This is a genomic window from Bacteroidota bacterium, from assembly GCA_039821555.1.
Classification (GTDB): Bacteria; Bacteroidota; Rhodothermia; order Rhodothermales; family Rubricoccaceae; genus JBCBEX01.
Genome location: JBCBNX010000008.1, coordinates 1 through 115,343, shown reverse-complemented (window position 1 = coordinate 115,343; position 115,343 = coordinate 1). Strand labels below are relative to the sequence as shown.

The window sequence follows — 115,343 nt, the reverse complement described above, 5'->3', positions numbered from 1 at the left end:
TGCCCGGTGCCACTTGCGCACGAGCACGATGAGCGCGAGGAGTACCGCCACCCCGACATAGATGCCCAACAGCTGCGAGGCCAGCGGCTCCCAGCGGGGTGCGCGAAGGCTCGCCGCGAGGACACCGAAGACGACGGTGCCGGTTGTGCCGAGGCCGTAGGCCACGAAGCGCGTCTCGCGACGCGAAGGCTCACCGAGCAAGGTGTACGCGAACAGGGCGAAGCTGAAGCTGAACAGGAACGCACTCAGCCAGTCGAGGAGCATGAGCGCCGACGACCACCCGGTCCGGCTCGCCACGTCCGGCCAGAACACCGACGACAGCCCGACCGAGCAGGCATTGCTGACGACGATGCTGCCCATGAAGAGCGCGAGCCACCAGGTCGCCGCGTCTTTCTTTGGGGTGGCGAGCAGGTAACCGAGCAGCGGCAGCGCCATGGCCACGAGGACCAGGTTGAAGAAGCCTTCTGGTGTCAGGAGCAGGGCACTCATGGCTGTGCACTCATGGCCACGCACTTATGGATTTGCAGGCAGAGCGGGCGCAGGCAGCCGCAGGACGAAAACCGCGTCGCCGACGAGGGGCATCCTCGGCGGTGAGCGTGCCGCCGTGGCCCCGCGTTACGATCTCATACCTCATCGTCAGCCCGAGATCCGAGATGGAGCCTTTTGGCTTCGTCGTACCGAACGGCTCACCGGCAACGCTCGGCGGTGCATCCTTGGCAGCCCCGCCGAGCTGCGCAGCCGCATCGAGGCTACGGGCAGTGCCGACGGGCAGCGTGGCGAGCAGCGGTAGCTGCCTGGAAGACAGACGCATTGGCGCGGGGAGGCTGGGGCAACGCCGAAGTATAGCGCTCCGCAGCAGCTACGCGGGGGTGTCTTGAAAGGTGCGGGAGAGAACCAGGTCATAGCGACGGTCAAGCCGCTGGCCGCTCCCGGCGTTGATTCCGCCCCCGCTGCGTTCGACTCGTCGCCCTATCCTGTAGGATCGCACTCTTCAGGATCGCACTCCTCATCCGCCTTGCGGACACGAAATCGCTACGACGTGCGCGTCTGACCTGCTGAACGTCACTACTCCCTGGGCCGTGGACAAATCCGCTCAGCCTACGAGCATGGGACCGTCGCCGTCACGCCATTGTAGAAGATGGAGTCGTGCGCGCCGTTGTGCGAGTAGACCGTCGCTTCCACCGTGGTCACGGTGCCGGGCACGTCCTCCAAGACCAGTTCGAAGAGCGCCGCCTGCGCGCCGCGGTTGGCGTCGGGGGTGCTCAGGGACGCGAAGACATCGCCCGCTCGGGCTTCCATGTTGAGGGTGCGCCCGTCGTTGGTGGTGTCGCCGAGGGAGAAGGTGACCGTGACGTTTCGTGGGGCAGTGCCAGCAGGAATCGAGAGGTCCACGGTCACCTCCTTGGTGCGCCCAGCCCACACGTCGCGCTCCACGATGCCCCCACTCTGCGCGTAGCCCTCCTTGAACCGCAGGGCGTAGACCGCAAACGACCGGGCATGACCGCTCCACCCCGTCTGCTTGACGATCGGCTCGATGGTCACCGAGCCAGCTGGGTCCAGCGCGGCGGTGTAGAAATCGCCGCTGTCGTCGTCGGACGTCGGGTCTGCGATGACGACGCGTTCGCCTGCGTCGGTAGTGAGAACGAAGTGCTCGAAGCGCCCGTGGTGAGCGCCTTTCACGGTTGCTTGTGCCGTGAGCCCCAGCACGCTGCTGGCGTCCGGGATATCGATGGTTGCGTCGTTGTTGGTCCGGCCGTAGGTGCCGATCCCTACCGTGTAGAGATCGACGAAGCGGTTGTCGGCGCATTCGAACTCCCACGTGCGAGGCAGAGCCTCGGGAACAGGCATGGGTGGCGAGGACGGGCCGAACACGGAGGTGAGGTCGAACAGACCTTCGGTCGTGTGTGTCTCGTCACCGACGGTGCCGCTCACGCGGATGAGCGCCGTTTCTGCATCAATGCGAAAGGCCTCGGCATTCCACACGCCCCCTTGGAAAGGGCGGTCCGCTCGGATTCCGTTCACGGCACTGACAATACCATCGAGCGTCCCGTCGCTGAGCTCGGCTGTGCGGTAGGCGACATCGTAGCCTGAGCGGGCGATTTCGCGGGCGGTCACGTCGTTGCCAAACGCGGCCTGCTCGCCGCTGACGGACAGGATCGTCCGGATCGTGCTAGAGGAGCCGAAGGCAATAAAGAGTGAACTGGCAAGAGCAGCAATGAGAAGGCCGCGTCCCATGGGCTAGATAGAGGATGCATGAGAAGGTCATAGGGGGGTAGGCGGCAACGCGGGGACGGCAGCCCGTGTGGTGGAGACTGGGGAGCTAGACGGGGTGGAGGCGGAACACGGCGCTCCAGTTCAGCTCGGAGAGCACAAGGTCGTCGTGCAGAAGCGGCGGGACGAGGGCGAAGGCAACCTCCACGAACGCCGCGTCAGACTCCGATGCGGTGGGCGCGCCTGAGTTGTCTTGGAGGCTGACTCTAAAGTGAGAGAGCGAAGCAGGGCTAGCGCCTGCCGGGACCCACGCTCCACCGCTGATGCGCTCTGAGCGCTGCACTTCGTAGAGTTGCAACGACGAGCCGTCCTCGTTGGTGACGGTCGTGGTTGGGCTCAGCGTGAGGCGGTACTCGTGGGTTTGCGGTGCGGCAGGCGAGGTGGTGGTGTCGTAGCTGCGACGCACGAACGCGAACTGGCGCGTGCAGGTGGCGCCGTTGCACGTGTCCATGGTCGGTGGCGTCAGCCGCACCTCACCCTCGGGGAGGCCCATGCCTACGGCGCTGAAATCTTCCTCCAGCCACGTTGAAAACGCGAACGCCTGATCCTTGGCGACGGCCAGCGCGGTCATGCGCTGGTCCTCCTGCGAGGAGCGCGCCATCGTGCCGAGCAAGAGCAGGGCCGCGATGGACCCAGCGATGATGGCGGCCGCGTGATCGAGAAGTACGTGCATGTAGGGGGAACTGAAAGAGGATAATCCGAGGGACGGTGCGGTCGGAACTACATGCCGGCCATGCGGCGAGCACGCTCCTCGCGGTAGGACAACACGCGGGACATCTCCACGAGGATCACGTCTTGCATCCCGCTGAGCTCCGGTGCGCGCACGCGGACGGTGAGGCGCTTCTGCTCGCTGCGCTGGCTGGTCGAGAGTGCGGTGTTGCCATCGTAGCGTCTCACATATTCGACTGTGGTGTTCACCTCGAGGTCGATGACATCGCCGTTGGCGAGGGTAGACGTGACGGGTTTCCACTCGTCGGCGTCGAGGGCGAGGTCGTCGAGGTCGTCGCAGAAGCCGTCCCAGTAGGTGGGGGCATCGAACAGGCAGGGATTTCCTTGCGACGCGGGCGATGGCGTAGAGGTCTGCTCACCGCCCTCGCGTTCGTCACCGCCCTCGCGTTCGTCATCGTCCCATTCGTCATCATCGCGGTCGTCGTCATTCCAGTCATCATCGTCCCATTCGTCATCGTCGCGAGGTTCCTCTGGGGCGTCAGGGTCGCCCGTCGTCTGACCGAACGAGTCAGCCATGGTGAACTGGCTGGCGTCGCCTGGCAGCCCCAGGCTTTGGACCATTTCCGGTGACGTGCGCTCGTCGAAGGAGCGCGCGGCGGCATACTCGATCACTTTGAGCGCCGCCCCCGAGGCGATGAGCTGCATCTCCTCGTGGAGGACGCGCTTCTGGTTCTGGCGCTCGGTGTAGCCCTGGCGCACCGTGAGCAGCCCGGCCAGCGAAAGCGCAACGACGACAAAGAGAGACTGGGCCATGGATTCCGGCGGGTAGGGTTGGGTCCGTTCGTGGCCACCAACACCTTGCCTAGCCCGATAGGTCCTCAACGGACGGGCGGTTTGGAACGCCGTCTCGACACGAGTCTCAGGTATAGAACAAGGTTCTCGAACTAGGACGAGCCCGCATGAGGTGCAGGAACGCACGGGGCCTTGGCCAACCCACCGCATGGGCGCATGGGCGTACCCTTCTACCGCCACGGCATCGCGGCACTCTGCGCGATGTCCGAGACACCGCGTGCGTCAGCCTGCCACGTAGGTGTAGCGCTGGCGGCGGCTTCCGCGGTCGACTTCGAGCACCGTCCCGTCCACGAGACGAAGCGGTCGGCGCCCGGGGTCATCTACGCGCGCGCCCTCGATCACCATCGCGTCGCTCTGTGCGTCCTCGGGCAGCACGAGGTGGTTGCAGCGGCTGCCCGCCTGAAAGAGCACACCCCGTATCGTCTTGCGTTCAGCACGGTAGGGAACGAGCCAGCGGTTGGCCCACCCTGTTGGTAAGCTGTAGGTTCGCTCTTTGCCTGTCACGAGAGCGCTACGCTCCTGGAAGACGATGCGCGCGCCTCGGCAGAACCGCGGCTTCTTGATGATCCCCCACAGGTACCACAGCAGGAAGAGCAGCACGCCGAGTACGATCACGTATGGGCCCCAGAGCGTCCACCACGGCACGGGCTCCACCTCGAAGCGGAGCGTTGTGCGGAACGCCGCCTCGCCGCGGCCCGGCGACTGTGCCTCCACCACCACCTCGTAGGTGCGCTGCGGCGTGAACGCGGCCAGCCCGTAGCGCGGTCGCGGACGGAGCGTCCATCCCTGGTCGCCTTTTGCGAGGTCGACCGTGAGGTCGTCGTCGTCCACGAGGCGGAGCGTCCACTCGTCGAACTCGAACGCGTCCACGCGGGCGCCGTCAGCGATGGGCCAGACGGTGAGCGGCGCGCGGTCGTCAAAGTCGGTCACGGGCGTGCGCCATGGGCCGTCGTCGCCGAGCGCGAGCGTGCGCGGGATGCACGGGGCCGCCTCGACCGTATAGACCGGCGAGCGAAGGTCGAAGTAGCCCGGGTAGGTCGCAGCCACCGAGATGGCGAGGGCGGTGTCGGGCGCGGCGAAGTCGAAGCGGAAGGCGGTGCGCTGGGGGTTGACGCGCATCGCCTCAGCGGCACTACCGAAGCGCGCCTGCATGGCGATGCGGTCGGGCCGTCGGATGTTGGCGACGAGCGTGTCGCGGAGGCCCTGTCCGTCGGGAGGGCCGAGGAGCGTCGCGCGCACCCGCATGGTGTCGCCGACGCACGGCCGGAGCACCGCGCCGTCCGTCTCGACGGGGTAGCCCTTCGCGCTAACGACCTCCACGGCGAGGTCAACGGCAGCCTCAGGGAGCAAGAGCACCTCGCCGGGTTGTACGGCACGGTCGAAGGCGAGTTGGATCTCGCCCGGTTCGATCAGCCCCCCCGCGTTGGTGGGCCGCACCTGCGTGACGTTGCCAAAGAGCGCATAGGGGGCGAGGCGCGGGACGCGCGTGGTGAGGGTCGAGTCGAACGGCAGTGCGCCCCGGTCGTGGGTGGCGCGGCGCAGTGCGGCGAGCGCCGCGCGGCTCGCGTCCTGTTGGACGAGCGTGAGGCGGCGCAGCGGAAACTCCGAGTCGAACACGAGCTGGTCGCCAGCGAGGCGGACGTCGGGCTGGCCGCCGAGTGTGCGGGCGGTGATGAGTGCAGCGATCTCGTTCATCCGGTCAGCCACGTCGGCCGACGAGAGGGCGCGGTAGACCTGCCCCTGGACATCGGTCCAGACGGCAACGGCGGGCTGCTGTGCCAGGGCGTCCACCTCCTTGGCGTCCTCGCCGATGAGCAGGAACACGACGCGGGCTCCTGTGGCACGCACGAACGACTCCGCCTGCGCTTGCATCGATGCGGCCTCGGGCGTGTCTTCGAAGGCGCCGTCGGTGAGGACCACAAGCCACTTCTCCGGCTGTGGCGCCTGGGCGAGCACGTCCTGCGCCGTCGCGAGTGACTGGTAGGGCGTGTTGCCTGCGAAATTGTACACAGGCTGGCCGTTGAGCGAGTCCACGAGGGCCTGGCGCCCCGCTGAGCCGCCGCCGAGCGGGAAGCGCAGCGGCGTGTCCGGCGCGTGCATCGTCACCACGTGCAGTGCGTCTGAGTCGCGGAGGAGGGCCGCGAGCGTCTGCAGCGCGTAGTTGGCGTAGGCCCACGGCCCGCCGTTCTCGCCCTCGTCGCGATGCAGCATCGAGCCGGAGTCGTCATAGACTACCGCCACAGCCCGCTGTGCCGCACCGCTGGGTGCGAGAAGCAGAGCGAGCAAGGCGAGGGGGAGCAGGCGCATGAGGTAGCGGGTAGACCACTCCAAACTAGCGCCAACGCGTGAGATGGGGAGATCCTACCAGGCAGGGCAGCTATTCGTCGACCAGCTGTAGCTCGTAGTCGTCTCGCACTGCACAAAGTCGATCTGGCTGCCGGCGGTCACCATCAGGTGAAATTCCCAGGCGCCGTTCCAGTTCGACTCGCAGTCGCCATTCGGGAACCACACGATGAAGGGCGTGCCCTCCGAGCCAATCGACAGCTGCGATCCGTCGGAAAGTCGCACATACTGACGGCCGCTCAGCACACACGTCCCATCGGCGCGGAGGCCCAACCTCTCGATGTTGAACGTCCCGAGCGTCCCGCCTCCTCCTCCCAGGGCCGTGGGTTTATCGACCCACGCTTGGATCGGTGACATATACTCCATCGCTGCTACGATGGCGTTGTCTTTGCGAGATTTGCGAAACCCATCGTCGAAGGTCTCGATGCCGGACACAACCGCCAAGCCGACGATGACGATGCTGAGGACGAGGAGAAGAAGTTGCTGCTGGCCCATGCGTCAGGGTGGGAGAGAAGGGGCGTGGGGTGAGGTGTAGTAGATCCGCTACAGGGCAAGTGACATTCCGTGGCATTCACGGCGGGGCTAGTCCTCTGACGCTACACGAGAGAGGCCCAATCACCCCGTCGGATTGCGACCACGCCTTTCCGATTCCAGCAAGTCGCAGGCAGGCGACGGCGACCGCAGCCTCGGTGTACGCTTGGTGATTCTGAACTCAATCCACCTCGTTCTGCACCGCCGGAGCGTGAATGTGCAAGCAGCACCAATCGGCACGTGCCTACCATGGTAGACAGGGCACTCTGTGCACGAAGGGGGCGGGATGCCTAGGAATTTGACACCGCTCACGAACCGTCGTGCTACCTCACGGGTTGACGCGGCGGCTTATTGCTGCCCTTCTGACCATCCTGCGCTCGCTCGTTCTCCTCGCCGAGGCCCGTCCCACGTTGTCACGACTGCTCTCCGTACCCCGCGCGCTCCTGCGCGCTGTCGCCGTCGCGGTCGTGGTGCTTGGCCTTGCCGTCGTGGCGCTGACCCGGACGCAGGTCGGGCGCGATGGTCTGCGCGACCAAGTGGAGCGCTTCGTTGAGCGCGAGCTACAAGGCCGTCTCGCCATTGGCGAACTGACTGGCAACTTGCTCTTCGACCTCTACGCGACCGACCTCGCGCTCTATGACGCGGACGGAGTCACCGTTGCGTCCATCGACTCCGTTGTGGTGCGCCCCAAGTGGTGGCCGTTGCTCACCCGCGGCGAGATCGAGATTGACGAGGTGCTGCTCGTCCACCCGCGTGCCACCATGCACCGGGACAGCGCTGGGACGTGGAATCTGCTCGCTGCGCTAGCACCGAAGGTGCCCTCGTCGGAGCCCCCGCCGCCGGTGACCATTCGCTCTGCCGACATCGAGGTGCTCGGTGGCGCACTCGTGACCACGCGCGACGGGGAGCCCCCCGCCATCGTTGCCAACGGCACGCTGTTCGATGTCACCCAGACCGAAATCCGCGACCTCGACCTGCGGGGTGCGCTTGCCTGGACGCCCGAGAGCCAACAGATCGAAGTGAAGCGTCTCGCCGCACGAATGCCCACGCTGCCCCTACGCATCGTGGATCTCGAAGGCACCGTGCGGCTGGACTCGTCGCGGAGGGCACTCGACGACCTCCGGCTGATCACGGGCGAGACTCGCGCCGAGGGCACGCGCCTGACCGGCTTTGCCGTAATCGAGTCCCCCGACGACCGCGCGCTTGCCGCCGTGCCCCGTGCTGACCACCTCGTGGATGTCCGGTTGGCTGCGGAGCAGATCGACCTAGACGAGGTGCGCCGCGTCGTGCCAGCGAGCCCGCTCGCCGAGACGCTCGCCCTCGACCTGGACGCGGAGGGGACGTTCGGCGATCTCGCCCTCCGTACGCTGCGCGTCCAGCGCGGGGCGACCCGCATCGAGGCGGACGGCCGCCTGGCGCTCACGGACGCCGTCCGGAACGCCTCGCTGCGGCTGAGTCGCGTGGTCGTCCGGCAGGCCGACGCAGAAGCGCTGCTGCCCGACCTCGTCCTGCCCGACTACACTCACATTGGGCCCGTCCGGCTGCGCGGCGACGCCGACCTCGCTTTGACGCGTGGCGCAGGCGGCACCCGGATCGACGTAGAGGCCGACGTCAACGTTGCCACCGACCAGATGGGCACGGCGACCGTGGTAGGGATGCTCACGCTCGCGCCTGGCGCACAACCCGTCTGGCAGGCCGATCTCGACCTGGTCGCGGTGGACGTGGGCGGTGTGTTGCAGCGCGCTGACCTCGCGGGTGGGCTCACCGGACGCGCCGCGCTGCGCTCGATCGCCGACTCCACGGACGCGGTGCTGGGCGTCACAGCAATGCTCGCCGAGGTGCGGGCCGGGGCAATTGCCGCTGACACGCTAGCCACCACGCTCCGCATCGGAGGGCAACGTTTGGGTGGGCAACGTGTTGATGGACGACGCATTGAGGGGCGGGCCTTCGCGCAGCGGGCAGGGAGCATCCTGAACGCCACGGGGGCTGTCGAAGGGCTCGGCACCCCAGCGCTCGCCTACCAGTTGGACGCCGACGTGCGGGCGCTCGACGTGCAGGCGTTCTATGCGGATGCCCCGCGCACGAGCGTGACCGGGCAGCTTCGCCTCGACGGGGCGGGCACCTCGCTGGCTACGCTCCGCGTCGACCTCGACGCGACGTTGGCCGACGCCTCGGTGCAACTCGGAGACAGCCTCCGGCGCATCGCCACGGAGCGACTCACGCTCACCATTGCCCCGCCAGATGTCGGCGCGGCGGCTTCACCACGCCTCGCACTCCGCAGTGACCTCGCCGACGTGACCTTCAACGGTGAAGTGGGCCTGAGCGACCTCGTGGTCCTCGGCCAGCACTGGCAGCAGGGGCTGACCCGCACGGTGGACGCTGAGCGGCGCAAGGCGCGCATGTTCGACCCCGCCACCGCCGCGCCTGAAGACACCCTGGGCGACGTGGTATCCCAACCGTTGCGCCCGGTCCGGCTCACGGCCACGCTGCGCCGCCCCGACAGCCTGCGGGCGTTTGTCCCGGGCTTGCCCACGGTCGCCGCAGGGACGGCGCTCACCGTCGAAGGGGTGATCGGCACGGACAGCCTCGCGCTCGACCTCGCCGCGCGCAACGAAGCGATGGCGGCAGGCCCGCTGCGCACGGAGGCCCTCGCGACCCGACTTGAGGTACGCAGCCGCTACGGCGCTACGCTCACCGACCGGACGCACCTGACGCTCAACGCGCGAGCGGACAGCGTCCGGCTGGGCAAGCAGATGCTCGCGATGCCCGCTGTGGCGCTTGCCTACCGCGACGGCGCAGGCTCGCTCCGCATCGACGCCCGGCCGCTCTACAACGCGGCCGCCCGTAGGCAGCCCGACTCACTTGCACTGGGGGAGGCGTCCCTTGCGTTCGAGTTCGACGTTCTGCCCGAGGCCACCCGGGTCACGTTCGACGAGGCCTTCCTCCGCGCGGGACTGTTGCACTGGCGGCTTGCGCCGTCCATCGGGGTGGGCATGCCCACAGTCGATCTATACACGGATGCCATCGTGACCGAGGGGCTCACGCTCACACGCGTGAACCCCGAGGCCCTGCGCGACACGCCGCAGCGGCTTACGCTCACGGGGGCCTTTTCCCCGGCCCGCACCGACACGGCCTACGTGACGGCCAGCGGCCTCGACCTGGCCGAGGTGCTGCGCTTCGTGGGGCTCTCGCGGCCATTCGGCGGGCGCGTCGATGGCGACGTGGCCATCCCTTCCGCGCTCGGTCAGCCCGAACTCGCGGGGGACCTCCGCATTGCGCCGTTCTTGTTCGACGGCCGCCCGGCTGGCGTGATCGACCTCCGGAGCCGGTTCCGCCCGGGAACCACCGACCTGGCCGTAGACCTGACGCTCGCGCCGAATCCAGACGGCACGACCGACGCGCGGCGGGTCCCAACCAACGACTTCGACATCACAGGGACACTCCGGCTGCCCGGCCGCGCCGACGACGGCACGCGCACCCGCGGAGCCTACGACCTCGACGCCACCTTTCGGAAGCTCGACCTCTTCTTCTTCGACTGGCTCTTCCCACGTATCCTCGACCGCGCCGCCGGCGTGGGGACGGGCACGGGCCGTATCACCGGAGCGCTCACGCGGCCGCTCTTTGAGGCCGATCTCGACGTGCGTGACGCCAGCTTCCGGGTGCCCGGCTTCAACCTCGCCATCGGCCTGGACGGAGAAGTAGACGTGGACGAGGAGGGCATTCACCTGCGCGAGGTACGGCTCACCGACCAGACTGGGGGCACCGGCCGCGCCCAGGGCAGCATCCTGTTCAACGACTACCGCTTCTGGAGCTTCGACCTCGAAGGAGCGCTGCGCGAGATGCAGATCATCAACGTCGCCGAGTCCGACGCCCTGCCGTTCTATGGCGACATCCGCGCTAGCGGGGCTCTCACGTTCACCGGGCCGGTCAACAACGTCTTCCTGCGCAGTGCCAACGCTCGCACGACGCCCAACAGCGAACTCTTCATCCCGATCGTGGCGAGCGGCCCAGCCCAGGAGACCGGCTTCCTTGTCTTCGCCGACTCGACGGGAGCGATCCCGGAGACGGAGACCCGCCGCAATCTGGTCAGCCGCCGCCCCTCCACCGAGCGCGCCTTCCTCGACGGCCTGGAGATGCAGCTCAACGTCGAGGCCCCGTCGGGATCGACGGTCCACCTCGTCCTCGACCCCGCCACGGGCGACGTGATCGACGCGGTGGGGCGAGGGCGCATGGAGCTCACAATCGACGAGGGGCGCTTCCTCACCTTCGGCACGTTCAACGTGGAGGGCGGCGACTACCTATTCACCGCCGGTGACGTCTTCACGCGAGGCTTCGTGCTGCAGCCCGGCGGCACACTCCGCTGGACTGGCGACCCCGTCGATGCCCGGCTCGACCTCGCGGCGGCCTACGAGACGCGGGCGTCTCTTGCGGGTCTGCGGCTCCCCGGCGTGGAGGACCCGGCCCGCCAGCGCGTACCCCTTCTCGTTGAGATGGACCTTTCGGGTTCGGTCACCACGCCGCTCGTCGACCTCCGCCTCGACCTCGACACGGGCGAGCGGCTCGACTCGGGCGTGATCGAGGCGCTGCGCACCGAACTCAACCGCGGCGACCGGCAGGCGGAGTATGCCACCAGCGTGCTGCTCACCAACTCGTTTCTGCTCGCCCCCTCCGACAACATCAGCACGGTGGGTGACACCGCCGATGAGTTGATCTACACGTCGCTCTCGCAGCTCGTCTCGACGCGCCTCAACCAGTTCCTCAATGAGGCGCTCGCCTCCGACAACGTGGAGGTGCTGCTCGGCGTCCAGCAGGGCAACGACTTCGAGGCGCTCGACGTGACCTACGGCGTCGCGCTTCGCTTCCTGGACGAGCGGCTCATCATTCGCGGCGAGGGCGTCTACCAGCGCGATAACTCCGAAGCGCTCCAGAACGAAGACTTCCAGGGCGAGGTGGCCGTGGAGGTTAGGCTGACTCCAGACGTGTCGCTGGAGGTGTTCTACCGCCGGGAGAACGAACTGCTCGTGGGCGAGAGCATCGGCGGGACTACCTACGGAGCCTACGGGGCAGGCTTGAGCTATCAGACGGAATTCACCTCGTGGCCCGGCCTGCTCGGCACGCTCGTGGACGAGGCACAGACGGGCCAGGACAACGCCGCGCAGTCGCAGTGAGACTCTGAAGCGTTTACGGAAGCCGACCGTCGGCCTCGTCCAAAGTCAACGGGGCCGCCCTCTCCGAAAAGGGCGGCCCTGCTACGATGTGTGTGGGGGTCTACTCGGCGTCCTGAGCGTCGTCGTACTGCAGGTCGAGGGTGAGCTTGAGCGTAGCGGTCTCGTTCTCGAAGGTGACCCGCGAGGCCCGGGAGCTCACGGCGTCGGCGAAGGAGATGCGGGCGATCTTGCCCATGTTCTCGTCGCGCCCGTCGTCGTCTTGGTCCACCACGAAAATGAAGTACTCCCGGTCCAAGTTGCTGATGTCGCCCTGCACCGGAACACGGATGCCGAGCTGGTCGATCTCGACGGGCTCGGTGCTGTCTACGTACACCCGTCCCAGTGCGTCTTGGATTTCCAGGTAGACGTCGGGGGCACTGTCCTCGTCCCAGGTGTTGCCGTTGCCCCGAGCCAGGGGCAACTGGTCGAAGGTGATGCCGGTGACGGTGACGCTGTCGTTGTCGGAGCCGGATGAGACAAAGTCACAGCCGGACAAGGCTATGCTTGCGAATAGGAAAAGGGTGGCGAGGGGACGCATGGGCCTGTGGGCAAAAGTTGCAGGGTTTGGTGCTGCAACAGGTATCAGCGCGCCACCTAGGCAGTTAATGTGCCCCCTTCTTTAGCCCAGCAGAATGGATAGCTTTCTAAGTTAGCCAGCGGAAATGTAATTGGCGCATGCCGACGTACTACATCGAAGGCCACAGACGCCGTCTCAACAAGGAACGACGAGGTTCTAGAAACACCTGCAATCTTGGAGGCGCTATTCCCACTCCAGGGCCAGTTCCAGGCAAAACGCCTCGTCCTCGTTGGTGAGGCGGAGCGAAGTGGGGCGCTCCTCGACGAGGTCGGCGAAGGAGAACGAGCCCGTTGCTCCGATCCAGTCCCACTCGCGCGCCGGACGGTCGTCGTCTTGCTCGACGGCAAAGAAGAAATAGTCCCGCTCAATATTCGAGACTTCGATGGGAGGGCTAGACGCAGCTAGCGGAAAGCTTGCCGCGTCGGCAATAGACGTGCTCAGGTATACCTTGCCGAGCGCATCTTGCATCTCGATGTAGAGGTCTGGCGCGCTGGTCGGATCCCACGGCGTGCCGTTGGCACGAGCTTCTGGAATCGTCTCGACGGTGACAGCCGCGATGGTAACGGACGTGGAGGAGGAGTCAGCATAGCCGCACGCGCTCAGAAGGAGCGCGTTCAGCACGAGCACGGCAACGCGCATAGAACAGAGAAGGACACACGAGAGGGGCGGGTGAGCAGGCCCGGTGGTAGGGTCGGCAAGCACGATGAGAATAGAGAAGACCGCGCCAAAGGACAAAGCGTGGTACCCCCAAACTGGAAATAATGACTGGATCGGTGGCCCGCCGGGGTTATCCCCTCTGGATACCGCATGGATGCCGCATCTTCCGCACGGTATGTCAGCGATATTTGAGGCATCTGCACGGTGCCATCCGTCTGCAGCCGTGTCTCAGCTTGAGCGTCGTCCCTATTGGGGGACACTCGTGTAAACTTTCTTTGTCACAACAATCAGTCAAATAGGGTATGCGTCGCGTCGTCTTCAACCAGAAGGGCGGGGTTGGGAAATCCAGCATCGCCGTGAACCTCGCGGCGCTGGCCGCCTCGTCTGGCCGCCGCACCCTCGTGATCGACCTCGACCCGCAGGGCAACGCGAGCCAGTATCTCCTCGGCGCAGGCGCCCAGCCGCCCCACACTGCTGCCGACTTCTTCGAGCAGTTCCTTGCGTTCCGACTCCAGAACGAGGGCCTCGACGCGTTTGCCAGCGCGACGCCGTTTGCCTACTTGCGCGTGCTCCCATCGTCGCCGGACTTGGGTGAGATTCAAGGCAAGCTGGAACAGCGCTACAAGATCTTCAAGCTGCGGGACGCCCTCGATGCCGTCGCCGACGAGTTCGACGAGGTCTTCATCGACACGGCGCCCGCGTTCAACTTCTACTCGCTCTCCGCGCTCATCGCCGCCGACGCCGTCCTGATTCCGTTCGACTGCGACGACTTCTCGCGGCAGGCGCTCTACCAACTGCTCGACCGGGTCGCCGAGGTGCGCGCCGACCACAACGAAACGCTGCAAGTGGAAGGCATCGTGGTCAACCAGTACCAGTCGAACGCGAACCTGCCGCAGCGTGTAGTGGGCGAGCTCCGCAGCGAGAACCTGCCGCTCCTCGACACGCTCCTTCCGGCTTCGGTCAAGATGCGCGAGAGCCACGAGGCGGCGACCCCGCTGGTTCACTTCGCGCCGCGCCACAAGCTGACGCAGGCCTTCGAGGACCTGTTCGCGGAGATCAGCGGCTGACGCTATCTGTCGCTGGGCAGGTACGCGGCGGGGAGCTCGTTGCCGGGATGCTCGGGCGACCAGAACACGTTCACGATCCACCAGCGCGTGCCGTCCCAGAGCGCCTGGATCGAGTTGACGCCGCGCAGGACAACCTCGCCCTCCGGCGTCATTCGTCCCTCATAGGTGCTCCACACGTGGGTCGTTGCGCCGAACTGCTCGGTCTGCCGGGCGACCTCCACCTCGAAGAAGCCGTTCTCTAGCATCCAAGGGCCGGAGTTCTCGATGTAGCCATCGACGCTCATGACACGGTGGACGTAGGACCCGTCGGGCCGGTGGGCTGTGGGAATGAGTTGGGCTTCGGGAAGGAAGAGGGCACGCATCCGGTCCCAGTCGCGCTCTTCACCGGCCGGTCCAGAGATGACGTCGTACAGCGCCGCGATGATGGAGTCCAGGGACGCCGTGTCGGCAGCGTGCGCCAGCGAGTCAGGCGGCGTGGCTTCGCTGAGGGCTGAGGCGACGGGGGCAACGGCGAAGGAGAGGGCGATCAGCAGCGCACGCAACATGGGCACAGGGTAAAATGAAGACCGGGGAACGTCGGTAAGCTATCGCAAGCTCGTCATTCCCCGGTCTCGGTCGTAGACTTCGGCAGGAATCACCAACCGGAGCCGTGCGCATGCAGCATGGCTGAGCGGACTCAGCGGGCCAGCACGACGGTGCGCGTTGCCCGGGCGTCGTCGGTGCGGAGGGCTACGAAGTAGACCCCGCTTGCCGCAGACGCCGCATCCCAGCGCATCGAGTGTGTGCCTGCCGGGAGCGACGCATCTGTGAGGGTCGCCACGCGGCGGCCCGTGGCGTCGTAGACCTCCAGCGTCACATCAGAGGCCGCTGGCAAGTCGAAGGCAATGGTGGTCGACGACGTGAAGGGGTTCGGGTAGGCCCCACGTAGGGCAAACGCAGTGGGGCGGCTGCCCTCGCCCTCGTTTGACACGGCGGTGCTCTGGACCTCGATCACGGCACCGGCTTCGGTCCACACGAGCGCATCGGTAAGGATGCCAGAGGCCGTGCGGAGCGTGATCGCGTCGCCGGGCTGGGCTCCTTCGTCCTCGCGCGTGGCGGGGTCGTCGGCGTAGATCGCCATCAGGCCGAGGGCGCCATCAGCTTGCACGGTGAAGGCACCGCTGACGACCCCGTCGGGATCAACCGCCGTGACGAGCGTGCCCGCGTCTAAGCCAGCGATAGCCTCGCCCCAGACGCTGACCCACGAGGGGGTCGGCGTGACGCCAGCTTCGCGTTCGGCCGCGACGAGTGCCTCGGTCGGGACGCCCTCGAAGGTCAGCGGGGCAGCGGTGAGGGGGTAGTCGAGGCGTACAGGCGCGGTGGTGCGAACCTGGTAGCCCATGCCGGGTCGGACGGTGCCGAGCGTCTGGTAGGCCTCCGGTACGCCTGGCGCGTAGGCCACGCCCGTGCTGTGGAAGCTCTGGATGCCCTCGGTGGCATCGAGGATGCTGGCAAAGGCGTTCGCGGCCATGTCACGCGTCTCGGGGAGGTAGGCCACGGCGTTGAGGCCCGCCGCGAGGTCCATGGCTTCCATCGACATCGGCGCACCGTCCATGGTAAGCCGCGCAGGCGCGCTGAGCTTCACCCAGATCGCCTCGCCCTCGTTCATGTGCGTCAGGGCGTTGGATTCGGCGCCAGGCATGTGATCCAACCACGCACCGCCGCGGTAGGCGCGAACCATCTCGACATCGTCCCACACGGAGGCGAGGGCCGATTCAACCCGCATGTCGTCGAGGGCGACGTTCCACGAGACGAGGTTCCAGCCTTCAGCAAGCGGCGTCACGTTCGAGCCCTCGACGGTGATTTGCACGGGGACGCGCACGTTCGGCTGGGCCGGGTCGTTGGTGCGCAGGACAAGCGTGCGGCTGTAGACCCCGCGTTCGGCACTCGCGGCGTCCACCCGGACGTTGACGGTGGCGCTGGCGCCGGGCGGGATGATCCCGCTCGTCGGGTCCGCGGTGACCACGAGGCCGCTCGCGTCGAGGCTGAGGGCGCGCAGCAGCGGGACGGAGGGCGAGCCAACGTCGAAGTAGTCGGGGAAGGGCTGCCAGTCACCAGAGGCCCCAGAGCGGCTGAGAAAGCCGCGCCCGTCCGCCGAGCTGGTGCCCATGTCGTCGAGGCCGACGGGAAACGCCACGCCGTCGTAGCGGGCGGTGATGAACACCTCGTCCCCGGCGCTCAGGTCGAGGCTGCCCTCCATGGCCACCGTGACAAAGTCGGCGATGGGCTCGGTGAGGATCGTCCGCACCGCAGCGCGCAGCGTGCCGCCCGTGGGGTCGGCGGCGTCGGCCACGTCGTAGACCTCGACGGTCAGCGCGAGCGGCGAGAACGACGAGTCAGGCTCCGGCGCGTCGGGGTCATGCTCGATGTTGAACGTGGACGCGAATAGGCGCACGGCGTTGAGCGAGAAGGGGCGATCGGCGGTGAACCGCTGCGCAACGGAGAGCGGCTCCTCCGCGTCGCCCGTGCCGAGCAGGGCGTCGGGATAGCTGTCGCCCGTGTCGTAGAAGATCGAGTCCTGCACGAGGCCGGCAGCCGATCCGTCCGGGTTTTCGAGCGCGGCGCTGTAGAGCAGCCTACCGCCTCCGCTGTTCGAGATCGTGAGCGGCAACGTCACTGTGTCGCCCGGGGCGAGCGTCGTTGCGAGGTCGCGCGGCGATACGTCCACGGCGGGAGGCGAAACAGCGCTGGCTTGCACGTCAACCGCGAGATCGCCCGCGTCGGTGCTGATCACGATGGAGCCATCGAACCGGCCTGGCTGCCCGGGCGCGAACGTTACGGCGAAGGCCGTCTCGTTGCGCGGCTCGATCACGGCACCCGCCTCCAGACCGCGCAGAAACAGCGCCGGGTCGAAGCTGGTGATGCCCGTCACCGTAACTGGAGCCGTTCCTTCGTTGACGAGGAAGATCGTGCGACCGGAGATCGTGCCGACCAACTCATCGACGAAGCTCACTGCGGAGGTGGTCAGCGTGGGGGTCCCCGCGCCGTCGACGGTGAGCGTGACCGGGACGGTCAGCACTACGCCTGTGACCGAGTCAAAAACCTGCACGACTTTGCTGAAGGTGCCAGCATTGAGGCGTGCCGTGTCAATGGTGAGCGCGAGGTCGATCGAGGCCCCCGGCGGGATCTCGCCGGACCCAGGCGTCGCTGAGAGCCAGCCGCTGCGCGTGCTCGACCCGTTGAGGGCACGGATCACAAACGGGCTGGCGAGCTCACCCGTGGCGGCCTCCACAAGGGTCCACGAGCCCGTTTCACCCGTGCGGCTGTAGAGGCTGCGCCCTGGCGCGTCATTCGTACCGCTCAAGTCGACGCCGATGGGAAACGGTGTGCCCACGAGCGACACGATGAGGAAGAAGCTCTCGCCCGTCGCGAACGAGAAGTTCTGGTTGAACGGTACTTCAGCGAAGCCGTCGAAGCCCGCGTTGAAGCCGGTGGAGATCGTGCCGAGGAGCGCGCCCGCGCGCGGGTCTTCCGGGTCGGGCGCTTCGTAGACCTCCACGGTGATGGACAGGTCGCTGGCCCCGCCTTCGCCCTCGTGGTCGAAGAGACCAGTGGTCAGGGCGAGGCGCGCGCCGTCCAACGTGAACGGGGCGTCGGGTGTGAACCGCTGCGCGACGAAGAGGCGCTCGTCGACCTCGCCGGTGCCGAAGAAGGCGTCCGGGTAGTCGTCACCGTTGTCATAAAACAGCGAGTCGGACGAGGACGCGCTCCCGCGGAGGGCCGCACTCGGCGCACCAGCGCCAGCAGAGCGTCTCATGAGGGCAGGTCCGTCAACCAGGATCCGGTTGAGGGCGCGACGCGACGAGAATGCCGCTTCGGTCGCCCCTGCGTAGAAGGAAAACGGAGCCATGCGCGGGTCGCGTGCGTCACGGACATCGCCTGCCGGGTTGCCCGTCAGCGGGACGAGTGCCGAGTCTGCGATGACGACGCCGAAGCGTGCCACGTCTGCCGTCGGGTTCGAGAGCGTCAGCGTAGCCGTGGCGCTCTCACCCGCGGACAGCGTGCGTTCGATCGAGGAGGGGGAGGAGACAAGCTGGGCTGCAGCGCTTGGGAAGAGAAGTGCGAGAGAGAAGAGCAGACCTGTGAGGAGCCGTATGGGGAGAGGCATGGGACCAGCGGTCAGTGAGGTGATGGTTGACGAGGGGCGGTTGCGCTGCAGCCACCCGATCTACCCGGATCCGGTGTCTTATGCCTAGGATCGAATGGGCGAGGCCGTAACGATCCTGCACGGGGCACCTCGGCCGGGTCGGCGCATACTGGCTCGCGGCCCGAACACGCAGGCCGTCCCCACGCCGAAAAGGGGCGACAGTACCTTCCCTGGCCTCATGCTTCCCATCTTTCTGAGCCCCATGCGTTCTTCTGCCCTGTCCCTCGCCCTGTTGTTGCTCGCCCTGCCCACCTGGGCGCAGCCTGCGCGCGACGCCGACCTGCCGCCACTCTCCGTCGAGACACTCTTCACGACGCCGACGTTCTTCGGCGACCGCTTCCAGGGCGGCCGCTGGGCCGAGGAAGGTCCGGTGCTGACCTACATCGAGAACGACCGCGCCGCTGGAGCGACGCATCTGATGCGCTACGACCTCGCGACCGGCGAGCGCACCATCATCGTGGACGGCAGCACGTTGCAGAAGCCCGACGGCGATGGGTTGATTCGGATCGAAGACTATGCCTACAGCGCTGACAAGTCGACGCTGCTGCTCTACACCGACTCCGAGCGCGTGTGGCGCCTCAACACGAAGGGCTTTTACTACTTGCTCGACGTGGAGTCCGGCGCCCTCTCTCCGGTCGCGAACCGCGACGCGGGCTTCCAGATGTTCGCCAAGCTCAGCCCCGACGGGAGCGCCGTCGCCTTCGTGCGCGACCGCAACCTCTTCCACGTCGATCTCGCGACCATGTCGGAGACGCCGCTCACCGACGACGGGGCCGACGGCGGCGTCATCAACGGCACGTTCGACTGGGTCTACGAAGAGGAGTTCGGCCTTCGCGACGGCTTCCGCTGGTCGCCCGATGGCCGCTATCTCGCCTTCTTCCAACTCGACGAGTCGGCGACGCGGCCCTTCACGATGGTCGACAATCGCGCGTTTTACCCGACGACCTACACGTTCCGCTACCCGAAGGCGGGCGAGGTCAACAGCGAGGTCCGCATCGGCGTGATCGACACGCAGGACGGCGCAGGCGACCCAGACCGCACGATGTTTTTCGACACCGACACGTGGTTCGAGGGCGGCGAGGCGACGGAGTACCTCGCGCTCATGGACTGGACGCCACCCGGCGCCGACGGGGCGAGCCAAGTCTGGATGGTGCGCCTCAACCGCGACCAGAACGACCTCGACCTGCTCTACGGCGACCCTGAGACGGGGGCGCTCACGACGGTCCTCGAAGAGCAGTCCGCGACCTGGCTCGACGTGGAAACCGGCTTCTCCGACCTCGACCTCGCCAAGATCACCTACCTCGACGGCGGCGAGCGCTTCGTCTGGCGCTCTGACCGCAGCGGCTTCAACCACCTCTACCTCTACGAGCGCGACGGCACGCTCCTCGACCAGATCACCGATGGCGCCTGGGACGTGACGTCCTTCAACGGTCTCGACGAGGACGCCGGGCTCGTGTACGTCACCGGTACCAAGGACAGCCCGCGCGAGCGCCATCTCTACGCCATCAGCCTGCCAGGAACGGACGAGGCAGGTGCGGTCACCAAGATCACGCAGCGCCCTGGCTGGCACTCGCTCAACCCGTCGAGCGACCTGCGCTACTACCTCGACACCTGGAGCGATGCCACGACGCCCTCGCAGGTGACACTCCACGCGCTCAGCCCTGAACGTTCAGATGGGGACAATGCCGAGCCGGGCGAGCGCCTCGCGACTCTCGTGGACAACGCGGGCCTCGCCGAGCGTGTCGCGGGCTACAACCTTCCGGCGATGGAGTTCATGCAGGTACCGGCCGCGGACGGCACGCTGCTCGAAGCCTACATGATCAAGCCGTCCGACTTCGACTCGACGCAGGCCTACCCGCTGCTCTTCCACATCTACGGCGGGCCCGGTGCGCAGGAGGTGCGCGACTCGTGGGGCGGCGTCGAGCGCGTCTGGCACCAGATGCTCGTCGACGACCTCGACATCATCGTCGTGGGCGTCGACAACCGAGGGACAGGCGGCAAGGGCAAGGCGTTCAAAAGTGTCACCTACAAGCGCCTCGGCGTGCTCGAAGCCGAGGACCAGATCGCCGCGGCGCAGCACCTCTCAGCGCTGCCCTACATCGACGCGGAGCGGACCGGCATCTGGGGCTGGAGCTACGGCGGCTTCCTCGCGCTCAACGCGATGCTGATGGGCGACGGCCCGCAGACCTTCGAGGTCGGCATCGCCGGTGCGCCCGTGACGGATTGGCGCTACTACGACACGATCTACACCGAGCGCTACATGTCCACGCCGCAGAAGAACGACGCGGGCTACACCGAGGGCTCGCCCGTCACGTATGCCGCCAACCTCGACGACGACCGCCAAGACCTCCTCATCGTCCACGGCGACTACGACGACAACGTGCACGTCCAGAACACGATCGTGATGGTGGAGGCGCTGCAGGACGCGGGCAAGCAGTTCGATTTCATGCTCTACCCCGGTCAGGCGCACGGCGCGCTCTACGGCCAGGCCGTCCACTACTTCACGCTCATGACCGACTACATCGCCGAACACCTCGCCGCGCCCGCCGGCATGGCAATGGGGGGCACGCGATAGCTCCGTTGTCGAGACCAACGCAAAACGCCCCGACTCGGATGGGAGTCGGGGCGTTTCAGTGAGCGGGAAACCGGACTCGAACCGGCGACCTTCTGCATGGCAAGCAGATGCTCTACCAACTGAGCTATTCCCGCGAAGGGCACCCAACATACGAAGCCGAAGCGGGGGCTGTCAACGCGTGGCAGAATCCCAGCCGGTGAACATTTGGTGCGGGCGTACGCCGCAACGCTACACCTTCTCCGTGAGCGCGGCGATGCCGGGGAGCGTCTTGCCTTCGAGCAGTTCCAGCATCGCGCCGCCGCCGGTGGAGACGTGGCTCACGTCGTCGTCGAGGTTGGCTTGCGAGATGGCCGCCACGGAGTCGCCGCCGCCGACGACCGTGAGCGCGCCGCGCCGGTTCGTGGCCTGGGCGAGTGCTTTCGCGACGGCGAGCGTGCCTGCGGCGTAGTTGCTCATCTCGAAGACGCCCATCGGGCCGTTCCAGATGACCGTCTTGGCCTCGGCGAGGACGCCCTCGTAGCGCTGCACCGTCTTCGGGCCAATGTCGAGGCCCATCCAGCCGTCGGGGATGTTGCCCATGACCGTCTCGTGCGCGGCGTCGTTGGAGAAGCCGTCGGCGATGACGTGGTCGGTCGGGATGAGTAGCGTGTCGCCGTGCGCGTCGAGAAGTGCCTTGGCCCGCTCCACCCAGTCTTCCTCCACGAGCGAGGTGCCTGTCGTGTGGCCCTGGGCGCGGAGGAACGTGTAGGCCATCGCGCCGCCGATGAGCAGCGTGTCGACCTTCTCGACCAGCGCCTCGATCACACCAATCTTGTCCGACACCTTCGCGCCGCCGATGATGCCCACGAAGGGGCGGCCTGGCTCAGCGAGCGCTTCGGAGAGGAACTCGACCTCTTTGGCGAGAAGCAGCCCCATTGCAGCGTGCCCACCCTTGGCTTCCATCGCCTCGGCGACGCCCGTCGTGGACGCATGCGCGCGGTGTGCCGAGCCAAAGGCGTCGTTGACGTACTCGTCGCCGAGCTTCGCCAGTTGCGCGGCGAGGGCGCTGTCGTTCTTCTTCTCGCCCGCGAGGAAGCGGGTATTTTCGAGCAGCACGATGCTGCCGTCCCGAGCACCTGCCACGCACGCCTCGGCCTCAGCGCCGACGGTGCTCGTGCAGAAGATCACACGAATGCCCATTAGCAACTCGTCGAGGTGAGCGCCGACGGCCTGGAGGCTGTAGGCGGGGTCCGGCTCGCCCTTTGGGCGCCCGAGGTGGCTCATCAGCACGGGCGTAGCTCCGGCGTCGAGGAGCGTGCGGAGCGTCGGGAGGGCCGCCCGCACGCGGGTGTCGTCGGCCACCTGCCCGTGATCGTTGAGCGGGACGTTGAAGTCCACGCGGACGAGCACGCGCTTGCCCGCGAAGTCGAGGTCGGAGAGGGCGAGCTTCATAGGTCTGGGGGTGTGAACGTGTGAACGTGTGAAGGTGGGCGTGGCGGCGACGAAGGGTCACCTGCACACGTGGGCACCTCCACACGTCCATACCGAGCGCAGCGAGGGTTACGCGAGGCCGCTGAGCTCCGCGAACTTCTTGGCGACATCCACGGTGCGGTTGGAATAGCCCCACTCGTTGTCGTACCAGCCGACGACCTTGATGAGGGTCCCATCCGCCTGCGTCGAGAGGCTGTCCACGATGCACGAGTGCGGGTTGTGGACGATGTCGATGGAGACGAGCGGCTCCTCGCTGTACTCCATGATGCCGTTGAGCGGGCCGTCCGCTGCTGCCTTCAGCGCGGCGTTGACATCCTCGACGGTGGCTTCTGTCTTGAGGACGGCGGTGAGGTCGGTCAGCGAGCCGTCCGGCGTCGGGACGCGGAGAGCGAAGCCGTCGAGCTTGCCCTGCAGCTGCGGAAGCACGAGCCCGACGGCCTTCGCAGCGCCGGTCGTCGTCGGGATGATCGAGAGCGCGGCGGCGCGAGCGCGGCGGAGGTCCTTGTGCGGCGCGTCCTGGATGCGCTGGTCCGACGTGTAGGCGTGGACCGTCGTCATGAAGCCCTTCTCCAAGCCGAAGGCGTCGTCGAGCACCTTCGCCATCGGGGCGAGGCAGTTGGTGGTGCACGAGGCGTTCGAGATCACCTCCATGTCGGCGGTGAGCACGTCGTCGTTGACGCCGAGCACGACGGTCGCGTCGATCTTGCCCGAGGCGGGGGCGGAGATGACGACCTTCTTGGCGCCGGCTTCGAGGTGCAGGGCTGCCTTGTCGCGGGTGCGGAAGATGCCCGTCGACTCGATCACGACGTCGCAGCCGAGGTCGCCCCAGGGGAGGTCGGCGGGGTTGCGCTCGGAGAAGACCTTGAAGCGGTCGCCGTCGATCTGGAGATGGTCGTCGCCCCAGGTGCTCACCTGGCCGGGGTAGCGGCCGTGAACGGAGTCGTACTTGAAGAGGTGGGCGAGCGTGCCGGCGTCGGTGAGGTCGTTCACCGCGACGATGTCGAAGGCATCGTCCTGGCGCTCCAGGATGCTGCGAAAGACGAGGCGCCCGATGCGCCCGAAGCCGTTGATGCCGAGTCGGATAGCCATAGGAGTGAGGCAGTCGATGAGAGGACGGGGGGACCGAAATGGTGGTGGAATCTAACCTATCCGGTCCCCTCGACATTCCGGAATGAATTGCAGGCGAAGTGGCGAGCGAAGCGCTTCCAGTGCCATGAAGACGCAGCGAATCAGGCGTAGGCACCAACGATCCACGCGCATTTCAATTGTCTACGATGGTGGGCACCTTGGCGACAACGTACCTTTGTCAGCTATCCGCTTTTCAAAGAAGAGGCTCGGTCGGCCCACCTCGCGCGCACGGTGCTGCGCGGACGCCCCACCTCGGATCTGTTGCCACCCGAAACCATGAGCATGCTCAAGCCGCCGAAGTCGGCGACCACCTCCCGCACGGAGCCCCAAGGGGACGCGTTGACGTCGGCCTACGCGACGTCGTGGAGTTTCTGGGACCAGTACAAGAACCTCATCCTCGGCCTCGGCATCGCCGTGGTGGTGATCGGGCTGGCCTCGTTCGCCTACGCCGCCTGGCGTGGCAGCCAGGACCAGGAGGCTGCGAAGCTCCTCGGCAGCGCGCTGACGGCCTACGAGGCGGGCGAGTACGCCGAGGCGATTGAAGGCACCCTCGAAGAGCCGGGCCTGCTCGCCATCGCCGAGGACTACGGCGCGACGCCGACGGGCAACCTCGCCACGTTCTACGCCGCCGACGCGCTCATGCAGCTGGAGCGCTACGACGAGGCCCTCGACTACTTTGGGCGCTTCGACGCCGACGACGACATCATTGGCGCGAGTGCGCTCGCAGGCGAAGCCGCCATCTATGAGCAGCAGGGCGATACCGAGCAGGCGGCCCGCCTCTACCGCCGTGCCGCCGAGGCTTACGAGGGCGTGTCCGCCCCGGACTACCTTCTCGCTGCTGCGCGCAACTACGAGGCACTCGGCGACCTCGACGCGGCCGCGAGTGCGTACGACGCCATCGAAACGCTGTACGAGGACTCGCCCGCCGCCGCCAACCTCGGCTTCTACCGCGCTCGCCTCGCCTCGATGCGCTAGCGCTTGCTGCGCTACTACCATGAGCCGGGGAGCCGGAGCCACGGCGAACCGGCGCGCTCTTGCTCTCGCCGTCTCCTCGCCCCGTTTCCCCGTCTCATGGCCAAGATTCTCATCGCCGACGACGAAGCGCCGATCCGCCGCACGCTGCGCGACATCCTCGAATACGAGGGCTACGACATCGAGGAGGCGGCCGACGGCGCCGAGGCGCTCAAGCTGGCGAAGACGGGTGAGCACGACCTGATGCTGCTCGACATCAAGATGCCGAAGCGCGACGGCATGGAGGTGCTCGAAACGCTCAGCAGCACTGACCTCGGCCTCCCGGTTGTGATGATCTCGGGGCACGGTACCGTCGAGACCGCTGTGGAGGCGACCCGGCTCGGCGCGGTCGACTTCATCGAGAAGCCGCCGGACCTCAATCGCCTCCTGGTCACGGTCCGCAGCGCGCTCGAAAAGAGCCAGCTCGAAACCGAGAACAAGCGCCTGCGCCAGGCCGTCGCCGACGTCTCCCACGACGAACTCACGCCCATCATCGGCGAGAGCCAGGCCATCCTGCACATCACCGGCACGATCGAGCGGGTCGCGCCGACCGAGGCCCGCGTGCTGATCACGGGCGAGGCTGGCACAGGAAAAGAGCTCGTCGCACGCTGGATCCACCACCAGTCGGCCCGCAGCGAGGGGCCGCTCGTGGAGGTCAACTGCGCCGCCATTCCGAGCGAACTCATCGAGAGCGAGCTCTTCGGCCACGAGAAAGGGGCCTTCACTGGCGCGACAAAGCAGCGCGTTGGCAAATTCGAGCAAGCCGACGGCGGGACGCTCTTCCTCGACGAGATCGGCGACATGTCGCTCGACGCGCAGGCCAAGGTGCTGCGCGCGCTCCAGGAGAGCCGCATCACCCGCGTCGGCGGCGACCGCATGATCCCGGTCAACGTCCGGGTGGTGGCAGCCACGAACAAGAACCTCCTCGAAGCCATCGACGGGCAGCAGTTCCGCGAAGACCTCTACCATCGCCTCTCGGTCATCCTGATCCACGTGCCGCCGCTGCGCGAGCGCCGGGGCGACATCCCCGCCATCGCCGAGCACATCCTCCGCCGGGTGGCGCTCCAGAACGGCATGATGGGCCGCTCCTTCAGCCGCGACGCCCTCGACCGCCTCCGCACGCTCGACTGGCGCGGCAACGTCCGCGAACTGCGCAACGTCGTCGAGCGCCTGCTCATCCTGTCCGAGGGCAGCGCGATTGGCGTCGCCGACGTGGACCGCTTCGTCAACCCCGGCGGCTCCGGCGGCGACCCGATGGCGGGCCTGCTTGACCAATACGACCAGTTCTCGGAGTTCCGCGACATGGCCGAGAAGCTCTTCATCGAGCGTAAGCTGGAGCAGTTCGGCTGGAACATCTCGCGCACGGCTGAGAGCATCGGCATCCAGCGCTCGCACCTCTACAACAAGCTCGCGAAGTACAACATCGAGCGGCAGGACGGGTAGCGGCGGTGTGCACGTGTGACGGTGTGAACGTATGAACGTGGACGACGCAGCCCAGCCTGACGAGGAGGTGGGCGAGGGGGAAGCCTCGACGCCTGACCTTGGACCCAAGACGCTGCTGAGAGCGCGCGGCCTCACCAAGTCGTATCCGACTGCTAAGGGCCCGCTGACGGTGCTCGACGGCGTGGACCTCGACGTGCGGCGGGGCGAGTTCGTCGCGATCGTGGGCGAGAGCGGGACCGGCAAGAGCACGCTGCTGCACCTCCTCGGCGCGCTCGACCGGCCGACGAGCGGGCGCGTGAGCTACACGGACCGCACGGGCCGCGAGACCGACGTGTTCGCCTACGACGACGAGGCGCTCGCCAGCTTCCGCGGGCGCGAGATCGGCTTCGTCTTCCAGTTCCACCACCTGCTGCCCGAGTTCTCGGCGCTGGAAAACGTGGCGATGCCCGCGCTCATCCAGCGCACATCGGCGGCGCAGGCCCACGAGCGGGCTGGGTCACTGCTCGCGTCGATGGGGCTCGCCGACCGTACGGATCATCGCCCTGCGCAGTTGTCCGGGGGGGAGCGGCAGCGCGTGGCCATTGCTCGTGCGCTCATGAACCAGCCCGGCCTCGTCCTCGCCGACGAGCCGACGGGCAACCTCGACACCAAGACCGCCGACGCGCTCCACAACGAACTGCGGGCCCTGAGCCGCGAGCAGGGGCAGGCGTTCGTAATCGTGACGCATAACCCCGCGCTGGCCGCGCTCGCTGACCGCGTGCTCACGCTCGAAGACGGCCGGCTCTCAGACAACGGCGCGTCCTACACCGACAACGCCTTGGACGAAGATGCCTGAGTGGGAACGGTCGGGCAGAGCGGGGGCGCCGTATCTTCCCGCCGCTCGTGCGCGACCGCGCCCGTGACGAAGGGCCCCTGTAGCTCAACAGGATAGAGCTACGGCCTCCTAAGCCGTAGATCCAGGTTCGAGTCCTGGCGGGGGTACACCAAGCAGGGCGTTTACGGAAGCATAACAGCGTGACGCAAACCGCAAGGCGCCGCGCGGCATTGCTGCAAATCGCTCTCGGTTCCCCCTCGTGTCTGTTCCTCGCGCCATGACGACCACCGCTTCCACGGCTGCGCCTGCTTTCGACCGCGAACTGTCGTGGCTTCAGTTCAACGCCCGGGTGTTGCAGGAAGCTGAGGACGAGCGCACCCCGCTCTTCGACCGGCTCTTCTTCCTATCGGTCTGGTCGTCCAACCTCGACGAGTTTTTCCGGGTGCGCGTGGCCTCACTCCGCACTCGATTGCGGCTCGGCGACACGACAGGGCGGGGGCACACCAAGGCCGACCCGGCACGGCTGCTCCGCGCCATCTACGCGCGCGTCACCGAGCAGCAGGACCGCTTCGGACGCATCCTGCGCGGGACGCTGCTCCCCGCCCTCGAAGCCGAGGGGATCGCGCTATTGGGAGAACGACACCTCTCGGAGAAGCAACGTTTGTTCCTAGAGCGCTATTCCGACGAGCACGTGCGGGCGCTGCTCGACCCCGTCGTGTTGACACCTGGCACGTCCAGCGCTTCGAAGAACGGCAACCCGCCGTTCTTGGTCAACAACCGACTCTACCTCGTCGTTGAGTTGTGGGCGACTGGCGTCGGGGCTGGGCCGGAGTATGGCCTCGTCAACGTGCCGAGCCCGCAACTCGACCGGTTCGTGGAGCTTCCGGCTGACCCCGTGGCGGACCACGAGCTTGCCCGACTACCGCATCCCGTGCTGTTCCTGGACGATGTGGTTCGAGCCGCGCTGCCCGACCTGTTTCCAGACCACGAAGTCGGAGCAGCTTACGCGATCAAGCTCTCGCGGGACGCCGAGTTGGTCTATCAGGACAGCCACGACGCCTTCGACGAGGACGAGGCGGTCTTCCGGAGTCAGGTTGAAGCCGCGCTTGCCAAGCGGGACTTCGGCATCCCCTCGCGCTTCCTCTACGATGCGCAGGCCCCGTTTGCGCTCCTCGCCTTCCTGAAAGAGCGGTTCCATCTCGAAGACGAGGACCTCGTGCCGGGAGGGCGGACCCACAACCTCTCCGACCTCGCCGACTTTCCCCGGTTCGGACGCGACGACCTGCGCTTTGCGCCTCAGCCGCCGCTCGCGCACCCCGTACTCACCAACGCGGCGTCGATCCTGGAGGCGGTCCGCGAGCGCGATCACCTCATACACCCGCCGTATCAGTCGTTCCAGCCGGTCGTCCGGTTCGTGGAAGAGGCCGCGGCCGACCCCGCCGTCACCGACCTCTGGATCACGCTCTACCGCGCCGCTGACGACTCGGCCATGGTGCAGGCGCTCCTGCGGGCTGCCGAGCGAGGCAAGCGCGTCCACGCCTGCATCGAGATCATGGCGCGCTTCGACGAGGCGCCGAACCTCAAGTGGGCCACTGCGCTCGAAGCGGCTGGCGCGACGGTCCGCTATTCGTATCCAGGTCTCAAGGTGCACGCCAAGCTGATGTTGGCCGCGCGCCAGGAGCATGGCCGCACGCGGCACTACGCCTACCTCGGCACCGGCAACCTCAACGAGAAAACGGCACGCGTCTATGCCGACCACGGCCTGCTCACCGCCGACGCACGCCTCACGGACGACGTGCGCAAGGTCTTTGGCTTCCTGATGCAGGAAGACGGCTATGAAGCGCCGACCTACGCCACGCTTCTCGTCGCCCCGACCTTGCTGCGGCCGGGGTTCGAGGCCCTCGTCGACCACGAGGTTGCGGAGGCCCGGGCCGGGCGGCGCGGGCACATGGTATTGAAGATGAACGCCCTCGAAGATGCCGCGATGGTCGAACGGCTCTACGACGCGAGCCAGGCGGGCGTCGAGGTCGAACTCATCTGCCGTGGGCTCACGGTGGCTTGCGCGGGCGTGCCGGGCGTGAGCGAGCACATCCAGGCGCGGAGCATCGTCGGGCGCTACCTGGAGCACGCCCGCGTCTACGACTTCCACCACGGCGGCGACCGCCAACTCTACCTCGCCTCCGCCGACTGGATGCACCGCAACCTAAGCCGCCGCGTCGAAGTCGCCTTCCCGATCCTCGACCCACACTGCCAGGGCGAACTGCGCACGCTCCTCGACTTTCAGCGGCAGGACACCGCGAAGGCGCGCTACCTCGACGCGGCGCAGCGCAACCGCTACGTCGACAGCGACGGCGCCTTACCCTTCGACGCCCAGGTGGAAACCTACCGCTGGCTGCAGGGCCTTCTGGCTACGGCTACGGGGAGCTAAGGCGGATCCTCACAGGATCGGCTCCAGCAGCCGCGAGGCGCGGATGCCGAGGTGGAAGTAGAATGGCCGAGCGTCCAGGTCCTCGACCGTCGCGCGGGTGCTCTGGGCGAAGTCGTCGTCGAGCATGGCCGCGACCTCGGTCGCGAAGTCGGCGTCGGCGAAGAGCAGCGTCAACTCGAAGTTGAGCCGGAACGAGCGGTTGTCGAAGTTGGCCGTTCCCACGGCCGCGAAGTCGCTGTCCACGACGCAGACCTTCTGGTGGGCGAAGCACGGCTCGTAGAAGAACAGCTTCGCCCCGGCCTCGTCCAGCGGTTTGAGGTAGGCATAGTGCACGAAGTCGAACACCGTGTGGTCGGCCCGGCGCGGGACGAGCACGCGCACGTCCACGCCGCGGAGCGCCGCAAGCTGCAGCGACGCCAGAACGCCGCCGTCCGGGACGAAGTAGGGCGTGGCAATCCAGACGCGCTCCTCCGCCGACTGGATCGCGTGGGCGTAGAACAGGCCGCACGTCTCGACGGGGTCCGCCGGGCCGGTGGCGAGCACGAGCGCGTGGCGGTCCTCGGCGCATGGCGATGGCTCCCATGGCAGGTCGAGCACGTCGCCCGTAGACCAGTACCAGTCGCGCACGAACGAGAGCTGCACGCCCTGAACTGTCGGGCCGGTGAGGGCGAGGTGCGTGTCCCGCCACTGGGGATACTTCTCGGTGTGCCCGAGGTACTCGTCCGCCACGTTGAGGCCACCCGCGAACGCCTCGCGCCCGTCCACGACGACGATCTTGCGGTGGTTGCGGAAGTTGAGCCGGAGCCGCCCGAGCCAGGCCCGCCGCCCGCTGAACGGCGTCACGTGGACGCCCGCGTTTGCAAGCGTCCGCCCGTAGCTGCGAGGCAGCGCGTAGCTCCCGACGTCATCGTACACGAAGTAAACCTGCACCCCGCGCTCAGCCGCGCGGATCAGCGCCTGCTGGAAGCGTCCGCCGATGGTGTCGTCGGCGACGGTGTAGTACTGTGCCAGCACATAGTCCTCGGCGCGGTCGATGGCGCTCAAAATCGCGTCGAAGGTGGCCTCGCCGTCGATGAGCAGGCGCGCCCCGTTGCCTCGGGTAAAGGGCAGCGTGGCGAGGTCGCGGAAGGCTAGCTCTTCGCCGCGCGGATCGTCCGGTGGCACCGCGTGTTGCTCCCGGACGGCGCTCCGGATCTCGCCGAGTTGCTCTTGGATGTCGCGTTCGAGGTCCTGGAGGGCGTGGACGTAGGCGCCAAACTTGGAATGGCCGAATGTCCAGTAGAGCGGTAGCGTGACGAGCGGCAACGTCAACAGCCCGATCATCCAGCCGAAGGCCCCCTGCGGCGTCCGGGCCGACATGACGGCGTGCAGCGCGCTCACTACGGCCCCGGCGTAGAGGACCGCGGTGGCGCCAGTCCACACCCAGCCAGGCACAGGAAGGTCGACGAAAGGCATGCGAAGGAGGCAAAAGGGCGAGACGCATCCGTTCGACGGAGGCCGACGGCGTGAGGTCCCTCAAGTCAGCACGATGTCAGTCGATCGCCGCGTTTCTAGTACCTTGCCCGGACGCGCCAGCGTGTCGCTTCCCTTGGACCTTTCCCCAGCGCTGCCGATGCAGACCGAGTCCGTTCCACCGACCACGCCGACAGACGCTGACCCTGACCAGACAGGCAACGGGCGCAGCCCGTGGTGGTGGGTGCCGAGCCTCTACTACGCCGAGGGCCTCCCCTACATCGTCGTGATGGTTGTCTCGGTCATCATGTACAAGCGGCTGGGGATCTCGAACACCGAGATCGCGCTCTATACGAGTTGGCTATACTTGCCGTGGGTCATCAAGCCGTTCTGGAGCCCGCTCGTGGACGTGCTCAAGACAAAGCGCTTCTGGACGGTCCTGATGCAGCTCTTCATCGGGGCCGGGCTCGCAGGCGTCGCGCTCACGCTGCCGATGGATGCGTTCTTCCAGTACACGCTGGCGTTCCTCTGGCTGCTCGCCTTTTCCTCGGCCACGCACGACATCGCGGCGGACGGGTTCTACCTCCTGGCCCTCGATGAAGGCGACCAGGCGTGGTACATCGGCATCCGCAGCACCTTCTACCGCGCGGCGATGATCACGGGGCAGGGGCTCCTCATCATCCTCGCTGGCTTCCTCGAAGGCGCGACCGGCCTGCCGCCCGTGGAGGTCAACGTCGAAGCGACGAACGACACGGCCGTGGTCGTGCCCTACACGCCACCGACGGCAGATCCGGACGCGATCCAGCTTGTCCCGACGACGGACGCCCTCACGCTCGAAATCGCGCCCATCGCGCCCGACTCCGCGAGCGCCGTCGTCGCCGCGGCGAAGGCATCGAACGTGGCCGCGGGCTTCTACACCGACGACTCGGCACCCGCGATGAACGACGCGGGCGAGGTCGTGGAGCCGACGTGGTGGCAGCGCACGGTCGTGCTGCCGTTGGAGAGTCTCATCACCACCTACTTCGGCCCTGACGAGGTCGAGGCCGACGCCCGCGCGGGCAACGTTGCGGTGCTTGGCTTCATGCTCTCCGGGCCGCTCCCGGAGGGCGAGACGGCCGTCGTCAACCTCCGTCAGACAGGCGATGCGAGTATCAAGCTCGTAGAAGGCACACGGCTGGAGTTCACAGCCGCCAACTGGGAGACACCCGCACAGGTCGTCGTCCAGCTCGACCCCAAGCTCGACGCGCCAACGACGGGCACCATCGAGGCGCTCTCGGGCAATCTCCCGCTCGCGTGGTCGATCACGTTCTTCGTAATGGCGGGGCTCTTCCTGGCACTCTGGGGGTGGCACCAGGCCGTGCTCCCACGCCCGGCGTCCGACAAGCCCGCCAGCGAAGGCGCGGATGGAGCGGGACTCGTGCAGTACCTCGGCTTCCTCGCCGCGTTCATTCCGCTGCTATTCGTGCTGCTTGTCCCGATGATGGTCTACGGGCTGTTCCGCCCGCGCAGCCGGGGGCCGTGGGGGCCGCTCTTTGCCAAGCTGCCGTTCGCGAGCACGCCCTTCGCGGAGGCCATCGTCTCGTTCTTCCTCAAGCCCGAGATCAGCCTCGCGGTCGCGTTCGTGCTGTTCTACCGCTTCGCCGAGGCGCAGCTCGTCAAGCTCGCAAGCCCCTTCCTGCTCGACAGCACCGAGGCAGGCGGTCTCGCACTCACGACCGGCGAGGTCGGCTTCGTCTACGGCACGATCGGCCTGCTCTTCCTCACACTCGGCGGCATCCTGGGCGGCATCCTCGCTGCGCGCGACGGCCTCAAGCGCTGGCTCTGGCCGATGGTGATCGCGATCAACGTCCCGAACGCGGTCTACCTCTTCCTCGCCGTCGTCCGCCCCGACAGCTTCCTCGTCATCAACATCGCCGTCGCCATCGAGCAGTTCGGCTACGGCTTCGGCTTCACGGCCTTCCTGCTGTATCTGATCTACGTCGCCGAGGGCACGCACAAGACGGCGCACTACGCTATCGGGACGGGCCTCATGGCGCTTGGGATGATGATCCCCGGCATGTTCAGCGGCTGGCTCCAGGAGTTGATCGGCTACGAGGAGTTCTTCGTCTGGGTGCTTATCGCCACGATCCCTAGCTTTCTCGTGACCGCGCTCATCCGCGTGCCGGAGTCGTTCGGGAAAAAGGAGAAAGAGGCTGCGGTGTGAGGGCTCCGATCCTCGATTTGTGTCAGCCTGAGCGCAATCCGCGTAGCGGATGAAGTCGAAGGATCTCTGTATACCTCAAAGCACGGTACGAAGCACAAACGCTGGTACGTAGATCCTGCGACTTTGCCCTGCGACTTTGCCCTGCGACTTTGCCCTGCGACTTTGCCCTGCGACTTTGCCCTGCGACTTTGCCCTGCGACTTTGCCCTGCGACTTTGCCCTGCGACTTCGCCCTGCGACTTCGCCCTGCGACTTCGCCCTGCGACTTCGCCCTGCGACTTCGCCCTGCGGGCTGCGCTCAGGATGACCATGAAAGAGACGGCTCAATCCCCATGACCCTCCGCCCCCTCACGTCAGACAACACCGACGCCGCGCATACGCTCTGGAACACGGTTGCGCGCTATGACCAGCTTCCCCGCGCCGTCTTCGTCGAGAAGGTGTGGGACGACGACGGCGTCACGCCTGCTCTCGCGCTGGCCGCTGAAGTCGATGGCGACCTCGTCGGCTTTGCCGTAGGCGTGATGCGCGAGGCTCCAGATGGGGCAGGAGGCACCGTGACGCGCGGCGTCGTGAAGCTGCTCGCCGTGGACGAGGCGTACCAGCGGCAGGGCATCGGTGCCGCACTCGTGGACGCGCTCGAAGCGGCGATGGTCGCGCGCGGCGCGACGGCGATCCGGCTCGGCGAGTCGCCGCCGAACTATCTCCATCCCGGCCTCGACCCGCGCTACACCCGGGCGCTGCTGCTCTTCGAGAAGCGCGGCTACGAGAAGCTCGCCAACGCGATCCACATGGACGTGGACCTCACGCAAGACCTCGATACGTCTGCCTACGAAGCCAGGCTGCTCGCAGACCACATCACCGTCGCCCGCGCCTGTCTGGATGACGAGCCCGCCGTGATGGCCTTCCTCGATGCCCACTGGCCTGCCTGGAAGGCCGAGATCGGCCGCACCTTCCGCAACGACCCGGTGAGCCTCCACCTCGCGTGGGAGGGCGGCGGCGTGCTCGGGTTCTCGGCGTACGACGCCAACAACATCGGTGCGAGCGCCACCGGCACCGGCTGGTTCGGCCCGATGGGCACGGCCGCCGCAGCGCGTGGTCGCGGTGTCGGAGCCGTTCTCCTGAAGCGCTGCCTCGCCGATATGGCCGCGCAGGGACACGCCGTCTCGACCATCCCGTGGGTTGCGCCCGTCGGCTTCTATGCGCACCACGTCGGCGCGCACATCAGCCGCGTGTTCTACCGCTACGAGAAGCGGGTGGTAGTGTGAACGGCTGCTCTCGGGGGTCTCAGCAGGACGGCGCCCCCTGTTCTCGTCGCCTGCGTTCTAGCGAACTCCGCTCCTCGAACTGTCCCCCTCAGGCTTGAGGGGGACAGTTTTGGATGACGCAGGAGCGTAGCGACTGTCAGCCAAAACGGGGGGAGCCGAGCAAGCAACCCGCCTCACTCCTCGAAAAACCGCAGCACGGCCCGCATCAGCGTGGCGCGTTCGGTTGGCGTGGCGAGCGTCTCGAACGGAACGCCGAGTGTGACGGCGGCGCACGATGGGCCGCGATGGGCCACGCCTGCGCTCATGGTCGACTCGTTGTAGCGGAGCACCGTCGTGCCGAGGCTGTCGGCGGGCTCGAGCGCGTCGGGCGCTTCCACGGCGTAGATGGGCGGGCGGAGGTCGGCGGGGTCGTGGTCCGCGACGAAATCAAGGCGCGTTCGCTTGGGAAGCAGCCTGCCATTGGGTGCGACTAGGCCGCCCGTCGTCGCAGCGTGGTCGGTGCGCCAACGGACGCCGAGCGTCTCGCGCAGGAACGCCGGGCCGGGCGCGTCGGCGGGTTGGCCGGGCGCTGTGTCAGAGCCGACGTAGGCCCCGCTTACGAAGAGGTCGCCGCCCGCCTCGCAGAAGCCAGTCAGCGCAGTGCGAAGCGCGAGTGGCAAGGCCTCGTACTGCAGCGTACGCGGTTGCTCGGGTGGCCTAAACGCGACCGGCCACGGCGTCGTCTTCTGCTCGCCGAGGATCAGGTCGAGCGTGGCAAAGCCGTCCGTGTCGACGAGTCCTGCGGCGAAGGCGTCGGCGCTGGACGAGGCGAACGACCGCCCTGCCTCGCGCAGCGCAGCCCCGTGGACGGCCACGAAGTCGAAGGTGTTGCCGGGTAGCACGGTCGTGGCGAGGTCGTCGTAGCTGGCGCCGTGGCCGGGGTCGTCGTCGTCAGTCCAGGGGCGTGTCCGGTCGAAATTGTGCTGCGCGCCGATGGTGTGCACGTCGACCCCATCGGCAACGCCTGCGTCCTGGCTTCGCATGAAGCCCGCCAGCGTGTCCGCCACGAAGCTTATCGGCGGCGCGATCCGCGTGAAGCCGTTCACGACCAGCACCGGCGGGCCTGTCGCCAGTGAGTCCGCGACGTGCAGCACGGCGACGGCCTCCGACGGCGCGCTCTCGCCGCCTGCGTTGACCGCCGCGACGCGGTAGCTGTGGAGCACGCCGGGTTCGAGGCCCGTGAGGGTGAGCTTCGTGTCTCGAACGAGTTGCCCGTTGTCCCAACCGCTCGTGTCGGGATCGCCAGCGCGCGTGTAGACGATGTAGGCTTCGGGCTCGGCGGTCGGTTCGAGGGGATCGCTCACGGCCCGCCAGCGAAGGGTTACTCCCGATGAGTCCCCGAGGGACGCGGCGAAGTGAGAGGGAGCGAGCGGCTGCACGACGGGGTCGAAGCCATGCTGGACGGCAAGGAAGCGGAGGATCGACTTGTAGATCGCGCGGCTCGCGTCGCGTCGGAAGCGCGGGTCTTGGGCGAAGCGCACGTCGGCGAAGTTGTGGTGCGAGAGCAACTCCAAGAGCGCCGACGGGACGTTCGGACGTGTCGCCTCGCTATAGCGGCGGTCCCACAGCCCGCGCCGCGTCCAGCCGCCGTCGTAGCGCGCGCGGAGGTCGTCCACGAGCTGCGTCTGCATCAGGTCGCCGAGGTCGCGGTTGGCGATCCGCCGCACGCCGTCGGGGAACGTCCACGTCGAGTCGAGCCCGTTCGTGTTGACGATCATCAGCGTGCCGATGGTGCTGTCGGTCTGCGTCTGCCCGGCGTCGGTGTGGAACCCGAGCGCAAGGTCTACGGGGATGCCGAGCCCAGGTGCGTTGCGGTGCCCGACGGGGCCGTAGCCATCGGCCATGTCTCCTACTGCGGGGGCCTGGTTGCCATCGACCGGCGCGCGGAGCCAGTTGACCCACTCGCCGCGGCTCTGGTAGTCGTCGCGGTAGTCGGCGTCAGGCTCGCCGGTGACGTTGTAGACGTACTCCGGCGCGCCCGCGAATTGCTGGTAGTACCGCGCGGCCTCGACGAAGCGGGGTCTTCCACTCGGCGCACCGCCTCGGCTCACATCGCCCATGCCACCGCCGAAACGGACGGCGTCGGCGGAGACGGTGGCACCGCCCGCGCTCGCGTTGGCTGAGAGCGTGACCCCCTCGCGGTCGTCACCGGAGAAGCGGAAGGTGCCGAGGTAGAGCCACGTCCCGCCGCCAATCTGCTGATTGACCGCAAAGCGCGTTTTGCCGCCCGCATGGCGCACGGTATAGGCTGCGCTGGTGGCGCGGTCAGGCGCGTGCTGGTAGCTCACGTACACGGCGAAGTCGTCAGCCACAGCGGGCACGCGCCACCGTGCGATGCGCAGGTCGGCCGTGGCCGTGCGCGAGACGCGGTGGCTACCGAGGGTGAATGGGTTGTCGCCAGGTTCATAGGGCGGCTGGTGCGCGAAGCCGGGCGTCTCCGCGTACCACTCGCCGACGAATTCAAACGGGGCGTCGGGCGAGTCGCCGTCCACGATGGCCATGCGCGGCTGCGGGTCGCGCTCGCGGGGCATGAGCACGGTCGCGCCCGCGCGCTCCAGCATCGGCGCGATGTAGCGCTCGATGAAGGCGTACGGCAGCAGGTCCTCGACGGTCTGGAAGAGCCGCGCCCGCTGCCACTCCCAGCGGTCGAGGCTGGGCTCGTAGTACCACCCGTGGCTCGGCCACAGCGCGATGTGCCGCCCTTCGAGGCCCGCCTCCGGCACCCACGGGCGACTGGCGTTGGTGACGAGTGGGGCAGGGCGGTCCATCGACTTCGCCAGGCGTGTCGAGTCGAGGTCGGCAACATCGCGGTAGGCATTCGGGACGAGTTCGGCGACGTCATAGCGGCCCACCCAGAGGCGGATGGGTGCGTCTGGGAAGAAGGGCGCCAGCGCGTCACGAACGAGGCTGTGCAACGCATCCACATCGTCGGGGCGGAAGGGGCGGTGCGCGAGCGTCGCGTTGAAGCGCACGTCGATGCCGTCATCCGTGACGACGAGCGTGTCGAGCGCCGTCCCGCGTGGAAAGGAGAAGGCGTCGGTGTCAACGATCAGGTTCTCCAGCACGGTCGTCGCAGACGGAGGCGTGACCTCCGGCGGTTCAGTCCTTGGTGACTCGTCAGTACGAGGCTGCGGACCGGCACAACCAGCGAGAAGGAGGACAACGAGGACGAGGCAGGTGCGCATGGCGGACGGCAATTCGGGAGCGATACCAGCCCCATTCTACGCCGCCGCCCTCTACCTTTGTCGCCCGGCCGCACGCCGTCTCCTCGTTCTCTCCGCTCGACGTTCTCCCCCGATGCTGCGTCCGCTCGACGACACCGCCCGCGCCTGGGTTGCGGCCACCCTCGACCGCCTCACGCTGCCCGAGCGCGTCGGGCACCTACTCATGCCGTGGGTGCTCGGCGGCTACACCGCCCGTGACTCCAAGGCGTTCGACCGCGTCGCGCAGTGGGTCGAGGAGGACAGTGTCGGCGGGTTGCTCGTCTCCGTCGGGACGCCGCACAGCTACGCGGCGCTCACGAACGCGGCGCAGGAGCGTGCGACTCAGAATGGCGGCGTACCGCTGCTCGTCGCGTCAGACATGGAGAACGGGACCGGGATGCGGATCGCGCGGAGCTACGCGCTGCCCTACGTGCTCCCGCTCGGCGGCGGCACGCTTTTCCCGCCGATGATGGGCTTCGGCGCGGTTCGAGACAACCCCGAAGCGCTGGTCCAGGAGATGGCCGCGGCGCTTGCCGGGGAGGCGCTGGCCGTGGGCGTCCACATGACGTTCGGGCCGGTCGCGGACGTGAACGTGAACCCGGCCAACCCGATCATCAGCACGCGCGCGTTCGGCGAGGACCCCGAGGCCGTCGGGCGGCTCGCGGCGGCCTACGTACGCGGCGCGAGGCAAGCCGGTCTGCTCACGTGCGGCAAGCACTACCCCGGCCACGGTGATACTGCCGAGGACACGCACCTCGAAACGCCTGTCATCACGCACAGCATGGATCGCCTAGAAGCGGTCGAGTTGCCCCCGTTCCAGCAGGTCATCGACGCGGGCGTGGACGGCATCATGACCGCGCACATCGCCGTCACGGGCGTGGAGGGCGCGGACGCGCCGCCCGCGACGCTCTCTCGCTTCTTTCTCACGGAGGTGCTCCGCGAGCGCATGGGCTTCACCGGGCTCGTCTTCACCGACGCGCTCAACATGGGCGGTGCGGCGAAGGCCTACCCGCCCGGCGAGGTCGGCGTGCGGGCCGTCGAGGCGGGGGCCGACGTGCTCACGTTCCCGCTCAATGTGCGCGCGACACGCAACGCGGTCCTCGCCGCCGTAGCCTCTAGGCGGCTGACGGAAGAACGCATCGAGGCGTCCGTGCAGCGCATCCTCGAAGCGAAGGCCCGCGCCGGACTCCATGTCCGCGATGCCTGCGTGTCGCTCGACGCTGTGGACCGCATCGTGGCGACGCGGGCGCACCATGCGCTCGCCGGCAAGGCGGCGTCCCGAGCCGTCACGCTTGTCCGCGACGAGCACGGTACCGTGCCGCTGCTGGCCGAGCGCCAGCGCGTGCTCTCGGTCACCTACGCCGACGCCGAAGACCTCCCGGCAGGCAACGCGTTCGACGCCGACCTCGCGAAGCGACACGCTGTGACCTCGGTCCGCATGGACGCGCGCGCCAGCGCCGACGAGTTCGCCGCGCTGCGCCAGCAAGCAGCCGACGCCGACGCGGTCGTGGTGGCGATCTACCTCTCGCCGCGCAACTTCAAGGGCTCCGTGGGAGCGAACGACCGGTTCACCGCCTTCGTCAACGAACTCGCGGGGGAGGGCGACTCCGCTCGTCCCAAGCCGTTCGTTGTCGTGTCGTGCGGCAACCCGTACCTCCTGAGCGCCTTCCCGGCCGCGCCCGCCTACCTGCTCGCGTGGGGCGGCGATGTGGTGTGCCAGAAAGCAGCGGCCCGCGCGTTGCTCGGCACCGCCGCGATCACCGGTCGCCTTCCGATCTCGCTGCCGCCCTTCCATCAGCGCGGCGACGGACTAGACCGGGAGGTGCGCCAATGATCCGAGCGAGTTTACTGTTGCTAATCCTGTTCACTGGCTGCGCCGGGTCGAGCCCGGACGCGCTGCGGCTCGCCACAATGGAGGTGCTGGTGCCGGCGCGACCGACTACCGTAGGCATGCACAGCGGGCTCTCGCGGACGCTCGACGCGCTCATCGAGTCGGCGCTGGCCGATAGCGCGGCCTCCGGGGCCGTGCTCGCCGTCGGGCGGCACGGACGCCTCGTCCATCACCGTGTCTATGGCACCGTTGCCTACGCGCACCTCGTTGCCGACCCTGCACGCGTCACGCCCCAGACGCGCTTCGACTTGGCATCGCTCACCAAAGTCGTCGCAACCACCACGGCGGCGATGCTGCTCGAAGAGGGGGGCCAACTCGACCTCGACGCGCGCATCGCGGACTTGCTGCCTGGCTTCGACGACCCTGCCAAGGCTGCGATCACCGTGCGGATGCTGCTCGAACACCGGGGCGGGCTCGAACCGTTCGCGCGGCTCTACGAGGACCTGCGCGGGCGCGACGCCTACCTCGCGGCCATCAACAGCCGACCGCTGCGCCACGAGCCGGGCACGGTCACGCTCTACAGCGACTGGGACCTCGTCTTGCTCCAACTTGTGATCGAGCGCGTCACAGGCCAACCCCTCGACGCCTTCGTGCAGGCACGCATCTTCGCGCCACTCGGGATGACGCGCACCGGGTTTCGCCCGGCGGCATCCGGCGTGCCGCGCCCCGCCATCATCGCGACAGAAGTCGACGCGCAGGGCCGCACCGGGCTCATCCACGGCGAGGTGCACGACCCGAACGCCTGGGCGCTCGGCGGTGTCGCGGGGCACGCTGGGCTTTTCTCGACAGCGCACGACCTCGCCGTCTTCGCGCAGCTGATGCTCAACGGGGGCACCTACAACGGCATCCGCTTGCTTCGTCCGGCGACCGTGGCCCGGTGGACCGCCGTGCAGGGTGCCGCGTCGAGCCGCGCGCTGGGGTGGGATACGCCCAGTGGGGCCTTGTCGTCGGGGCGCTACTTTGGGCCGCGCGCGTTCGGACACACCGGCTACACCGGCACGTCGCTCTGGATCGACCCCGACCGGGGACTCTTCGTGGTGCTGCTGACCAACCGCGTGCACCCGACGAGCGCTAATCGCAAGCATATTGGGTTGCGCCGAGCCGTGTCCGACGCCGTGCAGGCAGCGATCCTCGACGCCCCGCGCATCGACTGGGAAGCACGGCGGTCGGGACTGTAGGACGGACCCTCACAGGGTGCAGCCTTGCCCAAAAAGGAAGCGGTTCCAAGCATGTAGCCGGTGCGAATGGGGCCAGCCGAGGTCGTACGTTGAAGACTCAGACCTTGTATTCACAGCCCAACCCTCCCCCCATGGTACACGCTAGCGCCGCGACCCGCGAGGAGCGCGTCCCCGTCGTCATCGCCGAGCACGACGAGATCGCCCGCCTGGTCGCGAACCGCATCGCTGAGGTGATCGCCGAGGCGCGCACCGCCGGCAAGACGCCTGTGCTCGGCCTCGCGACCGGCTCGACGCCGATCGGCATCTACCGCGAACTGATCCGCCTTCACCGCGAGGGCGGCCTCGACTTCTCCGACGTAGTCTCGTTCAACCTCGACGAGTACTATCCCATGGACCCGGAGAGCATCCACAGCTACCACCGGTACATGTGGGAAAACCTCTTCAGCCACATCAACATCCAGCGGGAGAACGTGCACGTACCGCTCGGCGACATCCCGCGCGAAGAGGTCGAAGCGCACGTCGAGGACTACGAGCGGCAGATCGAGGCGCTCGGCGGCATCGACTTCCAGATCCTCGGGATCGGCAAGACGGGCCACATCGGCTTCAACGAGCCGGGCTCTGGCGCGATGAGCCGGACGCGCCTGATCGCGCTGGACACAATCACCCGCAAGGACGCCGCGAGCGACTTCTTCGGCGAGGAGAACGTCCCCGCTCAGGCTATCACGATGGGCGTGGCCTCCATCCTCGATGCGCGCGAGGTCGTGCTCATCGCCACGGGCGAGCACAAGGCGCCGATCGTGAAGCGCTCCGTGGAGGGTGACATCAGCCGCGACGTGGCGGCGACGTACCTCCAGAACCACCCTAACGCGACCTGCTACCTCGACCCGGCCGCGTCCGCCGAACTGACGCGCGTCAAGACGCCGTGGGTCGTGGGCGAGGTCGAGTGGACGCCCAAGATGGAGCTCGAAGCCGTGATCTGGCTGAGCCAGACCGCCGGGAAGTCGATCCTCCGTCTCGACGACATCGACTACCGCGAGCATCACCTCGCCGGGCTCCTTGCCCGCTACGGGTCCGCCGGGCCCATCAACGGCGACGCCTTTAACGCGCTCATCGCCAAGATCCGCGGTAAGAGCAAGCTGCCCCACGACAAGCGCATCATCGTCTTCTCGCCCCACCCGGATGACGACGTGATCTCGATGGGCGGCATCCTCAACAAGCTGCACCACAACGACAACGACGTCATCGTTGCTTACCAGACCTCGGGCAACATCGCGGTGTTCGACCACGAGGTGCGCCGCTACCTCGACCTGATGCGCCGCGTCGAGATGGCGTTCGACTTCGAGAACTCGCGCGTCTCGCGGCTCGTCGAGAAGATGGAAGCCTTCCTCGACCGCAAGAAGCCCGCGCAGATGGACTCGCCCGAGGTCCAGGAAATGAAGCGCGTCATCCGTGAGGCGGAGGCGGTATCCGGCATCGAGACGTTCGGCATGAAGCGCGGCCAGGCCCGTTTCCTCAACCTGCCGTTCTACCAGACGGGCAAGGTGCGCAAGGACCCCATCGGCACGCAGGACGTCGAGATCACACTGGACCTGCTCAACGAGCACCAGCCCGACCTGATCTTTGCCGCGGGCGACCTGTCCGACCCGCACGGCACCCACCGGATGTGCCTCCAGGCCATCCATGAGGCGTTGGACCTCTACGAGGGGCCGGCGCCCCAGGTGTGGTACTACCGCGGCGCGTGGCAGGAGTGGTCCGTCGCCGAGGCCGACGTGCTCGTCCCGCTCTCACGCGAGGAGCTACGGCTAAAGATCCAGGCCATCTTCAAGCACCAGTCCCAGAAGGACTCGGCGCCGTTCCCCGGCCTGGACGACCGCGAGTTCTGGCAGCGCGTGGAGGCTCGGAACACGGGCACAGCCGATTTGGTGGACCAGCTCGGGCTGCCGGCGTACTACGCGATGGAGAGCTACGTCGTCCGCCAGGGCGGCCACCCGCTCAAGCAGGAGGCCGTGTCCACGAGCGCGCTGGCTCAAGCGCCCGCGCGCGAGCTCGAACTAGCTGAAGCGTAACCGCGCATGCGATATCTCGTCGGCATCGACGGTGGGGGTACCCGGACGACCGTGGTGCTCGCCACCGCCGACGGTGTGGAACTGCACCGCCACGTTGGGCCTGCCGGTCTGGTAGACCCAGCGGCTCCCACCGCGAGTGCGCGGGTGGTGGTCGACTTGGTACGCGACGCGGTAGCCAAAGCCGGTGTGTCGGGTCCCGCCCGTGCACTCTGTGCGGGGCTTGCCGGAGTGGAGCACGAGGCCAACCGCACGGTCGTACGCCAGGCACTCGAAGCCGCAAGACTCGCGGAGCAGGTGACGGTGGTGAGCGACGGCCAGGCAGCCGTCGAAGGAGCCATGGGCGAGGGCCCTGCGCTGTTGCTGCTCGCGGGGACCGGCTCCATCGCGTATGCCAAGGACCGCGCAGGCGCCGTGAAACGCTGCGGCGGCTGGGGCATGGTCCTCGGCGACGAGGGGAGCGCCTACGGCACGGCCCGTTCGGCACTCGCGGCGGCGCTCCATGCCTTCGACGGACGAGGCCCAGCTACGTCGCTTCTAGCCGCCCTGATGGCGGAAACAGGCGCTGCGACCCCCCGAGGGCTCCCGGCGTGGGCAGGACGTGCTTCGAAAGCCGACGTGGCGGCTCTCACACGCATCGTCGAGGCGGAGGCGCTAGCGGGCGACGCCGTCGCACTTCAGTTGCTACACGCGGCCGCGCGCGCCCTCGCCGAGCACCTGCCGCCGCTCGTGGCATGGATCGCCGAGCGTGCGGACAACGTGTCTCCGCTGCCGCTCGTCTGCTTCGGCGGCATGTTCCGGATCAAGGGCTTCGAGCGGCTCACGCGCGAGGCCGTGGAGCGCATGCTGCCGGGCATAACAACGTCTCATGGTCCGGCTGCCGACGCCGCTACCGGGGCGGTTCGACTGGCCCAAGCCTCTTTCGCTGAGGCGACGGCCGACCGCACGTCGGCGAGCCAGTCGCTGGCCGGGACCGCGTGAGCCCGAGCTAGCGTGTGGCAAACGCGCGCAGAACCGGGAGGTCGGCCATCGTCCGGAGCCCCGGCTGGAGACCGCCACTGGCGACGAGGCCTGCCGTGTTGACCAGCGCCGCGATGGTCGCCGTGTCTCCGAAGATGCCGCCCGGGACGGTGAGTGTGATGGGCGGCGTTCCCGTGACCCGAACGGTGTCGTGCGAGCCGTCGGCCCCAACGTACATCTGGAGCGTGAGCGCCAGCACCTCCTCGCCTTGGATCGACCCGCGGATGGCGTGGCGAATCCCGGCGACTTGACCAGCGGCGACGTCTGCGTGCGGCGTCGTGATGGCCCGATCGCTGAGCACGGGGTCAAGCGTCTCCTCAAGGGCGTCGAGGGTCCAGCCCAAGCCGTCGGCCACCATCAGCAGCGACTCGCGCAGCCCGATGTGCCCGAACGTGCCCGTTGCCTTTTTCTCCGCAAAGGCAGCGGCGGTGATACCCGCTCCGACCTTGCGCTGCAGCGGTCCGCGCCGTGCCCCGGCGTCCACGACGCGGTCGACGGCGACGTGCGAGACTTCGGTGCAGACGCCCGTCGCCATGAGCGCAAGCGCGTCCATCGCATAGCCCGGGTTGACGCCCGTGCCCACCACGACGCGCTGCGCAGCCTTCGCCTTCGCGTTGAGCCGCGCGGCGACTTCCGGGTGGCGGTCGTAGGGGAACGACAGCTCCTCCGTCGAAGACACCACGTGCGCGCCGGCGTCCAGGCAGCCCGCGAGCTGCGTCTCGACGCGGTCCAGAAACGACGAGGTTGTGTGGAGGACGACATCGGGCTTCAACGCGGCGAGCGCAGCGCCAGCATCGTTGGACACCACCACGCCCGTTTTCGTGTCACGCCCGAGCAAATCGGCGAGGTCGCGGCCCACTTTGGCGGGATCAATGTCAATGGCGCCGACGAGAGAGAGGCGGCCGGCGGGTGCTTTGTCGAGAAGCGTCTGAACGCAGGCGAGACCGATGGGGCCGAGGCCGTACTGGACGACACGCATAGGGCGGGGGAGAGTGCGGGGTGAATGATGCGAAGTACGGTCGATCAGCCAGCGGCGATCAACTGGGAGTGGTGGGCCGGAACGCCGCGTGGACGGCTCCGGCAATCGAAGCGCCGAGTGCGGCCGAGGCGTCGTAGTCGTCGATGCCTTCAGTGAGGATCACGAGGACATACGGCGTCTGCAAAGTGGCACTGGGCTCCGGATAAACAATGGCCGCGTCGTGGTGAATGCAGGTGATCCAGCCCGTCTTGTGCGCCACGCGGGCGCCGGTGGGCAGCCCTGCTGGTATCATCTCGTTGTGCCGTTGGTCGAGCAGAATCTCGATCATAGACGCGTCGGCCTCAGGTCCGACGGCGCGGCCGTTCATGAGCGCTGACATCAGGCGAGCGAGGTCGTGCGCGGTCGCGGTGTTGCTCAGGCCAGCCCGGTAGGCAGGGATGTCCTCCACGCCGCGCAGTACGCGCATCGTCGTCGTGCCGAGTTGCTCGATGGTCGCCTGCACGGAGTCGGCCCCGACTTGGGCAATCAGTAGGTTCGTGGCGAGGTTCGAGGAGTGCGTGACCATCCGCTCGGCGAGCGTGCGCAGCGGGACGGGCTCGCCGAGGCGGACGTAGAGCGCCGTATCGGCGTCCGCGCTGATCTGGTAGGCCGAGCCGTCGAGGATCGAGCGAAAATCGTTGGCGAGCACGAGCGAATCGTCGAGGGCAAAGCGCCCAGCCTCGGCCTGCCGGACGAGTTCGATCAGCACCGGTACCTTCATCGTGCTCGCTGCATGAAACGCCCTATTGGGATCGCCGTGGTGGAACGTCGTCGCGCCGTCGATCACGGTCACGGCGACCGTCGCATCGGGGGTGATGGCGAGAAGCGAGTCGATCTCGGAGGCGAGCGCGTCCACGTCGGGCATCGCGGTAGGGAAGGGTTCGTCGGCAGCGGGCGCGCAGGCAGCGAGGAGCACCAACGCGGCCAGCACGACGGCGGTCAGCACAACGGCGGTCAGCACGACGGCAGCCAGGGTGGCTGTCGGAACAGCGAACGAACGGAGCGGGGCGGGGCGCATGGCGGGGCGATGTGCGAGCGAGCCGAAAGGTAGCGCGGCGGTAGATTTCGAGGGGATCCTCTTTCGCACTTTCTGGCCCTCTCATGCGCACGCTTCTCCTCGCTCTGATCTTGCTCGTCACGCTTCCTGCCCAGGCGCAGCCCGCCTCGCCCGACTCCCCTTTGCAGGCGGCCGTCGAGGCTGCCGTGGACGGGTTCGAGGGCGTCGTTGGCGTCTATGTGGAGCACCTGCCCTCCGGGCGCTCCGCCGCGCTGCGGCCCGACGAGCTCTTCCCGACGGCGAGCATGGTCAAGGTCCCCATCCTCGTCGCCACGTTCCAGCGCATCGACGACGGCGACCTCGACTACGGCGCCGACCTCGTCTTCCGCGATTCGTTGCGATACAGCGAATACGACCTCTTCGGCGACCTCCGTGACGGGGCCGAGGTGCCGCTTCACCAGGCCGTCGAACTGATGCTCTCGGCGAGCGACAACACGGCGAGCCTCTGGCTGCAGCGCCTCGCGGGCGGCGGTGCGGCCATCAACGCCTGGCTCGATGAGCACGGCTTCGAGGCGACGCGTGTGAACAGCCGGACGCCGGGCCGAGAAGACGCCCGCGAAGTCTACGGCTGGGGCCAGACCACACCGCGTGAGATGGCGACCCTGATGCGCCGCATCGTCGAGGGCCAGGCCGTCAGCCCCGCCGCCGACGAGGAGATGCATCGCCTCCTCACGCGCACGTTCTACGACGACGAGGCCATCTCGGCGCTGCCGCCGAGCGTCCAGGCCGCGTCCAAGCAGGGCGCCGTGATGGAGTCGCGCAGCGAAGTCGTCTACGTCCACGCCCCAAGCGGCCCCTACGTCTTCTGCGTCGTGACGAAGGAGCAGGCCGACCTCCGCTACGAGCCCGACAACGCGGGCTATGAGCTGCTGCGTGCCCTCTCGCGGCTCTTCTGGGATACGTTCGAACCCGACCACGCATGGACGCCCGCCGAGAACGCCGGGCGGTACCGATTCTGACGAGATCGCCCGAACCAACACGGAGCCTGCACGGCGCATACGCGTCTGTGCAGGCTCCGTGTTGATGGGAGACGAGTCGGGGGCGTTACCCGATCATCGCCACGCCGTCAGCGACGAGGGCGTCGGCTTCGTCCTGATCGCCCGCCTCCGAGTAGACGCGGAGCACCGGCTCCGTGCCGGAGGGGCGGAACATGAGCCAGCCGCCGTCTACGCGAAATTTGTAGCCGTCGATGGTCTCCGTCTTCGCGACTGCGCGGCCGTTGATGGTGCTCAGGCCCTCATTCTTGAGCTTCGCCAGGAACGCTTGCTTCTTCGCCTCGGTGGTGTGGAGGTCGTTGCGGCTCTGGCGGTGCTCGCCGAACTCGTCGAACAGCTCCTGGACCAGTTCCGAGAGTTTCTTGCCGCGCTTGACCATCATCTCCACGACGGTCAGGCCGATGAACAGGCCGTCGCGCTCTGGGATGTGGCCCTTGATCGCCATGCCGCCGGACTCCTCGCCGCCCACGAGCACGTCGCGCTCGACGATGATCGGGCCGATGTACTTGAAGCCGATGGGCGTCGTGACGGCCTCCAGGCCATAGGCGTCGGCCATCTTCTGGAGCATGTCGGTCGTCGAGAATGTCTTCACGACGATGCCGTCGAGGCCTTTCTCCTGCGAGAGGTACTTGATGAGCAGCGCCAGGATCTTGTGCGAGTCGACAAACGCGCCGGTCTCGTCGTACATCCCGATGCGGTCCGCGTCGCCGTCGGTGGCAAGGCCGGCCGCGCAGCCGTGGGCAACGACGGCCTCCGAGAGCGCGCCGAGGTTGCGGTCGATGGGCTCCGGTGCTTGGCCATGCATGCCGGGGTTGTGGTCGTGGTGCAACTCGACCACGGTGTCTGCGCCGAGGAGGTCCGTCAGCGTGCCCTGACCAGCGCCGTACATCGCGTCGTAGGCGAATTTCAGCCCGGACGCCTTGATGGCATCCGTGTCAATACGCTCGGCGAGGATGGCTGTGAACGCACTCGCCAGGTCGATGTGCTCGATGAGGCCCGCAGCCTTGAGGTCGGCGAGCGGCTTCTTCTCGAAGCCACCGGCGAGTTGGTCAAGCTGGGCTTCGACGGCCGCGATCATGTCGGGCGAGGCCGGGCCGCCAAAGTGCGCCTTGATCTTGAAGCCGTTATAAGCGGGCGGGTTGTGGCTCGCCGTGATCACGATGCCTGCGCTATGGCCGTAGGCCTCGGTAGCCCAACTCACGGCAGGTGTGGTGACAAATGAGTCGGCGAGTTGGACGCGGATGCCCATGGAGGCAAAGACCTGGGCGGCGTGGGCGGCGAACTGGTCGCCGAGGAAGCGGCAATCGTAGCCGACCACCACGGAAGCGTCGGAGCCGTAGGTGGCGTGGAGCCACTGGCCGGTCGCGCGGGCGACGCGCTCCAGGTTCTCAAACGTGTAGTCGGCGGCGATGATGGCGCGCCAGCCATCGGTGCCAAACTTGATCGGGGTCATCAGCGAAGGGGCGGTGCTGGAGAGGGAAAAGTCAACGGAATTCCCAATGTACGCAGTCTGTCTCACCCTCACGTGAGACGTGTAGGAAGCCGTAGGGCCTGGCACTCATGGAGGGGTTCAGCCAGAGACTGCTCACCTGGAATGCGTGTGAGACTCTGGGTAGCTTAGTTGTAGACCGTATGTAGATGTAGGACTTTATTGGACATACTTGGGAACACAATAATGTCAAATTAGAAGGGTAATAAGGCCACGCTCGCTTCTTGAAAGCCGACTCGCTGCCTGCTTTCCGCTCTCAACCACCATCCGCCGATGCTCTCTCTCGTTGCCTTCGCACCCCGCGCGATACAGGCGGCGACCCTAGTCGGGGTTGCCGTTGTCCTCTCTCTCGTCCAAGGTCCCGCTGTCTTTGCCCAATGGGACGCTGACGCCGGTCTGGTCGCCTCCCACACGGATGCCGCGACCGTCACAGCGACCTCCATCACCGGTAGCGGGCTCGCCAACGTCCACGACGGCGACATCGCTACGCAGTGGCAGTCGGGCGCCTGCTATCCGACCGGCTTCATCAGCCGCGACGACACCAACGTGCTCCTCGACGCCTGTGCCGATGGCCGCTGCACGAGCAGCAGCACCGGAAACATCACCGGTGCGACCATGGGCGGGTCCGGCTCGGCAGGCGTGCTTGCCTCGGGCGGTCGCGCCTGGCTCCGTGCCGATCTCGAACAGCCAAGCGACCTCTACCGCATCGCGGCGCGGATCAACACCGGCAGCAGCGTCACACTCTCCGCCATCTCTGAATCGGGCACCGCGACCGACACCACGCTCGTGGCCACGCTCACGACGAGCGACAACTATGCCTACCGGCGCTTCTCCGTGCCTGCGCTCAGCGGGCCGGTAGTCGGGGTGCTGGTTGAGTCCGCGGCCTCGTTCACGTTGTTCGAAGTCGCCGCACTCGCGTCGCCGTGCTTCGAAGCTGTCACCTTCGACTTCGGCGCGACGCTGGACGTGGGTCTCATCGAAGCGCGCGTGTGGACTGCCAACAACGTCACCGCTACCGACTACCAGACGAGCAACGACGGCGCAACGTGGACAACGGTAGGCTCCGTCGACCCGACGACCAACAACGTCATCACGACGACGCTCGCGGTGTCGGTCCAAACCCGCTACCTCCGTGTCCGGCACACGATGGCCGAGCAAGACTGGGCGAAGGGCTACGTCTGGGAAGTGGACGCCTACGACCAGTGGGGCAAGTTCGGTGCGCCGCAGACGTTCGCTGGGCCGACTACGCAGACGCTCGGTGACCTCCTGGGCATCAACGGCGTCTGGGGTTGGGGCACCAACGGCTACTCGGATCTGCTGCCTGCCGGCGAAGGGCCGGATCGCTACACGCCCGTGGCTAGCCATGCCCGCACCTACCACAACATGGATTGGGACGTCACGGACCCCGACAACCCGCCCGACTTCTCGAACATGGCCACGAGCGGTACACCTGCCAAGTGGTGGCTCGACTGGGACCGCGAGTATGGCGACTGGCAGACCGCCGGGCTCGACGTGCGGACCACGATCCAGTTCACCAATTTCCCAGCGAGTTGGTGGAATACGCCCTACGCTTCCGCCCAAACCTACGGCGATGCCTTCGCAGACCACTTCGGCCCTACCTACGGCACCGGCGCTGTCTCCGCGATGGAAATCGGCAACGAGCCGTGGACGCAGTGGCCCGTCGCGTCCTATCGCGATGTGCTCCGCGGCATGGCCTCGGCGGCGAAGACCGCTGACCCGGCCATGACGGTGCTGCCCGCGGCGTTCCAAGCCTATGCGCCGGAACAGCCGGGGGACTTCTACAAGAACTACCTCGGCGCGCGCGTGACCGCGACCGAGGCGCCCTACCTCGACGCGCTCAACGCCCACCTGTACAGCTTCACAGAAGATGCCACAGGCACGCGCGTGGCGACCAACCCCGAGGATCCCGCATCGGAGATCTACGCGATCCGCAACATGGCTCGGTGGCGCGACGCCAACATGCCCGGCACGCCGATCCACGTCACCGAATGGGGCTGGGATTCGGGCGGCGTCGGCGAGAGTTGCACCTTCGGCGAATGCGTCTCGGAGGTAGCCCAGGCGCGCTACGGCGTTCGCGGCGCCATCATCCTGGCGCGCGAGGGGGCGGAAGTGTTGACGTGGTATTTCTATGCCAACACGCCGGGCGGCACACTCTTCACCCGCTCGGGCCTCACCGGATCGTCGGCGACGGGCTTCGCGCCGAAGCGTGCCTACGTCGCGCTGCAAGCGTTCCAGGCCACACTCGGCGACCGACACCTCGTCGATATCGTGCGCGAAGACGACACAGCCTACGCCTACCTCCTCGGTGAGGCCGACGGCACCCCTACGCACCTCATCGCCTGGCGACCGATCGGTGGCGACGACAACACGACGGTGGCGACCGGGCTGTCGGTCAATGCCGTCCCGGACAGCGCGTGGACCCTCGACGGCGTCTCGGCGACCGGCGAGACGGCCACGGTGCCCGCCGCGAGCGGCTCCGCCTGGACGCTCGACCTAGGCGCAGCGCCACTCGTTGTCGCCTTCGACACGACGGCAGCGCCGCCGGGCGGTGCCGCACGGGCGGTACCCGATGTCCTGACCCTGGACACGCCCTACCCGAACCCTACCACGGGCACAGCAACCGTTCGCTTCACGGCGGCTACGACGGCGCCCGTGCTCGTTGAGCTCTACGACACGCTCGGGCGCCAGGTACGGACGCTCTACGATGCCACGCCCAATGCCGGAGAGAGCGTCACAGTCGCCCTCGACACAGACGCCCTGGCTGGGGGCGTGTATGTGCTTCGTGCAACCGATGCGCAGTCCACAGTGGCGGCGCGGATTACGGTTGTGAGATAGAATGGGCACATTCCGGGTAAACGGGGCGTAGAGTGCTGCGCCGCGCAGTCTGGATGTCCAACATTTACAAGACGATTTCCATGGCCTGCGCGGGTCCGGCAGCGCTCGCCCGGAACGCAGGAGGGGCGTTCCCCGAGGCTCCGGCCCGCCAGGCCGCTCCTGAGGCGTAGCGCGCGGAGCCGAAGCGACATGCAGACGCCCTGTGCGGCGGCTAATTCGCTTTGGCTTCGCGCAGGAGTCCCGGAGAACAGCGGATTTTGAGGATGACAGTATCCCCCGCAACTCATACCGCCTCGTCCCATGGAACGCACCCTCGCCATCATCAAGCCCGACGCCGTTGCCGCCGGGCACGCTGGCAAGATCCTCGACCGCATCCTCGCCGAAGGCTTCGCCGTTCGCGCGATGAAGCTCGTCCACCTCACGAAGCGTGAGGCCGAGGGCTTCTACGCCGTCCACGACGGGCGACCGTTCTTCGAGGAGCTGACCACGTTCATGTCGAGCGCCCCGTGCGTCCCGCTCGTGCTGGAGCGCGACGATGCCGTGGCGAAATGGCGCGAGGTCATCGGCGCGACCAACCCCGCCGAAGCCGCCGAGGGTACCATCCGCAAACGGTTCGCCACCTCCATCGGCGAGAACGCCGTGCACGGTTCCGACTCGGCTGCAAACGGCATCAAGGAGGGCCGCTACTTCTTCGCTGAGAGCGCGATCGTCTCGAACGGCGCCGACGTGATCGACGCGTAAGCTGCTGGCTCACAGCAACCGACTCGACACCGACGAGGCCGCTACACAATGCCACCGAAGCGGGGCAGGACGCGGTCGTGGCAGTCCTCTTTGATGCTGGGGCCGACCTGGCTGCAGTGAATGTGTACGGGGCAACGTCGCTTGTAGCCGCCGTCTATGGGGCGAACCCAGACGTCGTCCAACGACTACTCGCAGCAGGTGCCGACCCCGACGTAGGCAATGAGATCGCCCGCGAGGCCGCTACAGGCATGGCAGAGGCCGACTGGGACGAAGACGCGTGTGAGCCAAAGAAGCCGGGTTACGCTGAGATCAACGCCCTGCTGAATGGCTGAGGCGGGGCGAGGAGCTGCGTCTACTCGCCCTCCGCGTTGTCCTCGGTTGCCTCGTCTATCCCATCGCCCTCCATCGAGGCTTCAGGAGAGTCGGTCGGGGCGGCTTCAGCCTCGCGGGCAGCCCGCTCCCGCTGCGCTTCGAGTCGCTGCTCTTCGAAAAGTTGGGCCGCTTCCTCGGCGCCGGGTAAGCCGCTCTCGGCGAGGCCATACTCGCGGGGGAGGTCCTCCGCGAAGCGCTCATAGGCCATGTAGCCCGAGAGCGTGATCGAGCGCGGATCTAGCTCGCGGCCGAAGCGGTCGAGCATCGCTCGGTCGTTGGGGATCGGGAAGCGAAACTGCGAGGTCTGCACGTCGCGCAGGCCGCGCTGCTCGCGCGCCCACTCGCGTTGCAGGAAGCCGGGGGCCTCGGGCTCGTTCCGGTAGATCACCTCCATCAGCCCCACGAACGAGAGCTTGTACTCGCCCTCGCGACGCGTTTCCTCCAAGAGGTCGCTCGGCGTGACCTCGACCCGCTCCGCCCGGCCGCCGCGGCGCCCGCCAAACGGGCTACCGAAGGCCCCGCCGGGACCGCCCTGGTTGGGCACGATGTAGAGGCTATAGCCCGTCTCGTCGACCTGCTCCGGTTGCTCGTTGGCGATGCTTGCCACGAGGCTGCGCAGGAAGTGACGCGGCGATCCGAGGTAGGCCTTGCGTCGGTTGGCGGCCCAGCGGATAGCCTCAGCGTCGTCGGCCGGTTCGAGCTCTTCGAAGAGCGGCTCGCCGGTGAAGAAGTTGCGGTTGGGCTCGGCCTCGAAAGCCGTGAGGCTGTAGTAGACCCGGTAGCCGAGTGCGCGGTTTTCGATCACGAGGGGCTCGCGGGCTGTGGCCGTTAGGGTCGTGAGTCGCTGCTCGAAGTCGAGGACGAACGGGTTCAGGATCTCCGTCTCGGCGGCGTTGGCTGTCTCCCCGACGAAGCGGCGCTCGAAGCGCTCGTAGCGCTCCTGCCACTTCTCGTCGCGCTCCGCTTCCACGACGACCTCGCCGAGTTCGAGGCCGCGCAGCCGGAAGTTGACGGTCTGGGTTCGGCCTTCGCGACGGAGGACCAGGTCTTCCGTGGCCGTCTCAAAGCCCGCGCTGGAGGCGACAAGGCGGTGGGCGCCGAGCGGGACGCGCGTGAGCCGGTAGCGGCCGTCGCGGTCGGTGATGGTGCCGCGCTGCGTCTGCGCGAGGAAGACGCTTGCGCCGGGGATCGGCTCCCGGTCTCGGTCGGTGACGCGCCCCTCAAGCGTCGCAGTGGGGAGGGGCTGGGCCTGGGCTGCAGTAGCGAGGACGAGCGAGAAGAGCAGGGGGAGGAGTGCGAGGCGGCGCATGGCGAGGCGATAGGCGTCGGTGGACGAGCGGGTGGGCGGTCCGAGAACGGAGCACCTACGGGACGTCGTGCCCAGGGCAGCGGTTCTGCCCTGCACGTAGCTTGCTGGTGCTCTTCCTACACATCGCCTCGCTATGCGCTCCCTCCTCGTCCTTGCGTTCGCCCTCGCCGCCGTGCCTGCCCTCGCCCAGATACCCGAAGCTGCTGAACCATCGACCTTTCGCATCTACACGGCCGACGGGGGGCCTGCTAGCTTCGACAGTCTCACCGCAGCGTTCGTCGGCGCCGACGTGGTCTTCCTCGGCGAGCAGCACAACGACCCCGTGGCGCATGCGCTGCAACTCGACCTGCTCCGCGCAACGACTGAGGGTGAGCGTCCCGTCGCGCTGTCGCTGGAGATGTTCGAGCAGGACGTGCAACTGGTCCTTGACGAGTACCTGGCGGGGCTCATCCGCGAGCGGGATTTCCTAGCGGCGGCACGGCCATGGTCGAACTACGATTCTGATTATCGCCTGCTCGTGGAGCATGCCAGGGCGAACGGACAGCCCGTGCTCGCCGCGAACGCACCCGCGCGCTACGTCCGGCTGGTGAGCCAGCGCGGCGTGGGGGCGCTGGCTCAGCTACCGCTCCAGGCGCGGGCCTTCCTACCAACGCCAGTGGTCCCAGCCTCGAAAGCCCTCGCCGACAAGTTTCTCGCGCTCATGGGGAGCATGATGGGGCACGGCGGCGGTTCGAGCGCTGACAGCTCCGCGGCGAGTTCCCATACAGCGCAGAGCTCCGGCATGCCGAGCCTCGATGGGATGCTGGCTGCGCAGAACCTCCGCGATGTTGGCATGGCCGACGCCATTGCCCAACACCGTGCGGCACAGCCGGACGCGGTGGTGCTGCACGTCACGGGCTCGTTCCACAGCGAGGGCGGCCTCGGCATCCCTGAGCACCTGGCCCGGCTCCGCCCTGACGACCGCGTGCTCATCGTGACGATGGTGCCCGCCGGCGATCTAGACGCCTTCGACCCTGAAGCGCATGCTGGCCTTGGTGACTTCGTCGTGCTCACCGACGCGAGCCTGCCGCGCACGTATGAAGCGGGGTTCTGAGCATCCGCGGGCGGTCCTTCGGGCACATCTGACTCGATCAGGCTATGTGAGAATCATGGGAACCATCCTGACGGCTCGGCTATCGAACCGGCGCGGCAGACACCGTATGTTGTGCGTGCACGTCGCCCACTTCTTTCTCTGAAGTACCCCATGCTCAGGGGTGCTTCGCGCCCTTCCCCGTCATGTCTTCTCCCGCGCAGTCGTCCTCGCAGGGCCAGCGCAACGTCGAGGTCTTCGTCACGAGCGTGATCCTGGCCGTGTTCATCGGCATTGCGGTCTGGACGACCGTGCTCGCCTTTGGCGTGCTCCGCGAGCGCGCTGAGCGCAACGCTCTGCCTGAAGAAGACGCCTCCAGCGTCATCGTGTGGACCCGTCCGGCAGTCACATAGCATGCCTGGTTGACCTCTCGGGCGCTCGTCCGAGGTCGGGCGACCATCTCCCTTTCTGCCTCGAATTCCTGCATGGTCTATTCCTCGCTCATCATCATCGTGATGGTCCTCCTGATCGGGATGGCGGTTTCGGTGTTCATCCTGATGTGGTCGGACAAGCGGGGGCAATACCGCAACGTGAAGGCGGGGGCCTACGTCATCTTCGACGAGGACGAGCCGGTCGGGCAGCCGCAGGACCAGACGTTCGCGACGGTGCCGCCACCCGGCGGGGATGGTGGCGGGGTGCCACGCCGTTCTGCGTTCGGGCCTTCGACCTACCCGGAGCCGCCGCCCGGCTGGCGCTCCGACGTGGACCGCTCGGTGAAGTGGCCGGTGCTGGCCTACGTCGGTTCGGCCGTGTTCTGGCTGCTCGTCGGGTCGATTTTCGCGCTGCTGGCGTCGTTCAAGTTCAACTTCCCCGACTGGCTCGTCGAAGACGCGTGGCTGACGTTCGGGCGGCTGCGTCCGGCGCACCTCCAGACGGTCATCTTCGGCTGGCTCTCGATGGTCGGCATCGGGGTGGGGACGTGGCTGTGGTGCCGTCTGCTCAAGACGCCGTTGCGAAACGGTGGGCTCATGCTCGTCGGGTGCGTGCTGTGGAACGTCGGCATGGTGATCGGGACCATCGGGCTGCTTGCGGGCTTCGCGCGCTCGATCGAGTGGGTCGAGTTCCCTGTCGTCGCCTACCTGATCATCATCGCAGGCTTCCTGCTCAACAACGTCGCGCTCTTCCGGACGCTGGCGCGCCGGCGCGTGCAGCACCTCTACGTGTCGATCTGGTATATCGGGGCGTCGCTACTGTGGACGCCGATCCTGCTCGTCACCTTCCTGCTGCCGGTCTATTCGGGCGTGCCGCACGCGACAGCCAACTGGTGGTTCGCGCACAACATCCTCGGGCTGTGGCTCACGCCCGCTGCGCTCGCGGCGGCGTACTACTTCATTCCCAAGGTGACGGGGCGGCCGGTCTACAGCTACCACCTCTCGATCATCGGCTTCTGGACGCTCGCGCTGTTCTACAACTGGGCGGGGGCGCACCACCTCGTCGGCGGGCCGCCGCCGCAGTGGGTCGTCACGACGGGCATCGTCTTCAGCGTGATGATGATCATTCCGGTGGTGGTGGTGGCGCTCAACCACCACATGACCATCGTGGGGCGCTTTCGGCGCGTGATGGCGAGCCCGACGCTGCGCTTCGTCGTCTTCGGCGCGATGAGCTACACGTCGGTTTCGATCCAAGGCTCGCTGCAGTCGCTGCGTGGCTGGCAGGAGGTGACGCACTTCACGCACTACACGATCGCGCACTCGCACCTCGGCGTCTACGCCTTCGCGACGATGATCATGTTCGGGGCGCTCTACTACATCCTCCCGCGCCTGACAGGCTGGGAGTGGCGCTCCTCGAAGCTCATCGCCGCGCACTTCTGGCTCGTCGGCATGGGCATCGGCGCCTACGTGGTCGCGCTCACCGTAGGCGGCGTCATCCAAGGTCTAGCGATGCTCAACCCCAACGTCCCGTTCCTCGCCGTAGTCGAGTCGACCAAGCTGTGGCTCCTCATCCGCTCGGTGTCGGGCACGCTGATGACGATCGGCCACATCATCTTCGCCTACCTCGTCTTCGAGAACATCCGCAAGGGCGGCCCCCAACGCGACGCCCCGACGCTGTTTCCGCTGGCGCGGCGGCAGCCTGCGGCTACAAGTAGCAAGTGACACGTGTCAAGTGACAAGAAGCAGTCGCTTGCCCTCTTCCTTGCTACTTGCCTCTTGCCTCCAGCCCACTCCTGACCTCCCATGACTCGCTCCATCGTCCTGTTTGTCGGCGTCATCGCGGCCGTCCTGATGAGCTACACCGGGCTGTCGTTGCTGCCCGGCCTGCAGCTTTTCGACATCGAGCCGACACCCGGGACCTCGGACTACACCTTTGAGGAAGCACAAGGGCGGGCGGTGTATATCCGCGACGGCTGCATCTACTGCCACAGCCAGCAGATCCGCCCCGAGAACTTCGGCGCAGATATCGCGCGCGGGTGGGCCCCTCGTCCGACCAAGGCGGGCGACTACCTCTACGATGACCCGCACCTCCTCGGCACGAGCCGTACGGGCCCCGACCTCTCGGACATCGCCAGCCGCCAGCCGTCGTGGGACTGGCATATGGCGCACTTTTACAACCCGCGCGCCGTCAGCCCCGGTTCGGTCATGCCCGCGTACCCGTTCTACTTTGACGTGGTCGAGCCCGGCGCTGTCCTCGCGTCGCAGCGCATCGTGCCACTACCCGCCGAGTACGCCCCGCCCGATGGCAAGGTCGTCGTGGCGAAAGAGGAGGTCGAGCACCTCTACGCCTACCTGATGGCCCTTCGCGTCGAACCGCTCAACGCCGAGTAGGCCTGCCTCAACGAACCCGTACACGCCCACACGTACCGACGCCATGCCTGATCAGGACGTCCCGCTCGGCCCCGACGCGCCCGCGCCGCTGCGCCGGGAGATCGACCTCCCCGACGAGGGGGGCGAGGCCCCGCCGATGTGGCTGTGGCTCGTCGTTTTCGGCGTGACTACCTTCGCCATCTTCTACCTCGGGCGCAACATCGGCGACTTCTCGACGTCGCCTTGGGGCCAAGGCGACGTCGTTGTGGTGGAGGAGGCGGCTCCGGTCGAGCCCGACGGCGAGGCGCTCTACCTCTCGCGTTGCTCTAACTGCCACCAGGCCGACGGCGGCGGCGTGGCGGGCGTCTTTCCCCCCGTGGACGGCGCGCGCTGGGTGACTGACTCGAAGCCGGTCATCATCCGCATTCTCCTGCATGGCATGAACGGCGAGATGGTCGTGCGCGGCGAGACGTACAACGGCAATATGCCTGCCTGGGGTCAGCTTTCCGACGCCGACCTCGCCGCGATCATGACGCACGAGCGGACGAGTTGGAGCAACAGCGCCTCGCCGATCACGCCCGAAGAAGTGGCTGCCGTTCGCACCGAGACCGCAGGCCGCACCGCGCAATGGAACGCCGCCGAGTTGGAGCCCTTCTTCGATGCCCAGATCGAAGGTGTCGCCCCCGCCGCCAATCCTGCGGCGACCGACACAAGCGTCGTCGCTGTGCTGGTGGAGTGAGCGCTGGAATGCTTGGACGTGTGACTGTGAGTGGGTTTGCGGGTGGAAGGCGTCCGAAAGCAAACAGCCAACGAGATTGCCGAGCTGAGTCAACGGGGCTACCTGCTGCCACACTTCCATCCTCCCACGCTCCGATGAGACCACGTTCGGTTGATGAGTTACGATGGCGTCATCCTGAACTCGTTTCAGGATTTCTGACGACTGAGGTGCTCCAGGCCATCGCTAAGATGCTGAATCAAGTTCAGCATGACAAGATCGAAGGGTTGTGGCCTGATCTGGTATGAACCCCTGCGACCACTGTGGCTTGCCGGTAGGGGCGGCTCCGGTCGCCTCGGCGGACGGCACGCGGGCCTACTGCTGCTACGGCTGCCGGATGGTGGATGAGGTGCTCGGCAGCGACGCCGTGCACAGCCCCGCGCTCGCGGAGTCGGAGGCGCAGCGGCGGCTGCGGTGGCGCGTAGCAGCGGGCGCGCTCGCCGCGATGTTCGCGATGGCGCTCAGCCTTGCCATCTCGACCGGCTACGGCTTTGCGGCGCTGCGCACGCTCGACAGCGGTATCGGTCCGGCACACATCGCGCTGCTGGCCGCGGTTGCCCCGATCCTCGCGCTGCTCGGCGGTCCGCTGGTCAACGCCGCGTGGAGCGACCTGCGGCGCGGGCAGCTTTCGCTCCACACGCTGTTCGTGCTCGGCGTCGGGAGTGCGGTCGCGGTGAGCGCCGTGTCGTACGTGCGCGGCGGCGGCCCCGTCTACCTCGAAACCGCCGCGATGCTGCTCGTGCTCTACACGCTCGGGCGCTACTTCGAGGCACGAACCAAACACGAAGCCACGCGCGTCCTGCGCGGCCTGCTCGACGTGCCCCGCGGCCCGTTCCTCCGCGTCCGTGATGACGGGACCGTTGAAGAGGTACAAGCCGCTGCGTTTGTCGTCGGCGACTCGCTGCGGCTGCGTGCGGGGGAGGTCGCCCCGGTCGATGGGGTGGTGACAGCGGGCCAAGCCTACGTCAGCGAGCAGACGTGGACGGGCGAGGCACAACCGGTCGTCCGAAGTCTTGGCGACGGCCTTTACGCCGGAGCCGCGCCGCTCGACGGGGCGCTGACGCTCCGCGTGACAGCCATCGCCGAAGACCGCCGCCTCGCGCGGGTGGAACGGCTCCTTCGCGATGCGCTGGCGAAGCCCGTAGCAGTCGTAGCGCAGACCGACCGGGCGATGCGGTGGCTCATCCCGGCGGTGCTCGTGTTCGCGCTCGCCACGTTCGGCGGCTGGTTCGTCGCTGTCGGCTTCGAGGCGGCGCTCTACGCGAGCCTGAGTGTGGTGCTCATCGCGTGCCCGTGCGCGCTGGGGCTGGCCGTGCCGCTCGCGCTCATGGTGGCGCTCCGCGAGGCCGCCCGGCGCGGCGTGCTGCTGGGCTCCGGCCAAGCCCTCCTCGACCTCGCCGACGTGCGCGCCGTTGCCTTCGACAAGACGGGCACGCTCAGCGCGATGGATGCCGCCGCTGTCGAGGTTCTCGTCGCACAGCCCGTGTTTGCTGGGGGCAATGGCGAACCCGCACCACTCGACGCTGGAGCCGTACTCAGCCTTGCCGCCGGACTGGAGGCTGCGGTACGGCACCCGCTCGCCGCGCCGGTCCTCGCGCATGCCGAGACGCAGGGTGTGACGCTTTCTTCAGTCGCAGATGCGCGAACCGTCCCCGGTGTCGGAGTCGTCGGTACGGTAGAGACGCTGTTTGGGCCGCAGCCAGTTGGCATTGGAAACGAGAGCCTGCTCGAAATGCTCGGCGTGACGGCGCATCCGCTGGACGACGACGCTGCCCGCGTGGAGGCCGAGGGCGGGGCACCGCTCGTCGTCGTGGAAGGTGACGCGGTCGTGGGTCTGGTCGTGCTGCGGGAGGAGGCACAGCCGCACGCTGCGGAGGCCGTCGTCGCGCTGCAAGGACAGGGCCTGCCCGTCGCCGTCCTGACAGGCGACAGCGGCGCGGCGGCGCGGCGGTTCACAGCAGGACTGAGCGAGCAGGACGGCGCGGACGTCGTCACCCACGCTCGCCTCACGCCCGAATCGAAGCTCGATGCCCTGCGATCTCTACAGCGCGAGCACGGTGCCGTCCTGATGGTCGGCGACGGCGTGAACGACGCGGCGGCGCTCGCCGCAGCCAACGTAGGCCTGGCTGTTGGTTCTGGCGCCGAGGTGAGCATCGACGCGGCGGACGGGGTGCTCTACAACCCCGATCTCCGCAACGTACCAGCCCTGCTCGCGCTCAGCCGCCGCACCCGACGTACCATCCGCCAGAATCTTGGCTGGACATTCGGCTACAACGCCGTCGGCCTCGGCCTCGCCGTCGCCGGGCTGCTGCACCCGCTCGTCGCCGTGGCGATCATGGCCGTCAGCAGCGTCTTCGTCGTCGCTAACGCGCTGCGCCTCAGATCACCCGAGTCGATCGCTTGAGCCGCTGTTAAGCCCAGCCGATCTACGGGCGCCCGAGGCGACGGAACATCTCCTGCTTGTAGGCCTCGACGCCGGGCTGGTTGAACGGGTTGACGCTCAGCAGGTAGCCGCTCACCGAGACGGCGTGCTCGAAGAAGTACAGCAGCGCGCCGAGGTGCCGCGCGTCGAGGCGGTTCATCGCGACGGTGCAGTTTGGGACGCCGCCGTCGGTGTGGGCCTTCTGCGTGCCCTCGTAGGCCGCGCGGTTGACGGCGCTGTAGTCCTTCCCGGCGAGGTAGTTGAGCTTGTCGAAGTTGCCGTCGATCTCCGGCACGGTCAGCGTCGCGTCCTGGTTCTGGACGAGGAGGAACGTCTCGACGAGCGTGCGCTGGCCCTCCTGGACGTACTGCCCGAGCGAGTGGAGGTCGGTCGAGTATTGCACGCTGACCGGGAAGAGGCCTTTGTGCTCCTTGCCCTCGCTCTCGCCGAAGAGCTGCTGCCACCACGCGCCGATGCCGCGCAGCTTCGGCTCGAAGACCGCCAGGATCTCGGTGCGGTAGCCCGCTTCGTGCAGGATGTACCGGTCGAGCGCGTAGGCGATGGCCTCGTTCGCCTCGGCATTGGCGAGGTCCACGAGTTGCGCCGCGGCCCCGTCCATCAGCGCCGCGATGTCATGCCCGGCCACCGCGATAGGGAGGAGGCCCACCGGCGTGAGCACCGAGAAGCGCCCGCCCACGTCGTCGGGGATGACGAACGTGCGGTAGCCTTTCTGGTCCGCGAGCATCCGAAGCTGGCCCTTCGAGGCGTCCGTTGTGGCGATGATGCGGCTGGCGTGGTCGCGGAAGGTGTCCTCCATGAACTGCCGCAGGAAGCGGAATGCCAGCATCGGCTCTAGCGTGGTGCCCGACTTCGAGATCACATTAACATAGACGGACTTGCCCTGGAGGTGGGCGAGCAACTCCTGGTGGTACTCGGGCGAGATGTGGTGCCCAGCGAAAATGACTCCGGGGCCGTCGGTGGGGAAGTAGGTGCCGAGCGCTTGGTTGACGGCCTCCGCGCCGAGGTACGACCCGCCGATCCCGACGCAGACGAGCACGTCGGCCTTCTCCCGGATCTCCGTCGCGAGCCGCTGGATGCGCCCGATCAGGTTCGCGTTGGGGGGCCGGAGCATCGAGCGCCAGCCGAGCATGTTGCTTCCCGCGCCGCTCCCGTCGAGGGTCGTCTGGTGCGCCGCGAGGGCTTGGTCGCGCAGGCGGCTCTGTTGCCCGTCGTCGATGAAGGAGGAGAAGCCAGAGCGGTCGTAGACGAGCATGGGGACGTTCAAAGTGAGAAGGTCGAGAGAGGGAGCGAGTGCAACCGCAACGGTAGAGTCAGGCTCCGCGCTGAAGTTTACGGCTGCGTTGTCATCCGTGGAGATTTGTACGGCCTACGAACCGCAAGAAAAAAGCGCTGCATGCCTGCGACACGCGCATCACTGATCAGTGCGAAGACCGAATCGATCGGAGTCCGCCGGTCTGCTGTGATAGTGAGGATCATCCTGGGCTCCTCGCTCAAACGGGCCGCGAAGAGGCGCTGCCGCGTCGTCATCGAGTCGAGGGGAGGCGGGTCATAGTTTGCGAAGGGCTGCTGTGTCGGCTCTAGAGGTCGGGGGGCAGGGAGTTCGATGCCATATGCCGCGCCAAAGGCCGCGCTATAGGCCGCTTCGACGAGCGTGTCTGGTGTGGTAGGGAAAGGGACTTCACGGCCTTCCTGATTAAGCACCACGTCGTATAGGAGCCGCCTTTGCTCAGGCTTTTCGCCTGTATGTGCCACGGGCGGGTCGATTCCGCGCAGCTGTCTGTTTATCTGTAGCGCCCAGGGGCTTTCGCTCAGCGTCATCGTGACGAGCGTACCCATCCGGCAGCCGAAGAGCAGCAGCACGACCAGCGTGACGTGGTAGGCCAGCTGCCCGACCTCGGCGTGATCGAAGCGGCGGCGGGCGTAGGGCCTGGTGCTGCGACGGATCAGGCGACGAGGCCAGACAGGACGACGTCGCAGCAGACCGTCCTTGCTGCGGGGCTTGGGGATGTAGAACAACCAGCGCATCGGCGAAGGGGCTTCCCGCACGATACGCGTACCGCGAACGTTAGTTACGCTCGCCCTCGAACATCGAGAGCGGCTTACCGCAGCATGATGTTTAGGCCCACGCGCACCTTGTTGGGGCGGGGGCCCGAGCGGACGGATTCGCCCTGGACGTCGCCCCAAACCACGAGGGGTAGCGCCACGTGGGGGCTAAGCTGGAAGCTCGGGCGGTCGAAGTCGAGGCCCAACTGAAGCCAGCCGATGCCGCTCCGGACCCGATTCTCGGCGCCCTCGAATGCCCCTGGTAGGTTCTGGGCAGCATCGGTTTCCACATAGCGATACGTCGCGCCCTCGGCGAGCAGAGCCACCGCGACGTTGCTTCCGGCGAGGTCATAGTGGAAGTTGACCCCCCAGTAGACATGCATCTCGGTCCCGATCACGCGGATGCGGTCGCCGTCGAGCAGCAGCGCCATCGTGTTATCGAACGTACCCGTGTCATCCAGAAGCTCCGCATTGACGCCCGCCCGGACGCGGCGCAGCCCGATTGCAAAGTCCGTGGAGACGAGGGGCGTGAGGTCCGACGAGGAGAGGAACGCTACGTCGGTCTGCCTAAAGCCAAGGCCGCCCTCCGAGGCAGGGTCTACAGCGATGCGGACGGCGTAGTCCGTGCCTTCGTTCGTCCAGAAGGGCTTCACGATCAACCACCGAAGCGCCACCGGACCGGTGCCGATGCCGCCACTGAGGTCCACGATCGCCGCGACATCCACTTGCGGCAGTAGGGCGTAGTCGACGCGGCCGGCCAGGCTCACGGCGCTCCGCTGGCCGACTCCAGTTGAACTCGACGACTGGAGCAGCCCGGTAGGGCGGTAGTCGATCAACGCCGACACCGCGAGGCCGTCATAGAACGTCCGCTGCGCCTGCTCGCCCTGGTAGAGCGGGTCGAGCGTCTGAAAGGGGCGCTGGGCCTGGGCCTCGTGAGTCAGCCCCGCACCCGCGCAGACCGCCCCGACGAGCACCGCGCTCAGGAGCGCACGGACGGTCGAGCGGACAACGGCGAAGGACCAGGCTCGGGCAGGCATGAGCACAGCAGGCGTGGGACGAGTGGCACGCGACGGTTCAGTATACGACGCCTACCCGCTTCGGCGGCCTGCTGCCTACCGGGTCACACAGCCAAGGCCTCACGCAGCCAAAGTCTCACGCAGCCAAAGTCTCACGCAGCCAAAGTCTCACCCGGGGCAAGCGGCTGCGCTTTCAAGCCTGCGGCGTCCATCTTGGACGCGAACTCCGCCGTGTCGGCCATAATGAGCGGAAACGTGTCGTAGTGCACCGGCACTGTCACTTTCGGCCGCAGCATCTTGGCCGACTCCACGGCCTCGTCGATGCCCATCGTGAAGTCGTCGCCGATGGGGAGGAAGCAGAGGTCGAAGTCGTACTGCTCGCCCAGCCAGGCCATCTCGGCGAAGCGGCAGGTGTCGCCCGCGTTGTAGATCGTCGTGCCGTCGATCTCCAGAATGAAGCCGCCCGCAAGGCCCCCGTAGGCGCCGTCGGGAAAAGACGACGAGTGTCGGGCATAGGTGTTGGTGACGCGGCCCCATTCGAAATCCCACGCCCCGCCCGTGTTCATCGGGTGCACGTTGGTGTAGTCGAGCACGCGCTGGGCATACTGCGTGACGTCGAACTGGGCGACGAGGAGCGCGCCGGTGCGTTCGAGTATGCTAGGCGTGTCGCCCCAGTGGTCGCCGTGGGCGTGCGTGATGAGCACTACGTCCGGGGCGAGGTCCTCGGCCGTGACAACGCCCTCGGTGTGCTTGTTGCCCGTGATGAACGGGTCGAAGAGCAGGGTCGGGCCGCTCGTCTCGATTTGGAAGGCGGAGTGGCCGTAGTACGTGACAGTCATGGCGAGCGGAGGATGAACTGCAGGGAAGAGTGGAGACTTACGGTACGGCGCAGGGTGAGCGCGGCTCCGGGCCAAGTCCGGTACGGCGCAGTGTGAGCGCGGCTCCGGGCCGAGTCACCACAACCGAAGCAGGTGCACGCTCACGAGCGGCGTCCCGAAATAGTGCTTCGAGGGGTCCTGCACGTCGGGGTTGAGCTCGAGGAGATCGACCTGGTCGAAGAAGTAGGTACCGTGGTAGCCGATTCGCAGCCCCTGCGTGGTGCGGCGGCTTCGCCCGAAGTAGGCCCCGACTGAAATCGTACCGCCGAGGCCCATCCGGAAGCTGCCGTCCCCGAACCCGCCGAAGGCGCCTTCCAGGGACTCGCCCTCGTTGCGAACGCCGTTCCTGTTGGTGTCCTCGAAGTAGGGCCACTGGTACCCAAAGGTTGGCCCGGCGGCGATCTGGAAAAACGGGCGGAAGTTGTCCTCAATGCTGTCGCGAAAGAGGCGCTGCTCTACGCCCGCGTGCACCGGCATCATCGCGAAGTAGTTGCGCTTGAGTGGCACCACCGTCTCGCCAAAGAAGCCGATGAAGAACTGCTGCTCACGCTCGTCCTTGCCGGGGTTGACGCTGGCCTCGATGAAGAGGGAGGTCGTCTCACCCACTTCGGCGCGGAGCACGCCGCCCACGCCAAACCCATCGTTGGTGAGCCGGATCGCGAGCCCGGCGCCTGACATGAACGTTGGCGGACCGAGCGAGTCCGGCGGGACGGGTGGCTGCGGAAGGCCAGGCTGAGCCAGCGCGGCGAGCGGGACGAGCAGGGCTAGGGTAATTACGAGGCGCATGCCGCACGCTACCACCGCCGCGTCCGGGGAGCAAGGCTTTTTTCGCAGAACACGGACGACAGCGGCGGCTCGACATTTGAGGCTGTCGGGTCCCGGTCAGAGAACACGCGGAGATTGCACGCAGGCACCGCGGCGACTACGCGTATACTCTGCGCCGACGGAACCTAGGCGCAACGATGGGCGCGCCTGACGCCGCCGCCTCGCGTTGGGAGCGGTGTTCTCTACCACCGAGCCCGTCTACCCTTGCACACCCTCCAGCCCTCCCGCGATGAGCGCACCCTCCGCGACCGTTCCCGACAGCGCTGCCAAGGCCTTCTGGGACGAAACCCTGCGCCAGAAGACCCTGCCCGTCATCGAACCAGCGGCGTTCTACGAGAACTGGCGCTTCACGAAGCGCGCCTTCCTCGACCGCCTCGGTGACCCCGCCGGCAAGCGCGTCCTCGAAGTCGGCTGCGGCAACGGCTACCTTTCGATGTACATGGCGAAGCTCGGCGCGCACGTCACTGCGACCGACTTCTCGACGACCTCGATCGAGCAACTGGTCCCCCTCGCAGAGAAGAACGGCGTCGCCGACCGCGTCGTCGGTCACCAGTGCGACGCGCTCGATCTCCGTGACCTCGGTGAGCAGTACGATCTCGTCTATGGCAAGTACATCCTGCACCACGTCGAGCCCTTCGACCAGTTTGCCGATGTGCTCCGCGACGTGACCGCCGAAGGTGGTCGTGGCGTCTTTCTGGAGAACAACGGCCGCAACCCGCTGCTCAACTTCTCGCGCAACTACCTCGCGGGCCGCGGCGGCATCCCCAAGCACGGCGACGATGACGAGATCCCGCTCCTTCCGGAGGAGGTCGAGATGCTCCGGGCGCGCTTCCCACACGTCGAGGTGCTGCACCCAGACTTCGTGTTCTTCCGCAAGCTGAACACGTATGTTTTCAAGCACCAAGCGAAATACGGTCGCCTCCTCAAACTGACGAAGGACATCGACCAGGCGCTCTGGCGCACGGTGCCGCCCGTGCGCAAGTACAGCTACTACCAGATCGTCGAGTTCGCTCGGTAGTTCACCCGCCCAGCGAGACGCGCCCCCGTCCGCTGTCGCCTGGCGCATGATCGCCAGGCATCGCCGCCCTCCCGCACACCCTCGCTGCTGGCTCCCTCCGCCATGCACGTCGCGCTGCTTTTTCCCACGCTGCCGCCCCGCCTCGATGGCATTGGCGACTACACGGCCCGCCTCGCCGCGGAGCTGGGCGAGCACATACGGGCCACCGTCCTGACCGCGCAGACCGACGCGGCTCCGATTCCCGGTGCGACCGTCGATGTCGCGTTCTCGAAGACCTTGCGCAAGGGCATCCTCCACGTCGTGGAGGCCGTCACAAGACGGTTCGAGGCGGACCGGCCCGATTGGTTGGTGGTGCAGTACAACCCGTTCTCGTACGGTGCCTACGGGCTGAATCCGTGGCTCCCGCTCGCCGTGCGACGGCTCCGGAAGCGCGTGCCGGGGCTGCGGATCGCGCTCATGATCCACGAGCCGTTCGTCCCGCTCACGACGCCGACCTACCTCGTCGAGACGCTGTGGCAGCGGCCGACGCTGTGGGCCCTTGGGCGCATGGCTGATGTGGTGTTTACCTCCATCGCGCCGTGGGCCGAGCGGTTCAGGGGGTGGTTCGACGTCCCAGTCCGGCACCTGCCCATCGGCTCGAATATCCCGTTCGAGCGCGGCGACCGCGACGAGGTGCGCGACGAGTTTGGGCTCAGCGACACCTTCGCTGTCGGCCTCTTCGGCAGCGGCTTCACGAAGGGCATGGACGCGCACGTCCGGCAGGCCATCCGGGCCATCCTCGACGTGCAGCCGAACGCGACGCTCTGCTACGTCGGGCGGCGCGGGGCGGCGCTCCGGACCGCGCTCAACACGCCAGGCAGCCGCGACGTGCCGTTCCGCGACCTCGGCCCGCTCCCCGCCGACGCGGTCTCGCGCGCGTTCTCGGCGTTCGACCTCTACCTTGCGCCGTACCCCGACGGCTTCTCGACGCGGCGCGGTTCCACGATGGTCGCCCTGCAACACGGCACGCCGACCGTGACCACGCTCGGTCACCTCTCCGATCCGGTCGTCCAGGAGCAGACTGGGCAGGCCTTCGCGGCGATGCCGTCGGACGACCCCGCCGCCTTCGCCCAGGCTGCCGCGGCCCTGGCAAACGACGATGCTGCACGCACGTCGCTCGGACGCGATGCACAGGCCCTCTACGCCGCGCAGTTCGACTGGCCCCTCGTCGCCGACCGCCTGCTCGACGCGCTTGGGTACGACGTAGCTGCGCAAAACCGCGAGGCGCAGCATGCCTGAGACGATGGCGCAGCCGCTTGCCACGACGGACACTGCTGATGCGCCCGTCAAGGTGCTCTTCATCGCCGGATGGGGGCGCAGCGGCAGTACGCTCGTAGGCAACGTGCTCGGTAGCGTGGACGGCCTCGTCCACCTCGGCGAGGTGCGCCACGTCTGGGAGCGCGGCGTTCGTGACAACGCCGTCTGCGGCTGCGGCGAGCGCTTCGACGCCTGCCCCGTATGGCGTCCTGCGTTCGATGTAGCGTTTCCCGCGAGCGACTACCCAGACGGCGTCGACTGGTCGCGCATGGCACGGGTCCGCGAGGCGTTGCCGCAGATCAAAAGACTGTTGCCGCATCTGCTGAAAGGCCGCACCACGTTCGACCACCCCGAGGCAGCCAGCTACCACGCCGACCTCCGTCGGGTGTACCAGGCGCTCCGCGAGTCCTCCGGCGCGCGCGTGCTCGTCGACTCGTCGAAGTTTCCGTCGTACGCGGAGTCGCTGCGGCAAACCGGCGCCGTGGACCTCTACCTGCTCCACCTCGTCCGTGACCCGCGCGCGTCGGCCTATTCGTGGCGCAAGAAGATCACCCGGCAGGACGGCGGCGGTGCAGCCGAGATGCAGCGCTTCTCGACAGCGGCAAGCGCCCGCAAATGGTCGGCCTGGAACGGCGTGATCGAGTTGATGCGCCGTCGCGATCCGACGCGTTACCAGCGGCTGCGCTACGAGGACTTCATCGCCGCGCCTGAGGCTTCTGTGCGCCGCGTTCTCGACTGGATCGACGAGCCTGCTGAGACCCTGCCCTTTGTCGCCCCCGACGCCGTGGCGATGGGCGAGAACCATACCGTGTGGGGCAATCCGAAACGCACGGCGGGCGGCGTAGTAAAGCTCCGCATAGACGACGCGTGGCGCGAGCACCTCCCGACGCGGGACCGCGCGACGGTGACGGCACTGACGTGGCCGTTCCTGCTGAAGTATGGCTACGTGGGAGGGAAGTAGGATGAAGACGGAAACCCAAACCGCACCCCCTGTTTCGCTCCCCGTAAAGGGTCGCGAAACGGTCCCCTTCGCAGGCGAAGGGGATAGTTCAGGTGGTGTACGAGGGAGTTCAGACCCTCGCTCAAGGCCGACCGTCGGGGTTGTGATGCCGCTGGCGGAGCAGCGGGGTGGGGCAGAGCTTCTGTTATTGCAATTGCTGGATGCTAACCAGGCACTCGTCGCTGACGGCGGGGTGGGATGCCGCTATGCTGTCGCCTTCCTCGAAGACGGGCCGATGGTCGAGGCCGTCCGCGCTCTCGGTGTCCAAGCCGAGGTGTTCGACGCGGGCCGTGTGCGTCAGGTGGGTCGGCAGATCGGCACGGTGCGGCGGATCGCAGCCTGGTTGCGCGACCTCGACGCCGACGCAGCGCTCGCGTGGATGCCGAAAGGGCACCTCTACAGCGGCCCCGCGGCGCTGCTCGCGCGCATCCCGGCGTTCTGGTTCCAGCACACGATCACCTCGAAAAACCCGATCCACCGCACCGCGACGCTGCTGCCCTCGGCGTCGATTCTGTGCTGCTCCGAGGCGGCGAAGGCGGGCCAAGCAACGCTCTGGCCGTCGCGGCACGCCGAGGTGCTCTATCCCGCCGTCAACCTCGCGCGCTTCGACGCGGACACGTTGCCCTCGGTCGCCGAGCTGCGCGCCAAGCTCGATCTACCGACGGACGCGTTCGTGGCAGGCATCGTGGGGCGGCTCCAGCACTGGAAAGGCATCCACGTGTTCGTCGAGGCGGCGGCGCAGGTCGCGCGGGCGCATCCCGACGCCGTGTTCGTCGTGGTGGGCGGGCCGCACTTTTCGGAGCCGGACTATCCAGGCGCACTCACGGCGCTCGCAGAGCGGCACGGGGTCGCCGACCAACTCCGCTTCGTCGGGCATCAGCCGAACGTGCCGGAATGGATGAATGCCTTCGACGTGTTGGTGCACGCCTCGACGGGCCCCGAGCCGTTTGGCATGGTAATTTTAGAGGGTATGGCGATGTGCAAGCCTGTCATCGCCACGGCGCACGGCGGGCCGCTCGAAATCGTGACGCCGGAATCGGGGCTGCTCGTGCCCCCCGGCGAGCCCGACGCCCTCGCCGACGTACTGCGCCGCCTCGCCGACGACCCCGCCGCACGCGCTCGCCTCGCCGATGGCGCTCGTGCCCGTGCTGCGCAGTTCAGCACCGAGCGCCTCGCCCGCGACGCCGCTGCCCTCGTCCGCCGCCATCTCGCCTGACTCACCGCCATGAGCAGCTTCCTATGAGTTCCCTCGTAGCCAACCTTCGCCTCAGCCAGTCCCAATGGACGGCGCTCAAGCCCGTGCTCATCACGCTGGCGGTGGCGCTGTTTTGCGGGTGGGCCGTCGCCACGGAGCAGGCACGGCTCGCCATCGCGGGCGGGATGCTCTTCGCGCTCATCGCCGCTGGGAGCGTCACGCCGCGCCTCATGATTGTGGTGCTGCTCGGCATCCTGTGCTTCCTCGGCGACTTCCGGCGGTTCATCACGATCACGTATCCCAACTCGGGTCAAGACCCGATCCTGCTCGTACCGCCGCTCGTGGTGGGGCTGATGGTCGCCTCCCTCGTGGCAACGAAATCGCTGCGGTTCGACAGCACGCTCTCGAAGTGGGTCGTGGCGCTGCTGATTCTGATGACGCTCCAGATCCTAAACCCAGCGCAGGGCGGCATGAGCGTCGGGATCGCGGGTGCGCTCTTCACCATCGTGCCGGTGTGCTGGTTCTGGCTCGGGCAGATCTACGCGACCGAGGAGATGCTCAACAAGCTCGTCCTCGTGGCGCTACCCGTCATCGCCGTGCTCGCGGGCATCTTGGGGCTCTACCAGGTGTTTGTCGGCTTCCTGCCGTTTGAGCAGGAGTGGATCGACACGGAAGGCTATTCCTCGCTCTGGGTCGCCAGCGATGTGGTCCGGCCGTTTTCGTGGTTCACGGCGGCGTCGGAGTACGCGGGCTTCCTGATGATGTCGATCGTGGCGCTCTGGGCGATGGTGTCCACGCGCAAGCGGCTCGACCTGCTGCCGATCGTCGCGTTTCTGGTGGTCGCCCTGTTCCTGATCGGGAGCCGCGGGCCCATCGTGAAAGTGCTCGCCCTCGTGCCGCTCGTGTGGGCGATCACGAGCCGGAGCGCGGCGTCCTGGGTGCCGCGTCTCGTGCTGGCGGTGGTCATCACGCTCGGCGCGGCGGGCTACAGCCTCTCGGCCGTCTCTTCAATGGAGATGGAGAGCGGCGCGGCTGATGTGCTCGTGGGCCGCAACGCCGACGGGCTGCTCAACCCGATGGATGCCGAGACGTCGACCGTCGGCAAGCACGGCGACATGATGGAGCGCGGCTTCCTCTCGGGCTTCTCGACGCCGCTCGGCCTCGGCCTCGGCTCCACCACACCGGCCGCGAAGAAGTTCGGCGGCAACCGCAGATCGAGCGAGTTCGACTACACCAACCTGATTCTCTCGCTCGGGCTGATGGGCATGGTGATCTACGGCGGCATCCTACTGCTGGTTGGGTGGAATGCGTTCTGGTACTACCTCCAGATGCGAACGACGCTCGCCCTCGCGATGGGGGGCATGCTGCTCATCCACATTGGTGGCTGGACGCGCGGGACGGAATACTTCCTCGCGGCGTGGTGCTGGTTCCTCATCGGCGCGCTCGACCAGTTCACCACGAAGCGCCGTCAAGCGCTTGAAGCTGAAAACGCCGAGCAGGCGGAGGAAGAAGACGCCGCCCTTGCGCTCGCTTAGCCTGGACCCGCATGCGCCTCGCACTTGTCACCCACAACCTGATCCGCGGCGACGGCCAGGGCCGCGTCAACGCCGAGGTCGCGCACGCGCTCGCGGACGCGGGGCATGCCGTGACGCTCGTGGCCGCGCGCGTCGACGACGGCCTCGCTGCCCGTGACGGCATCACGTGGCAGCGCATCGAGCCGGGGCGTGGACCCACACAGCTCGTCAAGAACCATGTCTTCGCACGGCGGAGCGCCCGGTGGCTCGACGCCCATCGGTCCGAGTTCGACCTCGTCGTGGCCAATGGGTTCGTCACGTTTGCCCGGGCCGACGTCAACGTGGCGCACTTCGTCCACGGCGCGTGGCTGCGTTCGCCCGTCCATGTTTCTAAGCTGCGCGGGGGTGTGTTCGGGGCCTACCACAAGCTCTACACGAGCGCCAACGCCCGCCTCGAACGCCGGGCGTTTGCCGAGGCGAAGCGGGTGGTCGCCGTCGCCGACCGGGTGCGCGACGAACTGGTCGACATTGGCGTGCCGTCGGAAAAAATCACCGTCGTCAACAACGGCGTCGATGTCGAGGAATTCCGACCGACGCCGATGAACGCGGAGGATCGGCGCGCGCTTGGCTTGCCGGGTACGCAGCCCGTCGCGTTGTTCGTCGGCGACATCCGCACGCCACGCAAGAACCTCGACGGAACGCTTCGAGCGCTCGAACGCCTCGCCAGCACAGACGCCTCGGAACTGCGGCTCGCTGTGGCGGGGCGCGTCGAAGGCAGCCCGTATCCCCAGCTTGCGAAAGACCTCGGCGTGAGCGATCAGGTCCTCTTCCTCGACTTTCGCCGCGACCTGCCCGCGCTGATGCGCGCCGCCGACTTCGTGGTGTTTCCGTCGCGCTACGACCCGTTCGGCCTCGTCGTCACCGAGGCCATGGCGTCTGCGAAGCCCATCGTCACTGCCTCGACGGCGGGCGCAGCGGCACTCGTGACGCCCGACGCTGGCATCGTCCTCGACGACCCCGACGATGTGGCTGGGTTGGCTGACGCGATGCAGCGGCTCACGATCGATGCGGCACTGCGCGCCCGGATGGGGCAGGCTGGACGGGCGATTGCCGAGCGGCATACGTGGGCGCGCATGGCGAAGCACTACGTCGAGGTCTTCGAGGCTGTGGCCGCGGGCCGCACGCCGATGCGGCTGGTCCGCGAAGCTGCGGCGAATCCGGCGGCCGCCGTGCCCTCGGCGTCGTAAATCCGGCGCATTTCTTGGTAGCCTTGCTCGTATGAATCCGCGCCGTCTCATCTTCGACATTCGCACCCGGCTCTCGTCGGACGTGTCCCTTTTCTGGCTCTACCAGCCCTATATCTGGTGGGACCAGATCAAGTCGGGCTTGCGCTACGGGGCCGACGACGCCCGGGAGCATCGCCTCCGCGCGGACACCGAGTTGGTGATCGACGGCTTTCAGGGCTCGGCCAACTCGTACGCCGCCGACCTCTTCAAGAGCTGGCAGACGCGCGCCGTGTCGATGTCGCACCACATGCACGCGGCGGCGCAAATCGTACGCGCGGTGCGCCGCGAGCTTCCGACCGTCGTCACGATCCGCGAGCCGGACAAGGCTGTCCTCTCAACGACCGCCCGCTGGCCACACCTCGACGTTGCGCAGGTCCTCGAAGGCTACATCGCCTTCTACCGCGCGCTGCTGCCGGTCGCCGACGGTATTGTCCTGAGCCCGTTCGCGCGTACCATCCATGACTTCGAAGGCGTGATCGCCGAGGTCAATGTTCGATTCGGTACGGCCTTCGCGAGCGGCCCCTCTGTTACGGGCGACGGCGCGAGCGCGGCGGTGGAGTCGATCCGGGCTGCGCGCAAAGCGACCAGCCCTGAGCAAGAGCGCCGCCGCGCCGAGAAGCAAGCGGATCTCGACCGCTGTGCCGACCTCCTCGCCAGGGCCACCGCCGTCTACGCCGCGCTCGTCGATGCGTGCGACGTGACGGCTGCGCCCACCTCCATCTCCTAAGTCCACTCCGCTATGCTGCCGAGTCCTGCCGCCCCGCCGGTGTCGCCGCGCATGCCCGCGACGCTCCTCACGCTCCAGATCGGCATGGGCTGGTTTCCCGAGCAGGCGGGCGGGCTCAACCGGATGTACTATCACCTGATGCACGCCCTGCCCGAGGCGGGCGTGGGCGTGCACGGCATCGTGGCAGGCTCGACCGGGCTCGCGGCGCAGACGCACGGCCGCGTCCGCTCGTGTGCCCGTGCAGACGCGCCGATGCCGACCCGGCTCTGGCAGGCGCGCACGACGGGCCGCCGCATGCTCCAGGCGCTCCGACCGGATGTGCTCGTGAGCCACTTCGCGCTCTACACGGCACCGCTCCTCGGCGCGATGAACGACCAGCCGCTCGTGGTCCACTTCCACGGACCGTGGGCCGCCGAGGGGGCCGTCGAGGGAGCGTCCAGCATGGCTGCGCGCGCCAAGTGGGAGCTGGAACAGCAGGTCTACCGCCGCGCCGCCCGTTTCATCGTCCTCTCCGAGGCGTTCCGCGATGTGCTCCACCGCCGCTACGACGTGGCGCTCGACAAGATCGAGATCGTCCCCGGCGGTGTCGATGCATCGGCGTTCGACTCGACCCTGAGCAGGAAGGAGGCGCGCGAGTTGCTCGGCTGGCCGTCGGACCGCCCGACCGTCCTCGCGGTGCGTCGCCTCCAGCCGCGTATGGGCCTCGAAGGACTCATTGAGGCCGTCGAGACGGTGCGGCAGCAGGTGCCCGACGTGCAGGTAATGATCGCCGGAAAGGGTGCCCTCGCCGCGACGCTACAGGCGCAGATTGAGGCGCGCGGGCTGTCCGACCACGTGAAGCTCCTCGGCTTCGTGCCGGACGCGGATCTGCCGCTCGCCTACCGCGCCGCCGACGTGAGCATCGTCCCAACCGTTGCGCTCGAAGGCTTTGGCCTCATCACGATCGAGTCGCTCGCGGCGGGCACGCCGGTTCTCGTGACGCCCATCGGCGGGCTCCCCGAGACGGTGCGCGGCCTCGACGCCTCGCTCGTCCTCGACGACGCGGCGCCCGCGACCGTCGCCGACGCCCTGGCCGGAGCGCTCACCGGGGCGCGCCCGCTCCCCAGTGCCGACGCCTGCCAGGCCTATGCCCGCGCTACGTTCGACTGGCCCGTCATCGCGGCGAAGACCGCCGAGGTCTACCAGGCAGTCGTGTAGTTCAAGGTCGTGTTGGATCAAGCAAGAGGGCATGTGCTGGTGCTTCGCTCGGCTCCCCCCGTTCTCGTCGTCTTCGTTCTGACGAACTCCGCTCCTCGAACTGTCCCCCTCGGTTTCGAGGGGGACAGCTTGTGTGCCGTTGCAGGCATACAAGCCGGGGGGGCGTCGTGCGGCAGCTCGTCTCGCTATGCCAGTACGCACCGCTATGCCGGGGTGTCCGAATGATTCTCGACTCACGATCGTCGTCCCTGGCCTTGCAGCCTGCAACGTTCCCCCGCACGCTCTTCCTCGACCATGCGGCGGTGCTGGGCGGGGCGGAGCTGTCACTGCTCGACATCGCGCGGTCGGCGGGGCCGGAGAGCGTGGTGGCGCTCTACGCGGATGGGCCGTTCCGCAGCCGCCTTTCTGAGTCGGGTGTAGCCGTCGAGGTGCTCGACGCGCCGCAGGCGTTGCTCGACGTGACGCGCGATGGGGGACTGGCCGGGGCACTCGGCGTCGTCCCCGCGATCTGGGCGCAGGCGCGTCGTGTGGCGAGGCGGCTGCGCGACTTCGACGTGGCGCTGGCCAACTCGCAGAAGGCGTTTGTGACGGCGGCGCTCGCGGCCCCGCTGGCACGGCGCCCCGTAGTGTGGCACCTCCGCGACGTGATGACGGCGGATCACTTCAGCCGCGCCAACCGGACGGTCGCGATCACCCTCGCCAACCGCTTCGCCGCCGCGGTGATCTGCAACAGCCAGGCGACCGCCGATGCGTTCGTGGAAGCTGGCGGTAAGGAAAAGCTCGTGCGCGTCGTGCTCAACGGCATCGACCCGACTCCGTTCGACGCGGTCACGGACGAAGAAGTCGCCGCAGCGAAAGCCGCGCTGGGGCTCGACGAGCGGCCCGTGGTGGGCGTGTTCAGCCGCCTCGCGCCGTGGAAAGGGCAGCACGTGCTGCTCGACGCGCTGGAGGGCCTCCCGGACGTGCAAGCGCTGGTCGTGGGCGATGCCATCTTCCCGGAGGACCGCGCCTATGCTGAGACACTGCGGTCTCAGGCGGCACAGCCGCCGCTTGCGGGGCGCGTCGTGCTGCCCGGCTTCCGGAATGACGTGCCCGTTCTGTTGCACTGCTGCGACATCGTGGCGCACACATCCGTGGCCGCCGAGCCCTTTGGCCGGGTGATTGTCGAAGGCATGCTTGCTGAACGCGCGGTCGTCGCCACCGCTGCAGGCGGCGCCGTCGAAATCCTGGACGACCAGACGACGGGTCGCCTGGTTCCCCCCGGCGACGCTGCCGCGCTCCGCACTGCCCTCGCCGCCCTCCTCGCCGACCCCAGCCGCACCCGCACGATGGCCGCCGCCGCCCGCACCGACGCCCTGACCCGATTTGGCACGGCTCGGGTCGCCCAGGAAGTGGCCGCGGTGCTCCGGGACGTCTCGGCGCGCTCGTCGTAAATCCACGCCGCCTTCGCATACCCCTTGCTTGCGCCTGCTGCCTGAAACGGCTAGACTTGCGCGCTTGCGGGACGCCACCCTGCCTCACCCTCCGCCTGCCGTTTGCCGGTAGCCCTGCGCTCGCCCTCCAGCGCCTCCGATGCTCTTCAATTCCCTCGACTTCGTCTTCTTCTTCCCGGCGGTCGTCGCGATCTACTTCGCGCTGCCGTACAGGTACCGCTGGATGCTGCTGCTCGGAGCCAGCTACCTGTTCTACGGGCTCTGGGAGTGGTCCTACCTCGGCCTGATCTGGTTCTCCACCACGGTCGACTACTTCGCCGCACGGGCGATGGGAGAGAGGAAAACGAAGAAGGCGCGGCGTCCCTTCCTCTGGGCGAGTCTCGCAGGCAACCTGGGACTGCTGTTTTTCTTCAAGTACTTCGACTGGGCGAGCATGAACGTCGGTGGGCTAGCCGACATGCTCGGGTGGGACATCAACACGCCAGTGTTCAACCTGCTGCTGCCGGTCGGCATCTCGTTCTACACGTTCCAGACGCTCGCCTACACCATCGACGTGTACCGCGGCAAGGTGGACGCCGAGAAGCACTTCGGCATCTTTGCGCTCTACGTGACGTTCTTCCCGCAGCTCGTCGCGGGGCCGATCGAACGCTCGGGCAACCTGCTCCCGCAGTTCTTCCGCAAGCACGACTTCTCGTACAACCGCACCGTGAGCGGCCTGCGGCTGATGGCGTGGGGCTTCTTCAAGAAGCTCGTCATCGCCGACCGCGTCTCGCTCTACGTCAACATCGTCTTCGCCGATATCGGGAGCGCGTCGTCGGCGCAGATCATCGTGGCGGGCGGGTTCTTCGCCTACCAGGTCTACTGCGACTTCTCAGGCTATTGCGACATCGCCATCGGGGCGGCGCGCATCATGGGCTACGACCTGTCGCAGAACTTCAACCGGCCCTATTTCGCCACCTCAACAGCGGAGCTGTGGCGGCGCTGGCATATGACGCTCGTGGACTGGTTCCGCGACTACGTCTACTACCCGCTCGGCGGCAGCCGGGGCCGCGCTAAGGCGTTCCGCAACGTGATGATCGTCTTCTTCCTTACTGGCGTCTGGCACGGCGCGTCCTGGACGTTCGCTATCTGGGGCATGCTCAACGGCCTCATCATTATCGCGAGCGTGTCGACGAAGAAATTCCGCGACAACAACTGGCGAATGATCGAGAAAGCCGTTGCGGGCCATACGGCACCGATTCGCAAGCGTAGGGCGGGCAGCAAGCCGCGCCCCGTCCCCACGCCCGCGCCGATCGCAGCGCGCGGCTTCACGCTGCGGCCGTCGCTCAACATGGTCCGGCAGTTCCGCTACGTCACGAGCGTCATCGGCACCTTCGGCCTGTTCTACATCACCGGCACGTGGTTCCGCGCCCAATCCGTTGCCGACGGCTGGCAAGTCTATGTCACCTGGGCAAAGACCCCGTGGGAAGGATTTGGCGCATGGATGGTCGAAGGGTTCACGCCCGCGATGATGGTCATCAGCCTCAGCATGATCATGCTCCTCGAAGCGGTGCACGTCGTGCAGGAGCGTGGCCACTCGGTCGCGGGGCTGCTCGCCAGGATGCCGCGCGCGCTGCGCTGGACGTTCTACTGGGGCTTGATCTTCATCATCCTCTTCTTCGGCGTCTTCGACAACGAGCAGTTCATCTACTTCCAGTTCTAAACGTCACGCTGCGACGCTGCACCCTTTCGCATCAGAATTATGAGTGACTCGAACGACATCCGACCGACCACCGAGGGCGACGGCGCCGCTACCGAGAGCTCCGATGCTGGCTCGCTCGTCCACGACGTGTCCGTCCACAGCGAGGAGATCCGCGCCGACGTACAGCAGGATCGCCTCAATGACAAAAAAGGGCGCGACTTCGTCCGCCTCATGGGCAACGGCCTGCTCTTCATCCTCATCCCTGTGCTGGTGATGGAGTTCGGGATCCGCGTCATGGCCGCCGACAAGTTCAAAGGGCAGGAGAAGCACGTCGACTTCTACCACCCGACCCGGATGGCGGCTTCCAACGACCGGCAGATCGACTACCTCTTCGTCGGGTCGTCGCGCGTGGCGGCCGCCGTCGAGCCGCAGGCCTTCGCCGATGTCGTCGAGGAGCGCACGGGCACGCGGCCGATGGCCATCGACCAGGGCAAGGGCTACTCGACGCTCGTGGAGCACTACTTCCACCTCCGCAACCTCGCCGCCGACTATCCCGGCTCGCTCGAAGGCACGACGGTGATGATCGAGTCGCCGATGGGCCTCGCGCAGACCAACACGTGGGACGGCGAATGGGCGAAGGAGTCGTGGCCCGAACTGCTTGGCCCACCGATGCGCGTGGGCGATCTCCCGCAGTACGTCCTCTCCTCGACCGACACCAAAGAAACGAAGGTGGCCGCCATCGGCTCGGCGCTCTTCATGTCGACGCGCTACTGGGACGCGCTCACCAACAAGTTCGAGGGCGCGCTCAACCGGGCCTTCGGCGCGGGAAAAGGTGCCACGGAGACGAAAGACGAGGACTGCGCCGAGGCCGACATGAGCACCGACGGCGGCGTCCGCTGCGACGACGAGGGCATCGACATCACCCGCAACATCGTCCGCTTTGAGACGCGGCAGGCCGAGGAACTCGAAGAGCCCGTCGACGACTGGAACCGCACCGCCGCAGCCAGCATCGTCGAGCTCGTCCGTGCCGAGGGCGGCGAGGTCGTCTTCTTCGACGTGCCGATGGGGTCCTACGGCATCATCCGCTTCGGCTCGGAGGCGCTGCTGCAAAGCACCGAGGTGTTCACGGAGTACCGCCAGGCGAACGGCCTGCGCTACGTCCGCACCGCCGGCTTCGCCTGCAACGACGACGACTTCCCCGACTTCGCCCACCTGCGCCACTCGCGCGCCGAGGAGTACAGCCGCACGCTCGCCGAGTCGTTCCTCAACGGCGGCGACGCAGGCTACCCCAGTGGCCGCATCCACGTCTGCGACCTCGACCCGACGGTCGTGGAGGAAGTAGGCGGAGCCGAACTGCCGACGAACGCCGCCGACGCCTACAACCAGTAGGCGTTGGACTGACTCGGAATAGCTCGGACCTGCCGGTCTTGGCATGGGGAGGGGCAGGAGAAAGGCTAGACAGTCGAGGCTCAAGCGGGTATACTGGCGTCTCCTTCCCCTGCATCGACGTGCTTCCATGCTGCGCTGGCCTCTGCTCTTCCTCGCGCTACTGCCGCTTGCAGCCACGGCGACGGTCCCCGACTCGATTCGGGTGACGGGCTTTCTGCATGGAGACCTCGTGCTCGCAGACGCACTCGTCCTCGCAGAAGCACTCGTCCTCGCAGACGCAGAGCCTTCGCGGACGTGGTCGTGGGAGGAGGCTCCTGAGGGGAGGCGGAGCGTGCCCCTCGCGCTCGCGCTGTCGGCAGCGGTTCCGGGTGCCGGGCAGGCCTACAACCGGAGTTGGGTGCGCGCAGCCGTCTACGCCGGGCTCGAAGTGGCGCTCTGGACGGGCTACGCTTCGTGGCGCGGCCAGGGCATCGACGGGCGCGATGCGTACCAGGCCGAGGCCCACGCGCGCTGGAGCCCCCACCGCTACGGAAGCTGGCTCGTCGACTACGAAGGGTACCGAGGCAACCCGACCGAGCTTGATGCTGCCCTGCAGACCGCCGCCCGCGTCGACTTCCAGGCACCCGGCACATGGAGTGCTCGGGACGAGGAGGCGGTGCGCACGCTCGTCTCGGCGATCCGTGCGGCCGAAGACGAGAGCGTCGCCGCGAACGGTGTCGCGTTCTCGCACCAGCTTCCGCTCTACGGCTCGCAGCAGTACTACGAGCTCATCGGCAAGTACTTCCAGTTCAACCCCGGCTGGGAAGACTTCGCCGCGGCGTCTCCCGACGGGGCTCTGCCCGTCGCACTTGCGAAGACGACCGACCAGTTCCGCGCCTACGCCGACGACCACGGCGACGCCAACGGGCTGCTCCGCCGTGCCTCGCGGGTGTCGTCGGTGATCGTGCTCAACCACGTGCTGAGCGCCTTCGATGCGATGCTGACGGCGCGGGTACACAACCTGCGTCTCGACAGCGAACTGACGCTCTTGCCGGACGCAAGCGGAGCCGTGACTCCCGTTGCCAGCGTGCGCCTCCAGTTCTGAGTCGATGCGCGTCGCCTTTGTCTTCATCGTCGCTACCTACGTCATCGGCGTAGGATGCGCCCCGCCGCCGATATACACGCCGACGCCGCATCCGGTCGTGGCAATGGATGATTCCGGCGTTGCTGCAACCATGCAACTGCAGCCGTCAGGGTTGCTGACCGGGTCTGTGCTCGTGCGTGCGCCATACGGGTTGTTCGCCTACGGGCTGTTGGAGAGTGAGGATGGCAACGACACAGCGTTTCGTCGACACTGGGGGCGGTACGCTGGAGGTGGTCTGAGCTATGCGCTTCCCCTGTCATCGGCGGTGCGGACGTGGGTAGAGCTAGGAGGGGGCTACGGCTCCGGCGAGAGCGAAACGCAGGGTACGGTCGAGCTCTCCCGTGACGGCGACCGCTTTGTCAACGAAAGTGGCTCGTTCACGACCCGGTATTGGACGGGAGCGCTCGTGTTCGAGCAGGGCGATCCCGACGGGTTTCGGTCGCAGTTCGGTTTCACGACCAGGCTGGCGTATCTCGATTATGACCTAGACGTACTGAGTCGCGACCCCGAACTGGCCGGGCTTCCCTTAGCCGGATGGATTGTAGAGCCCGGCGTGTTGCTCGGTTTAGGGTCCGATTTCATTCAGGCTCGGTGGCGGCAAGTGTGGGTGCGACCGATCGACGATCTCGGCTTCACCAGACGTTCTGGCCGAGCCACGTTCGAAGTGGCGCTGCGCGTTCCGTTCGAGGTGCTGTGGTAGCGGCATCGGCCGGGACGTGAAAGGTCCGGCCGTTGGTAGCTTCAGCGCATGGCAGCGATCAGCGACTTCGTTTGGTTCTGGGCGTTCGGCGGCGTGCTGCTCGTCGGCGTGGGCGTGGGCGAACTGCTCCGGGCGCGAGGGTGGCCCGGCGAGGCGTCGCGCCGCTTCGTGCATGCTTGGACGGGGCTCGCAGTGGCCGGCTGTCCGCTGCTCTTCGACAATCCGTTCTGGATCTACGTCCTCGCCACGGGCTTCATCGGCGTGAACCTGTGGGCGATCCCGCGCGGCGTGTTTCGAGGCATGCACGCCATCGAGCGGCAGAGCCTCGGCACGGTGGTGTTTCCGACCGCGCTGCTGGTGGCGCTCTGGGCGTGCTGGACGCTCGATGCGACGCGCGCCTTCGCGCTGCAGACGGCATTTCTCGTGCTCGCGCTGGCCGACCCCGTCGCTTCGCTCGTCGGGGAGACACTCCGCAGGCCTGGACGGTTTTCGATGGGGGGCAACACAAAGTCGTTGGCCGGGACGGCGGCGTTCTTCGTGACCGCGACCTTGCTCGCGTGGTCCGCACTCGTCTGGCTCGACCCGTTCGCGTTCACGCCCGCAGAGTATGCGGCGACCGCACTCCTGGTCGCGGTGCTCGCAACCGGTGCCGAACTCATCGGCGGAAAGGGGTGGGACAACCTGACGATCGTGGTGGCCGTCATCGTCCCGCTTGTGTTCCTCCGGGAAGCCCCGGGCGAACTGGTGTCGCTGGCGGTTGCGCTCGGATGGGCGCTGGCGTTCGGGGTGCTAGCGTATGGCGCGCGCTTTCTCGACCTCGGCGGAGCCATCGCGGCGAGCCTGCTGGCCTTCTCTGTCGTGGGCCTCGGCGGGTGGGACTGGGCGCTGCCGGGCTTCGCCTTCTTTGTGTTGTCGAGCCTGCTCTCGAAGCTCGGGAAGCGGCGGAAGTCAGCGGTCGTGCAGGCCGAGAAGGGGAGCCGTCGCGACGCCGGGCAGGTCTACGCCAACGGCGGCGTCGCATGGCTGCTGTTGCTCGTACACGTAGTCGCGCCACAGCCGTGGCTCTACTGGGGCTTTGTGGGCGCGTTTGCCGCCGCCGCCGCCGATACGTGGGCGACTGAGATCGGGACGTGGGTGCGCGGCGCGACGCGCTCGGTGTGGACGTGGAAACCTGTCGCGCCAGGCGCTTCGGGCGGCGTCTCCATCGCGGGCACGCTCGGCGCGCTGGCCGGAGCCGCGACAGTCTTCGCGCCGCTGCCGTTCGTGGCGACTGCGCGGCTTGCCGAGGTGGGCACTGGGACGGCCTTCGCAGTTGTCGTCCTCGGGGGTGTCCTCGCCTCGCTCCTCGACAGCGCGCTCGGAGCCACGGCGCAGGCACTCTACCGCGACGTGCGTACGCGGGCGCTCACCGAACGCGCGGCCACGGGGTTCGATGACGACCGCGTGCCCAACCCACTCGTGCGCGGCTGGGCCTGGGTGACCAACGACCGTGTCAACCTCGCGGGGACGCTCGCCGGGGCCGCGCTCGTGGCAGTGGCTAGCCTGTTCCTCTGACGCGGGGCAGTGCGGTTCGAAGGTGGCGCACACGTACCTTCGCGGTCTGTCCGTTCCACGACCGCACCCAACACCCACCGCGCATGGCCTGGTACAAGAAGCTCCACTGGCAGATCATCCTCGGCCTGGTTTTCGGTCTGATCTACGGCGTGGTGGCGGCCGTCAGCGGCTGGGGCGGCTTCGTAGACGCCTGGATTGCGCCGTGGGGCATCATCTTCCTGAACGGTCTCAAGCTCATCGCTGTGCCGCTCGTGCTCGTGTCGCTCATCCTTGGCGTAGCGAGCCTGAGCGACCTCCGCAAGCTCTCGCGCATCGGCGGCAAGACCATCGGCATCTACCTGGGGACCACAGCGGTCGCGGTCACCATCGGGCTCCTCGCCGTCAACCTGCTCCAGCCGGGCGACTATGTCCCGGAGGCCATGCAGCAGGAGCTAGCAGATGCCTACGGCGGCGATGCGCAGTCGCGCATGGACCGCGCCGAAGCCGCCCAGCAGCGCGGGCCCCTCCAGTTCCTCGTCGACATCGTGCCGCAGAACTTCTTCGCGGCCGTGGGCAACAACGGCAACATGCTCCAGGTCGTCTTCATGGCGCTGCTGATCGGCATCGGGCTGATCCAGATTCCGCGCGAGAAGGCCGAGCCCGTCCTGCGGGTGGTCGAGGGACTCAACGACGTGGTGATCCGGCTCGTGGATGTCATCATGCTGCTGGCGCCGGTCGGCGTGTTCGCGCTGCTCGCGAGCGCCATCACCGAGGTCGCGGGCGATGATCCGTCGCGCATACTCCGGCTCGTCGGGGCCCTCGGCGTCTACTGCCTGACGGTGCTGCTCGGCCTCGGCCTGCACGTCGCGATCACCTACATGACGCTCCTCAAGACTTTCTCGCCGATGCAGATCTGGACGTTCTTCCAGGGCATCGGCCCAGCGCAACTCGTGGCCTTCTCGACCTCGTCGTCCGGCGCGACGCTGCCCGTTACGATGGAGCGTTGCGAGGAGAAGCTCGGCGTGAGCGAGGAGGTGTCGAGCTTCGTGCTGCCGCTCGGCGCGACGATCAACATGGACGGCACGGCGCTCTACCAGGCGGTCGCTGCGGTGTTCATCGCGCAGGCCATCGGGATGGACCTCGCGCTCGGCGCGCAGCTCACGATCGTGCTCACGGCCGTGCTCGCCTCCATCGGCACGGCGGCGGTGCCGGGCGCCGGGATCATCATGCTCGTCATCATCCTCGAAGCCGTCGGCGTCCCCGCCGCGGGCATCGCGCTCATCCTCGGCGTGGACCGCATCCTCGACATGATCCGCACCGTGGTCAACATCACGGGCGACGCCACCGTGGCAACGATCGTAGCTGCGTCGGAGGGTCAGCTCGGCGAGCCGAACCTCTCCGACGAAAGCGACCGGCTGCGGATGAGCGCCGAGGTGTGAGCTAGGCGCGTACGGCGAGCACCGGGCAGGCCGCGCGGCGCATCACCGACTCGGTGATGCTGCCGACAACGGCGTACTCGATCCCTCGCCGCCCGTGCGTGCCCATCGCGATGCAGCCGACCTGCCGCTCCTCGGCGATGCGGTCGATGACCTCGTCCGGGAAGCCCGGCTCGATGAGCACCTCGTCGGCGTTGATGCCGGAGTCGGCGATGTGGAGCCCGACGGCGCTGCGCGTCGCCTCGGAGATCGAAGACTGCACGCGCCCGGAGATCACGTAGCGGCCCGCCCCGAAGCCGGATGGCGGGACCGAGTGCAGGACGATCACTGGCGCGTCGTAGCGTGCGGCAAACTCAGCGCCCGCCCTGAGAGCCGCCGCGCTGTGATCAGAGAGGTCGATCGGGATCAGCACCGGGCGATCCGGGCTCGGCGTGAGGCGCTCTGCTCCGTTCGGCACAGCCAACACGGCACAGGGGGCCTTACGAATGACCTCTTCAGCTACGCTGCCGTGGGCAAACCGCTGGTAGCCACGTCGACCGTGCGTGCCAAGTACGACGAGTGCGGGCGCGATCTCATCCGCAAGTGAAATGGTCGCGTGGGCAGGCGCATCGCCGTGGACGACGTGAATGGTCGGCTGGAGCTGCACGCATGCGCCTGGGCCGAGAGCCTGATCCACCTTTACTTCCACCATCGCACGGAAACCCGCGTCGGGGTCCGTCTTGGGCACGTACGTCGGCATGGAGGCTCGCACGTTGAGGATGTGGAGGTCGCGTCCGGTGCGCTCGGCGTAGTCGGCGGCGGTGACAAGGGCGCGGCTGGCATCGTCGGCGATGTCGAGGGCGGCGAGGAGCGGGGCGGCAGACATGGATGGTCGGGTTCGTGAGCGAGGACCCCAAGGTGCCCACGTGGCGCATGCTGCCGCGTCGTCCGGTGGAACGTCCGTGTGTCCGGCGAGTCCGGGGCCGGCTGCAAGGGAAGCCCCTACGGCTCCTCAGCGTATCTGCTGAGCGAAGAAATCAATCGCAGCGGCGGCGCCATCGAACCCGTCGGCAGCGGTCGGCCAGGCATGACCGAGGCCGCCCACGCCGACGAGCTGCACCGGCGCGGCGCAGTCGGCTCGGTAGGTGTGCGTCTCAACGCCGTCGGTGCGCTGATCCCGGAGGTACGAGGTCCCGTCTTTCTCAACCGCAGCAAGGTCGCAGCCGTTCGCCTCGGCCCAAAAGTTGGCATCGTACTCCGCCGCGAGCACCTGGAAGCGACCTTGGGGCCGCACGCCACCGTGGTAGGGCATCAGGTCGTCGTCCATGCCGCGCACGACGAGGACCGCGACGGGACCAGTGGGCGGCGGCGTCATCGCATAGTCGTAGTCTGTACGCTCGCGTGTCCGTCCGACCGTGCCCCCGACCGCCACCGCAGCAGCCACGAGGTCCGGCGCTTCGGCCGCGAAGCGATAGGCCATCCCGGCACCGTTCGAGAAGCCCGTCACGAAGACCTGCGTCGTGTCATTCTCGTGCCGGGCATGCAGCGCGCGAACGAGCGCGCGGAGGTAGCCGGCATCGTCGGCGTCGGCGCGGGCGACGGTTTGGGGAGCGTCTCGGTCGTCCCAGCACGCACCGCGTCCGCGCAGGCAGTCCGTGCCCGTAGGAAAGGCGACGGTCCATCCCTGCTGAAGTGCCAGCCGAATCAGGTCGCGGCGGGCCTCTGCGAAGCGAGCACCTGAGCCCGTGGCGCCATGCAAGGCGAGGACGATAGGAGCACCGGGAGTCGCATCCTCAGGGGCGAGAACTAGGGCTTCTCGGTCGATGCCGTCGTGCTTCAGTTCGTGCATGTACTGCGCGGCGGCGGGCTGGGCAAAGAGCGCAGGCGCTGTGAGGGCCAGTAGGGTGAGGGCAGCGAGGGGGATCGCGAGCGAACGGACGTCTATCATGGTGGGGTGGGGACAACAGAAACGGGTACCAGAAGAGGCGCAGCCGAGATGCCAGGGGGCGCACCGAGATACGTACGGAAAGGAACGGAGCAAGCAGGGCATCGTTGTTGCGCATGCATCCTGCCGAGTGAACTGCCATTCGTCCTCGTCTCTCCTGATGGCCCGCCCTCCACGACCGACTGCCTTACGTGCGCTGCTGACCGTGGCTGCGTTCGTGATCGTTGTGGCAGGGATGCGCTCCGCCGCGCCGATTCTGGTGCCGCTGTTGCTTTCCGTCTTCCTGGCCATTCTGTGCGCCCCGACGCTCTTTTGGTTGCAGCGCCGCGGCTGGAAGACGACGCCTGCCGTAGGGGCGATCGTCCTCGGCTTGCTGGCCGTGAGCGCAGGCGTGGGGACACTGCTCGGCACCTCGCTCGTCGACTTCTCGGCACAGGTGCCGCTCTACCAGGCGAGCCTCCGGGTGACGCTGCGTGAGCTTGTCGAGCAAAGCGCGCTCGCCGACATGGAGGGCTTCGACCCGTCGCTGGTCGACTACTTCGACCCCGGCGCCCTGATGACCGGCGTGGCGACGTTTATCACCGGGCTCGGCAATATTGTGACCCGGTGGTTTCTGATCATCCTGCTGGCGGTGTTCATGCTGCTCGAACTGTCGGGTTTCCCAGACAAGCTGCGGGCCGCGTTCCACGACTCAGGCCGCTCGATGGTCTACGTGCAGCGCTTCACCGCGAGTGTCAAGAAATACCTCGCCATCAAAGCTATCGTGAGCGTGGCGACTGGTGTGATCGCGGGCGTGTGGCTCGCCATCCTCGGCGTGGACTATGCGGTGCTGTGGGGCGTGGTGGCCTTCCTGCTCAACTTCATCCCGACGATTGGCTCCATCGTAGCGGCGGTGCCGCCGATGCTGCTCGCGCTCGTGCAACTCGGCTTCGGTTCGGCCCTGCTCGTGGCGGTCGGCTATCTCTCGATCAACGCCGTCATCGGCAACTTTATCGAGCCGCGGTGGATGGGCCAGGGAGTCGGGCTCTCGACGTTCGTGGTCTTCCTCTCGCTCCTGTTTTGGGGCTATGTCCTCGGCACCGCCGGGATGCTCCTGGCCGTACCGCTGACCATGATTGCTAAGCTCGCGCTCGAAAGCAGCGACGATACGAACTGGCTCGCCATTCTGCTGAGTAATGAGGTCCCTGCCGGAGCGCTGCCCGAGAACAAGGGGGTGGAGGCGTACAGCGATGTAGACAGTTTGGTGGGCGAAGCTGCGCTGCCGGAAGCTGCGCACGCTGGCGACGGTGGGGCTGCGTTCCAGGATGTGGAGGAAGTGCAGCGCTGAAACCGCACGTTGCTGCGAGGGGCGCAGGCCAGCGAGCATGTCGCACTTGCCGGGCGGGACGGGGCGCCTCTCTGCCTCAATGCCAGCCGACAGCAGGGCACGGCGCACCGAACCTCTGACGCTGTAGGTCGCGGGTCGCCCCTCTGGGAGGAGCGCGTCCATGAGTCGGCGTAGAGACCGCGGCGTCCAGAGTTCAGGATTGACGTCGGGGCTGAACGCGTCGAGCTAGACGACCTCGAACGTGCTCGCGGGCAAGGCGGTAGCGGTTGCCTCACCTACGTGCAGGTCGAATACGGCTTCGGGGGCACGCGAAGCTGGATATCGACCTGGAGCTACGTTCCCTGGCTGCGCGCGGCGCCATGCGACCAGGGCTTCCGCTAGCCGCGCCTCGTTTAAGACGGCCCCATGGTTCAGCGCTGCGAACGGGGCAGCGGGGAGGAACTCCCGCTCCAGCGAGACGAACACGGGCGGGGCCTCGTGAATCTGAGCCGTCATGGCCGTCAGCAACGCATTGAACCCCGTACCGAAGCCAACTTCCAGCACACGCGTCACCATTCGGGCGGCAAGACGACGTGCCACGCCCGTGGCGTCGAGGAAGACATGCCGGGCCTCGGCGAGGGCGCCGTGACGCGAGTGATAGGTCTGACCATAGACCTAGCGGAACAGCGTGTCGGTGCTGTCGGCTGTGGAGACGATGCGTGGAGGCATAGGACAGAGAGTCAAAGGAGGGCGTGGGAACCGGGATGGGTAGCGAAACAGTGGGGGCAGGGTCTACCTTCGAGCCCGTACTTGTTCACCTGGCTCCCTCTCCCATGCGTGTCGTTTTCGGTGTAGCCACGTTTCTCGTGCTCTGCGGCCTGCTCGGCTGCGATGCGATTCGTCCCGAGACGTCGGCGACCAGCGCAGGCATGCCGACGGGGGTGGCCTCGCCGGTAGAGGCGGCTGCAGACCACGGTCTCACCGCAGTGCCTGCGCCGGACTGGACCGCGCTCTTCGACCGGACGAGTGGCTGGACGGGCGCCGATGGCATCTTTTCCGTCCCGCTTGACCGCTTCGATCAGCCTGGAGGGGATACCCAGCGTACCGTCTTCCTCTTTAGCGATACCGCCATCGGCGATGTCAACCCCGACGGGAGCCGGGCGTCCGGGACGACGCTTGTCAACAACACGCTGGCCCGCCTCGACGGGCTGACACCGGATCCGGGCGCGACGCGGTTCTGGTGGCCGGGCGGCACGCGACGGCCCCGCGCTGCCTTTGTCCCGGAAGGCCCCGCAGCTGACGAGGGCGACTGGTTCTGGAACGGCGACGGCATCGCGCTCGACGGGCAGGTCTATGCATTCCTCTACCGCATCGGGGAAGGGGACGGGGGCGCGTTCAATTTCAAGCAGAAGGGTGTCAGCCTCGTCCGTTTCGACCCGGACCGGCCTCAGCGTGCTCGCCAACGTGAGACGCCGTTCTTCCGGCCCGAGCGAGGCAACATGGGCGACCTCACCTTCGGCAACGGACTGCTTGACAACACGACTGAAGCGGGGGCGCCGTCGCCCGACGGATTTCTCTACGTCTACGGCGTCCGCAACGACCCCTTCATCAAGCAACTGCTCGTGGCCCGCGTGCAGCCCGCAGCGATCGCCGACTTCAGCGCCTACCGCTTCTGGAACGGACGCGAGTGGGTCGCCGACCTCGACGCGGCCCTGCCCGTCACCGACCGGGTCTCCAACGAACTCAGCGTCTCATCCCTTGCAGACGGCCGCTACCTGCTCGTCTTCCAGCTCGATGCGCTCGGGCGCGATGTCGCTATCCGGGTAGGGCAGAGCCCCGTCGGGCCGTGGAGTGTACCGATCCGCGTGTACGAAGCACCCGAGCCCGCGACCGACCCCGATACGTTCGTCTACAACGCCAAGGCGCACCCGCACCTGTCGTCGCCAGGCGAGCTGCTCATCAGCTACAACGTGAACACGTTCGACTTCTTCGGTGACTTCTTTGCCGACGCCGACATCTATCGGCCACGCTTTATCCGGCTGCAGGGCTTACCCGAGTAGAGCGGGTGTAGTTAACGCCGTTCACACAAAAGGCCGCAGACGTGGAGGTGGTGGACTCCATCGCCTGCGGCAGGCCGCGAGCGCCCGCATGGTGGCGGGGGGCGCCCCTGCGGCGGAAGCCTGGCCCCGCGCAGCCCGGTGGTGGACAGGCGCAGCAGGGGCCAGGGGGTGACCCGGAAGGCACGGAGGCCGGCCTAGTCGAGTTTGTCGAGATGGACGTCCATCTGCGGGAACGGAATCCCGATGCCCGCTGCGTCGAGGTCCATCTTGACCTGGCGGGTCAGCTTCTCCTTGACGCCCCAGAAGTCGTCAGCCTTGCACCAAGCTCGCACGGACCAATTGATCGACGAGTCGCCGAGGCTGTCGAGGTAGACCTGCGGGGCTGGCTCTGAGAGGATCCCGCCGACCTTAGCGAAGACGCCCTCCAACACGGTCCGTGTTGCATCTAGGTCCGCGCTGTAGTCCGTACCCACCGCCACGTCGGCGCGACGTGTCGCGTGGTAGGTGATGTTTTCGATCGTCGCGCCAAAGAGCGAGCCGTTCGGGACAATGAGGCGGCGGTTGTCCACCGTGTCCATCGTGGTGACGAAGAGCCCAATCTCGTCGACTTTGCCGACGACACCGGCGGCGTTGACCACATCGCCGACCGTAAACGGGCGGAACGTGAGCAGCATCACGCCTGCCGAGAAGTTCGAGAGCGTGCCTTGGAAGGCGAGTCCGATGGCGAGGCCAGCGCCTGCAAGGAGGGCAGCGAAGCTCGTCGTCTCAATGCCGAAGACGCCCAGGCAGGCGATGAGGGCAAGCGCGATAATGGAGATCCGCACCATGCCGCCAAAGAACTTCGTCAGTGCCAGGTCAAACTCGCTCGCAGTGAGACGCCGGATGGTGTAGCTCTTGAGTGCGCCGCCGATCCACAGCGCGAGGAGAAGAAAGACGATGACGCCCGCAACCTTCGGGATGAAGAGCAGGGCTTGGTTCCAGAGAACGTTGAGGTCGATAGACTCGGGCATGGAGAGAGCAAAGAGGTGAGCAGAGGCACGCGAAAGCGAAAAGGATCGCGTGGGACCGCATCATTTGCAAACGCGAAGCCAAAGCGGGCGTGTTTGATAATTGAATAGATCCTTCACTGAAAGCCATTGGGAACGCAGGATTTCTTGCAGGTATAGCTAGGGAACATGAAGCTTTCATGGGGAGGACGCGCCCCAGCGGGGCCCTCACTGATATACGTTCAAGTGCCAAAACTTGAAGGGGGCCTACTTTTCAAAGAAAATGCGACACCGGGTCGAAGAGCCGCACCCTGTCAAGATGCCGTGTATCCGCTGCACACAGTTGGGACAGCGCGCACGTCGATCCTACCTTTGTCATTCCGCGCCAACGTAGCTCAGTTGGTAGAGCAGCTCACTCGTAATGAGCAGGTCACCGGTTCAAGTCCGGTCGTTGGCTCCCCAGAAGGCCCAGACGGTACGCACGCGCGTCCGCTGGGCCTTCTGCTTTTGGAAGGTCCGCGCCAAGGGGGCGCAGTTCCGGTGTTTGTGGGCAACATATGGGCAACCGTTGCCCATGAATGTTGCCGTTGCGCTAGATACCGTGCATCGAACAAGACGATGGCACGCCTACGCCAAGTAAAGGGCCACTACTATGCCCGCTTTTACGACAAGACAAAGACACCAACCCGAAAGACGGTCCCCTTGGGAACGAGCAATGAGGAGGCCGCGCAGGCGGCACTCAAGCGACTAGAGGTCCACTACGCAGAAGGTCGCTTCGACCCCTGGGCACCTCCCCAGCAAGCCCCGGTACGCCTTTCGGAGGCTATTGAGGCCTTCTTCGCAGCCAAGGCCCACCGAGCCCCGAACACCCTGCGCTTATACCGAACCGTACTCGAGGGGCTACACGCATACGCCGGTAACCAGCCCGTGAGCGAAGTGAAGCGGGACCACATCCTCGGCTTTCTCAACTCACGCGAACTCAACGAGACGGGGCGGCATGCCTACTTCACTCGTCTCAAAGCGTTCTTCCGCTGGTGCGCCCGAGAAGGGTATGTCGAGGAGGTAGTCACGGACCGCGTAGACGTCCCAAAGGGACCCAAAGTGTTTCCTCACTGGCTAAGCCGCGATGACTTTGCTAAGCTGGTCCACACAATGCGCCAAGCATCAGACCAGTCACATGGGCACGAGGTCATTTGGCTTATACCCCTCGTCACGGTTGCGGTCTACACAGGCCTACGGGTTGGTGAGCTCGTCGCCTTACGGTGGCGAGACATTAACCTTGAAACTCGCACGCTGTTAGTGCGGCACAGGGCTGAGTCGAGGACGAAGAGCCGGAGAGACCGGGCTGTACCGCTTGCACGTCAGGCAATGGAGGTACTCGCGTCGCTGAAACGAGAGGACCAGAACGCACTGGTCTTCAGGGGTGCAAGAGGAGGCTCAATAAACAAGGGGTACGCGAGCAAGTGCTTTCTTCGGTATCGCCGCCGCGCAGGTTTGCCTAATGAGATCCACTTCCACAGCCTGAGGCATACGACGGCGTCGTGGCTAGTGCAAGGAGGGGTCTCGCTATTGCGCGTGAAGGAGATCTTAGGCCATGTCTCAATCCAGACGACGATGCGCTACGCCCACCTCGCACCTTCGAACATGCTCGAAGAGGTAGAACAGGCGATGAGGTAGCCTCGCGCCAGTGTCGCTCGGGGGCTCCAGGTGCTGTTGGGCGCAATCATCCCGGTACGGTGATTTCCGCGTGCACTCCTGTAGTAGTTTAGACTGATTCTAAAGAGTGGGGCCTACGGCCTCGCTTGGCGTGAATGGGCAGCAGTATGACTGCAATCCAACTCACAAGGCACGCCTCATTCCTCTGCCCAACGATGACGTCTCTTTCTCTACTGCTCGCAGCAGTCGCATATACGGTTTTCTATGTAGCTACGCCTGGTCGGCAATCGCGGCGGCTCGTTCCAAAGGCTCCCCTGCGTCTAATCGGTAGCGCGCTGACCGTGATCGCACTCGGGCTCTCGGTCGTGGGTACGGGCACCGCAGCCGGTCCAACGCTCGTCGTCACCGTGATGATGACGGTGGCCTCGGTGCTAGCGATGCTCGGTCCGTTCCTCCTGCCGCGTGCGGAGCGACATGCAGGAAGTCCTCCCAGCCTGTCCAACTCCCCGGCGTCCCGTAGCGCTCGTCCTGCAACGCTGCCGCCCTCTTCGTAATACGACTGCCTGAAGACCTATGAAGCACAAGTGGACCCGAGGTGAGGTCTGGGGCAAAGCAACCGCCGCGTTGCTAGGCGGCTTCATCGCGTTCGTTCTATTCGGTCTCGCTCTCGGGGCGGGTTTGCCTGACGTAGGCGTTCCAGTAGGCGTCGCCGTGGCGATCAGTGTCGCCTTGTCGGTACCCGTCTGGGTCCTACTCATCGGATGGGTCGTGCTGGCACCAAGCGGCCGGGGTGCCTGGTTGCGGGTCGGAGGAACCGCACTGCTGCTGGCTGCAGTGACGGCGCTCGCTACGTTCCTATAGCCCTCAAGCGTGATGAAGCCTGTCCCATCGGCTCCTCCAGTAGCAGAGAAGCCCCCGTCCACGGCGTCAGCTCGAAAGGATGGCTCGAAGCGGCTGGTCGGCCCGCGTGCCTTCAAGCTTCTCTGGGACGCCCATTCGATCTCAGGCATCGTGATCGGGCTGGGGCTCTTCGTGATCTTCTACGCGGGGGCGTTCTCGCTCTACCGCGCGGAACTCTACGCGTGGGCCGACCCTGCGATGCGGTCGGGGGCGACCATGCTGACAGTCGACGAGGCAGCAGCCCCACTGTTCGAGGAAGCACCCCCCGGCCCTGGTGCCGATGTCATCGTGAGCTACCCCATCCGAGATCGGACGGTGTACTGGTTCCGCTACCAGACCGCGGAGCAGGACACGGTGGAAGCCTACGTCAACGCCTCCACCGGCGAGACGCTGCCTACGCAGGGCCGTAGCGCGCTCTCCGACATGCTCTACGAACTCCATTTCTTCGGGCAGGGAGGCATCTGGGGCGAGGTGGTCTCAGGCTTCGTCTCGGTGTTCATGCTCTTTGCCATCGCGAGCGGGCTGCTGATCCACCTCCGCAAGCTGCCGAAGGACTGGCACACGTTCCGGCCTCGGGCGAAGCTCCGCGACGCTCTAGCCGACGCGCATACCGTCCTCGGCCTGGTCGGACTTCCGTTCGCGGCGATGTATGCCATCTCCGGGGCGTTCCTCGCGCTCTTGGTGATCCTCCTCGGTCCCTCCGTGCTGCTCGTCTTCGAGGGCGACCCTGAGAAGATTGACGCGACGCTAGCGGGGTTTGAGGTACCGCCGCACGATCCGACGGGGGAGCCTGCGGTCATGCTCCCGTTTGCCGCCTACGAGGACGCCCTGCCATCGTCGTGGGACGGCGTCGCCACCATCGCTACGGTCGTCGTTCACGAGTGGGGCGACGCGGCGGCTATCGCGACCGTCTACGCCGAGTCGCCGGGGACACTCACAGGCTCGCCCCGCGCGGTGCTGAGTGCCGCCACAGGCGAGGTACTCGTTGCCAATGACCCGCCCACGGCAACGGCGCTCGGAGGCACGACCGCGACCCTCACCAACCTCCACTTTGCCTCGTTCGGCGGGGGTTTGGTCAAGGTGCTCTACTTCGTGCTCGCCCTCGCGACCTCCGCCGTCATCCTGACAGGCAACGTGCTGTGGGTGCTCGTCCGCCGCCCAAAGGACCCGCGTGCGACGCCCTGGCTGCATCGCTTCCTCACGCGGCTGACCGTCGGCGTGGGCTGCGGGCTCGTCGTGGCGGTGCCGATGCTGTTCCTGACGACGCAGGTGCTTCCCATCGACGCGCCTGACCTGCGGATGTGGGAGCACGTTGCGCTTTTCGGGACCTGGATCTTGCTGACCTTCGCGGCCTTCGCAGGACCTACGGCTACGGCGGCGGCGCGCTGGCAACTGGCGCTCGCGGGGGTGCTCAGCCTCTTGGTCCCGCTCGCCAGCGGCGCGCTCGGCGAATCCTGGCCGTGGACTTCCCTAGCGCAGGGCTGGACCGGATTGCTCATCGTGGACGCTGGATTCGCCCTCATGGGCGTCGTCCTGGTGTGGATGGCTGTGAAGATGCACTCCGACGAGGACCGCCTCCAGCGTGAGGGCCAAACACGCAAGGCCGTTGCAAATATCGCGTGAACGAGGCGGGCTGAGGGAGCCCGGCGTGCTGCTCGGCGCGCCCAGGTGCTACTGATCTCACGCGCGCATGGGAGAAGGAGGTGAGCGGGGCTGAGAACGAGGTCAGACTCGTAGTTTAGACTCGATCTAAATAAGCGACCCTCCCTGCTCCTGCTTCGGAATCGCCCAAGGGCGATCACACCGGCTAAGACGCCGCGCCGCGCACCGTCCGGGCTCGCTCCTTTGACGCTGTGCCAGGCACCTACGACAAGGGAAGGCTGGCTAACCATCCTCATCGGACTCCGCTCTACCTCCGTGTCTGCTCGTTCTCTCGGCCTCTGGGCTACCCTCGGGCTAGCCCTCCTGGCCCGTCCGGTCTCCGGGCAACCGTTCCTCCTCGAAGACCCCTTCCAGGTTGCCACGGCCTCCCAAGCGCAGTACGTCGACCTCGACCTCACGGGCAACCTCGGGCTCGTGATCGGTAGCGAAGGCGATGTCTTCAGCGCGACCGACAACGGGCTGCTCACCTTCTATCTCTATCAGACAGGGGAGACCGGCCCGGCGACCTACTCCGAACCGATTCCAGCGCTCGACGGCTTCTACACCGCACTCGCCGGGTTCGCGATGGCCGACATGACGGGCAATCTGGTCGTCGATGGCATCGTCGCGGGCGTTCGATCCGGGCAAGCAGCGCCCGCTGCCTCGATTGCCGTCACCATCAACAACGGCTTCCCGTTTGTGCCGCTCATGCCTGGTGAAGTGCTGGCCGACGGCCTGCTTGATGTTCGGGTTGTGCGGCTCGCAGACCTGAACCGGGATGGCAACCTGGATGCCGTTGCCTTCTATACCGATGGCACGAACGTCGGCCGCGCGGTCTACTTCCCAGGCGATGGAGCGGGGAGCTTCGGGAATGCTCAGGCCATCGCGGCGGCCGACCGGGTGCGCGACGTGCGCGGAGCCGCCATCGCGGACGCGAACGGCGACGGCGCGCCGGACGTAGCGACCGCCTCAACGTCCGCCAACGAGGTGCTCGTATTCGTCAACAACGGCAGCGGCGGGTTCGGTGCGCCCGTGGTTGTGGACGCAGCGCTCACGGAGGCGCAGGACGTGGCGCTCGGCGACCTCAACGGGGACGGACGAACAGACGTGGTGGCGGTGGCGCGTGGAGGTGCCCAGGTGGCCTACTACCCCGGCGACGGCAGCGGCGGCTTCGGCGCAGCGGTTGTGCTCGATGGCGGCGCGACCGATGCCGTCGCTGTGGACGTGGGCGACATCGACCAAGACGGCGATGTGGACGTGGTGACGGCGCAGGCGCGCGGCTTCGTGGTCTACCCGAACGCTGGTGACGGGACGCTTTTCGGCAACCAACTCATCGCCGCTGGCACGACGCCGCGCGATGTGTTGCTCGGCGACGCTGAGCAGGACGGCGACCTCGACCTCACCGTGGTGGACCGAGGCGGCGCGAGCGGCTTCTACCGAAAGACGGCCACGACTTTCCCAACGGCGTCGGAAGACGCGACGCCCGAAGCAGCGACAGCGCTCGCCGTCTATCCGAACCCGGCCCGCGACTACGCCACCATCGAGCTCGGACAGGCGGTGGGCGAATCGGTCCGGGTGACCGTCCACGACCTCCTCGGGCGCACCGTGGCCGTGCTCCACGACGGCGTGGCCCCGTCGGCTCCGCTCCAGCTCGACACACGCGGCCTCGCTCCTGGCTGTTACCTCGTGCGCGTCGCCTCGACAGCTTCCTCGCAGGGCGTGACCACCCGCCCGCTCGTCGTCGCAGGCCGCTGACCCTCCGGCGCTCTCCGTTCCTGCACTCACTCCACCCGCTCGCCCCCGGCGCTCTCTCGATGCATCGCACCCTCTTTCCCCTACTCCTGCTAGCCTTGGCGGTCCCCGCGCTCGCGCAGCCCTTCGAGCAGGAGGAAACCTTCGACCTCGGCCCTGCCGTCAAGGCGCAGTTCGTCGAACTCGACGGCCTTCCCACGCTCGACCTCGCCATTGCGACCGAGGGCAACGTCTTCAGCGCGACCGACAACGGCTTCCTCTCGTTCTTCCTCTACCAGACCGGCGAGACGGGCGCAGCGACCTACTCTGACGCCATCCCCGCGCTGGTGGGCACGTACACGGCCCTGTCGAGCTTCGCCTTCGCCGACGTCAACGGCGACTTCCTACCGGACGGCGTGGTGGTGGGGGCGCTGGCCGGGCAGGCTGGCTTCCCGACCGGCTCGGTGACGACCTACATAAACCAGAGCTTCCCCGTCGTCCCGCTCGCCGCGACGCAGACCCTCGCCGACGGCCTCTTCGATGTGCGCGTGGTGGACATCGCCGACCTCAACGGCGACACGAACCTGGATGTGGTCGCCTTCTTCTCCGACGGCACCAACACCGGCCAGGCGGTCTACTACCCCGGCGACGGGATGGGGGCCTTCGGAGCGGCGGTCAACCTGGCCCCAGCCAACACCGTCCGCGACGTGCGCGGAGCCGCCATCGCCGACGTGAACGGCGACACGGCGCTCGACGTCGCCGTGGCTTCGACGGGCGGCCAGGTGCTGGTCTTCCTCAACGACGGCAGCGGCACGTTCTCAACAGTGACCGTCGACGCGAGCTTGACCTCAGCGCAGGACGTGGCCTTCGGCAATGTCACGGGCGACGCCAACGTCGACGTGGTGGCCGTGGGGCAGACGGACGGCATCGTGGCAGCGTATGCGGGCGACGGGACGGGCGGCTTCGGTAGCCGCGTGACGATCACCAGCAGCGAGGTCGGCGTGAGCAACCTCGCCGTGGGCGACATCGACCAGGACGGCGACGATGACATTGCGACGGCCGCCGCCTTCACGGGCGCACGCTTCGCCTTCTACGAGAACCAGAGCACGACCACGACGGCTAACGCACGCGCCACGTTCGGGCCGGGTACGCTCGTCGCGGCAGGCCTCACGCCGCGCGATGTGCTCCTCGGGGATGCCGACCAGGACGGCGACCTCGACCTCATCACCGTGGACCGCGACGCCTCCACGACAGCAGTAGGCACCACGGGCTTCTTCCGCAAGACGGCCACGCCGCTGCCGGTCGAACTCGTTGGTTTCGAGGCGCAGCTCGACGGTGCAGACGCGGTCCTGACCTGGGCGACGGCGTCCGAGACGAACAACGCGGGCTTCGCGGTCGAGCACCGCACGCCCGAGGGCGAGGCGTTCGGCGAGGTCGACTTCGTCGCAGGCAACGGCTCGACGACGGAGCAGCAGACCTACGCCTACCGTGTGGACGCGCTCGTGCCCGGCACGCACAGGTTCCGGCTCCGCCAGGTCGACTTCGATGGCGCGTTCGAGTACAGCCCCGAGGTCGAGGTGACGGTCGCGTTCGACGGAACGCTGGCGTTGGCCGTCTACCCGAATCCCGCCACGAGCCAGGCTGCTATCCGCATGAGTGCGGCTTCCGATGTGCGCGTGGTGGTCTACGATGTGCTCGGCCGCGAGGTCGCTGTTCTCCTCGACGGCCCGGCGACCGCCGCGCCGCTGCACCTCGACGCGCAGGAATTGCCGACGGGCCTCTACGTCGTCCGCGCGACGACGGCCCAGGGTGCGGTCACCCGCTCGCTCACAGTAACTCGCTAGGGCGATGCGCTTCCGGTTAGCCTTGCCTCGGCTCCCCCACCTCGCCCGCGTTTACGCTGTGGCAGGTCTGGCGGCTGTGTGGGCGAGCGACGCCCTCGCACAGACGGGAGGACGGGTCGAGGGCCGCATCATCGAGGCAGACTCGGGGCTGTCCGTGCCGGGTGCCAACGTGGTCATCGACGGGGCTGCAACCGGCGCAGCCACGGACGCTGACGGGCGCTTCGCTCTCGAAGGTATCGCGCCGGGAACGATCGTGCTCGTCGCCACGGCGGTCGGCTTCGAGACGCTGCGCATGACGGTGAGCGTGGAGCCCGAGGGCACGACGCGCACGACGCTGCGGCTGGTCGCCGATGTGGAGGCGCTCGCGGGCGTCGTCGTGACAGGGGAGAAGGAGCGCCGCTCGCTCCTAGACACGTACACGAGCGTGGGCGTCCTGCCCGCCGCCGACCTGGAGGCGTTCGGTGTCAACGATGTGCGCGAGGCGGTCGAACTGCTCGGCAACGTGACGCTCGTGGAGGCCGACAACCGCAAGAGCATCTCGCTGCGTGGTCTCAACTCGGACGGCCTCACGCAGCCGATCAACACCGCGCGCACCGTGTCGTTCGTGGTGGACGGCGTCACGCAGACGGGCGTCGCCACGACGCGGGGCTTGCGCGGGCTGTGGGACGTGGCGCGGGTGGAGGTGCTGCGCGGGCCGCAGTCGACGGTCTACGGGCGCAACTCGGTTGCCGGGGCCGTGGTGGTCGAGACGCGTGCGCCGAGCTACGACTGGACGGGCCGGGCACAGGCGCTTCTGCAGGGACCGTCCGGCCGAGAGTTCGCCCTCGCGGGGGGCGGCCCCATCGTGCCGGGGCAGGTCGCGTTCCGGGTGAGCGCGCAGGTGGCGACGGACGAGTTCGGCATCGGGTACCCTGAGCCGCCGCCCGGCGTGCCGTTCCGCAACGACGCCCTCGACGACAGCGACTACCGCAGCCTCCGCGCCAAGCTGCTCATCGAGCCGAAGGCGCTCGACGGCCTCACCGTGACGCTGAGCGCTGGGCAGCGCTTCGACCAGCCTGGTAGCGCGCAGGTCACCGGCCCCGACTTCTTCGAGCGCTTCGCCGACCTCCCGCCCGGCCTAGAGCTCCGCGAGACGACGCTCGGCAGCTACGGCGCACGAGCCGTCTACGAGGCCGCGCCGTCCTGGCGCATAGAGGCGCTGAGCGCCCGCGCCACCGGCGACACGGACATCTTCACGCCGCCCGGCTCCAACTTTGTCCGCGACGAACTGCGCGCGCAGGACAGCTTCACGCAGGAGCTTCGCGTCGCCTACCAACCCGACCAAGCCGCCGGGGGCCTGGGTCGGCTTTCGGGAACGCTGGGCCTCTTCTACGGCTGGTTCGGTGACGACCGTGACTCGGAGGTGCTGCTCGGCGAGTCGGTCTTCCAGGATATCGAGAGCGACGGGTTCACGGAGGAGCGCGCGGCGTTCGCCGATGCGCGGCTGCGGCTGGGGCGTGGCTGGACGCTCCTCGCCGGGGCACGGATCCTCGGGGCGCGCGTCGAGGATACCATCGTTACCTTCCCCAAAGACGCCACGCGCGGCGACACGACCGCCGTCGCTACCGACTTCACGGCGCTGCTGCCCGAGGGTGGTCTCGCGTTCGCCGTCACCCCGACGCAGCGGCTCGCCTTCACCGTCGCGCGCGGCTTCCGGGCGGGCTATGCCGATACCGAGCCACGCTCCGGCGATGTCTACGAGGTCGACCCCGAGGCGCTTTGGAACGCCGACCTCGCCTACCGATCGCAGTGGTTCGGCGGGCGGCTCGCGCTCAACGCCACCGTCTTCCACTACCGCTACTACGACCAGCTGATTGCCGTCGAGGACACGACGCTCGGCGGCGCGCCGCTCACGATCACGCGCAACGCCGGGCAGTCGTCGGCGTGGGGCGTCGAGGTGGAGCCGCGCCTCGTGCTTGGCCGCGACGTGACCGTCTACGGGTCGGCGGGCTGGCTCCGCACCCGCCTCGACGACTTCGTCACGGCGGAGGGCGACTTCAGCGGCAACGACTTCCCTGGTGCGCCCTCGTTCACGGCGGCGCTCGGCGCGTCCTACGTCCCCTCCACGGGCGTGTCGGCGGCCGTGACGGTGGCGCACACGGGGACCTATTTCAGCAGCCCCGGCGGCGGCCTTGAAGGGCTGCGTAACGAGCCGCTATCGGAGGTAGAGGCGCGCACGCTCGTCAACGCCCGCCTCGGCTACGTCGTCCAGTCCACCACGCGCGGGACGCTCGCTGTCACGGCCTTCGCCGACAACCTGTTCGATGTGGACTACCTCACAAGCCGCGCCGAGGCCTTCGCCTCCGTCGGCCGCCCCCGCCTTCTCGGCCTCGAACTCCGCCTCACGTATTGATCGTGCCGATTCAACGAGGACACACTGATGATACTGCCACCTACGGTTTCGACACGAGCCGCGTCGCCGCGCGCGACGCCCGGCCTGGTCTCGGTCGCCGACCTCGGCGGCGTCCCAGAGACCCTCCTCATGACGCTCTACAACCGCGCCGTGGAGTCGGGCCGCGACAACCCCATCCTGATCGATCGGAAGGCCGAGAAGATGGTCGCGCAGATCGACTACGACTTCGCACGGTTCGGCGAGGGACGCATCACGCATTCCATCCGAGCCTGCGTCATGGACGAGTGGCTGCAGAGCTTCCTGGGCCGTTACCCGAAGGCTACCGTCGTCAACCTCGGCGTGGGGCTCGGCACGCAGTCGGCACGGCTGGACAACGGCGAGGCGACGTGGGTGGACCTCGACGTGCCCGAGGTGATCGCGTTGCGGCGCCACTTCTTCAAGGAGAGCCCGCGCCACCGGATGATCGCCGCGTCCGCCTTCGACACGGCGTGGATGGACGACCTCGACACCGAAGCCCCGACGTTTTTCGTCGCGGCGGGCCTGCTCATGTTCTTCGAGCCTGAGAAGGTGCGCGGCCTCCTCTGCATGCTTGCAGACCGGTTCAGCACGGCCGAGATCGCCTTCGACGTGATTCCCGAGCGCCTCTCCGAGCGCGCCCTGCTGGGCGAAGCGGAGTTCGGAGGCTTCACGATGCCGCCGATGCCGTGGCACCTCGACTTCGACCGTGTCTACGAGGTCGAGGACTGGCACCCGCGCCTGGAGGTGGTCGTGCGGCGTGACTACACGCAGGGCTTTCGGATGCGGTGGCGGCTCCTCGGGCTGCTCAGCCTCATCGAGCCGCTCCGCGATCTCTACATGGGCACCCTCGTGCACCTGCGCCTGCACGACAGGCCAGCCGGGCCATCTAGTTCGCCTTGAGCCGCTGATGGTCGAGGTCTCCTGAGCTCTCTTTGCCTCCTTTTTTTCCTCTCACGCTCTTATCGCATGGCCAAGTCTAAAACACTCTACCACACTTCACAGGGCCACGTCCTCCGCTGCGGCTGCTGCGACCACCTCGAGGTGGTGTTTCGACAGACGCACGTCCGCCTCCGCCCCGAAGACCTCGGCGCGCTGTACCGCGAGGCGACCTCGGTCTCGACTGAGCGCTGGGAAGTCGGCAGCCTGGGGGTGGTACGGGTGACGCCGAAAGGCTCGCCTGTGGAAGTGCGCCTGCTGCTGGAGTGCGAGGCACTCCGCGAATGGCAGGATCTCCTCGCCGGGACCGCTGCCATGCTCGAACTCGATGACCTCCTCGCCGACACGCTCTCCTGATCCGCCTGCTGTCATGAACTGCTCTGGTGTCTTCAAACCCCTCTTCCAGACCGAAAACGGCGTCGTGTTTCGATGCGCGTCGTGCCCCCACTACCACGTGGCCTTTGGGCCGGTGGTGCTCGCCAACGACCCGCAGGGCCTGCGTGTGCTGCGGCGGATCCTTGACGGGCTACAGCCCCAGCGAGACCCGCGCTTTCACCTCGGCGACCGGTGCTACCACCTCCACACGCCTAGCGGCGAGGTGGGCCTCGTGTTCTCGCACGACGAGATCGTGGAACTGCGCGAACTGGTGCAGGGGGCCGTCGCGATGCTCGACCTCGATACGCTGATCGCGGACACCCTCGGCACGGATGCCGCGAGTTCGTCTCCGCAGAGCTAATCCTACCAATGCGGTCCTATGCGTCTGTCTCTCCACCGAATGCGAAGCCGATGCCCTCGCTGGGCCGTGGTTGCCGTGGCCGTGTGCGGCCTGACGCTGGGCGCAGCCGAGAGCAGGGCCCAACAGGCGTCGACACAAAAGACCACGGCAGCCTCGCCGTTGCAGACGGATACGACCACCGTAGCCACAACCGCCGTGGCGCCGAGCGCGAGGGCTCCGCTCCATCGCACCGTGTCGGGGCAGGTGGTGGACGCCGAGTCCGGCTGGCCGCTTGCCCGCGCAGCCGTGCGTGCGGAGGGAGCCGCCCGCGTGGTCCGCGTCGATGCGTCGGGGCGCTTCCGTCTGCGTGTGCCGAACGCACAGGCGACGGTCGTCACGGTCGTGTCCCCCGGCTATGCGCCGCTGCGTGTGCCCCTGCGTGCCGAGCAGTCTGGCGCGGTGTTCCATCTCGTGCGGGTCTCGGCCTCGCGGACGACCTGGCCCGTCTCCTTCCTGCCACCCGACCGGTGAGGCCTGCGCTCGATTCCCTCCGAGGGAGCCCACCACCGGGCCCCTCACCCTATGAGGCTTCGGCCTCGTCTTCTCTCACTCCACCCTGCTCTTCCCCATGTCTCGCTTCCTTCTTCTCCTACTCAGCGTGCTGCTCGTCGGTGTGCTGTTCACTCCAGACAGCATGGCCCAGACGGGTCGCATCATCGGCCAGGTCGTCGATGCCGAAGGGACGCCACTGCCTGGCGCAAACGTCCGCATCGACAATTCGACGCTCGGGGCCGCTTCGGACCTCGACGGCAACTTCGCGGTGCGGGGCGTTCCCGCAGGCGCGCGGACGCTGCTCGTGACCCTCGTCGGCTACCAGCGCGCCGAGCGCGAGGTGGACGTTCCTGCCGGGGGCGAAGTCGAAGTCACCGTCACCCTCTCCGACGACGTGCTCGGGCTCAGCGGCGTGTCGGTGACGGCTTCGCGTCGCGCCGAGGACTTGTCCGAGACGCCCCGCGCGGTCGCGGTTGTGCAGGAGGAAGTCATCGACCTCTACACAGAGCAGACCTCCGACCTCTCGGCCACGCTGGGCAAGTTCGTGCCCAACTTCACGCCGCCCTCGGTCGGCAACGATGTGTTCCTTGCCACACTCCGCGGGCGCGCGCCACTCTTCCTCGTTGACGGTATCCCACTCCAAACCAATGAGGGCTTGCGCGGGGCCGTGTTGGGCAACATCGACCCGGCCGTGCTGGACCGCGTCGAAGTGCTCTACGGGGCCTCGACGATCTACGGCGGCGGGGCTCCCGGCGGCGTGATCCAGTTCTTCACCAAGGAGGCGAGCGAGCAGCCGCTCGCGGTGGACCTCAACCTCTTCTCGCGCAACTACCTCGTGGACGGGGCCGTGCTCGACGGCGATGCCATCGACCTGCGCTCGGCGCTGACCGTCTCGGGCACCGTGCTCGACAACAAGCTCACCTACGTGGTCAGCGGGTCCGCGGAGCGGACCAACGGCCAGTTCCGGCCCGACGGCGAGCGGATCGCGCCCAACCGCACGTCGGCCTACGACGACTTCGCCTTCTTCGCCAAAGTGGGCTACAACATCACCCCGTCGCAGCGGGTGCAGGTCTCGCTCAACCGGACCTATGCCGAGCCCAACGACCTCTTCTTCGAGCCCATTGTGCGGGAAGAAGACGTGACGGCCGACCCCGAGGGCTCCGCCGCCATCGGCCAGGAGGTCGAGACGGCCTTCAGCTACGACAACCCAATCAGCCAGGAATACACGGCGCTCAACGCGACCTACGAGAACACGGCGCTCGGCGGCGGCGCGCTCACCGTGCAGGCCTACCTCTTCGACCTCAACTTCCAGCAGAGCGGCTCCGATATCCGCCCGTTCCTCCAGCGCAACGGGGGGACCTTCCCGGACTCGTGGCCCGGCCTCTTCCAGACGAGCACGGCCGCGACGCAGTACGGTGCCCGCGCCGAGTATGTCCGGCCCATCGGCGAGCAGGTCGTGGTGACCGGCGGCGGCGACATTCTCTACGCCGAGGACTCGACGCCGGTCACGATCTCCAGCGATGAGCCGTTCGACCGCGAGAACCGCTTCGATGCGTCGCTCGGCATCCAGGACCAGGGGGCTCCGTCGGAGCTCACCAGCGGCGGCCTCTTCGTCCAGGCCGACTACGATCCCATCGAGGCGCTCCGCCTGACCGCGGGCGCGCGCTACGACATGATCGCGTTCGATATCCTCCCGTTCACGCCCACGTTCACGCGCGTGGAGCCCGGCGTGCAGCGCCCCGGTGGCTCGGGCTACAACGCGGGCCTGTCGCTCAATCTCGGCGCGGCCTACGAAGTCGTCCCGCAGACGACGCTCTATGCCAACTTCGCGCAGGGCTTCTCGCTGCCTAGCCTCGCCTTCCTTGTCGTGAACGTCGACCCGGGTATCCCGATCCAGGGCGACGAGATCGTCTCGCCGCAGATCGTGAACAGCGTCGACTTCGGCGTGCGTGGCCAGGTTGGGGACAACTTCGCGTATGGCGTCGCGGGCTTCTTCGCCTTCTCTGAGGACGCCTCGCAGATCCGCTTCAATTCGTCAACGGGCCAGGGCGAGCGCATCCAGGCCCCGCAACGCAACTACGGCTTCGAAGTGAGCGTCGACGCGGTCCCGGCGGCAGGGCTCCGCGTCGGAGCTGACGTTTCGGTCACCGAGACGGACCTCAAACCGCAGCCGCCGCAGGAGCTCATCGACGCGGGCCTCCTTGACGAGGACGACGGCACCTTCCGGCCGGCCTCGACGGTGGAGACGATTCCGCTCACGACAACGCTCCGTGCGACGTACGCCCTGCCGATGGTGGACGGCCTCTCGTTTAATGCGGAGGTCTATACCCTCAACAACCGGACGCGCGCCTTCACCTTCCTCCTCGACGAAGACAAGAACGGCGTGCCTGACACAACGATGGCAGGCGACCCCGCCCGCGCTGATGCCTACGTGCTGCGCGGCTACACGACCGTCGACGCGGGCGTCACCTATGTCTTCCCGGATGACCTCTTCGGGGACGTGGGTGCCCGGCTGAGCGTGCAGTTCCTCAACCTGCTCAACGAGACCTACATCCCGGCGATCTCGCAGCGGCAGGTGGGGCCGATCTTCGCCAGCCGCCGTCGCAACGGCTTCGGGCGCAACGTCACGGTCACGCTCAACTTCACGTTGTAGCCCCCGCTCTGCGCGCTGCGCAGCGCCGACAAGGCTTGCATTCTGGGGTCCGCAAGCCCTACCGCCCTGCAACCCACCTAGTGGGCTTGTAGGGCGGCGGCGTTAAACGCCTCAGTATCCTACCAACAAAACGGTCAATTCGTCCGCAATCCCGTTTCGACTGAAACGACTCGTGAGCGTGTGGATACACTCGCCTCTCTTCACCTCGTCCCGATGGCAACACCTGCTCCACAACCTCCACCGAGCCCACGGCATCGCGCCGTGCCCGTCTCGCCGATACGGCGGCGTGGCCTGAGCACGCGTGCTCAGCGGCTCATGTGGGACGCCCACTCGGCGACGGGCGTGACGCTGGGCCTCGTGCTCTTCGTCATCTTCTTCAGCGGGGCGTTCGCACTCTACCGCACCCAGCTCGACGCCTACGCCAACGTGGCCCTGCGTGGCCCTGTCGCGCTTACGACCGACGAGGTTGTCGGCCCGTTGTTCGACGAGACTCCGCCAGCGCTGGGCTCCGAGGCGACGGTGTTCTATCCCTTTGGAGAGCGCCGGTCCGTGTTCGTGCGCTACACCCCCGAGGGCGAGGACGTAGCTGTCGTTCAGCAGGTGAGTGTCACGACGGGCGAGGCGTTTGCGTTCGCCGAGGAGAGCCGTCTGAGCCTCATCCTCTACCAGCTGCACTTCCTCCTCCAACTCCGCTACGTGCTCCCTGGGCACTCACTGATCGGCATCGCCATCGCGGGCCTCTTCGCGGTGTTCATGCTCTTCGGGACGGTGAGCGGCTTGCTGATCCACCTCAAGAAGCTCCCGAGGGAGTGGCACACCTTCCGCGCGCGTGGCGGGCTACGAACGGCCCTCTCGGACGCGCACACGGTTCTCGGGCTGGTCGGACTACCGTTCGCGGTGATGTACTCCGTCACGGGCGGCATCATCGCCATCATGATCCTCTTCAACGCGCCGATCACCGACCATTTCTTCGACGGCGACCGCGATGCCTACGACACCGCGACCTATGGCGTGGGCGTCCCCGAAGCCGACTCGACCGGCCAGATAGCTGCGATGCTGCTCCCGGACGCACTCACAGCGGCTCTTCCGGAAGGGTGGAGAGGCGTCGATCCGATCCGTGTCGTCTACCGACAGTGGGGCGATGCCGGAGCCACAGCGACGATTCGCGGGCACATCGAGGAAACGCTCACCACCTCGGGGCGCACCACGCTGAGTGCTGCGACGGGGGACCTGATCGCCCACAATCCGCCGACCTCGCCGACGGCCCTCGGGGCGACGTATGCGGTCACGGAGCAACTCCACTACGGTGATGTGGGCGGCTGGCTGCTCGATGCGCTCTTCTTCGTGCTCGCACTCGCTACCAGCGCCGTGATCCTGACGGGCAACGTGCTGTGGATCGTCGTACGGCGTCCCAAGAACCCGAACGCGACGCCGCGTCTGCACCGGCTTCTGGCCAGACTGACGGTGGGGTTCGGATGCGGACTCGTAGCAGCAGTGCCTGTGTTGTTCGTCGTTGCGCTGCTGATGCCCGACGGCGTCGACAACCTCCACGTCTGGGAGGAGTCGCTCTTTTTCGCCGCGTGGGGGCTGCTCATCGGCGCTGCGTTCTTTGGCCGCTCAGCCGCATGGACTGCCCGGTGGCAGCTCGCACTCGCAGGCGTGCTTTGCCTCGCCGTCCCGGTCGCCAACGGATTGGCCACGGGGGCCTGGCCGTGGGTGAGCGTCGCGATGGCGTGGTGGAGCACGCTGTGGATCGACGTGGGCTTCGTACTCGGAGCGCTACTCCTCTTCGCGGTTACGGCTCGTCTGCGCACCACGCCGGGGCCCACACAGGTCGCGTTGAATCCCAAGACGCCTGCTGAACCTGCTCTCTCGCTCTAACCTCGATGGTACCCGCCATGATCTCTACACCACATTCGTCCCTGTTCCTGAGCGCGTGCGTTGCGTTGCTGCTCGCCAGCGGTTGCGCGACGACCACCCCGCCGCAAATCGCCCCGTCTGATCCCGTCGAGGCGCTGCGCTTCGACGTGGCCTACCTCGCCTCGGACCTCCTCGAAGGGCGGCAGCCGGGCACGCCTGGCGAGGCGCTGGCCGCCGACTACATCGCCCGCCGCTTCGCCGAAGTCGGACTCACACCCGGAGGCGACGACGGCGGCTGGACGCAGCCCTTCACGTTCCAGGTGAGCACCAACCCGCACGGCGGAGGCGAAACGGTCTCCATGAACGCGCGCAACGTGATCGGCGTGCTGGATCGCGGAGCCGCCGAGACGATTGTGGTGGGGGCGCACTACGATGCGCTTGGCTACGGCGGCATGGGGTCACGCGCGCCGGGCGAGGAGGCGATCCACAACGGGGCGGACGACAACGCCTCGGGCACGGCGGCGCTCTTCGCCATCGCCGAGCGGCTTGTTGCCTCGAACGCCCAGGCGCGCAACGTCGTCTTCGTGGCGTTCTCTGGCGAGGAGATGGGCCTCCACGGCTCAAAGTACTTCGTCAGCACCCTCGAAGGCATGGAGGGCACGACCGTCGCCTACATGCTCAACCTCGACATGGTGGGGCGGCTTGCCGACACGAAGGACAGCGAGGCGGAGAACGGCGTGCTCGCTGTCAACGGCGTTGGCACCTCGCCTGCGTGGGGCGCTGCGCTCGACGCGGTGGCCGAGGCGACGGGCCTCACGCTCGCCCGCACCGAGTCCGGGCTGGGACCGTCCGACCACGCCTCGTTCTACCTCGCAGACATCCCTGTGCTGCACTTCTTCACGGGCCAGCACACCGACTACCACACGCCCGTCGACGACAGCCACCTCATCGACTACGAGGGCCTCGCCACCGTCGCAGACTTCGCCGTGCGCGTGATCGAAGACCTCGACGACGATGCCGCGATCGCGTTCACTAAGACGCAAGACCAGTCGCAGCGCTCGATGTCGTTCCGCGTCGGCCTCGGCGTGATGCCAGACTACGTCTTCACCGGTGAGGGCATGCGCATCGACGCGGTACTCAGCGACCGGGCCGCCGAGCGTGCCGGGCTGCAGGATGGCGACGTGGTGGTGCGTCTCGGCGACACGGACATCACCGACATCCAGACCTACATGGAAGCTCTCTCCAGCTTCGATGTCGGCGATGCGGCCCCCATCATCGTGGAGCGCGATGGTGAGCGTGTCGAAGCGACCGTGCAGTTCTAAACGGATCAGCCCAAGCTCGTCGCCTTCCTATGCAGACCGTTCCCCTTGAGGCACCGCCGAGGCGCCTGCTGGGCGTCCTGTTCCTGGGCACCTTTCTCGGCGCGTTAGACATCGCGGTCGTCGGTCCAGCGCTGCCTGCGCTCGCGGAGGCGTTCAGTCTTGACGCGCGGGCGGTCGCGTGGACGTTCACTGCGTTCGTGCTCGCCAACCTCGCCGGGCTGCCCATTATGGCGGCGCTCGCGGACCGCATCGGGCGCAGGACAGTCTACCTCACGGACATCGCCATCTTCGCGGCGGGGACTACCGTGGTGGTATTTGCGCCCTCGTTCGAAGTCCTGCTCGCCGGTCGCGTGATTCAGGGGCTAGGCACGAGCGGCATCTTCCCTGTCGCGAGCGCCGTCATCGGCGACGTGTACCCGCCGGAGTCGCGCGGGCGAGCGGTGGGGCTCTTGGGATCGGTATTCGGGGCAGCCTTCCTCGTCGGCCCGGCGATGGGGGGCATCGTGCTTGCCTTCGCGAGTTGGCGGTGGCTCTTCGCGATCAGCTTGCCGCTGGCTGCGCTCGTGTTCGTGCTCAGCGCGCGTTCCTTGCCCCGAAGCGAGTCCGTCACGCCGCGCCCGTTCGACGCGCTCGGCACAGTCACGCTGACCAGCTTTCTGGCAGTCCTCGTCGTAGGGCTCTCCGGGCTCGACACCTCGGAGCCGTGGCTCGGCGTGCAAGGCGGCCGGGTCGGAGGGGCGTTTGCCGTCGCTGCCGTCCTGTTAGGGCTGTTCGTCTGGGCGGAGCGACGCGCACCGGCTCCGCTGATCCGGCCAGGACTGATCGCCCGACGGCCGGTGCAGATCGCCTGCGCTCTCGCGGTCGGTGCCGGGCTCGTCGAGGCGACGTTCGTGCTGCTCTCGGACTACACCGTGACCACGTTCGGCGTCGAGCCATCCCGCGGGTCGTACTTGCTCCTTCCGCTCGTGGCTGGCGTGACGGTCGGCGCGCCTGTCGCGGGGCGTCTTCTTGACCGCGTTGGTGCACGGCCTGTGGTGACCGTAGCGGCGCTGCTTATCGCGGTGGGCATGGGCGTCGTCACCATCGCGCCGAGCCTCGGGGTCCATATCGCGGGCACGGTAGTGCTCGGGCTCGGGCTCTCCGGCATCCTCGGGTCCTCGCTCAGCTACATCCTCCTCTCGGAGTCGAGCGCGGACGAGCGCGCCGTCGCGCAGGGGCTCTCGACCATCTTCATCAGCGTGGGCCAACTCGCTGGGGCGGCCCTGCTCGCTGCCCTGGCGGCATCCGCAACTACTGCGAGCGTGGGGTACCGCATGGGCTTCGGCGTAGTCGCTGGCACGGGCCTCCTGCTAGCACTACTTGGTCTCGGGCTCCGCCGCAAGCCGTCGTAGTCCGCTGTCCTCATGCAGCGCGGCGACGTGCGACGAAGAACTCAATAACATCCCCGTTGCCTACGTCGTCGAGAGCCGGTGCTGTGTACCACCGCCTCGCGGATGATTCCCGCATTCAAACAGCATCCAACGTCTCTTTTGTCAGACTCAGCATGTCCATCTATCGTACTACGTTTCTCGTCGCTGGCCTGCTCATCGCAACCGGCCTTGTCGCCTATGTCGCTTCCTGGACTGGCAGCATGACGGCTCTCATCCCCACGTTCCTCGGGCTCATCATCGGGGGCCTCGCAGCCCTAGCGCAAGCACGTCCAGGCGCAGCCAAGCATGCCATGCACGGCGTCGCTGTGGTAGCGCTCCTGGGTGCGCTCGGCAGTCTGGGACGTGTGGTTCCTGCTATCATAGGCGGCGAAATCGGGCTGCCTATTGCTTTCGCTGCGCAGTCGATCACCGCAGTGCTTTGTATTGCGCTCATCGTCGCTGCGGTGGGCCACTTCCGCGCCAATCGGCGTAGCCGTGCCTCGACCTCCTAGCCGAGGTCGCCTCCTGGTTGAGCGGAGTTAGCGCCTCTAGGCGTCGTTGCCCGTTGGGGTCTGCCCAATGCCCAAGGCTGCGATGTCGAAGCATGCCCGACACGCAGCACACCGCGCTGGCATGCATGGCTGATCTGGATCAACTGGCATGCGCTCGCTCGTTGATGGCATCACGTCCGGGGTCACGGCCCCAGCGTGAACATGCGCGGTTTCGGATTCTGCTTCGAGACCAGCGCCGAACGGGCACCCCGCAGCCTCACGAGGCGGCTCTGGACGTGCCGAAGGCTCATCAGTAGGAGCGAAGATCGCCGAGAGGGCCTTAATGCCCTGTTCGAAGTCGAGCGAGTTCGGGTCGGTCGTTTTGAGCCGCACGATAGGCACCGCGAGGAGTTTCTGCAGAATGGATTCGGTCAGGCGCTCCACGTCGGCCCGGGCCATGGCAGGGATCTGGTCAGCGTAGCGATCGAGTTCCTGCCGCCGGATGGTCTCGAACGTGCTCCGGATCGCCTGGATCGTTGGCTGGAGTGCTTGCTGGTGGAAGAACCAGATCACGAACTCAGCCAGGTGCGTATCCACGATGATCTGCGCTTCTGGGAGCGCAGACCGCCGAGCCGCCGAAACCTCCGCCACATCCGCGTTCAACTCGTCGAGGTCGAGGACGGTATAGCCCTGCAGATCTCTCACCGTGGCCTCTACGTTGCGTGGCACCGCGATGTCAATCACGAGTGCCGAGCGCGTGGGGCAGCGCGGAGGTAGTGCCTCAGCACACACTATCGGCTCACGCGCTCCGCTAGCGACGAGCACGACGTCCGCACGCGCGATGGCTGTATGCCTGGCGTGCCAGGCGCACACTTGGCCTCCATACTGGCGGGCAAGCGCCTCCGCGTGCTGGCGGGACCGGTTGGTGATTGTGAGGCTGGCAAGGCGGTGCGAGGTCAAGGCATTGAGGGCGGCAAGCGCCATCTGGCCAGCCCCCACGAGCACGACATGCTGTCCATCTAGCTGCTGATCAGGGGCATGGCTCCGTGCCACCATCACCGCACGACTGGATACGGAGGCGGCTCCGTGCCCGAAGCTGGTTTCGGTGCGTACCTCCTTCGCGGACCGGAACGCTGTGTGCAGCAGCCGGTGGAGCACGGCGTCCACGGTGTCATGTTCGACAGCCACCCGGTACGCCTCTTTGACTTGGTGCAGGATCTGCGCGTCCCCGAGCACGAGCGAGCGCAGCCCCGACGCAACGCTGAGCACATGACGAACGGCGTCCTCGTCGTCGTGTATGAAAGCTAGGTGCGCAGGCCATGCAGCACTGGCCACCGATGTGAGTAGGCGTTCTGCGAGAGCGACGTCCTGCTCCGTGCCATTGACGATCACCTCTGTGCGGTTGCAGGTGCTGAGGACCACGCACGCGGCGTTGGTCGCCATGGTCCACGCCCCATAGAAGCGATGCAGCGTGGCGGGTGGCAGCGCGAACGCTTCACGGTCGGCAACGGGCGCGCGCTGATAGTCGAGGCCAAGGACGAAGAGCTTCATTCAGGACGGCAGGGGTGCTGATTTCGGTGGCACGACGACAGCGTGACCAAAGCGAACGAATGCGAGCATACCTGGGCCTGGAGTCGGCCTACTGAGGGGAGACTACTGTCAAGGCTGCGAGGGATTCCCTTACATCTACCTATCCTCGTACAGGTGAGTTGGACCAACGGGGGGCAGGAATGCGCTGGGTAGCGTAGGTGACTGCATCCGCAAGGGGGCCAAAGGAGCAGGTTATCCCCTAAATCAGGTCCGTCTCCATGGCTACCTGTAAACGCAGCGAGAACGAAAGGACCTTCAGCACTGGAGCCATTAGCTACTGGCGCGAAAAGGACGGCATTCGTGACCGTGACTGCTGATCCGGCCTGTACGCCCGCCGTGCAGGTCGAGTAGCACGACCGTGCAACGTATCCACATTAGAACCTCGGATGGCCTTCCTCCGACGTTGCAAGCGGTGCCTGAACTGATTCAGTAGCTAGCGAACAGATGCCCTACTAAGACCAAGGCGGGGGGCGATTCCCCAGGTGATTGCTCTACGCGCGAGGCGAGGGAATCTGTTGTGGTATCCGAAGAGCCACGTTCAAGGTCAGCAGGGGGGAAGCGGCTGCTTCGAGGTACGTGGGTCGCTCAGAGAGCACCGTACCTCAACCCAGCCGCCGTCCCAACTCCAGGACATTGAGCACCACACCCTGCGCTCCGTGCGCCATTGCACGGCAACGCCCGACTCCCGCAGCGGGGGCCGGGCGTCGCCATTTCAGCCGGTCAGGACCGGCACGACGAGGCTGCTCCAACAACCTCGCCGTTCACTCTAGCAACGGGATGAGGTCCCGTCGCCATGTACACCATCAATTTACCCCACGCCTATGCCGTTCGTGCCGAGCTACAGCACGCAGCGCCCTTTGCCAGTGAGCGAGAACTGCTTCGTGAGCAGGGGAGGAACTACCAACTCCCGGAGTCCGATGCCTATGCTCAGCGCATCACCGAGGCCGCCGAGCGCTGGCTCTGCCACGCCCAAGTGCACTCTCGTATGCGCGACGACACGCTCGTTCGCAAGGCCCTTGGCGCGGTAGCGTTCACCCTACGGTGGCGAGCCCATGACCTTGCGATTCCGTCAAAGCTGTCGGGTACTTTAGGACACCAGCGAGCCCTTTGGCGTCTTGTTCGACAGCGCTTGGGTTCCGGGACGCCACTCACGGTCGAGGAGGAGGACGGTCTCCTCGTCGTGAGCCACGACAGCGAGCGGCTGGGCAAGATCCAGCGAAAGCATGTCGGTTGGTCACGACCGTTATTGCACGATACAAAAGGAGCACACCTTTACCTGACTCGCATCACTGGATCAGAGCTCGGCTACACCCTAGGATGTAACGTTGCCCTGACGGGGGTAGGTGGCGCGCTAGAGCGGTCCAGCCGTTCGCTTCGGCCAGACGACGGCGATGTGGACTGCTGCCCGCACGCGCACTCCTGTGCCCTCGTGGAGGGCATAGGCAGTGAGCCTCTCCGGCCCGTCGCTCACAGCGGAGACGGGGCCACCGAGAGGCCACTGATCACGGTGTCAGGCGGCAGCGATGACATTCAGCTCTGGCGCGACTCCGGTGGCACTGCCCATGCTAGCGTCAAGCACATCGTCGTGTATTCGCCCACCGGGATAGAGTGGTCATATGTCGGCGGGGGGCCAGGCGACCTCGCTGTCTCGATCCTCACTCATATCGCAGGGGAGAAGGTCGCCGCACAGCACGCCCATGCATTCGCTCACGACATCGTAGCGCGCATCCCGCACGAGGGCGGGGTCGTCCGTGCCGCCGCCGTGAGGGCGTGGCTGCTCGCTCGAACGACTGACCTGAGTGCCTGAGTCACCTCCAGGCCGACTACTTCAACATCCAGATTACATCCGACTGCGAGGCCGGCGTTCCGAAGGGGGCGTCGGCCTCGCGTCGTTGATACCAACTACGATCATGACAACTCAACTCAGCCTATTCTCTTCTTGCACATCCCATTCCACTCACTCCGTTTCGGACCGCTATGCGGTACCCGTGTTTCGGCTTCGCCTCGTCAAAGAGCGCAGTCACTTGACAGAGACGATCACCACACCGGCCGGGGCGGCTCGACTCTGTGCCGAGTTGCTTGACGGATCCGACCGCGAGCGATTCCTGGCCGTGGCGCTGAGTACATCTGGCCGTGTCATCGGCGTTCACGAGGCACACGTGGGAACGCTCGACAGTTGCACAGCCTCGCCGAGGGAAGTGTTCAAGTTCGCGCTGTTAGCCAATGCACGGAACGTGATCCTCTGTCATAATCACCCCTCAGGATCGCTCGAACCCTCGCGCGCTGATGTCCAGATAACGAAGCAGATGGTCGAGGCAGGTAGAGCTCTCGAAGTTGGCGTGAGCGATCATCTCATAATCGGCTTTGACGGTTGCTACACGAGCATGGCACAACGCGGATTGCTGTGAGACCTTATCGCTCAGGTGATCAATACGACGAACCTGGGTCTCCCTTTCGCAGCACTTGGTAGGGTCGTGAGTAAAGTCGGTGGCGCTCCGCTGGTGCACACCCCTCTGCTGGGTGCAATTCCATGGACATCCATGTAGCGCGTGATCTGGCTTATGTGTTCGTACATGTTGACCTTGCGCATACGTATCGGTGCTGGATTGGGGCGCAAGTACCTCCTCTAGGGGAGGCTGTATTTCGCTTCCGGATTGCAGATACTCAGGTAGCGCACCATGTACATGGTAGGGGGACCGCAGGTGGCCGCCTGCGATCCCCCATATGGCCTGCTAGGTGCGACTCGAGACCGTCCATTCACCAAGCCAAGCCAATGAGCCAAGATAAGTGCCCAATCTCCCTACCTGGGGAGGTAGGGAGAAGCGTACCACCACGCCGTCGTGTGCCGCGCCGACAGAAACGCCGCCGAGTGGTCGACCGAAGACCGGAGCGCCTCCCAGACTCGCCGGAGCACCGTGTCATTAAGCCAGCCTCGTCGGCATGCCCGCATCCCATCCTGGTCGGGCACGCCGACGATCCAAACACCGGCGAGATCACCGAGCGCCGTAGAGCCTGCGGAAAGAAGTCGTGTCCAGTATGCCGCGAGCGACTCTACCGTCAGAAGGTTGCACACTTCCGGGACCTATTGCGCCAAAAGCAGGACCACCTACTCTTCCTCACTCTCACAGTCGATACGATCCTCGCTGAAGACGACCGGATGATCCTGAGCCTCCGTCGTCAGTTCAGCCGCTGCTTCATCCCGCGCGTGCGCCGACGAGGTGTTGAAGTGCCACTGTGCTACATCGCCCAGGTCGACCGAAGCCCAGGTCGCCGCTACCACATCCATGCGCTCATCGCGACAGACGTCCCTCCCGACGTCGTCGCTGGGTGCTGGATGGACTCTGGTGGCGGCATCGACAGCGAAGTCGTTCGCGTTGGCAGCACGGTCAATGACCTAGGCCGCGTTGACATTTAGGCGAGTAGCAACAGCGTCGATACCACGTGCACGAACGCCAGGTAGTTGCGGCCCGTCTGCTCGTAGCGCGTCCCCACGCGCCGGTACCGCTTCAGCCGACCGATCAGCCGCTCTACCTGGTTGCGCTCCCGATAGCGTTCGCGGTCAAAGGCCGGCTTCAGTGAACGCGCCGCACTCGGCTTGAT

At 67.0% G+C, this 115,343-nt stretch carries 85 protein-coding genes, 3 tRNA genes and 1 pseudogene (1 of these 89 running past the window's edge); 58 read left to right on the top strand and 31 right to left on the bottom strand.

Going from position 1 to position 115,343, the window contains the following annotated elements; translation table 11 throughout:
• Positions 1 to 489, bottom strand: partial view of an ATP-binding protein gene (locus AAFU51_11230; protein MEO1571830.1) — the 5' portion only. Its footprint begins 1,485 nt before the window's first position; the window shows 489 of its 1,974 coding nt (coding positions 1-489); its start codon is at positions 487 to 489; its stop codon lies beyond the left edge, outside the window.
• A 115-nt stretch (positions 490 to 604) separates the two neighbouring features.
• Between AAFU51_11230 and AAFU51_11225 the strand changes: the two genes are divergently transcribed.
• Complete coding sequence (locus tag AAFU51_11225) at positions 605 to 790, top strand: hypothetical protein (protein ID MEO1571829.1); 186 nt, start codon at positions 605 to 607, stop codon at positions 788 to 790.
• A gap of 308 nt (positions 791 to 1,098) precedes the next feature.
• On the opposite strand, the gene AAFU51_11220 is transcribed toward AAFU51_11225, so the two are convergent.
• The 5 genes from AAFU51_11220 to AAFU51_11200 all read right to left on the bottom strand — a co-directional run bounded on the left by AAFU51_11220 (position 1,099) and on the right by AAFU51_11200 (position 6,630).
• A complete protein-coding gene (locus AAFU51_11220; protein ID MEO1571828.1) occupies positions 1,099 to 2,235 on the bottom strand; it encodes a hypothetical protein in 1,137 nt (378 codons plus the stop codon).
• Positions 2,236 to 2,320: 85 nt separating this feature from the next.
• Complete coding sequence (locus tag AAFU51_11215) at positions 2,321 to 2,944, bottom strand: hypothetical protein (GenBank protein ID MEO1571827.1); 624 nt, start codon at positions 2,942 to 2,944, stop codon at positions 2,321 to 2,323.
• A 47-nt stretch (positions 2,945 to 2,991) separates the two neighbouring features.
• Positions 2,992 to 3,753, bottom strand: coding sequence for a hypothetical protein (locus AAFU51_11210; GenBank protein ID MEO1571826.1), 762 nt, complete (start codon positions 3,751 to 3,753; stop codon positions 2,992 to 2,994).
• Positions 3,754 to 4,014: 261 nt separating this feature from the next.
• Positions 4,015 to 6,099 (bottom strand): vWA domain-containing protein, encoded by a 2,085-nt coding sequence (locus AAFU51_11205; GenBank protein MEO1571825.1) that lies wholly within the window; start codon positions 6,097 to 6,099, stop codon positions 4,015 to 4,017.
• Positions 6,100 to 6,153: 54 nt separating this feature from the next.
• Positions 6,154 to 6,630 (bottom strand): hypothetical protein, encoded by a 477-nt coding sequence (locus tag AAFU51_11200; protein ID MEO1571824.1) that lies wholly within the window; start codon positions 6,628 to 6,630, stop codon positions 6,154 to 6,156.
• A 356-nt stretch (positions 6,631 to 6,986) separates the two neighbouring features.
• Here AAFU51_11200 and AAFU51_11195 point away from each other — a divergent pair, with 356 nt between their 5' ends.
• Positions 6,987 to 11,834, top strand: coding sequence for a translocation/assembly module TamB domain-containing protein (locus AAFU51_11195; GenBank protein ID MEO1571823.1), 4,848 nt, complete (start codon positions 6,987 to 6,989; stop codon positions 11,832 to 11,834).
• Between the two features lie 100 nt (positions 11,835 to 11,934).
• Here the strand turns inward: AAFU51_11195 and AAFU51_11190 are convergent, their stop codons facing one another.
• Complete coding sequence (locus tag AAFU51_11190; GenBank protein MEO1571822.1) at positions 11,935 to 12,411, bottom strand: hypothetical protein; 477 nt, start codon at positions 12,409 to 12,411, stop codon at positions 11,935 to 11,937.
• A gap of 222 nt (positions 12,412 to 12,633) precedes the next feature.
• A complete protein-coding gene (locus AAFU51_11185; protein MEO1571821.1) occupies positions 12,634 to 13,089 on the bottom strand; it encodes a hypothetical protein in 456 nt (151 codons plus the stop codon).
• A gap of 320 nt (positions 13,090 to 13,409) precedes the next feature.
• On the opposite strand from AAFU51_11185, the gene AAFU51_11180 reads away from it, so the two are divergent.
• Complete coding sequence (locus tag AAFU51_11180; GenBank protein MEO1571820.1) at positions 13,410 to 14,174, top strand: ParA family protein; 765 nt, start codon at positions 13,410 to 13,412, stop codon at positions 14,172 to 14,174.
• Between the two features lie 2 nt (positions 14,175 to 14,176).
• On the opposite strand, the gene AAFU51_11175 is transcribed toward AAFU51_11180, so the two are convergent.
• Positions 14,177 to 14,719, bottom strand: coding sequence for a hypothetical protein (locus tag AAFU51_11175; protein MEO1571819.1), 543 nt, complete (start codon positions 14,717 to 14,719; stop codon positions 14,177 to 14,179).
• Between the two features lie 131 nt (positions 14,720 to 14,850).
• On the bottom strand, positions 14,851 to 18,321 hold the full coding sequence (locus tag AAFU51_11170; GenBank protein MEO1571818.1) for a T9SS type A sorting domain-containing protein: 3,471 nt from the start codon (positions 18,319 to 18,321) through the stop codon (positions 14,851 to 14,853).
• A gap of 241 nt (positions 18,322 to 18,562) precedes the next feature.
• Between AAFU51_11170 and AAFU51_11165 the strand changes: the two genes are divergently transcribed.
• The gene (locus AAFU51_11165) at positions 18,563 to 20,935 is read left to right on the top strand and encodes a S9 family peptidase (protein ID MEO1571817.1); all 2,373 of its coding nucleotides are present in this window, start codon (positions 18,563 to 18,565) and stop codon (positions 20,933 to 20,935) included.
• A 61-nt stretch (positions 20,936 to 20,996) separates the two neighbouring features.
• On the opposite strand, the gene AAFU51_11160 is transcribed toward AAFU51_11165, so the two are convergent.
• From AAFU51_11160 to gap, 3 genes are all read right to left on the bottom strand, one after another.
• A tRNA-Gly gene (locus AAFU51_11160) sits at positions 20,997 to 21,069 on the bottom strand.
• Positions 21,070 to 21,163: 94 nt separating this feature from the next.
• Positions 21,164 to 22,366 carry a phosphoglycerate kinase gene (locus AAFU51_11155; protein ID MEO1571816.1) on the bottom strand — a complete coding sequence of 401 codons (1,203 nt, stop codon included), beginning with the start codon at positions 22,364 to 22,366 and terminating at the stop codon, positions 21,164 to 21,166.
• Between the two features lie 108 nt (positions 22,367 to 22,474).
• Positions 22,475 to 23,494, bottom strand: coding sequence for a type I glyceraldehyde-3-phosphate dehydrogenase (gene gap, locus AAFU51_11150; protein ID MEO1571815.1), 1,020 nt, complete (start codon positions 23,492 to 23,494; stop codon positions 22,475 to 22,477).
• A 321-nt stretch (positions 23,495 to 23,815) separates the two neighbouring features.
• On the opposite strand from gap, the gene AAFU51_11145 reads away from it, so the two are divergent.
• From AAFU51_11145 to ppk1, 5 genes are all read left to right on the top strand, one after another.
• Positions 23,816 to 24,508 carry a tetratricopeptide repeat protein gene (locus tag AAFU51_11145; protein MEO1571814.1) on the top strand — a complete coding sequence of 231 codons (693 nt, stop codon included), beginning with the start codon at positions 23,816 to 23,818 and terminating at the stop codon, positions 24,506 to 24,508.
• A 96-nt stretch (positions 24,509 to 24,604) separates the two neighbouring features.
• Positions 24,605 to 25,987 carry a sigma-54 dependent transcriptional regulator gene (locus AAFU51_11140; protein ID MEO1571813.1) on the top strand — a complete coding sequence of 461 codons (1,383 nt, stop codon included), beginning with the start codon at positions 24,605 to 24,607 and terminating at the stop codon, positions 25,985 to 25,987.
• Positions 25,988 to 26,099: 112 nt separating this feature from the next.
• Positions 26,100 to 26,822 carry an ABC transporter ATP-binding protein gene (locus AAFU51_11135; protein ID MEO1571812.1) on the top strand — a complete coding sequence of 241 codons (723 nt, stop codon included), beginning with the start codon at positions 26,100 to 26,102 and terminating at the stop codon, positions 26,820 to 26,822.
• Between the two features lie 73 nt (positions 26,823 to 26,895).
• Positions 26,896 to 26,968, top strand: a tRNA-Arg gene (locus AAFU51_11130).
• A 110-nt stretch (positions 26,969 to 27,078) separates the two neighbouring features.
• Positions 27,079 to 29,229: a polyphosphate kinase 1 gene (gene ppk1 / locus AAFU51_11125; protein ID MEO1571811.1), complete on the top strand. Its 2,151-nt coding sequence runs from the start codon at positions 27,079 to 27,081 to the stop codon at positions 29,227 to 29,229.
• 9 nt (positions 29,230 to 29,238) lie between these two features.
• Here ppk1 and cls read toward each other — a convergent pair whose 3' ends face one another.
• Positions 29,239 to 30,684, bottom strand: a complete 1,446-nt coding sequence (cls, locus tag AAFU51_11120; GenBank protein MEO1571810.1) for a cardiolipin synthase — start codon at positions 30,682 to 30,684, stop codon at positions 29,239 to 29,241.
• Between the two features lie 121 nt (positions 30,685 to 30,805).
• On the opposite strand from cls, the gene AAFU51_11115 reads away from it, so the two are divergent.
• Together AAFU51_11115 and AAFU51_11110 are read left to right on the top strand one after the other, a co-directional pair.
• Complete coding sequence (locus tag AAFU51_11115; protein MEO1571809.1) at positions 30,806 to 32,884, top strand: MFS transporter; 2,079 nt, start codon at positions 30,806 to 30,808, stop codon at positions 32,882 to 32,884.
• A gap of 331 nt (positions 32,885 to 33,215) precedes the next feature.
• Positions 33,216 to 34,148, top strand: coding sequence for a GNAT family N-acetyltransferase (locus AAFU51_11110; GenBank protein ID MEO1571808.1), 933 nt, complete (start codon positions 33,216 to 33,218; stop codon positions 34,146 to 34,148).
• 173 nt (positions 34,149 to 34,321) lie between these two features.
• Here the strand turns inward: AAFU51_11110 and AAFU51_11105 are convergent, their stop codons facing one another.
• Entirely contained in the window at positions 34,322 to 37,372 is a 3,051-nt protein-coding gene (locus AAFU51_11105; protein ID MEO1571807.1) for a fibronectin type III domain-containing protein, read from the bottom strand.
• A 112-nt stretch (positions 37,373 to 37,484) separates the two neighbouring features.
• Between AAFU51_11105 and AAFU51_11100 the strand changes: the two genes are divergently transcribed.
• The 4 genes from AAFU51_11100 (at position 37,485) to AAFU51_11085 (ending at position 43,503) form a co-directional block, all read left to right on the top strand.
• On the top strand, positions 37,485 to 39,224 hold the full coding sequence (locus tag AAFU51_11100; protein MEO1571806.1) for a glycoside hydrolase family 3 N-terminal domain-containing protein: 1,740 nt from the start codon (positions 37,485 to 37,487) through the stop codon (positions 39,222 to 39,224).
• A gap of 17 nt (positions 39,225 to 39,241) precedes the next feature.
• Positions 39,242 to 40,459 carry a serine hydrolase gene (locus tag AAFU51_11095; protein ID MEO1571805.1) on the top strand — a complete coding sequence of 406 codons (1,218 nt, stop codon included), beginning with the start codon at positions 39,242 to 39,244 and terminating at the stop codon, positions 40,457 to 40,459.
• A gap of 131 nt (positions 40,460 to 40,590) precedes the next feature.
• Complete coding sequence (gene nagB, locus AAFU51_11090; GenBank protein MEO1571804.1) at positions 40,591 to 42,525, top strand: glucosamine-6-phosphate deaminase; 1,935 nt, start codon at positions 40,591 to 40,593, stop codon at positions 42,523 to 42,525.
• 6 nt (positions 42,526 to 42,531) lie between these two features.
• On the top strand, positions 42,532 to 43,503 hold the full coding sequence (locus AAFU51_11085) for a BadF/BadG/BcrA/BcrD ATPase family protein (protein ID MEO1571803.1): 972 nt from the start codon (positions 42,532 to 42,534) through the stop codon (positions 43,501 to 43,503).
• Between the two features lie 7 nt (positions 43,504 to 43,510).
• Here AAFU51_11085 and AAFU51_11080 read toward each other — a convergent pair whose 3' ends face one another.
• Both AAFU51_11080 and AAFU51_11075 read right to left on the bottom strand, forming a co-directional pair.
• Complete coding sequence (locus AAFU51_11080) at positions 43,511 to 44,521, bottom strand: dihydrodipicolinate reductase (protein MEO1571802.1); 1,011 nt, start codon at positions 44,519 to 44,521, stop codon at positions 43,511 to 43,513.
• 58 nt (positions 44,522 to 44,579) lie between these two features.
• Positions 44,580 to 45,578, bottom strand: a complete 999-nt coding sequence (locus AAFU51_11075; protein MEO1571801.1) for a serine hydrolase — start codon at positions 45,576 to 45,578, stop codon at positions 44,580 to 44,582.
• 83 nt (positions 45,579 to 45,661) lie between these two features.
• On the opposite strand from AAFU51_11075, the gene AAFU51_11070 reads away from it, so the two are divergent.
• The gene (locus AAFU51_11070) at positions 45,662 to 46,576 is read left to right on the top strand and encodes a serine hydrolase (GenBank protein ID MEO1571800.1); all 915 of its coding nucleotides are present in this window, start codon (positions 45,662 to 45,664) and stop codon (positions 46,574 to 46,576) included.
• 85 nt (positions 46,577 to 46,661) lie between these two features.
• Here AAFU51_11070 and AAFU51_11065 read toward each other — a convergent pair whose 3' ends face one another.
• On the bottom strand, positions 46,662 to 48,065 hold the full coding sequence (locus AAFU51_11065) for a phosphoglucomutase/phosphomannomutase family protein (GenBank protein ID MEO1571799.1): 1,404 nt from the start codon (positions 48,063 to 48,065) through the stop codon (positions 46,662 to 46,664).
• A gap of 309 nt (positions 48,066 to 48,374) precedes the next feature.
• Between AAFU51_11065 and AAFU51_11060 the strand changes: the two genes are divergently transcribed.
• The 3 genes and pseudogenes from AAFU51_11060 to AAFU51_11050 all read left to right on the top strand — a co-directional run bounded on the left by AAFU51_11060 (position 48,375) and on the right by AAFU51_11050 (position 52,030).
• Positions 48,375 to 50,957 carry a T9SS type A sorting domain-containing protein gene (locus AAFU51_11060; protein MEO1571798.1) on the top strand — a complete coding sequence of 861 codons (2,583 nt, stop codon included), beginning with the start codon at positions 48,375 to 48,377 and terminating at the stop codon, positions 50,955 to 50,957.
• 300 nt (positions 50,958 to 51,257) lie between these two features.
• A complete protein-coding gene (ndk, locus tag AAFU51_11055; GenBank protein MEO1571797.1) occupies positions 51,258 to 51,698 on the top strand; it encodes a nucleoside-diphosphate kinase in 441 nt (146 codons plus the stop codon).
• Between the two features lie 38 nt (positions 51,699 to 51,736).
• Positions 51,737 to 52,030 (top strand): annotated as a pseudogene (locus AAFU51_11050) (ankyrin repeat domain-containing protein).
• Between the two features lie 20 nt (positions 52,031 to 52,050).
• On the opposite strand, the gene AAFU51_11045 reads toward AAFU51_11050, so the two are convergent.
• Entirely contained in the window at positions 52,051 to 53,379 is a 1,329-nt protein-coding gene (locus AAFU51_11045) for a carboxypeptidase-like regulatory domain-containing protein (protein MEO1571796.1), read from the bottom strand.
• A gap of 133 nt (positions 53,380 to 53,512) precedes the next feature.
• Between AAFU51_11045 and AAFU51_11040 the strand changes: the two genes are divergently transcribed.
• From AAFU51_11040 to AAFU51_11015, 6 genes are all read left to right on the top strand, one after another.
• Positions 53,513 to 54,472, top strand: coding sequence for a ChaN family lipoprotein (locus AAFU51_11040; protein MEO1571795.1), 960 nt, complete (start codon positions 53,513 to 53,515; stop codon positions 54,470 to 54,472).
• 182 nt (positions 54,473 to 54,654) lie between these two features.
• Positions 54,655 to 54,861: a hypothetical protein gene (locus AAFU51_11035; GenBank protein MEO1571794.1), complete on the top strand. Its 207-nt coding sequence runs from the start codon at positions 54,655 to 54,657 to the stop codon at positions 54,859 to 54,861.
• A gap of 72 nt (positions 54,862 to 54,933) precedes the next feature.
• Complete coding sequence (locus tag AAFU51_11030) at positions 54,934 to 56,601, top strand: cbb3-type cytochrome c oxidase subunit I (GenBank protein MEO1571793.1); 1,668 nt, start codon at positions 54,934 to 54,936, stop codon at positions 56,599 to 56,601.
• A gap of 81 nt (positions 56,602 to 56,682) precedes the next feature.
• Positions 56,683 to 57,270: a cbb3-type cytochrome c oxidase subunit II gene (locus AAFU51_11025; protein ID MEO1571792.1), complete on the top strand. Its 588-nt coding sequence runs from the start codon at positions 56,683 to 56,685 to the stop codon at positions 57,268 to 57,270.
• A gap of 43 nt (positions 57,271 to 57,313) precedes the next feature.
• Complete coding sequence (locus AAFU51_11020) at positions 57,314 to 57,988, top strand: cytochrome c (GenBank protein ID MEO1571791.1); 675 nt, start codon at positions 57,314 to 57,316, stop codon at positions 57,986 to 57,988.
• Between the two features lie 280 nt (positions 57,989 to 58,268).
• Positions 58,269 to 60,428, top strand: a complete 2,160-nt coding sequence (locus tag AAFU51_11015; protein MEO1571790.1) for a heavy metal translocating P-type ATPase — start codon at positions 58,269 to 58,271, stop codon at positions 60,426 to 60,428.
• Between the two features lie 22 nt (positions 60,429 to 60,450).
• Here AAFU51_11015 and AAFU51_11010 read toward each other — a convergent pair whose 3' ends face one another.
• The 5 genes from AAFU51_11010 to AAFU51_10990 all read right to left on the bottom strand — a co-directional run bounded on the left by AAFU51_11010 (position 60,451) and on the right by AAFU51_10990 (position 65,190).
• Positions 60,451 to 61,719: a glucose-6-phosphate isomerase gene (locus tag AAFU51_11010; protein MEO1571789.1), complete on the bottom strand. Its 1,269-nt coding sequence runs from the start codon at positions 61,717 to 61,719 to the stop codon at positions 60,451 to 60,453.
• A gap of 77 nt (positions 61,720 to 61,796) precedes the next feature.
• Entirely contained in the window at positions 61,797 to 62,492 is a 696-nt protein-coding gene (locus tag AAFU51_11005) for a hypothetical protein (GenBank protein ID MEO1571788.1), read from the bottom strand.
• A 74-nt stretch (positions 62,493 to 62,566) separates the two neighbouring features.
• A complete protein-coding gene (locus AAFU51_11000) occupies positions 62,567 to 63,547 on the bottom strand; it encodes a hypothetical protein (protein ID MEO1571787.1) in 981 nt (326 codons plus the stop codon).
• A 131-nt stretch (positions 63,548 to 63,678) separates the two neighbouring features.
• Positions 63,679 to 64,365, bottom strand: coding sequence for a metal-dependent hydrolase (locus AAFU51_10995; GenBank protein ID MEO1571786.1), 687 nt, complete (start codon positions 64,363 to 64,365; stop codon positions 63,679 to 63,681).
• A 114-nt stretch (positions 64,366 to 64,479) separates the two neighbouring features.
• The gene (locus AAFU51_10990; GenBank protein MEO1571785.1) at positions 64,480 to 65,190 is read right to left on the bottom strand and encodes a hypothetical protein; all 711 of its coding nucleotides are present in this window, start codon (positions 65,188 to 65,190) and stop codon (positions 64,480 to 64,482) included.
• Positions 65,191 to 65,458: 268 nt separating this feature from the next.
• Here AAFU51_10990 and AAFU51_10985 point away from each other — a divergent pair, with 268 nt between their 5' ends.
• From AAFU51_10985 to AAFU51_10915, 15 genes are all read left to right on the top strand, one after another.
• Positions 65,459 to 66,247, top strand: coding sequence for a class I SAM-dependent methyltransferase (locus AAFU51_10985; GenBank protein ID MEO1571784.1), 789 nt, complete (start codon positions 65,459 to 65,461; stop codon positions 66,245 to 66,247).
• A gap of 102 nt (positions 66,248 to 66,349) precedes the next feature.
• On the top strand, positions 66,350 to 67,525 hold the full coding sequence (locus AAFU51_10980; protein ID MEO1571783.1) for a glycosyltransferase: 1,176 nt from the start codon (positions 66,350 to 66,352) through the stop codon (positions 67,523 to 67,525).
• Positions 67,518 to 68,504 carry a sulfotransferase gene (locus AAFU51_10975; GenBank protein MEO1571782.1) on the top strand — a complete coding sequence of 329 codons (987 nt, stop codon included), beginning with the start codon at positions 67,518 to 67,520 and terminating at the stop codon, positions 68,502 to 68,504. Before AAFU51_10980 ends, AAFU51_10975 begins: the two co-directional genes overlap by 8 nt.
• 193 nt (positions 68,505 to 68,697) lie before the next feature.
• Positions 68,698 to 69,759 carry a glycosyltransferase gene (locus tag AAFU51_10970; GenBank protein ID MEO1571781.1) on the top strand — a complete coding sequence of 354 codons (1,062 nt, stop codon included), beginning with the start codon at positions 68,698 to 68,700 and terminating at the stop codon, positions 69,757 to 69,759.
• A 23-nt stretch (positions 69,760 to 69,782) separates the two neighbouring features.
• Positions 69,783 to 71,273 carry a hypothetical protein gene (locus tag AAFU51_10965; protein MEO1571780.1) on the top strand — a complete coding sequence of 497 codons (1,491 nt, stop codon included), beginning with the start codon at positions 69,783 to 69,785 and terminating at the stop codon, positions 71,271 to 71,273.
• An 11-nt stretch (positions 71,274 to 71,284) separates the two neighbouring features.
• Positions 71,285 to 72,499 carry a glycosyltransferase family 4 protein gene (locus tag AAFU51_10960; protein ID MEO1571779.1) on the top strand — a complete coding sequence of 405 codons (1,215 nt, stop codon included), beginning with the start codon at positions 71,285 to 71,287 and terminating at the stop codon, positions 72,497 to 72,499.
• A 31-nt stretch (positions 72,500 to 72,530) separates the two neighbouring features.
• Positions 72,531 to 73,265 carry a hypothetical protein gene (locus AAFU51_10955; protein ID MEO1571778.1) on the top strand — a complete coding sequence of 245 codons (735 nt, stop codon included), beginning with the start codon at positions 72,531 to 72,533 and terminating at the stop codon, positions 73,263 to 73,265.
• A 12-nt stretch (positions 73,266 to 73,277) separates the two neighbouring features.
• Positions 73,278 to 74,462 carry a glycosyltransferase family 4 protein gene (locus tag AAFU51_10950; protein MEO1571777.1) on the top strand — a complete coding sequence of 395 codons (1,185 nt, stop codon included), beginning with the start codon at positions 73,278 to 73,280 and terminating at the stop codon, positions 74,460 to 74,462.
• A gap of 254 nt (positions 74,463 to 74,716) precedes the next feature.
• On the top strand, positions 74,717 to 75,895 hold the full coding sequence (locus AAFU51_10945; GenBank protein ID MEO1571776.1) for a glycosyltransferase family 4 protein: 1,179 nt from the start codon (positions 74,717 to 74,719) through the stop codon (positions 75,893 to 75,895).
• 139 nt (positions 75,896 to 76,034) lie between these two features.
• A complete protein-coding gene (locus AAFU51_10940; protein ID MEO1571775.1) occupies positions 76,035 to 77,597 on the top strand; it encodes an MBOAT family O-acyltransferase in 1,563 nt (520 codons plus the stop codon).
• 39 nt (positions 77,598 to 77,636) lie between these two features.
• Entirely contained in the window at positions 77,637 to 78,965 is a 1,329-nt protein-coding gene (locus AAFU51_10935; protein MEO1571774.1) for a hypothetical protein, read from the top strand.
• A gap of 127 nt (positions 78,966 to 79,092) precedes the next feature.
• Positions 79,093 to 80,049: a hypothetical protein gene (locus tag AAFU51_10930; protein ID MEO1571773.1), complete on the top strand. Its 957-nt coding sequence runs from the start codon at positions 79,093 to 79,095 to the stop codon at positions 80,047 to 80,049.
• A 4-nt stretch (positions 80,050 to 80,053) separates the two neighbouring features.
• The gene (locus tag AAFU51_10925) at positions 80,054 to 80,788 is read left to right on the top strand and encodes a hypothetical protein (GenBank protein MEO1571772.1); all 735 of its coding nucleotides are present in this window, start codon (positions 80,054 to 80,056) and stop codon (positions 80,786 to 80,788) included.
• 48 nt (positions 80,789 to 80,836) lie between these two features.
• Positions 80,837 to 82,342: a DUF92 domain-containing protein gene (locus AAFU51_10920; protein ID MEO1571771.1), complete on the top strand. Its 1,506-nt coding sequence runs from the start codon at positions 80,837 to 80,839 to the stop codon at positions 82,340 to 82,342.
• An 83-nt stretch (positions 82,343 to 82,425) separates the two neighbouring features.
• Entirely contained in the window at positions 82,426 to 83,760 is a 1,335-nt protein-coding gene (locus AAFU51_10915; protein ID MEO1571770.1) for a dicarboxylate/amino acid:cation symporter, read from the top strand.
• 1 nt (position 83,761) lies between these two features.
• On the opposite strand, the gene AAFU51_10910 is transcribed toward AAFU51_10915, so the two are convergent.
• Both AAFU51_10910 and AAFU51_10905 read right to left on the bottom strand, forming a co-directional pair.
• Positions 83,762 to 84,622, bottom strand: coding sequence for a universal stress protein (locus AAFU51_10910; protein ID MEO1571769.1), 861 nt, complete (start codon positions 84,620 to 84,622; stop codon positions 83,762 to 83,764).
• Between the two features lie 126 nt (positions 84,623 to 84,748).
• Positions 84,749 to 85,684 carry a PHB depolymerase family esterase gene (locus tag AAFU51_10905; GenBank protein ID MEO1571768.1) on the bottom strand — a complete coding sequence of 312 codons (936 nt, stop codon included), beginning with the start codon at positions 85,682 to 85,684 and terminating at the stop codon, positions 84,749 to 84,751.
• A gap of 157 nt (positions 85,685 to 85,841) precedes the next feature.
• On the opposite strand from AAFU51_10905, the gene AAFU51_10900 reads away from it, so the two are divergent.
• Positions 85,842 to 87,008, top strand: coding sequence for an AI-2E family transporter (locus AAFU51_10900; GenBank protein ID MEO1571767.1), 1,167 nt, complete (start codon positions 85,842 to 85,844; stop codon positions 87,006 to 87,008).
• Between the two features lie 225 nt (positions 87,009 to 87,233).
• Here the strand turns inward: AAFU51_10900 and AAFU51_10895 are convergent, their stop codons facing one another.
• Positions 87,234 to 87,587: a hypothetical protein gene (locus tag AAFU51_10895; GenBank protein MEO1571766.1), complete on the bottom strand. Its 354-nt coding sequence runs from the start codon at positions 87,585 to 87,587 to the stop codon at positions 87,234 to 87,236.
• Between the two features lie 233 nt (positions 87,588 to 87,820).
• Here AAFU51_10895 and AAFU51_10890 point away from each other — a divergent pair, with 233 nt between their 5' ends.
• Positions 87,821 to 89,047 carry a DUF4185 domain-containing protein gene (locus AAFU51_10890; protein MEO1571765.1) on the top strand — a complete coding sequence of 409 codons (1,227 nt, stop codon included), beginning with the start codon at positions 87,821 to 87,823 and terminating at the stop codon, positions 89,045 to 89,047.
• Between the two features lie 194 nt (positions 89,048 to 89,241).
• Here the strand turns inward: AAFU51_10890 and AAFU51_10885 are convergent, their stop codons facing one another.
• On the bottom strand, positions 89,242 to 90,057 hold the full coding sequence (locus tag AAFU51_10885) for a mechanosensitive ion channel domain-containing protein (GenBank protein ID MEO1571764.1): 816 nt from the start codon (positions 90,055 to 90,057) through the stop codon (positions 89,242 to 89,244).
• 360 nt (positions 90,058 to 90,417) lie between these two features.
• Here AAFU51_10885 and AAFU51_10880 point away from each other — a divergent pair.
• The 15 genes from AAFU51_10880 to AAFU51_10810 all read left to right on the top strand — a co-directional run bounded on the left by AAFU51_10880 (position 90,418) and on the right by AAFU51_10810 (position 110,174).
• A tRNA-Thr gene (locus AAFU51_10880) sits at positions 90,418 to 90,490 on the top strand.
• A 161-nt stretch (positions 90,491 to 90,651) separates the two neighbouring features.
• Positions 90,652 to 91,710 carry a tyrosine-type recombinase/integrase gene (locus AAFU51_10875; protein MEO1571763.1) on the top strand — a complete coding sequence of 353 codons (1,059 nt, stop codon included), beginning with the start codon at positions 90,652 to 90,654 and terminating at the stop codon, positions 91,708 to 91,710.
• 852 nt (positions 91,711 to 92,562) lie between these two features.
• A complete protein-coding gene (locus AAFU51_10870; GenBank protein ID MEO1571762.1) occupies positions 92,563 to 94,212 on the top strand; it encodes a PepSY-associated TM helix domain-containing protein in 1,650 nt (549 codons plus the stop codon).
• Between the two features lie 294 nt (positions 94,213 to 94,506).
• A complete protein-coding gene (locus AAFU51_10865; GenBank protein ID MEO1571761.1) occupies positions 94,507 to 95,985 on the top strand; it encodes a T9SS type A sorting domain-containing protein in 1,479 nt (492 codons plus the stop codon).
• A gap of 59 nt (positions 95,986 to 96,044) precedes the next feature.
• Complete coding sequence (locus AAFU51_10860) at positions 96,045 to 97,805, top strand: FG-GAP-like repeat-containing protein (protein ID MEO1571760.1); 1,761 nt, start codon at positions 96,045 to 96,047, stop codon at positions 97,803 to 97,805.
• Positions 97,806 to 97,827: 22 nt separating this feature from the next.
• Positions 97,828 to 100,197, top strand: coding sequence for a TonB-dependent receptor (locus AAFU51_10855; GenBank protein MEO1571759.1), 2,370 nt, complete (start codon positions 97,828 to 97,830; stop codon positions 100,195 to 100,197).
• Between the two features lie 27 nt (positions 100,198 to 100,224).
• Positions 100,225 to 101,115 (top strand): class I SAM-dependent methyltransferase, encoded by an 891-nt coding sequence (locus AAFU51_10850; GenBank protein MEO1571758.1) that lies wholly within the window; start codon positions 100,225 to 100,227, stop codon positions 101,113 to 101,115.
• A gap of 66 nt (positions 101,116 to 101,181) precedes the next feature.
• Complete coding sequence (locus tag AAFU51_10845; GenBank protein ID MEO1571757.1) at positions 101,182 to 101,508, top strand: hypothetical protein; 327 nt, start codon at positions 101,182 to 101,184, stop codon at positions 101,506 to 101,508.
• A gap of 13 nt (positions 101,509 to 101,521) precedes the next feature.
• Positions 101,522 to 101,887 carry a DUF6686 family protein gene (locus AAFU51_10840; protein ID MEO1571756.1) on the top strand — a complete coding sequence of 122 codons (366 nt, stop codon included), beginning with the start codon at positions 101,522 to 101,524 and terminating at the stop codon, positions 101,885 to 101,887.
• Between the two features lie 159 nt (positions 101,888 to 102,046).
• Positions 102,047 to 102,397 (top strand): carboxypeptidase-like regulatory domain-containing protein, encoded by a 351-nt coding sequence (locus AAFU51_10835; GenBank protein MEO1571755.1) that lies wholly within the window; start codon positions 102,047 to 102,049, stop codon positions 102,395 to 102,397.
• 97 nt (positions 102,398 to 102,494) lie between these two features.
• The gene (locus AAFU51_10830; GenBank protein ID MEO1571754.1) at positions 102,495 to 105,071 is read left to right on the top strand and encodes a TonB-dependent receptor; all 2,577 of its coding nucleotides are present in this window, start codon (positions 102,495 to 102,497) and stop codon (positions 105,069 to 105,071) included.
• Between the two features lie 261 nt (positions 105,072 to 105,332).
• A complete protein-coding gene (locus tag AAFU51_10825) occupies positions 105,333 to 106,952 on the top strand; it encodes a PepSY-associated TM helix domain-containing protein (protein MEO1571753.1) in 1,620 nt (539 codons plus the stop codon).
• 17 nt (positions 106,953 to 106,969) lie between these two features.
• Complete coding sequence (locus AAFU51_10820; GenBank protein ID MEO1571752.1) at positions 106,970 to 108,253, top strand: M20/M25/M40 family metallo-hydrolase; 1,284 nt, start codon at positions 106,970 to 106,972, stop codon at positions 108,251 to 108,253.
• Positions 108,254 to 108,282: 29 nt separating this feature from the next.
• Positions 108,283 to 109,644, top strand: a complete 1,362-nt coding sequence (locus AAFU51_10815) for an MFS transporter (GenBank protein MEO1571751.1) — start codon at positions 108,283 to 108,285, stop codon at positions 109,642 to 109,644.
• A 152-nt stretch (positions 109,645 to 109,796) separates the two neighbouring features.
• Positions 109,797 to 110,174 (top strand): hypothetical protein, encoded by a 378-nt coding sequence (locus tag AAFU51_10810; GenBank protein MEO1571750.1) that lies wholly within the window; start codon positions 109,797 to 109,799, stop codon positions 110,172 to 110,174.
• Between the two features lie 36 nt (positions 110,175 to 110,210).
• Here the strand turns inward: AAFU51_10810 and hemA are convergent, their stop codons facing one another.
• Both hemA and AAFU51_10800 read right to left on the bottom strand, forming a co-directional pair.
• A complete protein-coding gene (hemA, locus tag AAFU51_10805) occupies positions 110,211 to 111,704 on the bottom strand; it encodes a glutamyl-tRNA reductase (GenBank protein MEO1571749.1) in 1,494 nt (497 codons plus the stop codon).
• Positions 111,705 to 112,830: 1,126 nt separating this feature from the next.
• Complete coding sequence (locus AAFU51_10800; GenBank protein MEO1571748.1) at positions 112,831 to 112,968, bottom strand: hypothetical protein; 138 nt, start codon at positions 112,966 to 112,968, stop codon at positions 112,831 to 112,833.
• A gap of 1,860 nt (positions 112,969 to 114,828) precedes the next feature.
• Between AAFU51_10800 and AAFU51_10795 the strand changes: the two genes are divergently transcribed.
• Positions 114,829 to 115,158, top strand: coding sequence for a hypothetical protein (locus AAFU51_10795; GenBank protein MEO1571747.1), 330 nt, complete (start codon positions 114,829 to 114,831; stop codon positions 115,156 to 115,158).
• Here the strand turns inward: AAFU51_10795 and AAFU51_10790 are convergent.
• A partial coding sequence (locus AAFU51_10790) for a transposase (protein MEO1571746.1) occupies positions 115,155 to 115,343 on the bottom strand: 189 nt, incomplete at its 5' end. The two genes, AAFU51_10795 and AAFU51_10790, sit on opposite strands and share 4 nt — an antisense overlap.

Excerpts from the sequence above, each read along its gene's own strand:
- AAFU51_11220 (MEO1571828.1), bottom strand. The coding sequence starts at position 2,235 with ATGGGACGCGGCCTTCTCATTGCTGCTCTTGCCAGTTCACTCTTTATT.
- AAFU51_11215 (MEO1571827.1), bottom strand. The coding sequence starts at position 2,944 with ATGCACGTACTTCTCGATCACGCGGCCGCCATCATCGCTGGGTCCATC.
- AAFU51_11210 (MEO1571826.1), bottom strand. The coding sequence starts at position 3,753 with ATGGCCCAGTCTCTCTTTGTCGTCGTTGCGCTTTCGCTGGCCGGGCTG.
- AAFU51_11205 (MEO1571825.1), bottom strand. The coding sequence starts at position 6,099 with ATGCGCCTGCTCCCCCTCGCCTTGCTCGCTCTGCTTCTCGCACCCAGC.
- AAFU51_11200 (MEO1571824.1), bottom strand. The coding sequence starts at position 6,630 with ATGGGCCAGCAGCAACTTCTTCTCCTCGTCCTCAGCATCGTCATCGTC.
- AAFU51_11190 (MEO1571822.1), bottom strand. The coding sequence starts at position 12,411 with ATGCGTCCCCTCGCCACCCTTTTCCTATTCGCAAGCATAGCCTTGTCC.
- AAFU51_11185 (MEO1571821.1), bottom strand. The coding sequence starts at position 13,089 with ATGCGCGTTGCCGTGCTCGTGCTGAACGCGCTCCTTCTGAGCGCGTGC.
- AAFU51_11180 (MEO1571820.1), top strand. The coding sequence starts at position 13,410 with ATGCGTCGCGTCGTCTTCAACCAGAAGGGCGGGGTTGGGAAATCCAGC.
- AAFU51_11175 (MEO1571819.1), bottom strand. The coding sequence starts at position 14,719 with ATGTTGCGTGCGCTGCTGATCGCCCTCTCCTTCGCCGTTGCCCCCGTC.
- AAFU51_11170 (MEO1571818.1), bottom strand. The coding sequence starts at position 18,321 with ATGCCTCTCCCCATACGGCTCCTCACAGGTCTGCTCTTCTCTCTCGCA.
- AAFU51_11165 (MEO1571817.1), top strand. The coding sequence starts at position 18,563 with ATGCGTTCTTCTGCCCTGTCCCTCGCCCTGTTGTTGCTCGCCCTGCCC.
- AAFU51_11155 (MEO1571816.1), bottom strand. The coding sequence starts at position 22,366 with ATGAAGCTCGCCCTCTCCGACCTCGACTTCGCGGGCAAGCGCGTGCTC.
- gap (MEO1571815.1), bottom strand. The coding sequence starts at position 23,494 with ATGGCTATCCGACTCGGCATCAACGGCTTCGGGCGCATCGGGCGCCTC.
- AAFU51_11145 (MEO1571814.1), top strand. The coding sequence starts at position 23,816 with ATGCTCAAGCCGCCGAAGTCGGCGACCACCTCCCGCACGGAGCCCCAA.
- AAFU51_11140 (MEO1571813.1), top strand. The coding sequence starts at position 24,605 with ATGGCCAAGATTCTCATCGCCGACGACGAAGCGCCGATCCGCCGCACG.
- ppk1 (MEO1571811.1), top strand. The coding sequence starts at position 27,079 with ATGACGACCACCGCTTCCACGGCTGCGCCTGCTTTCGACCGCGAACTG.
- cls (MEO1571810.1), bottom strand. The coding sequence starts at position 30,684 with ATGCCTTTCGTCGACCTTCCTGTGCCTGGCTGGGTGTGGACTGGCGCC.
- AAFU51_11110 (MEO1571808.1), top strand. The coding sequence starts at position 33,216 with ATGACCCTCCGCCCCCTCACGTCAGACAACACCGACGCCGCGCATACG.
- AAFU51_11105 (MEO1571807.1), bottom strand. The coding sequence starts at position 37,372 with ATGCGCACCTGCCTCGTCCTCGTTGTCCTCCTTCTCGCTGGTTGTGCC.
- AAFU51_11100 (MEO1571806.1), top strand. The coding sequence starts at position 37,485 with ATGCTGCGTCCGCTCGACGACACCGCCCGCGCCTGGGTTGCGGCCACC.
- nagB (MEO1571804.1), top strand. The coding sequence starts at position 40,591 with ATGGTACACGCTAGCGCCGCGACCCGCGAGGAGCGCGTCCCCGTCGTC.
- AAFU51_11085 (MEO1571803.1), top strand. The coding sequence starts at position 42,532 with ATGCGATATCTCGTCGGCATCGACGGTGGGGGTACCCGGACGACCGTG.
- AAFU51_11080 (MEO1571802.1), bottom strand. The coding sequence starts at position 44,521 with ATGCGTGTCGTCCAGTACGGCCTCGGCCCCATCGGTCTCGCCTGCGTT.
- AAFU51_11075 (MEO1571801.1), bottom strand. The coding sequence starts at position 45,578 with ATGCGCCCCGCCCCGCTCCGTTCGTTCGCTGTTCCGACAGCCACCCTG.
- AAFU51_11070 (MEO1571800.1), top strand. The coding sequence starts at position 45,662 with ATGCGCACGCTTCTCCTCGCTCTGATCTTGCTCGTCACGCTTCCTGCC.
- AAFU51_11065 (MEO1571799.1), bottom strand. The coding sequence starts at position 48,065 with ATGACCCCGATCAAGTTTGGCACCGATGGCTGGCGCGCCATCATCGCC.
- AAFU51_11060 (MEO1571798.1), top strand. The coding sequence starts at position 48,375 with ATGCTCTCTCTCGTTGCCTTCGCACCCCGCGCGATACAGGCGGCGACC.
- ndk (MEO1571797.1), top strand. The coding sequence starts at position 51,258 with ATGGAACGCACCCTCGCCATCATCAAGCCCGACGCCGTTGCCGCCGGG.
- AAFU51_11045 (MEO1571796.1), bottom strand. The coding sequence starts at position 53,379 with ATGCGCCGCCTCGCACTCCTCCCCCTGCTCTTCTCGCTCGTCCTCGCT.
- AAFU51_11040 (MEO1571795.1), top strand. The coding sequence starts at position 53,513 with ATGCGCTCCCTCCTCGTCCTTGCGTTCGCCCTCGCCGCCGTGCCTGCC.
- AAFU51_11035 (MEO1571794.1), top strand. The coding sequence starts at position 54,655 with ATGTCTTCTCCCGCGCAGTCGTCCTCGCAGGGCCAGCGCAACGTCGAG.
- AAFU51_11030 (MEO1571793.1), top strand. The coding sequence starts at position 54,934 with ATGGTCTATTCCTCGCTCATCATCATCGTGATGGTCCTCCTGATCGGG.
- AAFU51_11025 (MEO1571792.1), top strand. The coding sequence starts at position 56,683 with ATGACTCGCTCCATCGTCCTGTTTGTCGGCGTCATCGCGGCCGTCCTG.
- AAFU51_11020 (MEO1571791.1), top strand. The coding sequence starts at position 57,314 with ATGCCTGATCAGGACGTCCCGCTCGGCCCCGACGCGCCCGCGCCGCTG.
- AAFU51_11015 (MEO1571790.1), top strand. The coding sequence starts at position 58,269 with ATGAACCCCTGCGACCACTGTGGCTTGCCGGTAGGGGCGGCTCCGGTC.
- AAFU51_11010 (MEO1571789.1), bottom strand. The coding sequence starts at position 61,719 with ATGCTCGTCTACGACCGCTCTGGCTTCTCCTCCTTCATCGACGACGGG.
- AAFU51_11005 (MEO1571788.1), bottom strand. The coding sequence starts at position 62,492 with ATGCGCTGGTTGTTCTACATCCCCAAGCCCCGCAGCAAGGACGGTCTG.
- AAFU51_11000 (MEO1571787.1), bottom strand. The coding sequence starts at position 63,547 with ATGCCTGCCCGAGCCTGGTCCTTCGCCGTTGTCCGCTCGACCGTCCGT.
- AAFU51_10995 (MEO1571786.1), bottom strand. The coding sequence starts at position 64,365 with ATGACTGTCACGTACTACGGCCACTCCGCCTTCCAAATCGAGACGAGC.
- AAFU51_10990 (MEO1571785.1), bottom strand. The coding sequence starts at position 65,190 with ATGCGCCTCGTAATTACCCTAGCCCTGCTCGTCCCGCTCGCCGCGCTG.
- AAFU51_10985 (MEO1571784.1), top strand. The coding sequence starts at position 65,459 with ATGAGCGCACCCTCCGCGACCGTTCCCGACAGCGCTGCCAAGGCCTTC.
- AAFU51_10980 (MEO1571783.1), top strand. The coding sequence starts at position 66,350 with ATGCACGTCGCGCTGCTTTTTCCCACGCTGCCGCCCCGCCTCGATGGC.
- AAFU51_10975 (MEO1571782.1), top strand. The coding sequence starts at position 67,518 with ATGCCTGAGACGATGGCGCAGCCGCTTGCCACGACGGACACTGCTGAT.
- AAFU51_10965 (MEO1571780.1), top strand. The coding sequence starts at position 69,783 with ATGAGTTCCCTCGTAGCCAACCTTCGCCTCAGCCAGTCCCAATGGACG.
- AAFU51_10960 (MEO1571779.1), top strand. The coding sequence starts at position 71,285 with ATGCGCCTCGCACTTGTCACCCACAACCTGATCCGCGGCGACGGCCAG.
- AAFU51_10955 (MEO1571778.1), top strand. The coding sequence starts at position 72,531 with ATGAATCCGCGCCGTCTCATCTTCGACATTCGCACCCGGCTCTCGTCG.
- AAFU51_10950 (MEO1571777.1), top strand. The coding sequence starts at position 73,278 with ATGCTGCCGAGTCCTGCCGCCCCGCCGGTGTCGCCGCGCATGCCCGCG.
- AAFU51_10940 (MEO1571775.1), top strand. The coding sequence starts at position 76,035 with ATGCTCTTCAATTCCCTCGACTTCGTCTTCTTCTTCCCGGCGGTCGTC.
- AAFU51_10935 (MEO1571774.1), top strand. The coding sequence starts at position 77,637 with ATGAGTGACTCGAACGACATCCGACCGACCACCGAGGGCGACGGCGCC.
- AAFU51_10930 (MEO1571773.1), top strand. The coding sequence starts at position 79,093 with ATGCTGCGCTGGCCTCTGCTCTTCCTCGCGCTACTGCCGCTTGCAGCC.
- AAFU51_10925 (MEO1571772.1), top strand. The coding sequence starts at position 80,054 with ATGCGCGTCGCCTTTGTCTTCATCGTCGCTACCTACGTCATCGGCGTA.
- AAFU51_10920 (MEO1571771.1), top strand. The coding sequence starts at position 80,837 with ATGGCAGCGATCAGCGACTTCGTTTGGTTCTGGGCGTTCGGCGGCGTG.
- AAFU51_10915 (MEO1571770.1), top strand. The coding sequence starts at position 82,426 with ATGGCCTGGTACAAGAAGCTCCACTGGCAGATCATCCTCGGCCTGGTT.
- AAFU51_10910 (MEO1571769.1), bottom strand. The coding sequence starts at position 84,622 with ATGTCTGCCGCCCCGCTCCTCGCCGCCCTCGACATCGCCGACGATGCC.
- AAFU51_10905 (MEO1571768.1), bottom strand. The coding sequence starts at position 85,684 with ATGATAGACGTCCGTTCGCTCGCGATCCCCCTCGCTGCCCTCACCCTA.
- AAFU51_10900 (MEO1571767.1), top strand. The coding sequence starts at position 85,842 with ATGGCCCGCCCTCCACGACCGACTGCCTTACGTGCGCTGCTGACCGTG.
- AAFU51_10890 (MEO1571765.1), top strand. The coding sequence starts at position 87,821 with ATGCGTGTCGTTTTCGGTGTAGCCACGTTTCTCGTGCTCTGCGGCCTG.
- AAFU51_10885 (MEO1571764.1), bottom strand. The coding sequence starts at position 90,057 with ATGCCCGAGTCTATCGACCTCAACGTTCTCTGGAACCAAGCCCTGCTC.
- AAFU51_10875 (MEO1571763.1), top strand. The coding sequence starts at position 90,652 with ATGGCACGCCTACGCCAAGTAAAGGGCCACTACTATGCCCGCTTTTAC.
- AAFU51_10870 (MEO1571762.1), top strand. The coding sequence starts at position 92,563 with ATGAAGCCTGTCCCATCGGCTCCTCCAGTAGCAGAGAAGCCCCCGTCC.
- AAFU51_10860 (MEO1571760.1), top strand. The coding sequence starts at position 96,045 with ATGCATCGCACCCTCTTTCCCCTACTCCTGCTAGCCTTGGCGGTCCCC.
- AAFU51_10850 (MEO1571758.1), top strand. The coding sequence starts at position 100,225 with ATGATACTGCCACCTACGGTTTCGACACGAGCCGCGTCGCCGCGCGCG.
- AAFU51_10845 (MEO1571757.1), top strand. The coding sequence starts at position 101,182 with ATGGCCAAGTCTAAAACACTCTACCACACTTCACAGGGCCACGTCCTC.
- AAFU51_10840 (MEO1571756.1), top strand. The coding sequence starts at position 101,522 with ATGAACTGCTCTGGTGTCTTCAAACCCCTCTTCCAGACCGAAAACGGC.
- AAFU51_10830 (MEO1571754.1), top strand. The coding sequence starts at position 102,495 with ATGTCTCGCTTCCTTCTTCTCCTACTCAGCGTGCTGCTCGTCGGTGTG.
- AAFU51_10820 (MEO1571752.1), top strand. The coding sequence starts at position 106,970 with ATGATCTCTACACCACATTCGTCCCTGTTCCTGAGCGCGTGCGTTGCG.
- AAFU51_10815 (MEO1571751.1), top strand. The coding sequence starts at position 108,283 with ATGCAGACCGTTCCCCTTGAGGCACCGCCGAGGCGCCTGCTGGGCGTC.
- AAFU51_10810 (MEO1571750.1), top strand. The coding sequence starts at position 109,797 with ATGTCCATCTATCGTACTACGTTTCTCGTCGCTGGCCTGCTCATCGCA.
- hemA (MEO1571749.1), bottom strand. The coding sequence starts at position 111,704 with ATGAAGCTCTTCGTCCTTGGCCTCGACTATCAGCGCGCGCCCGTTGCC.
- AAFU51_10800 (MEO1571748.1), bottom strand. The coding sequence starts at position 112,968 with ATGCTTTCGCTGGATCTTGCCCAGCCGCTCGCTGTCGTGGCTCACGAC.